This is a genomic window from Aurantimonas marina (assembly GCF_017183135.1).
Taxonomy (GTDB): domain Bacteria; phylum Pseudomonadota; class Alphaproteobacteria; order Rhizobiales; family Rhizobiaceae; genus Aurantimonas; species Aurantimonas marina.
In genome coordinates this window covers 113,598-228,369 of sequence record NZ_JADDXW010000004.1, presented here as the reverse complement: position 1 = coordinate 228,369, position 114,772 = coordinate 113,598, and the positions used below count along the sequence as shown (strand labels likewise).

Annotated in this window: 111 protein-coding genes and 5 tRNA genes (2 of these 116 only partly in view); 33 read left to right on the top strand and 83 right to left on the bottom strand. The window is 62.9% G+C overall.

Annotation, left to right across the window (positions count from 1 at the left end; all coding sequences use genetic code 11):
- From topA to rpmG, 6 genes are all read left to right on the top strand, one after another.
- Positions 1-1,372: the 3' end of a type I DNA topoisomerase gene (gene topA / locus ING15_RS06960; protein ID WP_206454059.1), read on the top strand. Its footprint begins 1,379 nt before the window's first position; only the last 1,372 of its 2,751 coding nucleotides appear in the window; its start codon lies beyond the left edge, outside the window; it ends in the stop codon at positions 1,370-1,372.
- Between the two features lie 4 nt (positions 1,373-1,376).
- Complete coding sequence (rnr, locus tag ING15_RS06955; RefSeq protein ID WP_206454058.1) at positions 1,377-3,644, top strand: ribonuclease R; 2,268 nt, start codon at positions 1,377-1,379, stop codon at positions 3,642-3,644.
- A complete protein-coding gene (locus tag ING15_RS06950) occupies positions 3,641-4,078 on the top strand; it encodes a DUF983 domain-containing protein (protein WP_206454057.1) in 438 nt (145 codons plus the stop codon). The genes rnr and ING15_RS06950 overlap by 4 nt, the downstream gene beginning before the upstream one ends.
- Complete coding sequence (locus ING15_RS06945; protein ID WP_206454056.1) at positions 4,075-4,833, top strand: NUDIX domain-containing protein; 759 nt, start codon at positions 4,075-4,077, stop codon at positions 4,831-4,833. The genes ING15_RS06950 and ING15_RS06945 overlap by 4 nt, the downstream gene beginning before the upstream one ends.
- Positions 4,834-4,854: 21 nt before the next feature.
- Positions 4,855-6,051, top strand: a complete 1,197-nt coding sequence (locus ING15_RS06940) for an MFS transporter (RefSeq protein WP_206454055.1) — start codon at positions 4,855-4,857, stop codon at positions 6,049-6,051.
- 196 nt (positions 6,052-6,247) lie between these two features.
- Positions 6,248-6,415, top strand: a complete 168-nt coding sequence (rpmG, locus tag ING15_RS06935) for a 50S ribosomal protein L33 (protein ID WP_206454054.1) — start codon at positions 6,248-6,250, stop codon at positions 6,413-6,415.
- A gap of 617 nt (positions 6,416-7,032) precedes the next feature.
- Here rpmG and ING15_RS06930 read toward each other — a convergent pair.
- Together ING15_RS06930 and ING15_RS06925 are read right to left on the bottom strand one after the other, a co-directional pair.
- Positions 7,033-8,394: a PleD family two-component system response regulator gene (locus ING15_RS06930; RefSeq protein ID WP_206454053.1), complete on the bottom strand. Its 1,362-nt coding sequence runs from the start codon at positions 8,392-8,394 to the stop codon at positions 7,033-7,035.
- A 10-nt stretch (positions 8,395-8,404) separates the two neighbouring features.
- Complete coding sequence (locus tag ING15_RS06925) at positions 8,405-8,776, bottom strand: response regulator (RefSeq protein ID WP_206454052.1); 372 nt, start codon at positions 8,774-8,776, stop codon at positions 8,405-8,407.
- A 144-nt stretch (positions 8,777-8,920) separates the two neighbouring features.
- Between ING15_RS06925 and ING15_RS06920 the strand changes: the two genes are divergently transcribed.
- The 3 genes from ING15_RS06920 (at position 8,921) to ING15_RS06910 (ending at position 11,343) form a co-directional block, all read left to right on the top strand.
- Complete coding sequence (locus ING15_RS06920) at positions 8,921-9,199, top strand: DUF3572 domain-containing protein (protein ID WP_206454132.1); 279 nt, start codon at positions 8,921-8,923, stop codon at positions 9,197-9,199.
- Positions 9,196-9,879: a globin family protein gene (locus ING15_RS06915; protein ID WP_206454051.1), complete on the top strand. Its 684-nt coding sequence runs from the start codon at positions 9,196-9,198 to the stop codon at positions 9,877-9,879. Before ING15_RS06920 ends, ING15_RS06915 begins: the two co-directional genes overlap by 4 nt.
- A gap of 63 nt (positions 9,880-9,942) precedes the next feature.
- On the top strand, positions 9,943-11,343 hold the full coding sequence (locus ING15_RS06910) for a DNA polymerase IV (RefSeq protein ID WP_206454050.1): 1,401 nt from the start codon (positions 9,943-9,945) through the stop codon (positions 11,341-11,343).
- On the opposite strand, the gene dnaE is transcribed toward ING15_RS06910, so the two are convergent.
- Entirely contained in the window at positions 11,338-14,808 is a 3,471-nt protein-coding gene (gene dnaE, locus ING15_RS06905; protein WP_206454049.1) for a DNA polymerase III subunit alpha, read from the bottom strand. The two genes, ING15_RS06910 and dnaE, sit on opposite strands and share 6 nt — an antisense overlap.
- 479 nt (positions 14,809-15,287) lie before the next feature.
- Here dnaE and ING15_RS06900 point away from each other — a divergent pair, with 479 nt between their 5' ends.
- A complete protein-coding gene (locus ING15_RS06900) occupies positions 15,288-15,896 on the top strand; it encodes a DUF922 domain-containing Zn-dependent protease (RefSeq protein WP_206454048.1) in 609 nt (202 codons plus the stop codon).
- Positions 15,897-16,006: 110 nt separating this feature from the next.
- Here ING15_RS06900 and ING15_RS06895 read toward each other — a convergent pair whose 3' ends face one another.
- From ING15_RS06895 to ING15_RS06885, 3 genes are all read right to left on the bottom strand, one after another.
- The gene (locus ING15_RS06895; RefSeq protein WP_206454047.1) at positions 16,007-17,038 is read right to left on the bottom strand and encodes an NAD(P)/FAD-dependent oxidoreductase; all 1,032 of its coding nucleotides are present in this window, start codon (positions 17,036-17,038) and stop codon (positions 16,007-16,009) included.
- A 49-nt stretch (positions 17,039-17,087) separates the two neighbouring features.
- Complete coding sequence (locus ING15_RS06890; protein ID WP_206454046.1) at positions 17,088-17,408, bottom strand: 2Fe-2S iron-sulfur cluster-binding protein; 321 nt, start codon at positions 17,406-17,408, stop codon at positions 17,088-17,090.
- Positions 17,409-17,625: 217 nt separating this feature from the next.
- Positions 17,626-18,009 (bottom strand): Hpt domain-containing protein, encoded by a 384-nt coding sequence (locus ING15_RS06885; RefSeq protein WP_206454045.1) that lies wholly within the window; start codon positions 18,007-18,009, stop codon positions 17,626-17,628.
- 428 nt (positions 18,010-18,437) lie between these two features.
- On the opposite strand from ING15_RS06885, the gene ING15_RS06880 reads away from it, so the two are divergent.
- Together ING15_RS06880 and ING15_RS06875 are read left to right on the top strand one after the other, a co-directional pair.
- Positions 18,438-25,475 (top strand): apolipoprotein A-IV repeat region-like domain-containing protein, encoded by a 7,038-nt coding sequence (locus ING15_RS06880; RefSeq protein ID WP_206454044.1) that lies wholly within the window; start codon positions 18,438-18,440, stop codon positions 25,473-25,475.
- Positions 25,476-25,678: 203 nt separating this feature from the next.
- Positions 25,679-27,007, top strand: coding sequence for an amidase family protein (locus ING15_RS06875; protein ID WP_206454043.1), 1,329 nt, complete (start codon positions 25,679-25,681; stop codon positions 27,005-27,007).
- Here the strand turns inward: ING15_RS06875 and ING15_RS06870 are convergent.
- The 3 genes from ING15_RS06870 to ING15_RS06860 all read right to left on the bottom strand — a co-directional run bounded on the left by ING15_RS06870 (position 27,000) and on the right by ING15_RS06860 (position 29,890).
- Positions 27,000-28,304, bottom strand: a complete 1,305-nt coding sequence (locus ING15_RS06870) for a TRAP transporter large permease (RefSeq protein WP_206454042.1) — start codon at positions 28,302-28,304, stop codon at positions 27,000-27,002. The two genes, ING15_RS06875 and ING15_RS06870, sit on opposite strands and share 8 nt — an antisense overlap.
- Positions 28,301-28,783, bottom strand: coding sequence for a TRAP transporter small permease (locus ING15_RS06865; protein WP_206454041.1), 483 nt, complete (start codon positions 28,781-28,783; stop codon positions 28,301-28,303). The genes ING15_RS06870 and ING15_RS06865 overlap by 4 nt, the downstream gene beginning before the upstream one ends.
- A gap of 96 nt (positions 28,784-28,879) precedes the next feature.
- Positions 28,880-29,890 (bottom strand): TRAP transporter substrate-binding protein, encoded by a 1,011-nt coding sequence (locus ING15_RS06860; RefSeq protein ID WP_206454040.1) that lies wholly within the window; start codon positions 29,888-29,890, stop codon positions 28,880-28,882.
- A 376-nt stretch (positions 29,891-30,266) separates the two neighbouring features.
- Between ING15_RS06860 and ING15_RS06855 the strand changes: the two genes are divergently transcribed.
- The gene (locus ING15_RS06855) at positions 30,267-31,079 is read left to right on the top strand and encodes a beta-phosphoglucomutase family hydrolase (protein WP_206454039.1); all 813 of its coding nucleotides are present in this window, start codon (positions 30,267-30,269) and stop codon (positions 31,077-31,079) included.
- A complete protein-coding gene (locus tag ING15_RS06850) occupies positions 31,069-33,576 on the top strand; it encodes a glycoside hydrolase family 65 protein (protein WP_206454038.1) in 2,508 nt (835 codons plus the stop codon). Before ING15_RS06855 ends, ING15_RS06850 begins: the two co-directional genes overlap by 11 nt.
- Positions 33,577-33,812: 236 nt before the next feature.
- Here the strand turns inward: ING15_RS06850 and ING15_RS06845 are convergent.
- A tRNA-Leu gene (locus ING15_RS06845) sits at positions 33,813-33,897 on the bottom strand.
- Positions 33,898-34,055: 158 nt separating this feature from the next.
- On the opposite strand from ING15_RS06845, the gene lipB reads away from it, so the two are divergent.
- Positions 34,056-34,808 (top strand): lipoyl(octanoyl) transferase LipB, encoded by a 753-nt coding sequence (lipB, locus tag ING15_RS06840; protein ID WP_206454037.1) that lies wholly within the window; start codon positions 34,056-34,058, stop codon positions 34,806-34,808.
- Here lipB and ING15_RS06835 read toward each other — a convergent pair.
- Positions 34,805-35,083 (bottom strand): acylphosphatase, encoded by a 279-nt coding sequence (locus ING15_RS06835; RefSeq protein ID WP_206454036.1) that lies wholly within the window; start codon positions 35,081-35,083, stop codon positions 34,805-34,807. The genes lipB and ING15_RS06835 overlap by 4 nt on opposite strands.
- Positions 35,080-37,095, bottom strand: coding sequence for an acetyl-CoA carboxylase biotin carboxylase subunit (locus ING15_RS06830; RefSeq protein ID WP_206454035.1), 2,016 nt, complete (start codon positions 37,093-37,095; stop codon positions 35,080-35,082). Before ING15_RS06830 ends, ING15_RS06835 begins: the two co-directional genes overlap by 4 nt.
- Positions 37,096-37,284: 189 nt before the next feature.
- Between ING15_RS06830 and ING15_RS06825 the strand changes: the two genes are divergently transcribed.
- On the top strand, positions 37,285-37,641 hold the full coding sequence (locus tag ING15_RS06825; protein WP_232845611.1) for a helix-turn-helix domain-containing protein: 357 nt from the start codon (positions 37,285-37,287) through the stop codon (positions 37,639-37,641).
- A 19-nt stretch (positions 37,642-37,660) separates the two neighbouring features.
- Here the strand turns inward: ING15_RS06825 and ING15_RS06820 are convergent, their stop codons facing one another.
- A complete protein-coding gene (locus tag ING15_RS06820) occupies positions 37,661-38,614 on the bottom strand; it encodes a DMT family transporter (protein ID WP_206454034.1) in 954 nt (317 codons plus the stop codon).
- A 79-nt stretch (positions 38,615-38,693) separates the two neighbouring features.
- Here ING15_RS06820 and ING15_RS06815 point away from each other — a divergent pair, with 79 nt between their 5' ends.
- Positions 38,694-39,146 (top strand): YaiI/YqxD family protein, encoded by a 453-nt coding sequence (locus ING15_RS06815; protein ID WP_206454033.1) that lies wholly within the window; start codon positions 38,694-38,696, stop codon positions 39,144-39,146.
- 6 nt (positions 39,147-39,152) lie between these two features.
- On the opposite strand, the gene ING15_RS06810 is transcribed toward ING15_RS06815, so the two are convergent.
- Entirely contained in the window at positions 39,153-39,698 is a 546-nt protein-coding gene (locus tag ING15_RS06810) for an isoprenylcysteine carboxyl methyltransferase family protein (protein WP_206454032.1), read from the bottom strand.
- On the bottom strand, positions 39,691-40,749 hold the full coding sequence (locus ING15_RS06805; protein WP_232845610.1) for a type III polyketide synthase: 1,059 nt from the start codon (positions 40,747-40,749) through the stop codon (positions 39,691-39,693). The genes ING15_RS06810 and ING15_RS06805 overlap by 8 nt, the downstream gene beginning before the upstream one ends.
- 240 nt (positions 40,750-40,989) lie before the next feature.
- Between ING15_RS06805 and ING15_RS06800 the strand changes: the two genes are divergently transcribed.
- The 3 genes from ING15_RS06800 to ING15_RS06790 all read left to right on the top strand — a co-directional run bounded on the left by ING15_RS06800 (position 40,990) and on the right by ING15_RS06790 (position 45,705).
- Positions 40,990-41,775 (top strand): cytochrome b/b6 domain-containing protein, encoded by a 786-nt coding sequence (locus ING15_RS06800; protein WP_232845609.1) that lies wholly within the window; start codon positions 40,990-40,992, stop codon positions 41,773-41,775.
- Positions 41,775-42,557, top strand: coding sequence for a molybdopterin-binding protein (locus tag ING15_RS06795; RefSeq protein ID WP_206454031.1), 783 nt, complete (start codon positions 41,775-41,777; stop codon positions 42,555-42,557). The genes ING15_RS06800 and ING15_RS06795 overlap by 1 nt, the downstream gene beginning before the upstream one ends.
- A gap of 79 nt (positions 42,558-42,636) precedes the next feature.
- A complete protein-coding gene (locus tag ING15_RS06790) occupies positions 42,637-45,705 on the top strand; it encodes an N-6 DNA methylase (RefSeq protein ID WP_206454030.1) in 3,069 nt (1,022 codons plus the stop codon).
- Positions 45,706-45,712: 7 nt separating this feature from the next.
- Here ING15_RS06790 and ING15_RS06785 read toward each other — a convergent pair whose 3' ends face one another.
- The 10 genes from ING15_RS06785 to ING15_RS06745 all read right to left on the bottom strand — a co-directional run bounded on the left by ING15_RS06785 (position 45,713) and on the right by ING15_RS06745 (position 56,651).
- Positions 45,713-47,245, bottom strand: coding sequence for an acyl-CoA carboxylase subunit beta (locus tag ING15_RS06785; RefSeq protein ID WP_206454029.1), 1,533 nt, complete (start codon positions 47,243-47,245; stop codon positions 45,713-45,715).
- 153 nt (positions 47,246-47,398) lie between these two features.
- Positions 47,399-48,121: an ATP12 family chaperone protein gene (locus tag ING15_RS06780; protein WP_206454028.1), complete on the bottom strand. Its 723-nt coding sequence runs from the start codon at positions 48,119-48,121 to the stop codon at positions 47,399-47,401.
- A 40-nt stretch (positions 48,122-48,161) separates the two neighbouring features.
- Positions 48,162-48,869: an HAD-IA family hydrolase gene (locus ING15_RS06775; protein WP_206454027.1), complete on the bottom strand. Its 708-nt coding sequence runs from the start codon at positions 48,867-48,869 to the stop codon at positions 48,162-48,164.
- A complete protein-coding gene (locus ING15_RS06770; RefSeq protein WP_206454026.1) occupies positions 48,869-49,855 on the bottom strand; it encodes an RluA family pseudouridine synthase in 987 nt (328 codons plus the stop codon). The genes ING15_RS06775 and ING15_RS06770 overlap by 1 nt, the downstream gene beginning before the upstream one ends.
- 35 nt (positions 49,856-49,890) lie before the next feature.
- Positions 49,891-50,268, bottom strand: coding sequence for a fluoride efflux transporter CrcB (gene crcB / locus ING15_RS06765; protein ID WP_206454025.1), 378 nt, complete (start codon positions 50,266-50,268; stop codon positions 49,891-49,893).
- A 104-nt stretch (positions 50,269-50,372) separates the two neighbouring features.
- Positions 50,373-51,989: a BCCT family transporter gene (locus ING15_RS06760; protein ID WP_206454024.1), complete on the bottom strand. Its 1,617-nt coding sequence runs from the start codon at positions 51,987-51,989 to the stop codon at positions 50,373-50,375.
- 155 nt (positions 51,990-52,144) lie between these two features.
- Positions 52,145-53,434: a replication-associated recombination protein A gene (locus ING15_RS06755; RefSeq protein WP_206454023.1), complete on the bottom strand. Its 1,290-nt coding sequence runs from the start codon at positions 53,432-53,434 to the stop codon at positions 52,145-52,147.
- Between the two features lie 64 nt (positions 53,435-53,498).
- A complete protein-coding gene (locus ING15_RS06750; protein WP_332873788.1) occupies positions 53,499-54,854 on the bottom strand; it encodes a DegQ family serine endoprotease in 1,356 nt (451 codons plus the stop codon).
- 353 nt (positions 54,855-55,207) lie between these two features.
- Positions 55,208-55,339: a hypothetical protein gene (locus ING15_RS19705; protein WP_269812735.1), complete on the bottom strand. Its 132-nt coding sequence runs from the start codon at positions 55,337-55,339 to the stop codon at positions 55,208-55,210.
- 292 nt (positions 55,340-55,631) lie between these two features.
- Entirely contained in the window at positions 55,632-56,651 is a 1,020-nt protein-coding gene (locus ING15_RS06745) for an SDR family oxidoreductase (RefSeq protein WP_206454021.1), read from the bottom strand.
- 236 nt (positions 56,652-56,887) lie between these two features.
- On the opposite strand from ING15_RS06745, the gene ING15_RS06740 reads away from it, so the two are divergent.
- Positions 56,888-58,642, top strand: coding sequence for a putative bifunctional diguanylate cyclase/phosphodiesterase (locus tag ING15_RS06740; protein WP_206454020.1), 1,755 nt, complete (start codon positions 56,888-56,890; stop codon positions 58,640-58,642).
- Between the two features lie 203 nt (positions 58,643-58,845).
- Here the strand turns inward: ING15_RS06740 and rplQ are convergent, their stop codons facing one another.
- From rplQ to ING15_RS06540, 40 genes are all read right to left on the bottom strand, one after another.
- Entirely contained in the window at positions 58,846-59,271 is a 426-nt protein-coding gene (gene rplQ / locus ING15_RS06735; RefSeq protein WP_206454019.1) for a 50S ribosomal protein L17, read from the bottom strand.
- Between the two features lie 143 nt (positions 59,272-59,414).
- Entirely contained in the window at positions 59,415-60,446 is a 1,032-nt protein-coding gene (locus tag ING15_RS06730) for a DNA-directed RNA polymerase subunit alpha (protein ID WP_206454018.1), read from the bottom strand.
- 118 nt (positions 60,447-60,564) lie between these two features.
- Entirely contained in the window at positions 60,565-60,954 is a 390-nt protein-coding gene (gene rpsK / locus ING15_RS06725; RefSeq protein WP_206454017.1) for a 30S ribosomal protein S11, read from the bottom strand.
- 82 nt (positions 60,955-61,036) lie between these two features.
- Entirely contained in the window at positions 61,037-61,405 is a 369-nt protein-coding gene (gene rpsM / locus ING15_RS06720) for a 30S ribosomal protein S13 (RefSeq protein WP_206454016.1), read from the bottom strand.
- A gap of 159 nt (positions 61,406-61,564) precedes the next feature.
- Positions 61,565-62,254, bottom strand: a complete 690-nt coding sequence (locus ING15_RS06715; RefSeq protein WP_206454015.1) for an adenylate kinase — start codon at positions 62,252-62,254, stop codon at positions 61,565-61,567.
- Complete coding sequence (gene secY, locus ING15_RS06710) at positions 62,251-63,594, bottom strand: preprotein translocase subunit SecY (protein WP_206454014.1); 1,344 nt, start codon at positions 63,592-63,594, stop codon at positions 62,251-62,253. Before secY ends, ING15_RS06715 begins: the two co-directional genes overlap by 4 nt.
- Positions 63,595-63,737: 143 nt before the next feature.
- Positions 63,738-64,205 carry a 50S ribosomal protein L15 gene (gene rplO, locus ING15_RS06705; RefSeq protein WP_206454013.1) on the bottom strand — a complete coding sequence of 156 codons (468 nt, stop codon included), beginning with the start codon at positions 64,203-64,205 and terminating at the stop codon, positions 63,738-63,740.
- A 115-nt stretch (positions 64,206-64,320) separates the two neighbouring features.
- Positions 64,321-64,524: a 50S ribosomal protein L30 gene (gene rpmD, locus ING15_RS06700; protein ID WP_206454012.1), complete on the bottom strand. Its 204-nt coding sequence runs from the start codon at positions 64,522-64,524 to the stop codon at positions 64,321-64,323.
- Positions 64,525-64,580: 56 nt separating this feature from the next.
- On the bottom strand, positions 64,581-65,135 hold the full coding sequence (gene rpsE, locus ING15_RS06695) for a 30S ribosomal protein S5 (RefSeq protein WP_206454011.1): 555 nt from the start codon (positions 65,133-65,135) through the stop codon (positions 64,581-64,583).
- Positions 65,136-65,251: 116 nt separating this feature from the next.
- A complete protein-coding gene (gene rplR, locus ING15_RS06690; protein ID WP_206454010.1) occupies positions 65,252-65,614 on the bottom strand; it encodes a 50S ribosomal protein L18 in 363 nt (120 codons plus the stop codon).
- Between the two features lie 8 nt (positions 65,615-65,622).
- A complete protein-coding gene (rplF, locus tag ING15_RS06685) occupies positions 65,623-66,156 on the bottom strand; it encodes a 50S ribosomal protein L6 (RefSeq protein WP_206454009.1) in 534 nt (177 codons plus the stop codon).
- A gap of 41 nt (positions 66,157-66,197) precedes the next feature.
- The gene (rpsH, locus tag ING15_RS06680; protein ID WP_206454008.1) at positions 66,198-66,596 is read right to left on the bottom strand and encodes a 30S ribosomal protein S8; all 399 of its coding nucleotides are present in this window, start codon (positions 66,594-66,596) and stop codon (positions 66,198-66,200) included.
- A gap of 12 nt (positions 66,597-66,608) precedes the next feature.
- Positions 66,609-66,914: a 30S ribosomal protein S14 gene (gene rpsN, locus ING15_RS06675; RefSeq protein WP_206454007.1), complete on the bottom strand. Its 306-nt coding sequence runs from the start codon at positions 66,912-66,914 to the stop codon at positions 66,609-66,611.
- Positions 66,915-66,939: 25 nt separating this feature from the next.
- Positions 66,940-67,503: a 50S ribosomal protein L5 gene (gene rplE, locus ING15_RS06670; protein WP_206454006.1), complete on the bottom strand. Its 564-nt coding sequence runs from the start codon at positions 67,501-67,503 to the stop codon at positions 66,940-66,942.
- Complete coding sequence (gene rplX, locus ING15_RS06665) at positions 67,496-67,810, bottom strand: 50S ribosomal protein L24 (protein ID WP_206454005.1); 315 nt, start codon at positions 67,808-67,810, stop codon at positions 67,496-67,498. Before rplX ends, rplE begins: the two co-directional genes overlap by 8 nt.
- A gap of 14 nt (positions 67,811-67,824) precedes the next feature.
- Positions 67,825-68,193 carry a 50S ribosomal protein L14 gene (rplN, locus tag ING15_RS06660; protein WP_206454004.1) on the bottom strand — a complete coding sequence of 123 codons (369 nt, stop codon included), beginning with the start codon at positions 68,191-68,193 and terminating at the stop codon, positions 67,825-67,827.
- A 62-nt stretch (positions 68,194-68,255) separates the two neighbouring features.
- The gene (gene rpsQ / locus ING15_RS06655) at positions 68,256-68,504 is read right to left on the bottom strand and encodes a 30S ribosomal protein S17 (RefSeq protein WP_206454003.1); all 249 of its coding nucleotides are present in this window, start codon (positions 68,502-68,504) and stop codon (positions 68,256-68,258) included.
- Between the two features lie 10 nt (positions 68,505-68,514).
- Positions 68,515-68,715 carry a 50S ribosomal protein L29 gene (gene rpmC / locus ING15_RS06650; RefSeq protein WP_206454002.1) on the bottom strand — a complete coding sequence of 67 codons (201 nt, stop codon included), beginning with the start codon at positions 68,713-68,715 and terminating at the stop codon, positions 68,515-68,517.
- A gap of 12 nt (positions 68,716-68,727) precedes the next feature.
- Complete coding sequence (gene rplP / locus ING15_RS06645) at positions 68,728-69,141, bottom strand: 50S ribosomal protein L16 (protein ID WP_206454001.1); 414 nt, start codon at positions 69,139-69,141, stop codon at positions 68,728-68,730.
- Between the two features lie 26 nt (positions 69,142-69,167).
- A complete protein-coding gene (rpsC, locus tag ING15_RS06640; RefSeq protein ID WP_206454000.1) occupies positions 69,168-69,872 on the bottom strand; it encodes a 30S ribosomal protein S3 in 705 nt (234 codons plus the stop codon).
- Positions 69,872-70,261, bottom strand: a complete 390-nt coding sequence (rplV, locus tag ING15_RS06635) for a 50S ribosomal protein L22 (protein ID WP_206453999.1) — start codon at positions 70,259-70,261, stop codon at positions 69,872-69,874. Before rplV ends, rpsC begins: the two co-directional genes overlap by 1 nt.
- A 2-nt stretch (positions 70,262-70,263) precedes the next feature.
- Positions 70,264-70,542, bottom strand: a complete 279-nt coding sequence (gene rpsS / locus ING15_RS06630) for a 30S ribosomal protein S19 (RefSeq protein ID WP_206453998.1) — start codon at positions 70,540-70,542, stop codon at positions 70,264-70,266.
- A 12-nt stretch (positions 70,543-70,554) separates the two neighbouring features.
- A complete protein-coding gene (gene rplB, locus ING15_RS06625) occupies positions 70,555-71,391 on the bottom strand; it encodes a 50S ribosomal protein L2 (RefSeq protein WP_206453997.1) in 837 nt (278 codons plus the stop codon).
- A gap of 23 nt (positions 71,392-71,414) precedes the next feature.
- Positions 71,415-71,708 carry a 50S ribosomal protein L23 gene (locus ING15_RS06620; RefSeq protein WP_206453996.1) on the bottom strand — a complete coding sequence of 98 codons (294 nt, stop codon included), beginning with the start codon at positions 71,706-71,708 and terminating at the stop codon, positions 71,415-71,417.
- Positions 71,705-72,325 (bottom strand): 50S ribosomal protein L4, encoded by a 621-nt coding sequence (rplD, locus tag ING15_RS06615; RefSeq protein WP_206453995.1) that lies wholly within the window; start codon positions 72,323-72,325, stop codon positions 71,705-71,707. The genes ING15_RS06620 and rplD overlap by 4 nt, the downstream gene beginning before the upstream one ends.
- Positions 72,325-73,053, bottom strand: a complete 729-nt coding sequence (gene rplC, locus ING15_RS06610) for a 50S ribosomal protein L3 (RefSeq protein WP_206453994.1) — start codon at positions 73,051-73,053, stop codon at positions 72,325-72,327. The genes rplD and rplC overlap by 1 nt, the downstream gene beginning before the upstream one ends.
- A 25-nt stretch (positions 73,054-73,078) precedes the next feature.
- Entirely contained in the window at positions 73,079-73,387 is a 309-nt protein-coding gene (gene rpsJ / locus ING15_RS06605; protein WP_007066362.1) for a 30S ribosomal protein S10, read from the bottom strand.
- A 163-nt stretch (positions 73,388-73,550) separates the two neighbouring features.
- Complete coding sequence (gene tuf, locus ING15_RS06600) at positions 73,551-74,726, bottom strand: elongation factor Tu (protein ID WP_206453993.1); 1,176 nt, start codon at positions 74,724-74,726, stop codon at positions 73,551-73,553.
- A gap of 63 nt (positions 74,727-74,789) precedes the next feature.
- On the bottom strand, positions 74,790-76,880 hold the full coding sequence (gene fusA, locus ING15_RS06595; protein WP_206453992.1) for an elongation factor G: 2,091 nt from the start codon (positions 76,878-76,880) through the stop codon (positions 74,790-74,792).
- A 30-nt stretch (positions 76,881-76,910) separates the two neighbouring features.
- Complete coding sequence (rpsG, locus tag ING15_RS06590; RefSeq protein ID WP_206453991.1) at positions 76,911-77,381, bottom strand: 30S ribosomal protein S7; 471 nt, start codon at positions 77,379-77,381, stop codon at positions 76,911-76,913.
- 33 nt (positions 77,382-77,414) lie between these two features.
- On the bottom strand, positions 77,415-77,786 hold the full coding sequence (rpsL, locus tag ING15_RS06585) for a 30S ribosomal protein S12 (RefSeq protein WP_206453990.1): 372 nt from the start codon (positions 77,784-77,786) through the stop codon (positions 77,415-77,417).
- 462 nt (positions 77,787-78,248) lie between these two features.
- Entirely contained in the window at positions 78,249-82,445 is a 4,197-nt protein-coding gene (gene rpoC, locus ING15_RS06580; RefSeq protein ID WP_206453989.1) for a DNA-directed RNA polymerase subunit beta', read from the bottom strand.
- 137 nt (positions 82,446-82,582) lie between these two features.
- Complete coding sequence (gene rpoB / locus ING15_RS06575) at positions 82,583-86,755, bottom strand: DNA-directed RNA polymerase subunit beta (RefSeq protein WP_206453988.1); 4,173 nt, start codon at positions 86,753-86,755, stop codon at positions 82,583-82,585.
- Between the two features lie 302 nt (positions 86,756-87,057).
- Positions 87,058-87,432 carry a 50S ribosomal protein L7/L12 gene (gene rplL, locus ING15_RS06570; protein ID WP_206453987.1) on the bottom strand — a complete coding sequence of 125 codons (375 nt, stop codon included), beginning with the start codon at positions 87,430-87,432 and terminating at the stop codon, positions 87,058-87,060.
- Between the two features lie 51 nt (positions 87,433-87,483).
- A complete protein-coding gene (gene rplJ, locus ING15_RS06565; RefSeq protein WP_206454128.1) occupies positions 87,484-88,002 on the bottom strand; it encodes a 50S ribosomal protein L10 in 519 nt (172 codons plus the stop codon).
- Positions 88,003-88,380: 378 nt separating this feature from the next.
- Complete coding sequence (gene rplA / locus ING15_RS06560) at positions 88,381-89,079, bottom strand: 50S ribosomal protein L1 (RefSeq protein ID WP_206453986.1); 699 nt, start codon at positions 89,077-89,079, stop codon at positions 88,381-88,383.
- 4 nt (positions 89,080-89,083) lie between these two features.
- On the bottom strand, positions 89,084-89,512 hold the full coding sequence (gene rplK / locus ING15_RS06555; protein ID WP_206453985.1) for a 50S ribosomal protein L11: 429 nt from the start codon (positions 89,510-89,512) through the stop codon (positions 89,084-89,086).
- Positions 89,513-89,658: 146 nt separating this feature from the next.
- Complete coding sequence (gene nusG / locus ING15_RS06550) at positions 89,659-90,189, bottom strand: transcription termination/antitermination protein NusG (RefSeq protein WP_206453984.1); 531 nt, start codon at positions 90,187-90,189, stop codon at positions 89,659-89,661.
- Positions 90,190-90,220: 31 nt separating this feature from the next.
- Positions 90,221-90,418, bottom strand: a complete 198-nt coding sequence (gene secE, locus ING15_RS06545) for a preprotein translocase subunit SecE (RefSeq protein ID WP_206453983.1) — start codon at positions 90,416-90,418, stop codon at positions 90,221-90,223.
- A gap of 130 nt (positions 90,419-90,548) precedes the next feature.
- Positions 90,549-90,624, bottom strand: a tRNA-Trp gene (locus tag ING15_RS06540).
- 278 nt (positions 90,625-90,902) lie between these two features.
- Here ING15_RS06540 and ING15_RS06535 point away from each other — a divergent pair.
- The 3 genes from ING15_RS06535 (at position 90,903) to ING15_RS06525 (ending at position 93,065) form a co-directional block, all read left to right on the top strand.
- Positions 90,903-91,535, top strand: a complete 633-nt coding sequence (locus ING15_RS06535) for an HAD family hydrolase (protein ID WP_206453982.1) — start codon at positions 90,903-90,905, stop codon at positions 91,533-91,535.
- Between the two features lie 11 nt (positions 91,536-91,546).
- The gene (kdsB, locus tag ING15_RS06530) at positions 91,547-92,287 is read left to right on the top strand and encodes a 3-deoxy-manno-octulosonate cytidylyltransferase (RefSeq protein ID WP_206453981.1); all 741 of its coding nucleotides are present in this window, start codon (positions 91,547-91,549) and stop codon (positions 92,285-92,287) included.
- 64 nt (positions 92,288-92,351) lie between these two features.
- Complete coding sequence (locus ING15_RS06525) at positions 92,352-93,065, top strand: hypothetical protein (RefSeq protein ID WP_206453980.1); 714 nt, start codon at positions 92,352-92,354, stop codon at positions 93,063-93,065.
- A gap of 22 nt (positions 93,066-93,087) precedes the next feature.
- Here ING15_RS06525 and ING15_RS06520 read toward each other — a convergent pair whose 3' ends face one another.
- The 7 genes from ING15_RS06520 to ING15_RS06490 all read right to left on the bottom strand — a co-directional run bounded on the left by ING15_RS06520 (position 93,088) and on the right by ING15_RS06490 (position 98,202).
- Complete coding sequence (locus tag ING15_RS06520) at positions 93,088-93,951, bottom strand: 3-deoxy-manno-octulosonate cytidylyltransferase (RefSeq protein ID WP_232845607.1); 864 nt, start codon at positions 93,949-93,951, stop codon at positions 93,088-93,090.
- A gap of 27 nt (positions 93,952-93,978) precedes the next feature.
- The gene (locus ING15_RS06515; RefSeq protein ID WP_206453979.1) at positions 93,979-94,671 is read right to left on the bottom strand and encodes a glycosyltransferase; all 693 of its coding nucleotides are present in this window, start codon (positions 94,669-94,671) and stop codon (positions 93,979-93,981) included.
- 138 nt (positions 94,672-94,809) lie between these two features.
- On the bottom strand, positions 94,810-95,475 hold the full coding sequence (locus tag ING15_RS06510) for a hypothetical protein (RefSeq protein WP_206453978.1): 666 nt from the start codon (positions 95,473-95,475) through the stop codon (positions 94,810-94,812).
- A 17-nt stretch (positions 95,476-95,492) separates the two neighbouring features.
- Positions 95,493-96,437, bottom strand: a complete 945-nt coding sequence (locus tag ING15_RS06505; protein ID WP_332873790.1) for an ELM1/GtrOC1 family putative glycosyltransferase — start codon at positions 96,435-96,437, stop codon at positions 95,493-95,495.
- Positions 96,438-96,671: 234 nt separating this feature from the next.
- Complete coding sequence (gene tuf / locus ING15_RS06500; RefSeq protein ID WP_206453976.1) at positions 96,672-97,847, bottom strand: elongation factor Tu; 1,176 nt, start codon at positions 97,845-97,847, stop codon at positions 96,672-96,674.
- A 174-nt stretch (positions 97,848-98,021) separates the two neighbouring features.
- Positions 98,022-98,095, bottom strand: a tRNA-Gly gene (locus tag ING15_RS06495).
- A 22-nt stretch (positions 98,096-98,117) separates the two neighbouring features.
- Positions 98,118-98,202 (bottom strand) — tRNA-Tyr (locus tag ING15_RS06490).
- 237 nt (positions 98,203-98,439) lie between these two features.
- On the opposite strand from ING15_RS06490, the gene rlmB reads away from it, so the two are divergent.
- The gene (rlmB, locus tag ING15_RS06485; RefSeq protein ID WP_206453975.1) at positions 98,440-99,291 is read left to right on the top strand and encodes a 23S rRNA (guanosine(2251)-2'-O)-methyltransferase RlmB; all 852 of its coding nucleotides are present in this window, start codon (positions 98,440-98,442) and stop codon (positions 99,289-99,291) included.
- A gap of 67 nt (positions 99,292-99,358) precedes the next feature.
- Here the strand turns inward: rlmB and ING15_RS06480 are convergent, their stop codons facing one another.
- Positions 99,359-100,219, bottom strand: coding sequence for a formate/nitrite transporter family protein (locus ING15_RS06480; RefSeq protein ID WP_206453974.1), 861 nt, complete (start codon positions 100,217-100,219; stop codon positions 99,359-99,361).
- 98 nt (positions 100,220-100,317) lie between these two features.
- A tRNA-Thr gene (locus tag ING15_RS06475) sits at positions 100,318-100,392 on the bottom strand.
- A 172-nt stretch (positions 100,393-100,564) separates the two neighbouring features.
- Here ING15_RS06475 and ING15_RS06470 point away from each other — a divergent pair.
- Positions 100,565-101,338, top strand: a complete 774-nt coding sequence (locus tag ING15_RS06470; protein ID WP_206453973.1) for an NAD kinase — start codon at positions 100,565-100,567, stop codon at positions 101,336-101,338.
- A gap of 436 nt (positions 101,339-101,774) precedes the next feature.
- Here ING15_RS06470 and ING15_RS06465 read toward each other — a convergent pair whose 3' ends face one another.
- The 8 genes from ING15_RS06465 to ING15_RS06430 all read right to left on the bottom strand — a co-directional run bounded on the left by ING15_RS06465 (position 101,775) and on the right by ING15_RS06430 (position 108,093).
- The gene (locus ING15_RS06465) at positions 101,775-102,947 is read right to left on the bottom strand and encodes a DUF2336 domain-containing protein (protein WP_206453972.1); all 1,173 of its coding nucleotides are present in this window, start codon (positions 102,945-102,947) and stop codon (positions 101,775-101,777) included.
- A gap of 77 nt (positions 102,948-103,024) precedes the next feature.
- On the bottom strand, positions 103,025-103,645 hold the full coding sequence (locus tag ING15_RS06460) for a flavin reductase family protein (protein WP_206454126.1): 621 nt from the start codon (positions 103,643-103,645) through the stop codon (positions 103,025-103,027).
- 2 nt (positions 103,646-103,647) lie between these two features.
- Positions 103,648-104,232: a nitroreductase family protein gene (locus tag ING15_RS06455; RefSeq protein WP_206453971.1), complete on the bottom strand. Its 585-nt coding sequence runs from the start codon at positions 104,230-104,232 to the stop codon at positions 103,648-103,650.
- 84 nt (positions 104,233-104,316) lie between these two features.
- Positions 104,317-105,459, bottom strand: a complete 1,143-nt coding sequence (locus tag ING15_RS06450; RefSeq protein WP_232845606.1) for a hypothetical protein — start codon at positions 105,457-105,459, stop codon at positions 104,317-104,319.
- A gap of 266 nt (positions 105,460-105,725) precedes the next feature.
- A complete protein-coding gene (msrB, locus tag ING15_RS06445) occupies positions 105,726-106,133 on the bottom strand; it encodes a peptide-methionine (R)-S-oxide reductase MsrB (protein ID WP_206453970.1) in 408 nt (135 codons plus the stop codon).
- An 89-nt stretch (positions 106,134-106,222) separates the two neighbouring features.
- Positions 106,223-106,921, bottom strand: coding sequence for a ribonuclease activity regulator RraA (locus ING15_RS06440; protein ID WP_206453969.1), 699 nt, complete (start codon positions 106,919-106,921; stop codon positions 106,223-106,225).
- A 67-nt stretch (positions 106,922-106,988) separates the two neighbouring features.
- The gene (pncA, locus tag ING15_RS06435; protein ID WP_206453968.1) at positions 106,989-107,642 is read right to left on the bottom strand and encodes a bifunctional nicotinamidase/pyrazinamidase; all 654 of its coding nucleotides are present in this window, start codon (positions 107,640-107,642) and stop codon (positions 106,989-106,991) included.
- A gap of 103 nt (positions 107,643-107,745) precedes the next feature.
- The gene (locus tag ING15_RS06430) at positions 107,746-108,093 is read right to left on the bottom strand and encodes a hypothetical protein (protein WP_206453967.1); all 348 of its coding nucleotides are present in this window, start codon (positions 108,091-108,093) and stop codon (positions 107,746-107,748) included.
- Between the two features lie 331 nt (positions 108,094-108,424).
- Between ING15_RS06430 and ING15_RS06425 the strand changes: the two genes are divergently transcribed.
- From ING15_RS06425 to ING15_RS06415, 3 genes are all read left to right on the top strand, one after another.
- The gene (locus ING15_RS06425; protein ID WP_232845605.1) at positions 108,425-109,006 is read left to right on the top strand and encodes a hypothetical protein; all 582 of its coding nucleotides are present in this window, start codon (positions 108,425-108,427) and stop codon (positions 109,004-109,006) included.
- Between the two features lie 378 nt (positions 109,007-109,384).
- Positions 109,385-109,534: an ABC transporter gene (locus tag ING15_RS06420; RefSeq protein ID WP_206453966.1), complete on the top strand. Its 150-nt coding sequence runs from the start codon at positions 109,385-109,387 to the stop codon at positions 109,532-109,534.
- Positions 109,535-109,605: 71 nt separating this feature from the next.
- A complete protein-coding gene (locus ING15_RS06415; protein ID WP_332873787.1) occupies positions 109,606-110,319 on the top strand; it encodes a hypothetical protein in 714 nt (237 codons plus the stop codon).
- A 153-nt stretch (positions 110,320-110,472) separates the two neighbouring features.
- Here ING15_RS06415 and ING15_RS06410 read toward each other — a convergent pair whose 3' ends face one another.
- Positions 110,473-111,183, bottom strand: a complete 711-nt coding sequence (locus tag ING15_RS06410) for a GntR family transcriptional regulator (protein WP_206453965.1) — start codon at positions 111,181-111,183, stop codon at positions 110,473-110,475.
- Positions 111,184-111,276: 93 nt separating this feature from the next.
- On the opposite strand from ING15_RS06410, the gene ING15_RS06405 reads away from it, so the two are divergent.
- The 4 genes from ING15_RS06405 to ING15_RS06390 form a co-directional block, all read left to right on the top strand.
- Entirely contained in the window at positions 111,277-112,266 is a 990-nt protein-coding gene (locus ING15_RS06405; protein ID WP_206453964.1) for a TRAP transporter substrate-binding protein, read from the top strand.
- Between the two features lie 77 nt (positions 112,267-112,343).
- Positions 112,344-112,889: a TRAP transporter small permease subunit gene (locus ING15_RS06400; RefSeq protein WP_206453963.1), complete on the top strand. Its 546-nt coding sequence runs from the start codon at positions 112,344-112,346 to the stop codon at positions 112,887-112,889.
- Complete coding sequence (locus ING15_RS06395; RefSeq protein WP_206453962.1) at positions 112,886-114,214, top strand: TRAP transporter large permease; 1,329 nt, start codon at positions 112,886-112,888, stop codon at positions 114,212-114,214. Before ING15_RS06400 ends, ING15_RS06395 begins: the two co-directional genes overlap by 4 nt.
- Positions 114,211-114,772: the 5' portion of a malonyl-CoA decarboxylase gene (locus ING15_RS06390; RefSeq protein ID WP_206453961.1), read on the top strand. The gene runs 797 nt beyond the window's last position; only the first 562 of its 1,359 coding nucleotides appear in the window; the start codon lies at positions 114,211-114,213; its stop codon lies beyond the right edge, outside the window. The genes ING15_RS06395 and ING15_RS06390 overlap by 4 nt, the downstream gene beginning before the upstream one ends.

Here is a 114,772-nt window from a genome sequence, read left to right as displayed (position 1 = left end):
CAAGCGCGCCATCGACACCTCGCAGCACTTCACCGAGCCACCGCCACGTTACTCGGAGGCATCGCTGATCAAGCGGATGGAAGAACTCGGCATCGGCCGCCCGTCGACCTATGCCTCGACGCTGCAGACGCTGCAGGACCGTGAATACGTTGTCCATGAAAAGCGCAAGCTTCTGCCCGAGGCCAAGGGCCGGTTGGTCACCGCCTTCCTGCACAATTTCTTCGAGCGTTATGTCGAGTATGATTTCACCGCCGAACTGGAGGAGAAGCTCGATCTCATCTCCGCCGGAAAATTGGCCTGGAAGGACGTCCTGCGCGAGTTCTGGCAGAACTTCTCGACCCATGTGGACGGAACCAAGGAGTTGCGGGTCTCCGATGTCCTCGACGCCCTGAACGAGGAACTAGGGCCGCTGGTGTTCCCGCCCAAGGAGGATGGCACCGAGCCTCGCGCCTGCCCGCGTTGCGGCGATGGTAAGCTGTCGCTGAAGCTCGGCAAGTTCGGCGCCTTCGTCGGCTGTTCGAACTATCCCGAATGCGGCTTTACCCGGCAGCTCGGCACCAGCCTTTCGGGGAACGGGAACGGCGATGAAGCAGAGGGTCCCAAGGATCTGGGCGTCGATCCGGAAACCAGTGACCCGGTGACGCTGCGCAGCGGCCGCTTCGGGCCCTACGTCCAGCGCGGCGAAGGCAAGGAAGCCAAGCGTTCGTCCCTGCCGAAGGGTTGGCAGCCGGCCGAGATCGATCTGGAAAAGGCCTTGCGGCTCTTGTCGCTGCCGCGCGAGGTCGGACTTCATCCCGAGAGCGGCAAGCCGATCCTCGCTGGCCTCGGCCGCTACGGTCCGTTTCTGCAGCATGACGGCATGTACGCGAACCTGGAAACCATCGAGGATGTGTTCGAGGTCGGGCTCAACCGGGCCGTTACGGTGATCGCCGAAAAGAAGGAGAACGGTGGTCGCGGTCGCGGCAAGCCGGCGGCTCTGGCGACGCTCGGCGAACACCCGCAGCTTGGCGGCGAGATCACCGTGCGCGACGGTCGTTTCGGCCCCTATGTCAACACCGGTAAGATCAACGCCACGCTGCCGAAGGGCAAGGATCCGGCGAGCGTGACGCTGGAGGAAGCGATCCAGCTGCTCAACGATCGGGCGGAAAAGACCGGCAAGAAGGGTCCGGCGAAGAAGGCTGCCAGCAAGAGCAAGCCCAAGACGGCCGCCAAGCCAAAAGCGAAGACCGCCGCCGCCAAGACTGCTGTAGACGGCAAGGCGCCAACCAAGAAGGCGGCAGCGAAGTCACCCGCCAAGAGCAGGGCGGCCAAGAAGCCACCCACCGAATCCTCAGTGGTCGGTGATGATTCACTGCCCTGGGACGCGGACTGATCCGATGGCGCGGGGTCGGCCTCGGAGCGAAACGCGACCGGAATTGAGCCGGGAGGCGGTGCTCCGCTTCATCGCGGACAACCCCGGCCGGTCGTCCAAGCGCGACATCGCCAAGGCCTTTCAGGTCAAGGGCGATGAGCGCATCGCCCTGAAGGATCTCCTCGCCGACCTGCAGGCCGAGGGCGTGCTCGCAGGCGGCCGGAAACGGTTTTCGACGCCGGGAGCATTGCCGGACGTGGCGGTTCTCGAAATCCGCAGCCGTGACGATGATGGCGGGCTGATCGCCGAACCCGCGGACTGGGACGAGGAAAGAGATGGCGAGCGCCCTCGCCTGCCCGTTCGCCAGGATCGTGACAAGGGCGCGGCCGCCGGCCTTGGCGAGCGTATCCTGGCGCGGATCGACGAGGATGAGAGCGGCGCGAAAATCGCCCGCGTGATCCGCGTACTGGAACGGCAGAAGACTCTGGCGCTCGGGGTGTTCCGCGCGCAACCGGGCGGTGGCGGCCGCGTCGAACCGGTCGAACGCAAGCAACTCGAATATACCGTGCGGGCGGGCGACACGAACCGCGCCAAGGACGGCGATCTGGTGGAGATCGCACCGGGGCCGCGCCATCGCACAGGGCTTCCGGTCGCCACGATCGTCGAGGTCGTCGGCTCGATGAACTCCGAGCGCGCGATTTCGACCATCGCGCTGCATGCCCACTCCATCCCGCATGTCTTTCCGAAAGCGGTGATCACCGAAGCCGAAGCCGCCGGCCCGGCAACCATGAAGGACCGCGAGGACTGGCGGCGTCTGCCTCTCGTCACCATCGATCCGGCCGACGCCAAGGACCATGACGACGCCGTGCATGCGGCGGAGGATGACGATCCCGCCAATCCCGGCGGCATGGTCGTTACGGTCGCTATCGCGGATGTCGCGCTGTATGTCCGCCCAGGCTCGAAGCTCGACGGCGAGGCCCGGCTTCGCGGCAATTCGGTCTATTTCCCGGATCGCGTCGTGCCGATGCTCCCGGAGCGCATTTCGAACGAACTCTGCTCGCTGCGCGAGGGAGTGGACCGGCCCGCCCTCGCCGTCCGGATGACACTCGGGGCTCATGGCGAAAAACGGCGTCACAGCTTCCACCGCATCATGATGAAAAGCCACGCCAAACTGTCCTACGAGGCGGCCCAGGCGGCGATCGACGGTGCGCCGGGTGACGTGCATCCGACGGTCGTCGACGACATGCTGAAGCCGCTCTGGAAAGCTTATGGCCTCGCCAAGGCGGAGCGCGCGCGCCGGCAACCTCTGGATCTCGACCTGCCGGAGAAGAAGATCGTCCTGGGGCCGGACGGGCATGTCGACAAGGTCGTCGTGCCGCCGCGCCTCGACGCCCACCGGCTGATCGAGGAGTTCATGATCCTGGCCAATGTGGCCGCGGCCGAAACGCTCGAAGCGAAGCGCCAGGCATTGATCTACCGGGCCCACGACGCGCCCTCGCTCGCCAAGCTTGAATCATTGCGCGACTTCCTGCGGACGCTGGAGATATCGTTGGCCAAAAGCGGCTCGCTGCGGCCATCGCATTTCAACGGCATCCTCACCCAGGTCAAGGCGAGCGAGCACGAGAGTCTCGTCAACGAGGTGGTACTGCGATCGCAATCGCAGGCGGTCTACTCACCCGAGAACATCGGTCATTTCGGACTCAACCTCGTTCGCTACGCCCACTTCACCTCGCCGATTCGTCGCTATGCCGATCTCATCGTTCACCGGGCGCTGATCACCGCGCTCGGCCTTGGCGAGGGTGGACTGAGCCGCGAGGACGAAGAGACCCTGGAACAGACCGCCGAGGCCATCTCGCGCGCCGAACGTCGTGCCATGGCGGCGGAACGCGACACCGTGGACAGGCTGATCGCCCACCACCTCGCCGATCGCGCCGGCCAAGATTTCGACGGGCGGATTACCGGCGTGACCAAGGCTGGGCTGTTCGTCGTCCTACCGGCCTTCGGGGCGGATGGTTTCGTGCCCATCTCGACGCTCGGAAACGAGTTCTTCCATTATGACGAGGTGGGCCGCTCGCTGGTCGGCGACCGGAGCGGCCATGGCTATCGCCTAGGCGATTCGGTAAAGGTGCGCCTCAAGGAGGCGCTGCCGCTTGCCGGATCGATGCAGTTCGAGATGTTGAGCGAGCCGCGCGGACTGCCGCGTACCACCGGTTCCTTCCACAAGGCAGCCGGACGGCGACGCTCCACGGGACGCGACAAGAACGTCGCGGGGAAGGCCAGGAGACGGCGATGAGCCAGCAGATGATCAATAGCGATTTCGCGGTCCGGGCAAACAGTCCCGACAGCGAACGGCCGGTGGGGCCGGCGCTGCTCAAGGGCCTTCGTTGCCGGTGCCCCAATTGCGGCGTGGGCAAGCTCTTCAGCGGCTACCTCAAGAGCGTCGACACCTGCGCGGTCTGCCACCAGGAAATTCACCATCACCGCGCCGACGACCTGCCGCCCTATCTGACGGTGTTCATCGTCGGCCATATCGTGGTCGGCCTGTTCATGTTCGTGGAGCGTGCCGTAACGCTTTCCATGTGGACACATCTGGCGATTTGGGTCCCGATCACACTCCTCCTGTCGCTGGCGCTGCTTCAGCCGTTGAAGGGCGCGACCATCGCATTGCAATGGGCGTTGCGTCTCGGCGGATTCGGCGGCGACGCCGACGCGGGTTCATACGGTTGAGCGAGACCGGAGCCATGGCGGCGCCGGACGCCGGACGAGTGCGGCTCGACGGCCAGCGGCCTGCCGGACTCAAGCAGCGCCCGCGCGACGCGGGAACATTGATCATTGTCGATGAGACTGGCCCGGCACCGCGCCTCTTGATGGGGCGACGAGCAGCCACGCATGTGTTCATGCCGGGCCGCTATGTCTTTCCCGGCGGCCGGGTGGATGCTGCGGACCTCGCCCTGGCTTCGGCCTTTACCCTCCCCGAACCCGCCCTTGCGCGGCTCTGCGCAGGGCCGCCGGCGAGGTTCGATTCCCGCCGTGCGACCGCAACCGCCCTCGCTGCGATTCGCGAGACGTTCGAGGAAGCCGGCGCCATGGTGGGGGCGCCTGGCGCATTCGAAAGCCGGGCGACGGGCTTTTGGGGCATGTTCGCCGAACGCGGAATCCGCCCGGACCCCGGACGGCTCGTGCCGCTGGCGCGCGCGATCACACCGCCGGGACGGCCTCGGCGCTACGACACCCGCTTTTTCTGTGTGTCCGCTACCGAGATGTCGCACGGGCCGTCGCTCGATGAGCTCCCCACCGACGAACTGGAAGCGGTCGAGTGGTTCACCTTCGATCAGGTCAAGGAACTGTCCCTCGCCGCCATCACCTTGCGGGTCCTTGCGGATCTGGGCGCGCGGATGACCGACGGATCGTGGCGCGACTCGACGTGTCCGATGCCGTTTTACCGTGCCGTACACGGCCGATTCGTCCGCGACTTTCTCTGAGGGGCATGACGGACCCGCCGGATGGACAAATGGACACCCGATGACATCGTCGCACAAGCCGAACACGAGGTCGAACAAGTCGACTGGGTCTCGGCCGGCGCCGCGATCGCTTCGATCAGCGCGGTCGGGATCGCCCTTGGCCTCGGCCTGCCTCTGCTTAGCGTCGTTCTCGAACGACGGGGAATCTCGGCGAGCCTGATCGGCGCCAACACCGCCGTCGCAGGCATCGCCTCGCTCCTGGCGGCGCCCTTGATCACACCGATCGCGCGCCGCCTCGGCGTTCGCCTGTCGATGCTGATTGCCATCGCGCTCTCGGGCATCTCGGCTCTCGGCTTCTATGTCCTGACACCTTTCTGGACCTGGTTCCCGCTACGGCTGATTTTCCACTTCGCGATCACCGCGCTGTTCGTCCTCTCGGAATTCTGGATCACCGCGGCGGCGCCGCCTGGCAAGCGCGGTTTCGTGCTAGGCATCTACGCCACCGTCCTGTCGCTTGGCTTCGCCGCCGGACCGTTCATCTTCTCGCAAGTCGGCTCGACGGGAATCCTGCCCTTCGCGATCGGCGCTGGCGTCATTTTTGCCTCGGCCATTCCCTTGTTCTTCGCCTGGAATCGACAACCCGCACTGGGAGAGCGTCAACGCGGCTCCTTCTGGCGGTACATATTCGCCGTCCCGACGGCCACGGGCGCCGTGCTGATCTTCGGAGCCGTGGAGGCAGGTGGCTTCGCGCTGTTTCCAATCTATGGCGAACGGCTTGGCTTTTCGGAATCGTCCGCCGCCTTGCTCCTGACCGCGATCGGCCTCGGCAATGTCCTGATGCAGATTCCGATCGGCCTTGTGTCCGACCGTGTCCGGGATCGCCGCAGCCTGTTGTCGCTCTTCGCCCTGATCGGACTAGTCGGCACCCTGTCTCTGCCCTTGGTCGCCCAGGACTGGCTGCTGATGGCCACGCTCCTGTTTCTGTGGGGCGGCGTCGTAGCCGGCCTTTACACGGTGGGGCTGGCGCATCTGGGATCGAAGCTCGCCGGATCCGAACTCGCCTCTGCGAATGCCGCCTTCATCTTCTGTTATTCGGCTGGGATGCTCATCGGACCGCAGACCATCGGTTCCTCCATGGATCTGTTCGGAGCCAACGGATTCGCCTGGGCGCTTGCCCTCTTTTTCGGCCTCTACCTCGTCCTTACGCTGGGGCGAATTGCGTGGGCGAGACGGGCTTGACTTGCCGGCAAGCTTGGCTATGGTCCGCGTCGAATTCGCCGTCGCATCGCGACGGCGCGTGGGTGCGTGGTGTGTCGGCTGCTATGCCGTTAGCTCCACAAGCCGAAACAGTTTCAGCCGCAGTCGTAGTGTATCGAAGTGGCCCGCGCCCGGTTCGATTGAAAATGACGACGCGCATCAGCGAACGGATAAGGCCATGGCGAAGGCAACCACCATCAAGATCAAGCTCCTCTCGACGGCCGACACCGGCTTCTTCTATGTCACGAGCAAGAACAGCCGCACAATGACCGAGAAGATGGTGAAGACCAAGTACGATCCGGTCGCGCGCAAGCACGTCGAGTTTCGTGAGGCGAAGATTAAGTAATTTTCGGCACGATTGACCGATGATGGCGCCGCTCCGGCAACGGAGCGGCGCTTTTGGTTTTGGAGTGTGGTTCATCCCGCCATGCGCCGCCGGGCCACAGGCCACGGCGAGACAGGCGATGGCACGCACGGCTTCGCCGAACGGCATCGGGCGAACGACGCGCGATATCAGCAGCAACGAGGATAGAGAATCGTCGGCGGGGGGGACGCCACAAAAAAGTGGCCGGCCGGCAACATGCAACGGTACGAGGAAACCGCATGCGCACGCTACCGACCGACCTCCCCACGGGACCCAGGAGATGCGGCGGACCTGAGCATTCCATGGGGGTAGCTTCGAAGGTCTTCATTTAGCTCTTGACCTTCGATTTCTGTCTGGAGATTCGCCCAGAACCGATTCAATTGCAACGACATTGCGCGCCATTGGCCCTAGACTTTTAAGAAATGGTTAAGGCCGTTTTGTACCGCCTACGTTCGAAGCGGCCTCAGGATGCTGCGGTTTACGCTCATCCGCACGCGCCCCCAGGGCACGAGGCCGATACTTTTGAAGTTGAGGGGCTTAGACACCATGTGTTCCGGCGGGACCGAGTCGGCTCACGCCGGTGCAATGTGGGCCGCTTTTCAAGCTGCCGCCGCGGTGCCGACCCGGTTACGGCCACCGCGCTTGGCTGCATAAAGTGCCTGGTCGGCCCGTCTGACCAAACTCGCCGCGTCGTCGCGCGCGGCGTCGAAGACGGCAAAGCCTTCGCTGACGGTCACGTCGAGCAACTCGCCGCCAATGTCGAAGGGTGTTTCGCATACGCTACGACGGACGCGATCGGCGATCGACAAGGCGGTGTCGAAGTCGGCATCCATCATCAGGATCGCGAACTCCTCCCCGCCGAACCGACAGGCCAGATCGCTGGAACGCAGGCAATCGCTCAGCCGTGCGGAAAACTGCTTGAGCACGCGATCGCCCGCCTCGTGCCCCCAGCCGTCGTTGACGCGCTTGAAGTGATCGATGTCGGCGATCAGCACCGAGAAGCTCGCTCCGGTGGTGCGGGCGCGATGCACGGCCGTGGCGAGATGGGTCTCGAAGAAGCGGCGGTTATGCAGCCCCGTCAGGGAGTCGGACAGGGCCAGCTCGATCGTCTGTTCGACCGATTGCCGAAGGCGCTCGTCGTTGCGCTTGCGTCGCATTTGGGTCCGGATGCGGGCGACGAGTTCGTGGCGGTCGAGCGGACGCTGGATGTAGTCGTTGGCACCCAGTTCCAGGGCACGGGCAGCTGTTTCGTCGTCTTCTGCCGCCGCAATCGCCAGCACCGGCAGGAGCCGCGACGCCTCCTTCGACCGCAACTGCGATACCAGCCGCAATGGATTGACCGCTTTCGCCGCCATGTCGATCAACACCGCGTCGGCGGCGCCATTGACGGCGGCGGCGATCAAGCTCGCCGCGTCCGCGACGGCCTCGACCCGCACGGCACCCTTCAGATATTTCTGGATCCGCCGCGTCTCGTCGGCATCCTCCCCGTAGAATGCAAGCCTGGCGAGCGCCTCGCGCCCGTCGCCGGCATGATCCTCCGCGACGAGGTTGATCGCCGTTTCGGCGCGGCGCCGCAATTCGTCAGTCACCAGCTTGAGGCGCGTTAGACTGCGGACCCGCGAGAACAGCGGCAGATCGCGAACGGGCTTGGTCAGAAAATCGTCGGCGCCCGCTTCGAGCCCGGCAAGCCGGTCGGAGGGCTGATCGAGGGCCGTAATCAAGACGATGGGAAGATACGTTGTGCGCGGATCGGCCTTCAGCTGTCGGCAGACCTCGAAGCCGTCCATCTCCGGCATCATCACATCGAGGAGTACAAGATCGATGGGCTGGCTTCGGCAGATCTCCAGCGCCTCGGCGCCGCTCATCGCGGTGATTACATCGTAGTATTCGGCCGACAACCTCGCCTCGAGAACGCGAAGGTTCATCTCGATATCGTCGACAAGCAGGATTCGAGCGGTCATCGCGCGCGCCTCAGGCTTCGCCCAGGAAGGAACGGATGGTGTCGATGAACTTGGTGACCGAGATCGGCTTCGAAATATAGGCTTCGCATCCGCCCTGACGGATTCGCTCCTCGTCGCCCTTCATCGCAAAGGCCGTGACCGCAATCACAGGTATCCTGCTCAGATCGGGATCGGCCTTCAGGTCCCGCGTCACGTCGAGGCCGGAGATTTCCGGAAGCTGGATATCCATCAGGATCAGGTCAGGACGATGTTCGCGGGCGAGGTCCATCGCGGTCAGCCCGCTGCGAGTCTGCACGGTCGCGTAACCATGCGCCTCGATCAGGTCGCGAAAGAGCTTCATGTTGAGTTCGTTGTCTTCGACGATCATCACGGTCTTCGCCATGGTGATACTCCTTGCCTCGACCGACTTGCGATCTTGCGCTATCGAGGTCCCTTCTACGCTGATTTGATTTAAGAAGTGGGAATGGACGGGTTGCCATCTCTTAACGATAACAAATGGTTGCGAGGTGGCGTTCGCGCCCCGGAAATGCGCAGCCAGGATGCGGAGGCGATCGCGGTCACCGCGCTGTCCTACATTGCCGGCGACCGTACCCTGTTTGACCGCTTCCTGGCGCTGACGGGGCTCGAGGTCCCGGCGTTGCGTCAAGCCGCCGCCACACCGGGATTTCTGCCGGGTGTCCTCGATTTCATTCTCGCGCACGAGCCGACACTGACGGCGTTCGCGGCGGATGCCGGGATCGGGCCCGCGCGCGTCGCCGAGGCCCGGCGGGCATTGGACGATGGCCCTTTGCGGGAATCTCCATGACCCGAACCAGCGTCACCGCCGGTCCGTCCATCGAATCCCTCGCCAAGAATCATGATGCCCTGCTGGTGCTCGATGTGGACGAGGTCGTGCTCGAATTCATCGAACCGTTTGGTCAATTGCTGGAGGAACATGGCGCGCGCCTCCACCCGGAAAGCTTCAAGCTCACCGGCAATGTCCGCTCAATCTCCACCGGGGCCGCGCTGTCGGGTTCGCAGCTCGATCGGGTCACCGAGATTCTTTACGAGACCCAGGCGGCGCGCCAGACGCTGGTCGCCGGCGTCGAGGCGTCGCTGGACCGGCTGTCCAGCAGGGCGGACATTCTGTTCCTGACGGCGATGACGCCCTCCTACTATCCTCACCGACGGGCTCTGCTCGACAGCAAGGGCCTGCATTATCCGATGATCGCGACCGAGCGCTCGAAGGGCGCGATCGTCGCCGAACTCTCCGAACGCTGGCCCGGTCCACTCGTTTTTGCCGACGACCTGCCACTCAATCTTGCCGGTGTCCGCAAGAGCGCACCAGCCGTCCATCTGCTGCATCTGATGGCGAACACCGTGTTTCGTCCGCATCTTCCGCCCCTTCCCGCCGGGGCACATGCCGCCGCCGAATGGGGCGAGGCGGAGCGGATCATCGAGGGCATTTTGGCATCGGCTGCGTTGGATAGCGCGCTAAGTGTTTAGTCCCAGAAATTCCCTTTGTTGGTGGACGGGGCTAATCTTGCCTCCGAATCGCCTGAGGTCGTGATGTCCGCGCCGCTCCATCTGCGCTTTTGTCGGGACTGCCTGGTCCGGGACGATACCGCCGGGCGACGTTGCCGCGCCTGTGGCAGCCCGCGACTCGTCGGCCATAGCGAACTGGCCGAGCTTACCATTGCCCACATCGACTGCGACGCCTTCTACGCGGCGATCGAAAAGCGTGATCGACCGGAACTGCGTCAGCAGCCCCTGATCATCGGTGGCGGGACCCGAGGCGTCGTCGCGACTGCCTGTTATATCGCCCGCATCCGCGGTGTCCGCTCGGCCATGCCGATGTTCAAGGCGCTGAAACTGTGTCCGGACGCCATTGTGCTGCGACCGAACATGGCGAAATACGCCGAGGTGGGACGCGCGGTTCGAGCCATGATGCTGGCCAGCACCCCGCTGGTCGAGCCACTGTCGATCGACGAGGCTTTCCTGGATCTGAGCGGCACGGAACGACTCCACGGCCAACCGCCGGCCATGACCCTCGCGCGTCTCGCGCGGGACGTGGAACACGAGCTCGGCATCAGCGTCTCGGTCGGCCTGTCGCACAACAAGTTTCTCGCTAAGATTGCCAGTGATCTGGAGAAGCCGCGTGGGTTTTCGGTGATCGGCCGCGCCGAAACCACAACGTTCCTGCGCCACAAGCCGATCTCGATGATCTGGGGTGTCGGCGAGGCCATGAACCGGGCATTGCAGCGGGACGGCCTCGGCACCATCGGCCAGCTTCAGACGATGAACCAGGCCGACCTCATCAACAGATATGGGCGGATGGGACAGCGCCTGTTCAGTCTCTCACACGGCATCGACATCCGTCCGGTCGATCCGCGCGCCGAGATGAAGAGCATTTCTGCGGAAACGACCTTTAATCACGACCTATCGACGCGTGACCAGCTTGTGCCGGTCCTGCGGGCCTTGAGCGAAAAGGTCGCGCGGCGGTTGAAGGCGACCGAGTTGTCCGCTTCGACGATCGTCCTCAAGATGAAATCCGCGGATTTCAGGACACGCACCCGTAACCGCAAGCTCCACGATCCGACGCGTTTAGCCGATCGGATATTCGAAACCGGTCTCATCCTGATCGAAAAGGAGATCGACGGAACGCGGTTCCGGCTCATCGGCATCGGCTGCGCGGATTTTCGTCCAGCCGCCCAGGCCGACCCCCACGATCTTGTCGACCCGGGAGCCGCCAAGCGGGCCAAGGCGGAAGCGGCGCTTGATCGCTTGCGCGACCGTTTCGGCCAAGCCTCGATCGAGACCGGCTATACGTTTCGACAGGCCTTAGCCTCCGAAGTGCCCCGCCCACCGAGGCGAAGCGAAAAAGCCCCGCTTTTCCGGGAGCCCGAGAACGGCCCACGAAAAGACATCGGCTCTTCCGCGGAGGGCGGCCGCCCCCTCAAACGCCTATAGAAGCTCGACGTCGAGAACGCCCGGCGCGGCCTTGACGGCGCTGGCCATCTGCGGCGAGACGCGGTAGCGGCCCGGAAGCATGATCTCGATCTCCCGTTCGCCCCCATCTCGGACCAGAACGAGCGAAACCTCGCTGTCGCCATCACCCTGGAGCTGCCCGCGAAAACTTTGTAGCGGAACGGCGTCGCGCATGAAGACGCGCAGCGATTTCTGCATGCGAACCGCCTCGTCTTCCAGCGACTGAACCGCCTGGACGCGGAACGAGATTCCCTCCGGCCGCTCCTCCGCCGACACCGTCACGATGACCGAAGTGCCGGGCTGGAGCATGTCGCGAAAAGCGTAGAGGGCTTCCGAGAACAACACCACCTCATACTGGCCGCTGGGATCCGACAATTGGACGATTCCGAGCTTGCCGCCGCTCCGCGTCTTGCGCTCCTGCCGCGAGGTGACCGTACCAGCGAGTTTGCCGGCGCTCGCGCCACGTTTCACACCAGCGACGACTTCCGCGTGTGTTTGCACGCGCAACCGCTTCAACGTCGCACTATATTCGTCCAGCGGGTGGGCCGACAGATAGAAGCCGATCGCCTGGAATTCCCGCAACAACTTCTCCGATGCCGTCCACAGCGGCCCGGGGTTGAGCCGCAGCGGCTCCGGCGCGCCACCGGCCGAGCCGAACATGTCGTGCTGGCCCGATGTCCGGCCCTCATGAACACGCAGCGCATAGGAGGCCATCAGGTCGATATTGCCGCTCAACAGCGATCGGTCGTGGCCGAAACAGTCGAGTGCGCCCGCCGCGATGAGGAATTCGAGCGTGCGCTTGTTAACGATCTTCGGGTCGATCCGCGCGCAGAAATCCTCCAGCGAGGCGAAATCGACGTCGCCGCGTCGCTCGACGATGTGCTCGACCGCATGTTCTCCGACCCCCTTGATCGCGGCAAGCGCATAGAAGATGCGGTTTTCACCCACCTCGAAGGATTTGTAGGATGTCTGGACGGATGGCGGCACGACCGCGATCCCAAGCCTCATGGCATCCATGCGGAAATCATTGAGCTTTTCGGTGTTGCCCGCATCGAGGGTCATCGAGGCGGCCAGGAATTCGACCGGATGGTTCGCCTTTAGATAGGCCGTCTGATACGCCACCAAGGCGTAAGCGGCCGCATGGCTCTTGTTGAAGCCGTAATCGGCGAACTTGGCCAGCAGGTCGAAGATCATGTTCGCCTGGGCTTTCTCCAGGGCGTTCTTGACTGCGCCCTCGACGAACCGGACACGTTGCTTGTCCATTTCGGCGCGAATTTTCTTGCCCATGGCGCGACGCAGGAGGTCGGCTTCGCCAAGCGAGTATCCCGCCAGCACCTGCGCGATCTGCATCACCTGTTCCTGATAGATGATGACGCCCTGCGTCTCCTTCAGAATCGGCGCAATCATCGGGTGAATGAAGTCCGGCTCCTCCTCCCCATGTTTGCGGGCGTTGTAGGTCGGGATATTCTCCATCGGGCCCGGCCGATAGAGCGCGACAAGGGCGATGATGTCCTCGAACCGGTCCGGCCGCATACCGATCAGCGCCTTGCGCATCCCGACCGATTCCACCTGGAACACACCCACGGTCTCGCCGCGGGTCATCATTTCGTAGCTCTTGGCATCATCGAGCGGGATGGCCGAAAGATCGATCTTGATGCCCTTCCGGGCGATGAGTTCCACTGCCGTCTGCAGTACCGTCAGGGTCTTCAGGCCCAGAAAGTCGAACTTGACCAAGCCCGCCGGCTCGACCCATTTCATATTGTACTGGGTGACCGGCATGTCGGAGCGCGGATCGCGGTACATCGGCACGAGCTGCGACAGCGGACGATCGCCGATGACGATCCCGGCGGCGTGGGTCGAGGCATGCCGGTAGAGCCCTTCCAGCTTCAGCGCGATCGAGATCAGTCGGTCGACGATCTCTTCCTTCTCCCGCGCTTCCTGCAGACGCGGCTCTTCAACCAGTGCCTGGGCGAGCGTCACCGGATTGGCGGGGTTCTGGGGTACCAGCTTGCAGAGCTTGTCCACCTGGCCATACGACATTTCCAGCACGCGGCCGACGTCGCGCAGCACCGCCCGCGCCTGGAGCGTTCCGAAGGTGATGATCTGACCGACCTGCTCGCGCCCATACTTGTCTTGCACGTAGCGGATTACTTCCTCGCGCCGCTCCTGGCAGAAATCGATATCGAAATCCGGCATCGAGACGCGCTCGGGGTTGAGGAAGCGCTCGAAGAGTAGCGAGAAGCGCAGCGGGTCGAGATCGGTGATGGTCAGGGAGTAGGCGACGAGCGAGCCGGCGCCCGAACCGCGACCGGGGCCCACGGGAATCCCCTGCCCCTTGGCCCATTTGATGAAGTCCGAGACAATCAGGAAGTAGCCCGGGAATTTCATGCGCTCGATGATCGACAACTCGAAATCCAGACGCTCGCGGTAGCTGGCCTCCGTCTCGCTGGGTGCCAGGCCATGCGCTGCCAGCCGCTTCTCCAAGCCTTCGACGGCCTGCCGGCGAAGTTCGGTGGTTTCCGCGGCCTCCGCCTCGAGCGGGTCAGCGTCCGCGCCGGCGAAACGCGGCAGGATTGGCGGCCGCGTCGTTGGCCGGTAGGAACAACGCCGGGCGATCTCAACCGTATTTTGTAGCGCTTCCGGCAAATCGGCGAATAGCATCGCCATTTCGCCCTGCGATTTGAGGCTGTGGTCCCGCGAAAGTCGGCGCCGATCCTCGTGACTGACCAGTCGGTTGCTCGCCACCGCGATTAGCGCGTCATGAGCCTCGAAATCGTCGAGGCCGAAAAAAAACGGCTCATTGGTCGCCACCAACGGCAGCGCGAAATCATAGGCAAGCTGGACCGTCCCGGCCTCCACCTTGCGGCTTCGCCCTTCCTGGCGCTGCAATTCGACATAGAGCCGGTCGCCGAAGATTGCCGCGAGACGTTCCAGCCGGGTCCGGGCGAGCGCCTCCCTGTCTGCAGCAAGCGCCATGCCGATCGGCCCCAGCGGCCCGCCGGTCAAGGCGATCACCCCCTCGGCCCGCTCCGCCAGCCAATCGATCAAGATGTGCGGTTTGGGGTTGTCCGGATGCCCGAGATAAGCCAGCGAAACGATTTCGACGAGATTGGCAAATCCGGCCTCGCTCGCCGCGATCAACACCAGCGGCGCGATCGCCACCAAATTCCGGTCCTTGCGGCCGCCATGCTCCTCGGCCTCGGTATCGCCGAAGTCGACGTCGAGCTGACATCCGATGATCGGCTGTATGCCCGCCTTTGCTGCCTTTTCAGAAAACTCCAGCGCCCCGAACAAATTGTTCGTGTCACTGATCCCGATCGCCGGTACTCCGTCCTTCTTGGCGAACTGGATGATCTGATCCAGCCGTAACGCGCCTTCCAGCAGCGAAAAGGCGCTGTGGACCCGAAGGTGAACGAATTTCGGATCACATTCCATCGGTTCCGTCATGGCCGATCACCCCATCTTTCCTGGCTCCGGCACCGCGGCTCGACACAGATTTGGAGGAACAGTCCGGTTTCTTCGCTAACTGCGCCCGCTCCAAGCCTTCAACGCGCCTCGCACAAGAGGTAACCCACGCCGTTCGGCGGGGTAAGGCCAGACCTGTCAGATCCCCAGAAAACGATGCATCAAACCGCGTGGATCAGAAGACTGAGGCTGAGGACGAAACCCGACACCGCGACAAGAGAGAGCAAATCCTTAGCGAAGGCGATCATAGCGTGTTCCTTATTTGTTCTATATTCTTTTTATGTTCCTTTTTCGAAGGCGTTGTCAAGACTGATTTCGGACGGACGGTTGGCCGGGCGCAGCCGTTCGCACTGGCCTCTCGCAACACGATGAATCATGGCGGCCGATCGGCAGCGCTTGTGTTGTGCCCACGATCGGATAGCGTAGCCGTTACGAACTTCTTGTCGCAAAGGATCTGTGCAATGCGCGCGGGGATGGGATCGATCGTGCTGGGTCTAGCCTGGCTATGGACCGGCGTCGCCATTGCCGGATCGGTTAGTCAGGAAACCAGCTATTTCGCCGTCCGCGGCTCAACGCTCGCCGAATTGGACGAGGACCTCAATCGACAGGGTCCCTATGTCGCTGAAACCGGTCTTCGTCACCCCGGTGCGACCGAGGTGAAATTCGATGGCAAGGTGACATACAAGAAGATTGCCAAAGGTTGTGCCGTCGCCCGCGCCAATTTGGGGCTCACGCTGCACATCACATTACCGAAATGGACACCACCCAAGCGGGTTTCCCCGCAAACGGTGTTAGTCTGGCGGACTCTCGAGGCGGACATCAAACGTCATGAGAACCAGCACGCCGCCATTGCCAAGACATGGCTTAAACGGATGGAAATGGCGGTCCGAAATCTGCGGACAGAACGAACCTGCGCCGAGATGGAAATGCACGTAAACACGGTCACGCAACGTTATCTTGCCGGCCACGAGCGAGCTCAGATCGAGTTCGACACGATCGAAGGTCGCGAAGTCAATTTCCGGCTCCGACGCGCCCTCGATCGTAACCTGCGGGGCGAAGCCGACGGGTAGGATCAAGATCTGCGGTTGCTCGGGGGCCAAGGGCGAGGCAATCCGCGGCCTCGCGACGGTTATCGCTTGTGGGGTCGCGCGAGATCGATAATGGGTTGCCCCGCCCGCACCTATCTCACTCCGCCCACGCCCAGCTTCTTCTGCAGGTCGGTCGATGACGTCGTGTACTGAAACACCACCCGGTCGTCGGGGTGAACGATGCGTTTTGCCGCCTGCGTCATCAGTGCGGCCTCGTGAAAACCGGATAGGATCAGCTTTAGCTTGCCAGCGTACCAGTTGATGTCGCCGATAGCGAAAATGCCGGGCTCGGACGTCTCAAATCTGGCTGTGTCAACGGGAATGAGATTTTCGTGAAGGTTCAGCCCCCAGTTGGCGATCGGTCCGAGCTTCATGGTCAGACCGAAGAACGGCAGCATCCGGTCGGCGATCACCTCGACATTCCCGTCAGGGCCTTTGACAATGGCGCCTTGCATGACGCCGTTGTCGCCGAGAATGCTCGTCACCTGCCCCATCTGGAATGTCACCTTGCCCGCTTCGCGCAACGCCATCATTTTCGCGACGCTGTCGGGCGCCGCGCGAAACTGGTCGCGTCGATGGACGAGGGTGAGGCTTTTCACGATCGGCTGCAGGTTCAACGTCCAATCCAGCGCGGAGTCGCCGCCGCCAACGATGAGGACATCGTGGCCCCGGAACTCTTCCATGCGACGCACCGAGTAGAAGACGCTGGTCCCTTCATAGGCCTCGATGCCTGGCACCGGCGGCCGTTTGGGCAGGAACGAGCCGCCGCCGGCCGCGATGACCACGACCTTGCACTCGAATTCCTCGCCTTCGTCAGTGGTCACCAGGTAACCGCCCCCCTCCAGCCGCTCCAGATTGGTCACCATGCGATTGAAGTGGAAGGTCGGATGAAACGGTTCGATCTGCTGCAGCAGTTTCTCGGTGAGGTCGTGGCCGGAAATTACAGGCCAGGCGGGAATGTCATAGATCGGCTTTTCGGGATATAACTCCGCGCATTGGCCGCCGGGTCGGTCGAGAATGTCGATCAGATGGCACTTAAGATCGTAGAGCCCGAGCTCGAATACGGCAAACAGCGCGACGGGACCCGCCCCGACGATCACGACATCGGTCTTAACGCGTTGCATCGAAACATGTCTCCGTTGGCTTGTCCGCTCGAAGGGACGCGTCCGCTGTTCAGGCCTGGCGCTCCGGCACGGTCAGAACGAGGCCGTCCAGTTCGTCGCCGATCTTGATCTGGCAGGACAGCCGCGAGTTCGGCCGCACATCGTAGGCGAAGTCGAGCATGTCCTCTTCCATCGCCTCGGGTTCGCCGGTCTTTTCCGTCCAGGCTTCGTCCACATAGACGTGGCAGGTCGCGCAGGCGCAGGCGCCGCCGCATTCCGCTTCGATCCCCGGGACACCGTTCTTGATCGCGTTCTCCATTGCCGTCGAGCCGTTTGGCGCATCGACATCGTAACGGGTTCCATCAGGGGCCACGAAGGTGATCTTTGTCATGCCTGCAACGCTCTGCTCTCGGTTTCGGGAGGATAGGATCGAACCCGCAAACTCACGGGGGGTCGAGAAACGCCCGCCAAAGGGCGGCTAACGTCCGGAAGATCGCATCAGCCTTCGAACTGAACGGGCTCCGCCACGATCATGCGTTTGGTTAAAGTTCGGCGCTGGCGAAAGTCAACAGGAGTGCAACAAGACGGCGGTGCGAGGGCGTGTTTCGTCAGCCGAGCAGCGAGCGGACGAACCGGGCCGTCTCCTTCAATTCCGACCGCAGGACGGCCACGGCATCGCCGTCGAGAACCGAGCGCTCGAAGCGTTGGGCCGCGTCGGCAAGCGGAAAGGCCCCGATATTACGGGCCGCCCCCTTGAGCGCATGCGCAATGTATCGCGATTCGTCTTCGGTAGCGAATTCCAAGCGCTCATCGAACAATTTAAGATGCCGCATCAAAAGTCCAAGCACTTCGGCCTCAAGCTTCCGATCGCCCGACGTCTGGCGGGCGAGATGCACCAGATCGATTGGCCGCTGCCCCGAGGGACATCGAGCCGCATCTCCTGCCAATTCGATGGCCGAACCCTCTTCCATCTGCAGTGTGACTGCTGCCATACTCATTCTCCGGAAACGAGAGACCGCGACTCGACCGCCTACGCTGGTCTAACTTTTTTATCGCGGCCTCCAACATCGGAAAATAAGGTGGATACAACCTTAAAACCTTTGAAAGATTCGATGCCTGCAGCGGTCGCGATGATCCGGTTCGGCTGCGGCGCAAGCCCTACGCCCTCGGCCTCCGGCAAAAATCCTGTGCATTTCTCGCCAGATCGTTAACCTTATGTTTAAACTTGTACGTATCGGGCGGTTTTACAGTTTCTTTCAGCGGCTTCGCTAACTAGCATGAAGCATGCGAAACTACCTGTCGGCCCCCTTCGGTCGACCGGCTATACGAGCATGCCGCATCGGTCGGGCGCTCCTGTCTTGCGCCAACGCGGCAACCGTCGTGACGGATCCGAAGTAACGAGTATTGAGGCGCGACAGCGATGTCCAAGACCAAATCTTTCGACCAGCTCACCGACGACGCGGTCAATGAAATCGAAGAGGCGCTTCGTCTCGATTTCGAGGAACAGGACATTTCGGACGATCTGAAGGAGGCCTCAGGTCATCTTGAGGAAAATTCATTCGCCGACGCGACAAAGGTCGAATTTTCGCTCGATGATTTCGAGCGGCAGATCAATGAAACGGCGGGCCGCCTGCGAACGGAAGAGAACGCCGACAACTCCGGTGGAGCAAGGCGTGCATCGGTTTCCGACCTGGTCGGCGGTGCCCGGGCGAAAGCTGCGGTGAGCGCGACTCCCGCCAAGGCTGCTGCAACACCGTCGAAGACCGCCTCCGATTCGAGCGCGAAATCTTCCCGCGAGAGTGGCGCTCACGCGGACCGTCCACAGGCCGGCGAGCCTGCAAGTGCCGGACCGTCCGCGCTTCGGAGCGCGGAAACACCGCGGGCTTATGCCCAGTCCGCCGCCAACGACGAGCAGCGGCGCACGACCGTCATGGCTCAGGCGCTGCTCGACCGACGCGCCTCAAGGGCTCCGATTTGGGTCGCTCTTGCCGTTTCGATCGCATGGATTGGCTTCATCGGCTTCATGGCTTCGGGCCTCTATGGCATCGATCTCGTCGCGCTTTCCGGTGGCCTTGGGAGCCCGGCGCGGCAGCGTGACCTGCTCCTGCTGACGGCCGTCGCCGTTGTTCCGGTTATGTTGATATTCGCCTTCGCCGTGATGATCCGCCGGGCTGCCGACTTGCGCCTTACGAGCCGTTCGCTGGCCGAAGTGGCGCTGCGCCTCGCCGAGCCAGAAACTGTTGCGTCAGAAAGGGTAATGAGCGTCGGTCAGGCGGTTCGTCGCGAGGTTGCCGCTCTCGGCGAGGGCGTCGAGCGTGCCCTCTCGCGCACGTCCGATCTGGAAAATATCATCAGCACTGAGGTCGGCGCTCTTGAGCGGGCCTATGCCGACAACGAAGGTAAGATTCGCACGCTCGTCCAGGATCTTGGAACCGAGCGTGAAGCGATGCTGTCGCACGCCGAACATCTCCGCTCCTCGGTCGTGGGCTCGCATCAGCGGCTCGTCGAGGACGTCGATCAGACGTCGGAGCACATCCTGCAGCGAATCGAAGAGGCATCCCAGCGTTTCACAAGGCTGCTTGACGAGCGGGGCGAGACATTTGCCCGTGAATATGTCGAGCGCAGCGAGAATTTCATCGCCATGTTCGATGAGCGCAGCCGTCTGGCCAGCGAGGGTATCGCCGCTAATAGCGAGGGCTTGATCGCCCGACTGACACAGGCCGGTGACGAGGCGAGCGAACGGCTGAGTGCGACCGGCGAAGAGGTCGGACGCCTGCTGGAAGGCCGGACGGCTGAAATCAAGGACCGGTCATCGGAACTGCTGGAACAGCTTGCTTCTGTCGGCAACGACATCGAGAGCCGCCTCGTCGCGTCGGGCGACGCGGCCACTGGCCTGTTGAAATCACGTGGCGAAACACTCGCCGCCGACAGTGAGAAATTCCTAGCCGACCTCACCAGCCTTCTGGACGACCGGGCGATCGGCATGGCGATGGACGGAGAAACCTTCCTGGCAAGCCTCGATGGCGCGTTCGAGGAGCGGATGCGCGAGATCGGCGAAAAGAACGGACTGTTCCTTACAAATCTCACCGAAAGCGTCGAATCGCGCAGCCGGAAATTGGACGAAGAATCCGGGCGCTTCCTGGAGGTCCTCGATACCAGTCTCGGCGAGCGGACCGAGCGGGCTAGCCAAATTCTCGCCGACGCCAACAGCCGGACCATCGGCGATCTCGACGATCGGATCGCGTCGATCGATCGCACCTTGGCCGATCGAGGGGGGTCGCTGGTCAACGACATCGAACAGCGGGCCAATGCGATCGAGCGTTCAACCGATCGCATCACCGCGGCTTTGGAGACGCGCACCAAAGACTTCGCGGGCGCGCTTTCCGAACGGACGCGCGAGATTGTCGAGGCCTTCCAGTCCGGCCATTCGGATCTTTCGATGAAAGCCAGCGATGCGGTTGCGCTGACACAGATGGCGCTCGAGGCACGGACGAGCGAATTGCGCGCTCTCTTCGATGATCGCCTCGCCGGCTTCGACGGGCTGATGGATGAGCGAACGGGCAAGCTCGCCGGCACGCTCGACGATCGCTTGTTGGCGTTCGATCTGGCCAGTGACAGCCGCGTCGACAATATCGCGCAACGGGCAGATGAGATGGACGCAGCCCTAGAGCGGACGGCCGCTCGCCTCGAGACCTTGCTCGAACAACGCCGGGACGAAATCGAGGCCTCGATCGAACGCGGGGCGGAAGGCGTCCGCGCGGCGCTCGACGGCCGGGCCGGCGCGCTCGAAGAGACGATCGCCTCTCATGGCGAGAATCTCGATGCGTCCTTCGCTTTCGCGCAGCAGAGTCTGCTCGGCAACCTCGAAGAGCGGGGTTCCAGCCTGACCACCGCCATTGAGGAAACCGTTGCTCGCATGGAAGACCTCATCGGCGCGAGTGAGGGAACCCTGGCCAAGGGTCTCGACGAACGCATCAAGGTCATCGCCGGCCTCCTATCCGATCGGGTCGGCCACATCCACGACTCGCTCGCGTCGGAATCGGCCCGTTTCATCGGTGGTCTTGAACAACAGGCCGGACGCCTCATCGCCGATATCGATGAGCGCTCCAGCGCGCTCAACACCGGTCTCCAAGACCGCATGGTGGCTGGTCAGACGCATTTCGACACGTCGAAAGAAGAACTTTTGACCGCGCTCGATACCCGCCATCAAGTTATTCGAACGACGCTTGATGAACGAACAAGCGTGCTGCGATCGGCTTCGCAAGAGAGCCACAGCGCGCTTCTGGCCGCCCTCGACGAACGAATTGCCGGAATTTCCGGCGGCTTCGACGACGCCGTGCGCCGTGTTGCCGACGAGCTTTCCGAACGCGTCCTGTCGCTCAGGACCGTCATCGAGGATTCGCGCCTTGCGATCGTCGGGGACGTCGACAGAAGCACGGAGCGTCTGCGCGGCGAAATGGATCAGCGAACCGAGGACTTCGGAGACCGCATCGCCGTCAGTGCAGGGTCTCAACTCGCCGCGATCGAGAGCGCTCTTGCGACTGTGATCGGGGGTCTCGATGAAAGGACCGCGCAGCTGCAAAATGCCGCCGACGGCGTCGCGACCTCGCTGCGCGACGAACTCGACGGCCGCTTCGAGACCATTCGCTCGGTTATGGCGGAAGGTCGTGAGACGTTGATCGGTGATCTGGACGGACGGACCCGGATCATCACCGACGAAATCGGCGATCGGGTGATGCGCGTCGGCGAAGGGCTGGATGCCCGGACGGCCGCGCTGCGCGGCATCGTCGAGGAGGCGCGCACTATTCTGGTCGATGGTCTCGACGAGCGCATGGCGGCGATTCACGCCATTGTCGACGGCTCGCAGGGATCGCTCCTGTCCGGTCTCGACGAACGCACCGCTCGGATCGGCGAGGAGTTCGATTCCGGCCGCGCCTCGATCGCCGCAGCGATCGAGGATCGCGTCAAAGGGATCAGCGATGCGCTGTTCGATGCCGATCTGCGTCTCGCTTCTGTCCTTGAAGAGCGCCGCGATAGCCTCGCCACGGTCGTTGAGGAAGCCGCCCGATCCGCCGCAGCGACACTCGGAGACCGCGCCGACGACGTCCGCCGTGCCATCGAGCAAAGTGTCGGTGACGTATCCTCGTCCCTGGAGCTTCGGCGTAACGATCTCGTATCGGCTTTGGAAACCGGTTCGACCACTCTCACCGGCGCGCTGGACGAACGGACCGACGCGATCTCCGCCGCGCTCGAGCGGGGTCTCGGCAATGTCGAGCGTACGCTGAACAACCGCGCGTCGATGATCGCGGAATCGTTGCGTCAGACCGTGACGGCGGCGACCACCGCGTTGAATGAGGAAGCCGGTCGTGCCCGTGACAGCCTCGAAGCCGAAGGCAGCAAGATTTCCGCAAGCGTCGCCGGCATCGATCGCTTGTTCCTTGCGTCCGGAGAAGAGGCCCGCATCAAGATCGCCGGCGAAGCCGACCGTCTTGCCGAGCGTCTCGGCGCCCTGGCCGACGATCTGGCGAGCCGCTCGGCCGCGGCCAGCGCCATCCTCGTCGGCGAAGGCGGTCGGATTGCCGAAAATATCGGCGGCGCGGCGGAAGTGATCCGTTCACTGTCGGAGCAATCGCGCACGCGGTTCGCCAGCGAAGCGGACGAACTCGCCAGGACGATCGCCGACCTGTCGGGCCGTCTGCGCGAAGAGGGACAGAGCGTGCGCGAAGACCTTGCGGAACAGCGTCTGGCCCTCGTCGACAGCTTGGCTGGGATCACCACGTCGGTCGAGGGTCAGTTGACCCGCAACGCCGAGAGCTTCGCGGCGCAGATCGGGGAGGCGAGCGAGCGGATTCGCTCGGCGGGCGGCGAAAGCCGCGACCGGTTTGTCACTGACGCCGGTGAAATCGCGAGCCAGGTCGAAAACGCCTCGGCAACGATGCGTGAAATGACCGACGCCGCGACAGTCGCGCTGCGAGAAGACACGGAAGGCTTTGCGCGCCGCCTGTCCGGCGCCTCGTACCAGCTACGCACGGAGACAGACCGTGTTGCGGAAACGCTCGAGGAGCGTTCGCAGCGCTTTGCCGAGGAGCTTGCCGTTGTCTCGGAGCGCCTGTCCGAGATGTTGAGCTCGAACACGCTCAGCAGCGAACTCTCCGGCGCAACCGAGCTGATCCGCAGCGAACTCGCCAATGCATCGCAGTCGATGCGTGACGGCGTCATGAACGTTGCCTCGCAATTGCGCGGCGAGGTCACGGACGCATCGCAAAGCCTGCTTCGCGATGCCGACGGCGCGCGAGAGGAGATGATGGTCAGGGCCAGAGAACTGGCTGACCATCTCGCCTCGATCTCCAGCGCGATCCGGGTCGAGACCGAGCGCGCCCGCGAGCAACTTCTGGAAAGTGCCGGGGCGGTTGGCGAGGATCTGTCGAACAGGATGTCTCAATCAGAGCAGGCCATCGCAATCCGGGCCCAGATGATGGGCGAAGAACTTGATGCCAAAACCCGCGATCTGACGACTCTGTTGAGCGCGCGCACCGCCGATATCTCGCGCATTCTCGACGAAGAGGCCCGGCCGATGTTCGATCGCCTTGGCGAGAACGGATCCGAATTCGCCCAATTGCTCGAACACAGCACCCGCGATGCCTCCGAGCGCCTGCGGGCCGAGAATGCCGCCCTCGTCGCCGCGCTCGGCCGGCGGGCCAGCGAGACGATCGACAGTCTCAATCAATCCTCCAACGAGATCCTCGGCGCTCTCGACGAGAAGACGGCAACTGCGGTCGGCGTCGTCGCCGATATGCGCGATCAACTCCAGCGCGAGGTCGGCTCCCTGATCAGCCGCCTGTCGCAGACAAGCGGTTCGCTACGCGGGCTCGTCGAGGAAACGGCGAACAATCTCGGCGCTATCGACGCAACCTTGCAGGAAACCGGAACGCGCTTCACCCAGGGCGCCGAGCAGGCCTCCAATTCGATCTCGCTGTCCTCACGCCTTCTCGAAAGCAATGTCGAGCGTCTCGACAAGCTGTCAATGACGGCGTTCTCCAAAGTCGCCAGCATCGCCGACCGGTTCCAGGAGCACGGAGCGGTACTTGCCGAGGCCGTGCAACTCATCGACACGAGCGAAGCCACTCTGCGCTCCACCCTGGAAGGTGGCCATGGCGGCATCGAGGAACTCTCAGCGGGGCTGGTAAAGCGCTCCGAGGAAATCGGTGCGCTGATGCGTTCCTTCGAAGAGGTGATGGACGGCCTGTTCGATCGGACCGAACAGCGCTCCCGTCTGATCTCGACGCGACTTTCTTCCGAGGTGGGCGAGACGCTCGGCGAGGCGGATCGCAAGATGCAGGGAGCGGAAGAGAGATCGCGCGCTACGGCCCAGGCCATGCGCGACGCGGTCCAGTCGGTGATCGAGGACGCGAGCCAGCGTTTCGAAGGCGCGACCGATGAAATGCGCCGCACCGCCGCCGAGATACGCCAAGAGCTCGAAGCGGCCCGCAGCGAGATCAAACGCGGTGTCGTCGAATTGCCGGAAGAAACACGCACAAGTACTGAGGCGATGCGGCGGGCGGTCTCCGATCAGATCCGGGCGCTGCGCGATCTTTCCGAAGTCGTCTCGCAATCCGGCCGCGCCTTCGACGTATCGACCCGCGGCACAGCACCCACGCGTCCCGCAGCGGCGGCTCCGCAACGGACCAGCGCTAAGCGCAAGGTGGAACCGCAGGCGACGCAGCCGTCCGCAGATGCCGAGCTGACGGAAGAGCAGGAACGGGAGGTCGAGGAACAGATCGCGGCATCTTTCATGACCGATGGTAATCTGGCGCGGGATCTGCGCGGCTCGAACTTCGATGTGCCAGACCGCACGGGGACCACACCGGCGAAGTCCGTCGAGATGCGTTCCGCCGAATCTCGCCCGAGCGACGCTGTGTCACCAGTGCGTCCGACAGCACAGGCAGACGAGGCAGCAGCTACTCCGGCGGCTGGTGGCCGTTCGGGCGGTTGGGTCTCTGACCTTCTGCGCCGCGCTTCGCGCGAGGAGGAACAGGACGATAAATCCGCGTTGAGCGCGGAGGAACAGCAACCGGCAGCGCGCTCGACGCAGGCGGCCCGCTCGCCGGACTCGGTCATGGACTCCTTGAATTCGTTGTCCGTAGACATCGCACGAGCCATCGACCACAAGGCTTCGGTCGAGCTGTGGGACCGTTATCGCAGCGGCGAACGCAACGTCTTCACACGCCGCCTTTATACGATGAAGGGTCAGCAGACCTTCGACGAGATTCGTCGCAAATATCAGCGCGACACCGAGTTCAAAAAGGCCGTAAACCGCTACCTTTCAGACTTCGAGACCTTGCTCGGCGATATCGCGAAGAAGGATCCGGAGAACAACCTCACAAGGACCTATCTCACGTCGGACACCGGCAAGGTCTACACCATGCTTGCCCACGCTTCGGGCCGGTTCGACAGCTGATCCGAGCCCGTGGGACCTGCGGGAGCGGCCGACTGGACCATGCCGATTGAGCAAATCGGCATGATCCGCTTGTTAAATAGGGTCGCCGGCGATCGACAATCTGTGAAAGCGATCGAGATCGCCTTGGCGTGACGAGGACGAATGCGGGATCGCCGACCTGCGTCTGTCCCTGGTCTGCCGCCGCCAAGAAAAAGGACTCTCCCGTGACAGATATCTCGCCGCTCAAGCGTCTCTCCGGCCGCCTCGTCTTCCGTGCGACCGAGCGAACCGGTGCGGCGATCGATCGGGTCGAAGCCTTGCACGACGAGACGGCCGGACGAATTTTCACCCGCTTCGATGCGGCAAGGGTGATGCGCGCCGCGGAGGCGCTCGATTGCGACCCCGCCGGGCTGCAAGGCCCCCTCGCCGGTCTGACCATCTCGATCAAGGACCTCTTCGATGAGGCTGGCGAGATTACCACGGCGGCGTCAGTCTATCTGGCCGACAGGGCGCCGGCCGAGGCGGATGCAGCCGTCGTGACGCGCCTGAAATCGGCGGGCGCCATCCCCTTCGGCCGAACCACCATGTCGGAATTCGCCTATTCCGGCGTTGGCCTCAATCCACATTTCGGCACCCCCGGCAATAGCCACGACCCGTCGCGGATACCCGGCGGATCGACGTCGGGCGGCGCGCTCAGCGTGGCGCTCGGCCTCGCCGATGTCGCGCTCGGATCGGACACTGGCGGCTCCGTTCGCATTCCCGCCGCGTTCAACGGGCTGACAGGATTCAAACCGACCCAGGCGAAGGTGCCGCTCGACGGCGCCTTCCCTCTGGCGCATTCCTACGACAGCGTTGGCCCCCTCGCGAGAGACATTCGAACCTGTGCTGGTGTCCATGCCGTCCTCAGCGGCGAGACGCCACCGGAATTCGCCAGGCGCAAAACCACGGGCTTGCGAATCGGTGTCATCCGTACCGTGCTCACCGAGGGTCTCGACGCGCAGGTGGCCGCCGACTTCGCCTTCGCTGTCCAGGCTCTGAGTGAAAACGGCGTCGAGCTGGTCGACGTCGACCTGCCCGCGCTCGCAGGGGTCGGAGCGATCAATCGGGTGATCGTCGGCTCGGAAGCGCACCGCGTCCACGTCGATCATCTCGATGCACTGAAGAAGGTCGGCGATCCGCGGGTGCTCAGGCGGATCATGACCGCGATCGATTTCTCACCCGGCGAGGAAGAGCAGGCGCGGGTTGAGCGCTCCGCCGCACAAGCCACCTTCGCCGTTCTCGCCGCGGATTTCGACGCCTTCATCGCCCCGACGGTTCCGATCGTTCCGCCACTGATCGCAGAGGTGGAGGCCGACTACGATCGGCTCAACGCCCTGGTTCTGCGCAATCCGTCGACAGTCAATTTTCTTGACGGTTGCGCCGCAACGATCCCGATGTATGCCGCCGGATCGCTGCCGACGGGTCTGATGGTCTTCGGCCCGGCTGGAGCGGATTGGGATATCCTCGCGATCGCCCAATGTTTCGAGCCTTTCACCCGACGAAAGGTTAGTTGACGAACTGCGGCAACAACAGGCGTGGCAGCCACAGGCTGATGGACGGGAAGACCACGATCAGCACCAGAATGGCCAGCATTGGCAGCAGGATGAATGCGACGTCCCGCATCGCCGCCTTCACCGGAATTTCGCCGATCGAACAGGAAATCAGCAGGCAAAGCCCATAGGGTGGCGTCACGAGGCCAAAAGCCAGACTGATGATGCCGATCATGGCGAAGTGGATCGGGTGCATGCCGACCTCCAGGGTCACCGGGTACAGTACCGTGCCGAGGATAATGATCGCCGGAATGGCATCGATGAAGCAGCCGATGACCAGGAACGCGATCGCGACTGCGAAACCCATCTCCACGATTCCCAGATTCATGACCTGCACATAGCTGACCAGGGCAGCCGGAATCTTGAAATAGGCTAGGGTCCAGCCGAAGGCACTCGCGGTGCCGATGCAGAACAAGGCGATCGCCGCGAACCGGCCGGTGTCGTAAAAGACATAAGCGACCTCGCGCGGACCTAGCGCGCGGTACACGACCAGGCCTAGAACGAGTGCGTAGAGCGCGGCGACGACCGACGCTTCGGTCGGCGTGAACAGCCCACCGACGATGCCACCGACGATAATGACCGGCGTGAGCAGCGCCAGAAGCGCCCCCGCCAGGGCGCTGGCGAACTCTTTGAGCGTCGTGCGGCCGTGCGGTTGCATGCCGTGCCGGCGGGCATAGACATAGACCGCGACCATCATCGCCAGCCCGATCAGGATGCCGGGCAGGATGCCGGCCACGAAGAGACCGCCAATCGACACCGACATCAGACCGCCCCAGATGACCATCAGGATCGACGGCGGGATGATGACGCCCATCACCGAGGAACAGGCGGTGACCGCCACGGAGAAGGACGGGGAGAACCCTTCCTTTTTCATCTGCGGAATCAATAGCGATCCGATTCCCGCCGCGTCGGCGGTCGAACTGCCGGAAATGCCGGCAAAAAACATCGACACGACCACGTTGACGTGACCGAGACCGCCCGGCAAATGGCCGACCATGGCGCGGGACAGCCGGATCAGCCTGTCGGTAATCCCGGCAGCGTTCATCAGATTTGCGGCGAGCAGAAAGAACGGCACGGCCAGAAGGACGAAGGAATTGTAGGAGCGGAACATCTCCTGCAGCACCAGGACTGGTGTCAGGCGAGGCTCGATGAAGAACACCGGGATGCAGGCGAGCGCCAGGGCGAACGCAACGGGCACACGCAGGATGATGAGAAGAAACAGAAGCCCGAACAAAATGCTCGCGACACTGCCCGGCGTCATACTCCGGCACCTTTGACGAGGGCGATTTCCTTGGCGATCTTCTCAGCCACGAAAAGCGTCGTCACCACGCCGGTCAAGGGCCAGGCGACGAAGATCCAATTCATCGGCAAGGCAGCGATTTCCGATTTCTGGTACCAGCCGAACAGCATGAAGTCCCAGCCGTACCAGATGAAGATCAGGGCGACAGCGAGGATCATGAGCTGAACGAAGATGCGCTTGGCCGCCTCGATTCTGGCGTTGGCGGAAACGGGCAGCACTTCGAGGTCGAAATGGGTGCCGTCCCGCACCGCGCACATGGCGCCGACCATGATCATCCAGACGAAGCAGAACCGCGCGATTTCCTCGGTCCAAATGTAGCGGGGCACGATGCCGGTGAAGCGGGAGAGGATTTGCGCCGTCACCGGTATCAGCAGACCGGCGATGAGCAGTCCCAGAGCCAGCCTGAGCACGAGGTGGATGGCGTCGAGGACGCGGGTCATGACTGTCCTGTGGGCTGAACGCCAGCGGGGCGTTGAAGCGATAACATGCCGATGCCGGCGCCGCGTCTGGCGCCGGCAGGTTGAATCAGGTCGCGGTCACTGTACGTCCTGAATGGCCTTCAGGACGTCGCCCGCCCCGAGTTCCTCGGCATACGCCTCCAGCACGGGCTTGGCCGCCTCGAGCATCTTGTCGCGCTCGGTGAATTCATGGGTCTTGATCCAGCCCTTGTCGACCATCGCCTGCAGCTTCTTGGAATCCTCGCCGCTCTCGATGTCGCGCCCGAATTTACCCGCCTCCGCGCCGGACTCGTCAATGCAGCCCTGAAGTTTCTCCGGTAGCCGCTGATAGGTCTTGTTGGAGATGAACAGCGGGCGGATGGTGATCGCATGTTTGGTCAATGCGAGGTCCGGTCCGACCTCGTAGAACTTCATCTGCTCGACGCCAGCCGCTTCGTTTTCGGCCGCGTCGATCACGCCGGTCTGGATGGCGTTGTAGACCTCGTTATAGGCAATGACCGTGGGCGCAGCGCCCAGGGCGTCGAACACGCTGGTCCAGATCGGGGCACCCTGCATGCGGATCGGCAGGTCCTTGAGCTCCGCCATGTTGGTGACCGGCTTGTTGGCGAAAACGTTGCGGGTACCACCGCCGGCATAGCCCAGGAGACGAATGTCGGCCTTTTCAAGGATGTCGTCGGCGATCGGCCTCAGCAAATCCTGCTCGAGCACCTTGTTCCAGTGTTCCTCATCCCGAAACAGGAAGGGCATGTCCATCAACGGCGCCATGTTCGAAAATGTCGAGATATGGGCGGGAGACGCCACGGCGTAGTCGACCGACAAGCCCTGGTTCATATAGGCGACGTAATCCTTCTCCAGGCCCAGTTCGGAATTGAGATGCATCTCGAACTCGACCGGCTCGTCGGTATAGCAGGCCTTCACCAGTTCCTCGAACTTGCGCATGGACTTGGTAAAGGCGTGGTTCTCGTCGAATTGGCTGGCACCGACCAGCTTGATCTGGGCGACGGCCGGGGCCGTGGCACCAAGTGTCGCAAGGCCGATGGCGACGACAAGCGCGGCGGCTGTTCCCTTCAATAGTTTGAAGCTGTTCATTCCTGTCCCTCCCGTTTGACGACACAGGACCAGAAGTCCATTCACCGCCGTTGCTACTGCGGTGCAATATTATTTTACACCGTCCTTTTTTCGATCACTATATGCGAGGGTTTCATAGGGTCAACGCGGATTGTCTCAGCTTTGCGTCCCTCGGCCGCCCCGTCGAACGACCGCCGCCCGGGCTTATCGTATCGACCCGCTCGACCTCCGTCCGGCGGTGTTTGACACAAATCAAGGCACACGCAGGTCGATCGGGCGATATCGCGCCCGATTGGAACGAATGGAGGCTGGCGAAATCGAAATCGCGCGTATCCGCCATCCGGCCGGACGAATTTGGCGACGCGATCAGGCCGGATAGGTCGATGAGGCTGACACGATGAGCAATGCGGGATATGACGATGCGAGCCTGCGGGTCGAGGACTTCGACGCGGCGATCTTCGATCTCGACGGCGTCGTGACGCGGACGGCTCGCGTCCACGCGGCGGCTTGGAAACGCCTGTTCGACGAATATCTGAAGCAGCGGGCCGAGCGAGCGGGAGAACCGTTCCGCCCATTTCTCGATGACGATTACCGGCGTTATGTCGACGGCAAGCCGCGCTATGATGGAGTGAGGAGCTTTCTGCAGTCGCGCGGTATCACGCTTGCCCTCGGCACGCCCACAGATCCACCCGATCGGGAAACCATCTCCGGACTGGGCAACCGAAAGAACCAATTTCTGCAGGAGAGCCTCGAAAAGGACGGTGTCGAGGTGTTCGACAGCACTGTGGCGCTGATCCGGACATTGCGTGGTTACGGCGTCAGAACAGCACTCGTCTCGTCGAGCCGCAATGCCCGCGCCATCCTGGATTCCGCCGATCTCACCACACTTTTCGACGTCTGCGTCGACGGCAGCGACTCGGCGCGCCTCGAATTGAAAGGCAAGCCGCAGCCCGACATCTTCCTCGCCGCGACCGAAGCGCTGGGCGCTCGACGCGAACGGGCTGCGGTGTTTGAGGATGCGATCAGCGGCGTCCAGGCCGGACGCGCCGGCGGCTTCGGCCTGGTTGTCGGGGTCGATCGGGCGGACCAGGCGGCGGCCTTGCGTGAGGCCGGTGCCGACCTGGTCGTAGCCGACCTCGCCGCCTTGCATCTGCTGACCCCCACGCCAGCGGCGGGGCCCGCAACTATGGAGCGACGGGATGGCCGATAGCCGCTGGACGCACGCCTACGAAGGCTTCGAGCCGGCGCAGGAAGGCCTCCGTGAGGCGCTCTGTACGCTTGGCAACGGCTATTTTGCGACCCGCGGTGCGGCGGAAGAGAGCGCAGCCGACGACGTCCACTATCCCGGCACCTATCTTGCCGGCGGCTACAACCGCCTCACAACCGACATCGCCGGCCGCACGGTCGAGAACGAAGATCTCGTCAATCTGCCGAACTGGCTGCCCCTGCGTTTTCGCCCCGAGGACGGCGACTGGATCAATTTGCGGCGCGTCGAGATCCTCGCCTATCGGCAAGAGCTCGATCTGGGCGGCGGCGTACTTGAACGGCAGTTGCGAATCCGCGACGACCATGGCCGCGAGACGTCCCTCCGCAGCCGCAGGCTGGTCCACATGGGACGACCGCATCTGGCCGCGATCGCGGTCACGTTGCGCCCGGAGAACTGGTCGGGCCAGCTTGTCGTGCGAACCGCCCTGGATGGGCGTGTCATCAACGGCGGCGTCGAGCGCTACGGCCAGCTCGCCAGCAAGCACCTCGTGCCGCTTGAGACACAAGTCCTGAACGATGACGGCATCCTGCTCACCGCCGAGACGAGCCAGTCACGCCTGCGGATCGCGGAAGCGGCGCGCACACAGATTTTCGAGGGCGACGTTCCGCTGACCGTCGCGTGCGAGAACCACGAGGAAGAGGGCTATGTCGGACAGGAACTGCGATTCGCGGTCGCGGAAGGAAGATCCGTCACGATCGAGAAGACAGTAGCAGTCTTCACCTCGCGGGATCGGGCGATTTCCGAGCCGCGTCAGGCTGCGATCGAGGCGCTTGAACAAGCAGAGCGCTTCGACCTGCTTCTGGACTCTCACAGGCACGCATGGCGTGCGCTGTGGAACCGCTGCGACATCGCCATCGAGCAGGGCTCGCGCACGCAGATGATCCTGCGGCTGCACATCTTTCATCTTCTGCAGACGGTCTCACCCAAGACGATCGATCTCGATGCCGGCGTGCCGGCGCGCGGCTTGCACGGCGAAGCCTATCGGGGACATATTTTCTGGGACGAACTGTTCATCCTGCCGTATCTGAATTTTCACCTGCCGGAAATTAGTCGGGCGCTCTTGCTCTATCGCTATCGGCGACTGCCCGAAGCTCGCCGGCTTGCGCGGGAGGCGGGTTACAACGGCGCCATGTATCCCTGGCAGAGCGGATCGAGCGGACGCGAGGAAAGCCAGACCCTCCATCTCAACCCGCGTTCCGGGCGCTGGACGCCCGACAATACCTATCTGCAGCGACACGTGAGCGCAGCGGTCGCCTGCAACGTCTGGCGCTACTGGCAGACGACAGGGGATCTTGCGTTCCTGTCCTGGCACGGCGCCGAGATGCTGATCGAAATCGCCCGCTTCTGGGCAAGCACCACGACCTACGACGAAGCCTCCGGCCGCTACCAGATCGGCGGCGTGATGGGGCCGGACGAGTTCCACGACCGCTATCCGTGGCGAGACACGCCCGGACTCGACAACAATGCCTACACCAATGTGATGGCGGTCTGGGTTCTGCGCCGCGCCGCGGAGGTCCTGGATCACGTCGGGATCGAACGCCGTCGCGAACTCGAAAACCTGCTCGGGCTCACGACCGATGAAACCAACCGCTGGGACGACATTGCCCGCAAGATGCGGCTGGTGTTCCTGGAAGACGGGATTATCGCTCAGTTCGAAGGTTACGAGCGACTGGAGGAACTCGACTGGGAGGCCTATCGCGAGAAATATTCCGACATCCACCGGCTCGATCGAATCCTGGAAGCGGAGGGAGATACGGTCAACCGCTACAAGGCCTCGAAGCAGCCGGACGTCCTGATGCTTTTCTACGTATTCTCCTATGATGAACTTCGCGCGTTGATGGTCCCGCTCGGCTATGCGTTCGGGCCGGACGCGATCCAGAAGAACATCGACTACTACCTCCGGCGCACATCGGACGGCTCGACGCTGAGCCGGGTCGTTCAATCCTGGGTTCTTGCCCGTGGCGACCGGAGCCGATCGTGGAATCTCTTCGTGACGGCCCTCGAAAGCGATATTTCCGACATCCAGGGCGGCACGACTGCCGAGGGTATCCATCTCGGTGCGATGGCCGGCACCGTCGACCTCGTCGAGCGCGGCCAGACGGCGCTGGAGTTTCGCGACGACACGCTGTGGATCAGCCCGTGCCTGCCAACGGAGCTGCAACGCTTGCGCCTGAAGCTGCTCTATCACGGCGACTGGCTCTATCTCGATGTAGGCTGCGAAAGATTGAGCGTGTCTGCGCCGCACGGATGGAAAGGCCCGGGAAAAATCGGCGTCCGCAACCAAGTGTATCCCTTCGCAGCAGGTACCGTCCTCGAATTCAACTGCGAGGTCGCGCATGGCGGCTGGCGGCCGGTCTCGCAATCGCCGGATGGGAGCCCGGCAGACGATCGACCCGCGAACGGCGCGGCCGCGCCGGAGAAGGCTGGAAAAGTGGCTTGATGGGAAAGCTCGCTGTCTCGCCGCCGGCGGATTGGGTTCCGGCTCCTGCGTATGGGAGGGTACCGGCGTCCTATGGAACTGGCGCCAAGATTGAGAACCCCCTTCCCGATTCGCTTCGCGATGGAAAGGAACACGGGTCTCAAAATCTCTGCGGATGACCGAGCGCTGGTAACGCCCAGGTCATCGTCGGCTCACGCCAACGAAAGATCCCGATATGGCCATTCAATGAGGAAGGCTGGTGCGGTCGAGAAGACTCGAACTTCCACGGGTTGCCCCACAGCGACCTCAACGCTGCGCGTCTACCAATTCCGCCACGACCGCACGCCGTGTATACCAAGGGCGCGAGGCCGTCGGTGGCGGGCATGTAACAAGACTTACCCTGTCGCACAAGGGCTATTCGGACGATCCCGGTCGGCATTCTCCTCAAGCGCGCGCGGTCATCGCTTTTCGACGGCGTTCGGACCGGCTAGATACCCGCCATGACAGCGACGATCGAGACAGCGACGAGCGGCTCCCGGCTTTCGACTGTGGCCGAGCGCTTCCTGGCGCGCCCCGGTTCGGCGCCGGTGGCGTGGCACATCATCGACGGCCCGACCCCCTACCCCGAGGCGCTGGCGATGATGGAAGCCCGGGTTGCGGAGATCGCGTCTGGCACGGCTCCTGAAACGGTGATCCTCCTGGAGCATCCACCGCTCTATACGGCCGGCACCGGCGCCCGAGCCGAAGACCTCGTCGATTCGACGCGATTCCCCGTGTTCGCTGCGGGCCGCGGCGGCGAATACACCTATCACGGCCCTGGCCAGCGGGTGGCCTATGTGCTGCTGGACCTAAAACGTCGGCGCGAGGATGTGCGCGCCTTCGTGGCAGCGCTGGAGGCCTGGATCATCGCGACGCTCGGCGAATTCCAGATCAAGGGCGAAAGGCGTGAAGATCGCGTCGGGGTCTGGGTGCGACGGCCGGAGCGCCAGATCATGACCGACGGCAGCATCGCCGAAGACAAGATCGCGGCGATCGGCATCCGCGTCCGCCGCTGGGTGACCTTCCACGGCATCTCGCTCAACGTCGACCCGGATCTGGAGCATTTCTCCGGCATTGTGCCCTGCGGCGTTCGCGGCTACGGCGTGACGAGCCTTGCCGATCTCGGCACCCTGGTGCCCATGCAAGAGGTCGACAGCCTGCTACGCCGACAGTTCGAGACCGTGTTCGGCCCGACAGCGGATGCGATCCGTTAAACCGTCGGCTTGACGTCGAAATCGCCACGCGGGTGTTCCTCGGTCGGCGTTCCGTCGATCGCCGACACCGAAGCGCCGGCCGGCCCGGTCCACAGCGCCGCCAGCATGTCGTCGACCACGTCGGACGGTCCCGCCAGGACCGCCTCAACTTCGCCGGACCGGCGGTTGCGCACCCAGCCGGACAGCCCCCGCGTCACGGCTTCACCCTGGCACCATGCGCGGTAGCCGACGCCCTGCACCTGCCCCCGCACCAGACAATGGATCGCGGTAATCATTGGAACTCCATGATCACCGCGTCGACCGCCAGACTATCGCCTGCCGCCGCCTTGAGGCTCGCCACGGTCAGATCGCGCTCGGCTCGCAGGATGTTTTCCATCTTCATCGCCTCGACGATCGCCAGGGTCTCGCCGGCCTTCACCTCCTGCCCCTCCTCCACCGCGATCGACACGACGAGGCCCGGCATCGGACACAGCAGCATCTTCGAGGTGTCCGGCGGCAGCTTCACCGGCATCAGCTTCTCGAGTTCGGCGATCGTCGGCGACATCACCTTGGCCTCGAGCCACAGTCCGTCGAGAAACAGGGTTATCCCGTTCGGCCGCGAACGAATTTGCGCGGTCCGCTTTTCCCCATCGATCGAACCCGACCAGGGGGAGATGCCGGGACGATGATCTGTCGAGACAGTAAAGGTTTGGCCATCGGCGGTCATTCGATAGAGGACGTCGCCGCCCTCCCCGGCCATCGTCCGCACCACGTCGACCGCCAGATAATCCCCATCGACCTTCACCACCCAGGCGGGCGGCAGTGCGCCTGAATGCTCGCGCAGTCGGTCGATATGATGATCGAGCCGCAACTTGCGGGCCATCTCGACCGTCGCGGCGATCAGCGCCGCCATGCGCCTTGTTTCGTCCGACGCCGCCGGCCGCTCGAAGCCGTCCGGGTATTCCTGGTCGATAAAGGCGGTCGAGATTCGCCCCTCGCGCCAGCGCGGGTGGGCCATCAGGGCGGCGAGGAACGGGATGTTGTGCTCGATTCCCTCGATCTCGAACCGGCCGAGCGCGTCGGACATCGCGTCGATCGCGGCCTCGCGCGTGTCAGCGTGGGTGCAGAGCTTGGCGATCATCGGGTCGTAGAACATCGAAATCTCGGAGCCTTCCGTTACGCCGGTGTCGTTGCGCACGGCGGCCTCGCCGAACGGGCCTTCGGCGGGCGGGCGATAGCGCGTGAGCCGGCCGATCGACGGCAGGAAGCCCCGAAACGGGTCCTCGGCGTAGATGCGGCACTCGACCGCCCAGCCCTCGAGCTTGATGGCGTCCTGCCGAAGCCTGAGTGGCTCCCCCGCCGCCACCCGGATCATTTCCTCGACGAGGTCGACGCCGGTGACGAGTTCGGTCACCGGATGCTCGACCTGCAGCCGCGTATTCATCTCCAGGAAGTAGAAGTTCCGATCCTTGTCGACGATGAATTCGACGGTGCCGGCGCTCTGGTAGTCGACGGCCTGGGCCAGCGCCACGGCCTGCTCGCCCATCGCCGCGCGGGTTTTCGCATCGAGGAATGACGACGGCGCCTCCTCGACGACCTTCTGGTTACGCCGCTGGATGGAGCATTCCCGCTCGCCGAGATGAACTGCGTTGCCGTGGGCGTCGGCCAGCACCTGGATCTCGATATGCCGGGGTTCGACGACGAATTTTTCGATGAACACCCGATCGTCGCCGAAGGAGGAGCGCGCCTCTGAGCGGGCGCGATCGAAGCCATCGCGGCATTCCTTCTCGTCGAAGGCGATGCGCATGCCCTTGCCGCCGCCGCCGGCCGAGGCCTTGATCATCACCGGATAGCCGATCTCGGCGGCGATCCTTGTCGCTTCGTCGGCGTCCTCGATGATGCCCAGATGGCCTGGGACGATGTTGACGCCCGCCTTCTGGGCGAACAGCTTCGATTCGATCTTGTCGCCCATGGCGCGGATCGCCTTCGGCTTCGGGCCGATGAAGACGATGCCGTTGTCTTCCAGCAATTCGCAGAAGGCGGCGCGTTCGGACAAGAAGCCATAGCCCGGATGCACCGCCTCGGCGCCCGTCGCCTGACAGGCCTTTAGAATTTTATCGCCGAGGAGATAGCTTTCCGCCGCGGGCGGCGGCCCCAGATGCACCGCCTCATCGGCCATCGCCACATGCACCGCGTCGCGGTCGGCGTCCGAATAGACCGCGACCGTCTTGATGCCCATGGCCTTCGCCGACTTGATGACCCGGCAGGCGATTTCCCCGCGATTGGCGATCAGGATCTTCTTGAACATGGCGGCAGGTACTCCGAAACAGGGCGGCGGTGTCTTCTCGACCGGTCCGTTTTGACCTTTGGGCGGAAATCCTGCAAGCCGACACTCGTCTAAGAAACGAATGTCGCGATCCGATCGCACTTGCCGCGGTCCGTCACGGCCGCGCTAGGCGAGAATCCGGATTTCGGCCGGCGTTAAGAGGAGACAAATTTGACCAAACCGATGACACAGCAGGACGATGACACGATCGGCGGACGGATTGGCCGCAGCCGCGAGGCGCTCGGGATCGACATTGCAGAATTAGCGACCAAGCTCGGTGTCAAGCCGGAGACGATGCGCGGCTGGGAGCGCGACCGCGCCGAACCGCGGGCGAACAAGCTGATCATGCTCGCCGGCATTCTCGGCGTCAGCCCAGCCTGGCTGATCGGCGGCTATGGCGAGGGTGCGGAGGACGTGGATCTCGACGACACCGGCCGCGCCGCCAAGCTCGACCTCTTGCGCTCGCGCCGCGATGTGCTCGACGGTGAAATCACCAGGCTCGAAGCGCTGGCCGCGAAATCCAGCTGATCCATTCGCCGGATTCGCGTCAGCGCACGATCGGCGGCTTCTGCGGATGACGCGCGATGCGCTGCTCGCGAAAATAGATAAACAGCCCGGACCCGACGATGATCGCCATGCCGAGCCATTTCGGGCCGTCGGGCATGTCCGCGAAAATCAGATATCCGAGAAACACGGCCGAGACGATCTCCACGTAGCCGAAGGGTGCGAGCACCGAGGCCGGCGCAAGCTTGTACGCCTGGATGAACATGAGATGGCCGGCCGTGCCGATCAGACCGGCGCCGATCAGGAGCATCCAGGTTGACCCGCGATCCGGCCAGCGGAACGTCAGATCGGCGATTCCCAGCGGATGGCCTATGATCATGGCGATCAACAAAACCAGCACCCCTCCGGCACCGGCGTAAAACAGCATCGCCAGCGGGGTCGATCCCCGCGACGCGCGGCGGGTCAAAATGAGGTAGAGGGCGACGAAGAACGCCGCCGCGACCGGGAGCAGCGAGACGATACCGAACACCGAATAGCTCGGCCGGATGATGATCAGCGCACCGAAGAAGCCGACGACGACGGCAACGATTCGCCGCCAACCGATAGTCTCCTTCAGAAGGAACGCAGCCAGCAGCGTGAGGATCATCGGCTCGATCAGAAACACGGCCGTGGCATCGGCCAACGGCATGAAACGCAGCGCCGCGAAGAAGGCGAGCCCCGCCACGCCCAGACACGCCCCGCGCAGAAGATTGAGCCCGAGACGACGCGTCCTAAGGGCACCCGGGCCGTCGACATACAGCAGAAACGGCAGGATCATCGCAGCTTGCGAGAAGAGCCGGCCCAAAGCCACCTCGCCCGCTGAAATGTCATGCGTGGTGACCAGAATTTTCCCGAAGGCGTCGAGCAACGGAATGATCGCCGAGCCGACGACGAGAATGATGATGCCGCGAACGATCTCGGCGGGCGTATTCTCGAAGGTCTCAGCGAGTGAGGTCATGTCCGTCCATGGCACAATCGCGTTATGGCTGCCACGAGAAATGGAATCGTCTTATGCCTTGGCCTAGAAGGATATCTGAATGACCACAGTCCTGATCGATGCCGATGCCTGCCCGGTCAAGGACGAGGCGATCGAGATCGCCGTCCGGCACGGCGCGGACGCGGTGCTGGTCTCCAATGGTGGTATGCGCCCATCGCGCTATCCCGAGGCCCGGATCATTGTCGTGTCCGAAGGCGCGGACGCAGCCGACGACTGGATTGCCGAAGCCGCCAATCCGGGAGACGTCGTTATCACCGCCGACATTCCGCTGGCCGCGCGGGCTCTTGAAAAAGGCGCCGCCGCTCTCGGCCCGACCGGGCGCGAGTTCACCAGTGAGTCGATCGGCACGGCCTTGTCGATGCGGGCTTTCAAGCAGCATCTGCGCGAAACCGGCGAGAGCAAGGGCTACAACGCCGCCTTCACGACCACCGACCGCTCAAGGTTTCGCCAAACGCTCGATCTGGTGTTGAGGCGCACGGCGGCAAACAACTGAAACGGCTCATAATTTCAGGTTTTTCCGCCCACGCGTGTGCTTCTTGAGCGCGCGCTGTTCCGCCTGGATGCGGATCGCCAGCGCGCCGGCGTTGAGCAACGAGAACAGGATCGCGATTGCATAGAGTTCGAAAATGGCCGGCAGCAGGAAGATTTCCAGCACCACGACGGCATAGTTCGGATGCGCCATGAAGCGATATGGCCCCTTCGTGACGAGCGTCTCGCCGGGCTTGACGATGATGCGCGTGGTCCAACGCCTGCCGATCGAGGCGAGCGTCCAGAACCGCAAGAGCTGCACCAGAGCGAACAGCCCCAGAAGCACGAGGTTGATCGGCTCGCCGAAGGCGGTCAGCCAGATCAGCCCCAGCCAAGCCGCGTGCAATGCGACCAGCAGCGAATATTGCGGCGCCGCCACCTCGAAGGCGCCTTCGCGCAGCAGCCGTTTGGTGTTGCGGCGAGCGATGCTGAGCTCGATGACCCGTTGCAGAGTCACATAGGCGAGAATCGCCGCCGTCGCCCAAACATTCGGGTAGATCTCGACCGACTCAAGCATCGAGCCGCGCGAAACTGCCGGTGAAGCCGGGGCCGAGCGCCGAGATAAGATGCCGTCCGGCAAGCCCGGCTTCCAGCTTGCGCTTCAGGACAAACAGGGCGGTTGGCGCCGACATATTGCCGAAGTCGCGCAATGTCTCGCGCTCGATGTTGAGCGCGCCCTGCGGCAGATCAAACGAGGTTTCGAGCGCCTGGATCACCTTGGTCCCTCCAGGATGAAAGACGAATCCATCGAGATCATCGATCACTTCACTCTGCCGCGCCAGAAAATTCTCGACCGCTGGCCGCATCTTCTTGGTAACGAGGTCCGGGATCGAAGCGGAGAAGATCGCCCCGAAGCCGATCGGGTCGACCTGCCAGCCCATGATGTCGAGCGTGTCCGGCCACAAATGCTCGCCGGTGGCGACGATCCGTGGCCCCTCCGTCTCGTCACAGGTCAGCACTACGCCGGCCGCGCCGTCACCGAACAGGGCGGTGGCGACGATGTTGCTTTTCGTCAGTTCGTCCGAGCGAAAGGCCAGCGTGCAGATCTCCACCGCGACGACGAGCACCTTGGAGCCTGGATCGGCGCGGGCGAGCCGCACGCCGAGCGACAGGCCGGAGACACCGCCGGCGCAGCCGAGCCCGAACACCGGCACGCGGCGGATGTCAGGCCGGAAGCCGAGTGCGCCATGAGCGCGGGCTTCTAGCGACGGCGTGGCGATACCGGTCGACGACACAGTGACGACGGTGTCGATGTTGCGCGTGAGGATGCCGGCGGCGGCGATCGCCTTTTCGGCGACCTCCATGAACAACGCCGTGGCGCCCTCCAGATACGCCTCGGTCCGTTGCCGCCAATCCTGACGCGCGTGGAACCAGTCGAACGGACGCACAGAGTAGCGCATGGCGATGCCGGTGCTCTCGAACACCGGGCGCAGCCGCTCGAAATCGCGAAACCGGCTGCCGAAGGTCTCGGCGGCGTGGGCGACGACCTCGCTCTGCGGCAGCGGATAGGACGGTACAGCGGTGGCGAGACCAGCAATGCGCGGCGAATGTTCAGACAGATGGGTCAAGAGCAATCCGATCCGGATCGAGTGTATTCCCCGCAAACGGCGCGCGGCAGTGTTCGTTGCGCTGGCCGCTGACACGAAAACGTCACCGCACGCGACTGGTCGTGATCCCAAACGTCTTGACCCACGCAGCCTTCGACCCTCAAGACTGGTGTCCGAGGCGGAGACCTGGAGCGAGGCCAATCGCCGCGGATACCCGACGGAGGTTTCAAGCTGGCCATATCATCGCGCTTCGAGCGACCATTGGTCTACCGACAGCGACTGTGGACCCGGATCACCCACTGGGCCTGGACACTCTGCCTGTTCTTCCTGCTCCTCTCGGGCCTGCAGATCTTCATGGCCCGGCCCGACCTCTATATCGGGCAGGAATCCGGTTTCGCCTACGACAACACCATCCTGTCGATCGGCGCCACTATGGACGGCGCCGCGATGAAGGGCCGGACGATCCTGTTCGGCCAGGCCTTCGACACCACCGGGTGGCTCGGCGCCGTCTGGGAGGGCGACCGTCTGCAGCCAAAGAGTTTTCCGTCCTGGCTGACCATCCCCGGCTACAGGGACCTGGCGACCGGCCGGGTCGTGCATCTGTTCTTCGCCTGGGGCCTGGCGATCACGCTTCTCGTCTGGCTCCTCGCCAGTCTGATCAACCGCCATATCAAGGAGCTTTTTCCGACCGGTGACGACCTCCGCCATTTGCCGCGCGAAGCCGCCGACCACGCGCGGCTGCGCTTTTCCCGCGAAGCCCGCTATAACGCCTTGCAGAAGCTGTCCTACGCGAGCGTGCTGTTCATCGCTTTGCCGCTGATCATCGCCACCGGCCTGACGATGTCGCCGGGTGTGAATGCATGGGCACCGTGGATGCTCGATGTCTTCGGCGGCCGCCAGACCGCGCGCACGATCCACTTCGTCCTGATGCTGTATCTGGTCCTCTTCGCCGTCGTCCACATCGTCATGGTGGTCCTTGCCGGCCCCATCAACGAGCTGCGCTCGATGATCACCGGCTGGTACCGAACCGATCCGGAGTCCGAATGATGACCCGCTCTGAGCTCACCCGCCGGCGCTTTCTGACAGGGGCGACAATTGCCTCGACCGCGCCGCTCGCCGGCTGCTTCGACTTTCTTGGGGTCCGCGACAACGAGATTCGCGACGTGCTGGAAACCGCGAACTCCCTCACCTACCGGGTGCAGCGCTTCCTGCTCGGCTCCGACACCCTCGCCCGCGAGTTTTCCGAAACCGAAATCCGCCAGCCGATGCGGCCGAACGGCTCGACCAACCCGCGTAACCCGGCCTACCGCGCCCTCGCGGAAGCGGAGTTTGCCAGCTATCGCCTGCCCGTCGACGGCCTCGTCGAGAAACCACTGAGCTTGTCGCTCGATGAGCTTCGCGCCATGCCGGCCCGCACCCAGATCACCCGGCACGACTGCGTCGAGGGCTGGAGCTGCATCGCCAAATGGACCGGCACGCCGCTCGCCGCCGTGCTCGATCAGGCCGGCGTCAAGCCGCAGGCGCGCTTCGTGGTGTTCGAATGCTTCGACGCGATGGGCAGCGGGTTCCTGCGCCCGATCGAATATTACGAATCGATCGACCTCATGGACGCCCGGCATCCGCAAACGATCCTCGCCTATGGCATGAACGACAAGACCCTGCCGATCGCCAACGGCGCGCCGTTGCGCGTCCGGATCGAGCGGCAGCTCGGTTACAAGATGGCGAAATACATCCGCGCCGTCCGCGTCACCGACACGCTCGACGGCTTCGGCCGGGGCGGCGGCGGCTATTGGGAGGACAATGGCTACGAGTGGTTCGCCGGAATTTGAGGCGGCGGGAAACCAGTTTGGAAGCCATGCTCTTTTGAGCTAAGCAGGCGATCGGATCGATGACCCTTGAGAGTCGCATTTGCCCCTTCCACAACGCACGTCCGATCTCCTAGTCCATCTGTCCGGGCGGCCGGGGCATGACGAGGTTAAGGCCGACTTCCGCAGCCTTCTGACGGAGGAGTTCGGAGCCGACATCCACTCAGTGGATTTCGAGCGCCGCGTCCCCGAGGTGCGGGGGCGAATCGACGCGCTGATCGGGCGGACCGTATTCGAGGCCAAATCCAACCTCGACCGGGAACTGGGCGATGTGGAACGGCGCATGCCTGACTACCTCGCCGACCGTCAAAGAGAGACGGGCGAATCCTACATCGGCATCGCCAGCGACGGACTGAAATGGATCGTCTACGAACTCGCCTCCGGCGCGCTGGTGAAGATCAAGGAAACCACTCTCGATCCCGACAAGGGCGAGCAGTTTCTTGCGTGGCTGGATGGGGCCGTCGCGCTCAAATCATCGCTGCCGCCGGAAGCGTTGACCATCCGCATGGAGCTAGGCGAGGAGTCGATAGCCTTTAGGCGAGCCTCCGAAGAGCTGTCGGTTCTCTGGGATCAGTTGAAGCTTCGACCCGACGTCGCGCTTAAGAAACAGCTGTGGTCGTCGCTGCTGCGATTGGTCTACGGCCGCGACATCGACAACGAGGCGCTGTGGATACAGCACACATTCCTGGTCGTCGTAGCCAAATGCCTCGCATTGGCCGTCCTCGACCTCAAGGATGACGATCCGGCGAGCGTCCTTTCCGGCCGCGCCTTTCAGCAAGCCGGAATTTCCGGCGCCGTCGAAAGCGATTTTTTCGACTGGGTGATCGCGGCACCGGAGGGCGAGCGCCTCGTTCGGCGGATCATGGCTCATGTCCGGCGCTTTCGGCTGCGCGAGGTTCAGAGCGACGTTCTGAAGATCATCTACGAGTCGCTGATCGACCGGGACGAACGGCATGGCCTCGGCGAATACTACACACCCGACTGGCTGGCGGCGAAGGTCGTCAGGAACGCTGTGGAGCGGCCGGCGGAACAACGGGTTCTCGATCCGGCCTGCGGCTCGGGCACGTTCCTCTTCCACGCGCTGAGAACCTTCCTCGCCGAGGCCGAGGAGATCGAGCTGCCGATGGAGCGGCGCGCGGTCGAGGCGACCCGGCTCGTCGCCGGCATGGACATCCACCCGGTCGCCGTCATCATTGCCCGCGTCACCTATCTGCTGGCGCTGGCTCCGGTCCTCGGCCTCAGAAAGGGCGGGCTGACGATCCCCGTCTATCTCGGTGACGCCATGCAGCTCTCGATCAGCCAGGTACTGACCGGCAAGGAGCTGAAGATTCGCGTCCCGCCCCCGCCGGCCGGCGACGGGCAGAGCGGCGCGCCCGTCGGCAACGGCGCCGAATTCCTCGACTTCCCGGAAGCCTTCTGTCGCGACCCGGACCTCTTCGACAAGGCGATCGAGCGCATGCGCACCGGCTCCGAGGAGGGCTTGTCGCGCCAGCAGATCGAGGCGGCGTTGCGGCGCATCACCGTCGAGCACTACAACGCGATCCCGACGCTCGAGAAGCGTGAAGACCCGTTGAGCCCCGAACGGCTCGCCGCCATCGGCGACCTCGGCAGGACCTACGTCCTGTTCGACCGGCTGCGCAAGGAAGGCCGCGACACGGTCTGGGCTTATGTCGCGCGCAACCTCTCGCGGCCGCTGTTCCTGTCGTCGGAAGGTGGCTGGGCCAACGTCATCGTCGGCAATCCGCCATGGGTCGCGTTTCGTCACATGAGCGCCGATTTGCAGCCCCGGTTCAAGGAATTGGCGAAGGACGAACGGGTCTATGTCGGCGGCAAACTGACCACCCAGAACGACCTCGCCGCGTTGTTCACCGTGCGCGCGGCGGCGCTGTATCTGCGCTCGGGCGGACGGCTCGCCTTTGTCCTGCCGCTGGCGGCGCTGACCCGCGGCCAGTTCGAGCGGCTGCGTAGCGGCGTTTTCGCCAGCGTGCGCTTCCGCATCGACGAGACCTGGACGATGGACGACGGGGTGCAGCCGCTGTTTCCAGTGCCGAGCTGCGCGATGTTCGTCACCAAGCGCCGCATCGGCCAGCAGAACGAGGCCGCGATCAAGCGGCGCGCCTATCGCGGCTTCCTGCCCTATCGCGACGCGCCGGAGGACATCGCGGACACGAAATTGCATGTGGACGACGCGCCGGGCGATCCTGCCGAGGCAAGTTTCGAGGGCGGCTCGCCCTATCGGAAGCAGTTCCGCCAGGGTGCGACGCTTGTGCCCCGCTTCCTCTGCTTTGTCGAGCATAAGCGTCTCGGCGCGCTCGGCTCCGATCCCAGCGCCCCCTTCGTCGCAAGCCGGCGGACGACACAGGAAAAGCAGCCTTGGAAGACCCTCCCGTCGCTGGAAGGGCGGGTCGAGGCCGAGTTCCTGCGCCCCGTTCTTCTCGGCGAAAGCATCCTGCCCTATCGCGTCTGGCGGCCCTTCGAGGGTGTCGTGCCGGTGACGGAGCGCGGCGAGGTGCTGTCCTCGACCGCCGCCTCGAACCGGGGCTACCAGCACATCGCCAATTGGATGCGCGAGGCGGAGCGGATGTGGACGGAGAACGCGACCGAGGCCAACAAGCTGACTCTAAATGGCCGCTGGAACTATCATGGCGAGCTGTCGGCACAGTTTCCCATTGCCCCGCTCCGCGTGGTCTACGCCAAGGCCGGCAACCACCCGGCGAGCTGTATTGTTCGCGACGACCAAGCGGTCATCGACCACAAACTTTACTGGTCAGCGATCCGAACAGAGGCGGAAGCGGCTTATCTCACGGCGATCTTCAACGCCGAAGCCGCGCGCTCCCTGATTGAGCATCTTCAGGCACGCGGACTGTTCGGTGCCCGCGATTTCGACAAGGTGATGTTCCACCTGCCCATCCCCCGCTACGACGCGGCCAGCGCGCTGCACGCGGATCTCGCGGCGGCGGCGCAAGAGGCCGAGACGCTCGCCTCCACGACCGACATTCCGGAGGGCATGGGCTTCCAGCGCGCCCGCCGCGTCGTGCGCGACGCGCTCGCGGACGCCGGTATCGCCCAGCGCATCGACGCGCTGGTCAAGCGCCTGATCGAAGGGAGCTGAGCCCTCCTCACAACGGAATGTTGTCGTGCTTCTTCCAGGGGTTGTCGAGGTCCTTGTTGCGCAGCATGGCCAGCGCACGGGAGACCCGGCGGCGGGTCGAGTGCGGCATGATCACCTCGTCGACATAGCCGCGCTCGGCCGCGACGAAGGGCGACAGGAACCGCTTCTCATAGGCGGCGGCATGGGCGGCGATCTTGTCCGGATCGGCCGCATCCTTGCGATGGATGATCTCGGCCGCGCCCTTGGCCCCCATCACCGCGATCTGCGCCGTCGGCCAGGCATAGTTGATGTCGCCGCGAAGGTGCTTCGACGCCATCACGTCATAGGCGCCGCCGAACGCCTTGCGGGTGATGACCGTGACCTTCGGCACCGTCGCCTCGGCATAGGCGAACAGAAGCTTGGCGCCGTGCTTGATCAGGCCACCATATTCCTGCGCGGTGCCCGGCAGGAAGCCCGGCACGTCGACGAAAGTGACGACCGGGATCGAAAAGCAGTCGCAAAAGCGCACGAAGCGCGCGGCCTTGCGGCTGGCGTCCGCGTCGAGAACGCCGGCCAGCACCATCGGCTGGTTGGCGACGATGCCGACCGTGCGGCCCTCGATCCGCCCGAAGCCGGTGACGATGTTGCGTGCAAAGGCCTCCTGGATCTCGAAGAAATCGCCCTCGTCGACCGTCTTCCTGATCAGCTCCTTCATCTCGTAGGGCTTGTTGGCGTTGTCCGGGATCAACGTGTCGAGCGAGCTATCCTCCTCCAACACCGACTGCGTATAATCGAGTTCGGGCACCGGCGAGGTGTTCGACGCCGGCAGGAAGTCGATCAGCCGGCGCATCTGCAACAGGGCGTCGACATCGTTGTCATAGGCGCCGTCGGCGATCGAGGATTTGACGGTGTGGACCGAGGCGCCGCCGAGTTCCTCGGCGGTCACGGTTTCGTTGGTCACGGTTTTCACCACGTCCGGCCCGGTGACGAACATGTAGGACGTGTCGCGCACCATGAAGATGAAGTCGGTCATCGCCGGCGAATAGACGTCGCCGCCGGCGCAGGGCCCCATGATGACGGAAATCTGCGGGATGACGCCCGAGGCCATGACGTTGCGCTGGAATATCTCGGCATAGCCACCGAGCGCGGCGACGCCTTCCTGGATGCGCGCGCCGCCGGCATCGTAGAAGCCGATGATCGGCGCGCGGTTGCGCAGCGCCAGATCCTGGACCTTCTGGACCTTTTCCGCGTGCGCCTCCGACAGTGAGCCGCCGAAGACGGTAAAATCCTTGGCGAAGACGAAGACGGTGCGGCCGTTGACGGTGCCCCAGCCGGTGACGACGCCGTCGCCGGGGATCGTCTGCTCGGCCATGCCGAAATCCGTCGCCCGGTGCTGGACGAACATGTCGAATTCCTCGAACGAACCCTCGTCGAGAAACACCGTGAGACGCTCGCGGGCGGTCAGCTTGCCCTTTTCGTGCTGGGCATCGATGCGCCGTTGGCCGCCGCCTTGCCTCGCCCGTTCGCGCCGGACTTCCAGTTCGGCCAGCATCTCGTGCATCGTTTCGTCCCCCCCCTGCGCGCTCGGCCTGCGTATCGGCCGACGCGCCTGCTTCATGGCATCGTCATACCGGGATAAATGCATCGAACGGCATCGGCAATCGGCGGTAGGTCGAATAGGCCAGGCTTTGCGCGAGCGACACGCCCTTTTGCGCTATGGGCGCCCCAGGAAAACCGCCGCCACGCGCATCTCCTCCCAGCGCTGGCCGCGCCGGGCCGCGGCCTCTTCGTCGGCGCCCCATTGTTCGATGTTCCAGTCCTCGTCGAGATGCCCCAGCGACCAGGCTTCCTCGGCCGAAAGCCGCCCTTCGGCGACGGCGAGCGCAAGCAGCGCCGAGCCGGTGAGCGTCGTCGCCTGATGCATCGCGGCGATGCGGAATGGATCGTTGATCTTGGCCAACCGCGAACGAAACCCCTCCAGCGAGGCCGGCGGCTGGGCGACATGCATGACGCCCTCGGCGAGCACGAAGCGTCCGCCGAAGCTGTCCTTCGCCCAATCGAGAATCGGGTCCCAGCGCTCGCGCTGGCGCTGTGCGAGCCGTTCCGGCGAGCCGGCCCGGTAGAACAGGAGATCGGTCTCCACATAGCGGCCGATATCGTCGCGCACCGGAACCGGATCGTCGGCGATCGCCTCGATGACCGTGTTGACCAGCCGCGTCATCGGCATCCTCGCCGGATCGATCCGCTCGCGCTGGGCCTCCCATTCGGCAGCGAGTGTCTCGGCGGCGTCGCGCAGCGGCACGGCCAGCGGACGCCGTCCCGGCGTCTTCACCGGCCGGCCGTCCAAAAGAATGGAGAATCCACCGGCGGCCTCGGCCAGCGTGACGGTCTGGTAGAATCGTTTGGGCAGTTCGGATCGATTCGTTCCGGCGGTCATCGGGTGTCTCCTGTCGTCATGGCGAGAGCCGAACGCGGCATCAGTCAGCCGCCACCCATTGGCCGCGTTGCGATGGGACCGGGTCGCCAGGCAGCCAGGCGTCGATGAGTGCCTCGAGTTCTTCGACCGTCTCGGCCACTGCGTAAGCGCCGGAGGCGAGCAGCGGGGCAGCTTCGTGGGTGCCCCAGGCAACGCCCAGCGCCGACGCCCCGGCCGTCTTCGCCATCTCGATGTCGTAGACGGAATCGCCGACGACGAGCGCATGGCAAGGATCCAGCCCGAATTCGGCGCAGCACTCCTCGACCATCGCCGGATGTGGCTTGGAGGGACAATCGTCGGCGGTCCGCACGGCGTGGAACGTCGTCTCCATGCCATGCGCCTCGCAGATCGCCGCCACACCGCGGCGCGATTTGCCGGTGACCATGGCGAGCAGAACGTCTTCGCGCACCGCGAGCCGATCGATCAGCTCCTTCATGCCCGGAAACAGTGTCTCGCGAAACCGCTCGTCCGCCCGCGACTCGCGAAAAGTACGGCGGTAGCCCTCGACCATCGCGGCGAGCAATGGCGGCTCGGCGGCAGGATGCAGGCGGCCGATCGCGACGTCCAGGGACAGGCCGATGATGCCACGCGTTTCCACGTCCGCCGGCTCCGGCAAGCCGTGCTCGGCAAAGACCCGCCGCATGATGTCGCAGATCAGGCCGCAGCTATCGGCGATGGTGCCGTCACAGTCGAACAGAACCGCCCGCATCAGTCGCCCAACGCGCCTTCGTCGAAACCGAACAGGTTGAAGGTCTGCACCATATGCGGCGGCAGCGGCGCAATCTGATCGACGACACCGCCGTCCGGATGCGGAATGACGATGCGGCGCGCATGCAGATGCAGCCGCTTCTGCACGCCGCCGGGAAACTCCCAATTGGTGTCGTGCTCGAAATATTTCGGATCGCCGAGGATCGGATGCCCGATATGAAGAGCGTGGACACGCAGCTGATGTGTCCGCCCCGTATAGGGCTCGAACTCGATCCAAGCGAAGTTCTGAGCGAGATTCTCGATTACCCGGTAATGGGTCAGCGCGTGATCGGCACCCTCCTCGCCGTGTTTGGCGACGCGCATCCGGTCGCCGTCCTCCGTCTGCTCCTTGACGAGGAAGGTCGAGATGCGCCCGTCCCGTGGTGTGGGGACGCCTTTGACCACCGCCCAATAGACCTTTTTGGTATCGCGCTCGCGAAACGCCTTGGTCAGCGCCGTCGCGGCGCCGCGCGTGCGGGCGACGACGAGAACGCCGGACGTGTCGCGGTCGAGCCGGTGGACGAGCCGCGGCTTCTCGCCCTTGCGGCTGCGCCAGGCCTCCAGCATCTTGTCGACATGCCGGGAAACGCCCGAGCCGCCCTGGACAGCGAGGCCGGCCGGCTTGTTGAAGACATAGACCTTTGCGTCCTCGTAGATCAGCATCTGCGCCAAAACGTCGCCATCATGCTGGTCGCGGATCGTGTTGCGGGTCAGCGGGCCGACCTTACCGCGTGCCAAGTCGGTTCCCATCGGCGGCACGCGGACCATCTGCCCGGCGAGAACCCGCGTGTCCGACTTGGCGCGGCCACCATCGATCCGCACCTGGCCCGAGCGCAGCAGCTTCTGCAGATGACCGAAGCCGAGACCCGGATAGTGCAGCTTGAACCAGCGGTCGAGGCGCAAGCCGGCCTCGTCCTCCTCGATCCGTCGCTGTTCGACAGACGTCATCGTCATTTCCTTTGCTTGGCTCGCCTCAGCCGCCATCAGACGAGCCCCCGTGCCGCAGCGAACCCGGCAAACAGCGCCGCAATGCCCGCGACGACGGAACCGATGACGTAAAACGCCGCCAAACCGAACGCTCCGCGCTCATACAGCGCCACGGCATCAAGCGAGAAGGACGAGAAGGTGGTGAACCCGCCCAGCAGCCCGACGGCGAGGAACAGCCGCAATTCATTCGATGCACCGAAGCGGCGCGCGACGATCTCCATCACGATACCCATCAGGAACGATCCGGAGACGTTCACGAAGGCCGTACCGAACGGAAAGTTCGGACCGAGAAGACGAAGCGCGGCAAGATTCGATAAATGTCGAAGACTCGCACCGGTCGCGCCGCCCGCCGCGACGAGGATGAGGTGATACATGCGGTCTCTATAACCGCCGCGTTGCAGCGAGGCTAGCCACACGATCGGCGCGCGGCGACGCCGAGCTCAGATTGCCGGCGCCGCCCCAAACCGTGGCGGAACCGCTATTCCGCGGCCTCTGCCTCGGCCTTCGCCTGTTCGAGGAACGGCTGGCGCCGTTCGGCATGGAGCCCGCGCATGGTCGACCAGCACAATGCCAGGAGCAGGAACGCAAATGGAAAGCCCGTCGCGATCGCCGCGCCCTGGAGCGCGGCAAGCCCGCCGCCGACCAGAAGCGCGATTGCGACGAGGCCCTCGAAGGTTGCCCAGAAGATTCGCTGCGGGACCGGCGCGTCAATCTTGCCGCCGGCGGTGATCGTATCGATGACCAGCGAACCGGAGTCGGACGAGGTGACGAAGAACACGATGACCAGAACGATACCGATGAAGGAGGTGATCGCCGTTAGCGGCAATTGGCCAAGCATGACGAAGAGCTTCACTTCGAGCGCCGCGTCGACGATGCCGGCGAAGCCGTCGATCGTTTCGGTGAGGGCCGTTCCGCCGAACACCGTCATCCAGATGATCGACACGATCGTTGGGATGATCAGGACGCAAGTGAGAAACTCGCGGACAGTCCGGCCGCGCGACACCCGCGCGATGAACATGCCGACGAAGGGTGACCAGCTCATCCACCAGGCCCAATAGAAGCTGGTCCAGCCCTCTCTGAAGTTGTCGTCGCCGCGGCCGAACGGATTGGAAAGCGGGACGACCTCGCGCAGATAGGCAAGCGAATTGCCGAAGAAGCCGCGGACGACATCCATGGTCGGTCCGACCAGAAAGATGAACCCCAGCAAGAGCAGCGCGAGACCCATATTGATCTCAGACAGTCGTTTCACACCCGCATCGAGCCCGGCGACCACGGACGCTAGCGCGACGCCTGTGATGACGATGATCAGGACGATCTTGCTGAACGTCGTGGCCGGCACGCCAAAGAGATAGTTCAGGCCGGCAACCGCCTGCTCCGCGCCGAAGCCGAGCGACGTGGCGAGGCCGAACAGGGTGGCGAAGACGGCCAGCGTATCGATGACATGGCCCGGCCAGCCCCAGACGCGATCGCCAAGAACGGGGTAGAAGGCCGAGCGCATGGTGAGCGGCAGGCCCCAATTATAGCTGAAGAAAGCCAGCGCCAGAGCAACCACGGCATAAATCGCCCAAGGGTGAAGCCCCCAGTGATAGATCGTCGCGGCCATGCCGAGCCGGCGGGACGCCTCGGTATCGCCGACAGCGCCACCAAGGGGCGCCCAGGAATCGCCTGCGAGCGACGTGGAAAAGTGCGAGATCGGTTCCGAAACGCCGTAGAACATCAGGCCAATGCCCATGCCGGCCGCGAACAGCATCGCGAACCAGCCGAAATAGCCATATTCCGGTTTGGCATCCTTGCCGCCCAGCCGAATCGAGCCGTAGGGCGACACGATGAGGAACAGGCAGAAAAGGACGAAAATGTTGCCCGCGATGAGGAAGACCCAGTCGAAGTTCGCAGTCAGCGCTGGGCGCAGCCAGCCGAAGAAATCGTCGGCGACGGTCGGGAACAGCAGCGTGAAAGCGACGAAGGCGATGATCAGGCCGGCGGAAATCGGAAACACCGGATTGTGGATATCGAGGCCGTATTTTCGCAAATTGTCCTGCCCGACCTCGTAGTCGGTGACGGAATGTTCGGCCAACTGGCCAGGTTCGAGCGACATCGAAACCTCACTTTCAAAACGGTACTGGAATGGATCGCAAAGAAGTACAGTGGTTCTTACGAATGTGGACTCACTGTTACCTTGGCACAAATCCAGCCATTCCGCACCCATTGCGACGGCAGTGCGGGCAGAATTGTCGAGATGTTTCTAACGTATCAGCTTTCCAGACCGCGTCTCTCACGAAGATTGGCCCAATGTTGCAAACGTTCGCCGATCGAAACCTCAGCCCCCCGCTCCGTCGGTCGGTAGAAAACCGGCCGTTCCATGTCGTCGGGAAAATAGCTTTGGCCGGAAAACGCGTCCGGCGCGTCGTGATCGTAGGCATAGCCGGCGCCGTAACCCTCCGAGCGCATCAGCGTCGTCGGGGCGTTGAGGATATGCTTGGGCGGCAGCAGCGAACCATGCTCCTTGGCCGCCCGCATGGCCGCCTTGTAGGCCAGGTACACCGCGTTGGATTTCGGTGCCGACGCCAGGTACACCGTCGCTTCGGCGAGCGCGAGTTCACCTTCCGGCGAGCCGAGATAGTCGTAGGCGTCCTTGGCTGCGAGCGCGATGCCAAGCGCCCGCGGATCGGCCAACCCGATATCTTCGGCCGCCATCCGCACCAGCCGCCGCCCAAGATAGAGCGGGTCCTCGCCGGCATCGAGCATTCGACAAAGCCAGTAGAGCGCCGCGTCCGGGTCCGATCCACGCACCGATTTATGCAGAGCGGAGATCAGGTTGTAATGGCCGTCCTGACCCTTGTCGTAGACCGGCGCCCGACGTTGGACGATGTCCTGCAAGCTGGCCGCGTCGAAGATCTCGCCCGCCCGGCCGGCACGCCAGGTCTCCTCTGCCAATGTCAGGATTGCGCGACCGTCGCCATCGGCCATCCGCAAGAGCACCGCCCGCGCCTCCTCGTCGAGCGGCAAGGGCCGCCCTTCCGCTGCCTCGGCCCGCGCGAGCAGCTTGACGAGGCTGTCCGACCCATGCGGGCGAAAGGTCAGGACCCGGGCCCGCGACAAAAGCGCCGCGTTGAGCTCGAAGGACGGGTTTTCGGTCGTGGCGCCGACGAGGACGACCGTGCCGTCCTCCATCACCGGCAGGAACGAATCCTGCTGCGCCCGATTGAAGCGATGTATCTCGTCGACGAAAAGCAGCGTCCGTCTGCCGTTGGAGCGGCGCAGGCGCGCCGCCTCGAATACCTTCTTGAGGTCCGCGACGCCGGAAAAGATCGCCGAAATCTGCTCGAAAGCATAATCGACCTCATTGGCGAGAAGTCGCGCGACTGTGGTTTTCCCGGTGCCGGGTGGCCCCCAGAAGATCATAGAGCCAAGGCTGCCGGTTGCGAGCATGCGCGACAGCACACCGCCCTCCCCGGTCAGATGCTCCTGGCCGACGACCTCGGCGAGCGTGCGCGGTCGCAGTCGATCGGCGAGCGGCCGGGACGGATCATCGGCCGGCATCTGCCCGCTCTTCCCTGTGCGGATCGACGTCCCCGAATCGCCCCCGCCGAAGAGATCCGCCAAGTCAGCGCACCAATTGAGTCATGCGACGACCGTCCCGCTCGACCTCGAATTGCCAGCCGCGATAACGCCGTTTCAGCATTCCCTCCAACGACCGCGTCGAGGCGATGACATCGCCGTTGACGGTCAAAAGAATATCGTTCGGCCGCAAGCCGAAGCGCTGCGCCAGTGATCCGCGTTTGACGGCCGCCACGACGACCCCGGTCTTGTCCGCCGGCAGACCCCGCTCCTCGGCGACGCGTGGCGACAGGTTGAGCACCGTGGCGCCGGAGAACGGGTTGTTGCCGGACAGGCTGCGCTCGTCGCGCGGCGGGATCTCGGGCGCCGCCTCCAGCGGCAGTTCAATGGTTTCCCGCTCGTCGCCTCGCAAAACGCGCATCTTCGCCGTGCGCCCGACGCCGGCTGTCGCCAGCCGGTAACCGAGCGCGTCGGGATTGTCGATCGCAAAGCCATCGACCGACAGGATGACGTCACCGACCGTGATGCCGGCCTGCGCGGCTGGGCTATCGTTCATCACCGCCTGCACCAGCGCGCCGGTCGGCCGGGGAAGACCGAGCGCATCGGCGATATCGGGCGTGACCGACGCGAAGGTTGCACCGACATAGGGACGCTCGAAGCGGCCGCCCGCCTTGGCGGCGCGCTGGAAGCTCGCCACCATGTTGGACGGGATTGCGAAACCGATACCGTTGGAGCCGCCGGACCGCGAGAAGATCGCCGTGTTCACGCCGACGAGCCGGCCCTTCATGTCGATCAGCGCGCCGCCGGAATTGCCGGGGTTGATCGCCGCGTCGGTCTGAATGAAGAAGCCGAAGTCGTTGACGCCGATATGATTTCGCGCCAGCGCCGAGACGATACCGGTCGTGACGGTCTGGCCGATGCCGAACGGGTTGCCGATCGCCAGGACGAGATCGCCAATCTCCAACTCGTCGGAGTCGGCGATCGGCAGCGACGGGAACGGCCCTTCGCCCTCGATCGCAAGCACCGCCAGGTCCACTTTCGCGTCCTTGAGCAGCACTTTCGTCTCGAACTCCCGGCCGTCGCTGAAGGCGATCTTCACCTCGTCGGCGTTCTCAACCACGTGATTGTTGGTGACAACCAGGCCGGAGGGATCAATGATCACACCGGAACCGAGCGCCGACTCCATACGCGGCCGGTTGTCGAATCGTTGACCAAAAAACTGGCCGAAGAAGGGATCGTTCGCGAAGGGTGATTGCCGCGTCGGGACGATGCGCGCCGCATAGACATTCACGACGGCTGGTGCCGTTTCCTCGACGAGCGGAGCGAAAGAGAGATCGATTTCCGCCCGGCCCGACGGCACGGTCTTCGTTTCGGCAGCGACAGCGTCCGGCAACGGAACCACGCTGCCCTCACCGGACTCAGAAGCCTGTCGATCTCGAGCCGGTCGATCTCGCCCATCCGACGATGGCTGCACCCCGCCACCGTCACCGCCGCCATCCGTCGTCTGCCCACCGAGCAATCTACTGATCCAGCCGCCAACGCTCCAGCCGTGATCAGCCCCAAGCGTTGGAGACACTGTTAGGAAAGTCGCGATCAAAGCGACCCATAAAACCCGTTGTGACCGCATCACCCGCCTGTCGTTCACCCACCGACTCGCCCTTGGAAGCCGGCCCCGCTTTAAACCAGATGGAAGCCATGAAAAAGGGGCCTGGATAAGGCCCCTTTCATCATTTCAGTAGCTCGGGAGTATCGATCTTACCGGAGGTTCACCGTGCCGATAGCCGCCGCCGCCGCAGCTTGATCGGGGAGCTCGGCGGTCGCGTAGCTGGCGGTCAGAATTCCGAACGCAGCGGTCGCGCCCAAGAGCGTCAGCAGGGTTCTGCGCATGGAAGGCCGTCCCGAGGTGGTGTTCATGGTGTTCATATTATTCATCGAACTAGTTTCATCCGCGTAAATGTTGCCGCATTGGCCTGATGTTCTCACAGTCTTGGAAACAAAAGTCCCCAAGCCGCGATTGGTTGCCTCGGTTTCGACGAATTTTTTACAGTGTCGCGATCGGTGCCCCTATTGCACGGGTTTGCAGGGCTTTCGATGGCATTTGCGCCACAGTTCCGAAATTCAGCGGCCGAATGGTTAACGTTAATAGCCTGAACATGCCTGCCTTCGAAACCGACCTTACTTAATTCGCGAGGCCAAGCTCCTTCAAGCTCCGAACCGTCGCGGCAACGGCCACTTGCGGCGGACGAAAGTCGATTCCGAGAGTCCGTTCGGCGGCCTCGGTCCCCAGAATTTTCCGGCGACCGAGCTCAGGCACGGCCGCCCGAGCCTTCCCGGTGAAGATGGCCGCCGCGCGCACCAGAAAATCCGGCAACACCAGTTTCGGCACCCGGCTGGCGGCGGACGGCTCGGCGAGCGCGATTGACTGACCAATTTCCATCATTGACAGTGATCCCCCACACAGGATGAACCGTCGCCCCGCTGCATCGGGTACGGTCATGGCCTGAAGATGCGCGCGGGCGACGTCGCGAACATCGACGATGCCGAAGGTGATGTCCGGCACGGCCGGGAGCCGCCCCATGAGCATCGTCCGGATCAGCTCCGCCGAGGTGCCCGTCTCCCGATCGAGCATCGGACCGAGGACGAAGGCGGGGTTGACGACGGCGAGTTCCGGGCCGCCCGCCTCGACGGCTTTCCAGGCCGCCCTTTCGGCTTCCGTCTTTGAGACCGCATAGTCGGAAATGTGCGAACTTTCGACATTGGACCAGTTCGACTCCGAATAGTGCGGCCCCTGCTTCGCGTCGTGGCCGTAATAGATCGCTGCCACCGAGGAGGTCAGAACAATTCGCTCGACACCCGCCCTGGAAGCGGCCTCGACGACACGGAGCGTCCCGCCCCTCGCGATTGGCACCAACGCATATCTATCCTTGGATTGCCTCGCGGGAAACGGCGAGGCCGTATGCACGACGAAGCGGCATCCGGCCACAGCGGCATCCCAGCCGTTATCCTGGGTCAGATCCGCCTCGACGAATTCCAGCCGATCGACAGCCCCTCCGGCATTTTTCAACGTTTCTTGGACCAACGCGGCCTTGGCGGCCGAGCGCACGGTTCCTCTTACCCGATAGCCAGCCGCTAGCAGTTCCAGGGCGACGTGTTTGGCAATGAACCCGGAAATACCTGTGAGGAGAATGAGATCGGACATGCGGTTACCGTCATGAAATGGTGAAAAAACTTGCGAAAAAATACCGTTTCATTTTGAAATTATATCAGTACCATAGGGATTTCCGAGCGATCGAGAAAATTGTCCCCGCGCAGTAGAAGGATACGAAACACCGCTCGACATGATATCAGGCCTCATTGATTTGGGAGCGTCCCTTTCTTATGCACACCGATCCGAGCCAGGCCTCGCACAGGCTACAGGTCGAAATTCTGGACGCTATGGCTGTGGGCGAGACGTTCGAAGCAATTCTTGCTCTCCTATGCCGTCGGGTTCAGGCGCTCATCCCCGAGATCGCATGCTCCATCGTAACCGTGGGCGAGGAAGGACACCTGTGTGCGAATGCCGGTCCCTCGCTTCCAATACCCGATCGGAATCTCCTCGCCCATCTGTCGGGCGACTGGTTAGACCGAACCCAGCCCGCCGGCGGCGGCAATCCGGCACGCGATGACGGCGAAACGACGAAAGTCCCGCTGCGGCCTTCGTCCGAGCTGGTGTTGCCCAGCGGTTGGGCGGCATCATGGTCAAGCACTGTCAAAGCGCCCACGGGCCAGACTGTCGCTCTTTTCACAATGTATTTTCGCAACAAGCGCGGTCCATCGGAGCAGGAGCGGATAGTCGCTGAAACCTGCGTTCGTCTGTTGAGCATCGGGATCGACCGCTGGCACCTGCAGCAAAGAAATCGGCAGCTGGCGCATTACGATCAACTGACGAACCTGCAGAACCGCCGCCGCTTCAATACCGTGATCGAAAGCAAGCTGGGTCAGGCGTCCCGATCCTTCGGCCTACTCCTCATCGAAGTCGAACACCTCAAGACGATCAATGACACCATGGGTCCCGTCGTCGGCGACCAGGTCCTGCGGGAGGTTGCGTCCCGACTGGAGCAAGTGGCTCCGGCGCCGGCCTCGGCCTTTCGGATTGGCGGCGACGAGTTTGCAGTCCTGGCCGACGACAGCGCCGATCACGCCCGATTGCGCGAGCTCGTCTCGCGCATATTCGACGCCATGCGTCCTCCGTTCCGATGTCGCGACAACACGATTTCGCTCCAGGTGACCATTGGTGGCGTCGTCCGCGGAACGGATGGGGACAGCGCCGACCATCTTCATCAGAACGCCGATTTCGCTCTCCAGCATGCCAAGGCCTCGCACCGAGGCGGTTACGTAGCGTTTGAGCCGGGGCTCCGAACCTCGGCCATGCGACGAATTGAAACCATTCGCGAGGTCGCCCTTGCCCTTGCCGAGCACCGGATCGTCACTTACTATCAGCCCATCGTGCGGCTGGACACCGAGCAAATCGTCGGCCTCGAGGCCTTGGCGCGGCTACAGACCAAGGATGGTCGCATTGCGTCTGCCGGCGAATTCGCGGACGCCTTTACCGATCCCCATGTCGCCGATCGATTGACCAGACAAATGTTGTCCGAGGTCGCCGCCGACATCCGCACGTGGCTCGACGACGGCATTCCTTTCCAGCATGTCGGCGTGAACCTCGCTATGTCCGATTTTCGGCACAGGAACCTCGATCAAATCATCTGTGCCACTTTCGATGCAGAACAGGTTTCGTTGCAGCATCTGGTCCTGGAGGTGACTGAAACCGTTTTCATGGACGGACCGAACCACGATGTCGCGAGAGCGGTGACACGCCTGAGAGACAAGGGGATGCTTGTCGCCCTCGACGACTTCGGCACAGGATTCGCCTCGCTGACCCACCTTCTCAGCTTCCCGGTGGACCTCATCAAGATCGACAAGAGTTTCATTGACCGCCTCCTGACCGACGCCCCCAGCCGTGTCATCGTCGAAGCTCTGATCGATATCTCCGAGAAGCTTGGCATGAGGACAGTCGCCGAGGGAATCGAGTGTGTCGCCCAGGCCGAACGGCTGTCGGAACTGGGATGCCGCCTCGGCCAGGGGTTCCACTTCGCTCGGCCCGCTGACGCCGCGCACACGACGGCTCTCTTGAAGCAGAGCGCGCAACGGTGAGCCAGCGGGTCAAATCGCTGGCGTGATTTGACAATCGCCAATCGGCGCTCCGAGGTCGTCTTATGCCGGACACGCTCCACAGAACCGTACACCACCCTGCTTGGAGAATTTGATTGGCAACGGCCGAAATGCGGCCGACACGCCACACGAAAAAGGGGCCACAGGGGCCCCTTCGTCATTCTGTCATGGCGTCGATCCGATGATCAGGCGGCGTCTTCCTGCTCGCCCTCGGCCTCGAGCCGCTCACGATCGATTGCACCGCGGGCCTCGGGATCGCGGTCGACAAACTCGATAACCGCCAGCGGAGCATTGTCGCCGCGGCGGAAACCGGCCTTGAGAACACGGGTATAGCCGCCGTTGCGATCGGCATAGCGAGTTGCCAGCGTATCGAACAGCTTGGCAACGACAGAGCCGTCCCGGACCTTCGACAGCGCCTGCCGACGGGCATGAAGATCGCCGCGCTTGCCCAGCGTAATCATCTTCTCAATGATCGGGCGAAGCTCCTTCGCCTTCGGCAGGGTCGTGACGATCTGCTCGTGCATGATCAATGACGCCGACATATTGGCGAACATCGCTTTACGGTGACTGGCGGTACGGTTGAGTTTCCGGCCGCGTTTGGCGTGACGCATGGGGTTTTCCTCAGAGAAATATGCCGACGCCTTGGCGCCGGAGGTCGGGATCTTTGCGTCCCTGCCGTCGATGCGACAGGTCGCCGTTCCTTTGAATCATTGAAGTGGCTCCCGACCGTATCAGCGGCCGGGAGCGCATCGTCTTAGTACTGGTCTTCGTAGCGCTTGGCCAGATCGTCGATGTTCTCCGGCGGCCAGTCGGTGACTTCCATACCGAGATGCAGCCCCATCGAGGCAAGCACTTCCTTGATCTCGTTCAGCGACTTGCGGCCGAAATTCGGCGTCCGCAACATCTCCGCCTCGGTCTTCTGGATCAGATCACCGATATAGACGATGTTGTCGTTCTTCAGGCAATTGGCCGAGCGGACCGAAAGCTCGAGTTCATCGACCTTCTTGAGCAGCGCCGGGTTGAACGCCAACTCGGCCATCTGCTCGTCGGCCGCACCAGCCGCGCCGCGCTGGTCGCGCTGCGGCTCTTCGAAGTTCACGAAGACGGACAGCTGATCCTGGAGGATGCGCGCAGCATAGGCCACCGCATCCTCGCCAGTGATCGAGCCATCCGTCTCGATCTGCATGGTCAACTTGTCCTTGTTGAGATCCTGCCCCTCACGGGTGGCCTCGACCTTGTAGGACACCTTCTTGACCGGCGAAAACAGCGAGTCCACCGGGATCAGACCGATTGGAGCATCTTCCGCGCGATTCTGGTCGGCCGGGACATAACCCTTGCCGGTATTGACCGTGAACTCCATGCGGATTTCCGCACCCTCATCGAGGGTGCAGATCTCATGCTCGGGGTTGAGAACCTCGATATCGCCGACGGTCTGGATGTCGCCGGCGCGCACGACGCATGGGCCCTGCTTGCGCACGACCATGCGCTTCGGCCCCTCGCCCTGCATGCCAATGCAGATTTCCTTGATGTTGAGGACGATGTCCGTGACATCCTCGCGCACGCCCGGGATCGAAGAGAACTCATGTAGTACGCCGTCGATCTGAACCGCGGTGATCGCCGCTCCCTGGAGCGACGACAGGAGAACACGGCGCAGGGCGTTGCCGAGGGTAAGCCCGAAGCCACGCTCGAGTGGCTCGGCCGTCAGCGATGCCTTGACGCGGCTGCCACCGCTCTTGAACACCACCTGGTTGGGCTTGGTAAGGTCTTGCCAGTTGCTAGCAATCATGACGGATGCCTTTCAGTTTCCTCGCCACCATCCAATCGTGGCGATAGGTCTGATAACGGAGGGTGAAACCCCTCCTGTCGGCCGCACGCCGCACCCTAAAAGGCTGCGACGGAAAGCATCAAACGCGGCGCTTCTTGCGCGGACGCACGCCGTTATGCGGGATCGGCGTCACGTCGCGGATCGACGTGATCGTGAATCCGGCTGCCTGCAGCGCCCGCAATGCCGATTCACGCCCGGAACCCGGACCGCACACCTCGACCTCGAGCGTGCGCATGCCGTGCTCCTGCGCCTTCTTGGCGGCGTCTTCGGCGGCAACCTGCGCAGCGAACGGCGTCGACTTGCGCGAGCCCTTGAAGCCCTGTGCGCCCGCCGAGGACCAGGCAATCGCATTGCCTTGCGCGTCCGTGATCGTGATCAGCGTGTTGTTGAAGGTCGAACTCACATGGGCGACGCCCGACGTAATGTTCTTGCGCTCGCGGCGACGAACGCGTTGTGCTTCCTTGGCCATTTAATAAGTCCTGTTTGATATCCGCACCGCCGTAATGCCGGCGGCTACACCAACAGCGCGCCCGAAGGGCGCGCTGCGTAAATCACTTCTTCTTGCCTGCGATCGCCTTCGCCGGACCCTTGCGGGTGCGGGCGTTGGTGTGGGTCCGCTGACCGCGAACCGGCAGGCTGCGACGATGGCGCAGGCCACGATAGCAGCCCAGATCCATCAGGCGCTTGATGTTCATCGCCGTCTCGCGACGAAGATCGCCCTCGACCTGATAGTCGCGGTCGATGATCTCGCGAATCTGCAGAACTTCACCGTCCGTCAGATCATTCACTCGGCGCTCATCGCCGAGATTGACCTTCTGCACGATCTCCTTGGCAAAGGTCGAACCGATGCCATGGATGTACTGCAGCGCGATGACGACGCGCTTATTGCTCGGGATGTTGACGCCAGCGATACGGGCCACGTCGATACTCCTAGATTTAGATGGGCAGCGAGCCCGTCTCATGCAAGATGAGAGCCCTACGGCCGAAAACGACCGAAACAGGCCCTCGAACGAAGACCTGCGCCGATCGCAAAGGATTCGCGAATAGGCGCAGGCTATAGAGCAACGGGGCTTGACAAGTCAACCGCCCGCTTGTCCAGCGCGATATCCGCCTGACGCGGGTTCGGCGCTGAGAATGGTTTCGATACTGTCGGTCACGACATCGATCGGCTGCATGCCGTCGACCCCGCGCAGCGTGCCCTTGCAGTGATAGTAGCCGACGAGCGGCGAGGTATCCTTGTAATACGCACGCAGGCGGGTCCGCATGGTCTCCGCATTGTCGTCAGGGCGGCGCTTGAACTCGGTCGACCCGCAAACATCGCAGACCCCCGCGACCTTCGGCTGCTTGTCTTCGTCATGATAGACCGTGCCGCAGCTGGCGCAGGAAAACCGCCCCGCAACCCGCCTCACGAGAATGTCGTCATCGACCTTGATTTCGATGACGTGGTCGAGCCCGAGGTCCTTTTCCTCGAGCATCGCCTCGACCGCATCCGCCTGGTTCAGCGTGCGCGGATATCCATCGAGAATGAACCCGTTGGCGCAGTCGGCCTGATCGATCCGTTCGGAGACGATCGCATTGACGATATCGTCCGACACCAGATTTCCGGCATCCATGACCGCCTTTGCCTTGCGACCGATATCGCTCTGGGCGGCGACGGCCGTCCGCAACATGTCCCCGGTCGAAAGCTGCGGAATCCCATACCGCTCGATCAACCTCTGTGCCTGGGTGCCCTTCCCGGCTCCCGGTGGTCCGAGCAGAATGACTCTCATCTGGCTCCCCGTCTCCCCCCTCTGAGCTTCGACTTCTTGACGAGGCCCTCGTACTGGTGCGCCAGAAGATGCCCCTGGACCTGCGCGACCGTATCCATCGTGACGCTGACAACGATCAGAAGCGACGTACCACCGAGATAGAATGGGACACCCACGGTCGAAATCAGGAACTCAGGCAGGAGACAGATAAGAACGAGATAGATCGCTCCCACGACCGTGATGCGCGTCAGCACGTAATCGATATATTCCGCTGTCCGCTCACCCGGCCGAATGCCTGGGACGAAACCGCCGTGTTTTTTCAGATTGTCAGCCGTATCCTTCGGATTGAAGACGACCGCCGTATAGAAGAATGCGAAGAACGCAATCAGACTGCCATACAGAAACATGTGAAGCGGCTGGCCGTTGCCGAGGGAAGCGATGACGGCCGTGGCCCATCCCGGCAGCGCCGACGTGTCGGAAAAATTCGCCATCGTCACCGGCAGCAGAAGCAGCGACGACGCGAAGATCGGCGGAATAACGCCTGCGGTGTTCAGCTTGAGGGGCAAATGCGAGGTATCACCCTGGAACATGCGGTTGCCAACCTGGCGCTTCGGATACTGGATCAGCAACCGGCGCTGCGCCCGCTCGAAAAACACGATCACTGCGATCGACACCATCGCGACAAATATCACGAGGAGAATGATCGCCGTCGACAGCGCGCCGGTCCGCCCGAGTTCCAGGAGGTTGGCCACCGCGGACGGAAGATTGGCAACGATCCCGGCAAAGATGATCAGCGAAATACCGTTGCCGATACCGCGGGCCGTGATCTGTTCGCCCAGCCACATCAGGAACATGGTGCCGCCGACCAGCGTAATGACCGCTGAAATCTGGAAGAACGCGCCAGGGTCGACCACAATGCCCTGTTGGCTCTGCAATCCGACGGCGATACCATAGGCCTGCACTGTCGCCAGCAGCACGGTGCCATAGCGCGTGTACTGGTTGATGACCTTGCGACCCTGTTCGCCTTCCTTCTTCAACTGCTCCAACGACGGGATGACCGACGTCATCAACTGAATGATAATAGAGGCGGAGATATACGGCATGATGCCGAGGGCAAAGATTGCCATGCGCCCGACAGCTCCGCCGGAGAACATGTTGAACATGCCCAAAATGCCGGTGGATTGCTGCTGAAAGGCCTGAGCCAACGCGGCCGGATTGATGCCCGGCATCGGAATATAGGTTCCGAGGCGATAGACGAGAAGTGCGCCAAGGGTAAACCAGATGCGCTTCTTGAGATCCTCGGCCTTGGCGAAGGCCGAGAAGTTCAAGTTAGCGGCGAGTTGTTCCGCAGCCGATGCCATGTCGAACTTGTCTCCGGGTTGTCCCGCGGGTCAGCAGAAAGACGGTTGCGCGCGGCCCGTCTCACTCGAGCGGGGAGAATAAATCTCTCCCCCGAGGAAGCACGAGAGATAAACGGCGAAGAGGGCGTGTGCAAGCCGGGCGATTAAGCCCCCGCACCCGCCGTCGTCACCGAACCGCCCGCTTTCTCGACCTTTTCAACCGCCGACTTGGACGCGCCGGCAACCGTGATCGAGACCTTCGCCGACAGTTCGCCGTCGCCCAGCAGACGGACACCGTCCTTGGCCCGACGAACAATGCCTGCCGCCTTCAAAGCCGCGACGTCAATCGTATCTTTGCCGTCCAGCTTGCCGGCGTCGATCGCCTGCTGGATGCGGCCGACCGAGACCACGGTGAAGCTCTTGGCGAAAATATTCGTGAAACCACGCTTCGGCAGACGCCGGAAGAGCGGCATCTGACCGCCCTCGAACCCGTTGATGGCAACGCCCGACCGGGACTTCTGACCCTTGACGCCGCGACCACCGGTCTTGCCGCGTCCCGAGCCGATTCCACGACCGACGCGCTGGCGCGAGTGGGTGGCGCCTTCCTTGTCGGAAATCTCGTTGAGTTTCATGTTGTTTCTCCTGGAACATCGACCCCGGCAACGCGATGCGATGCGTACGGTCGAGGTTCTGGCAAAAGGGGTTTGGCTCCTCGATCGCGCGAAGCTCTTTGCTCCGCAGCGCTCATCAGGCCTCTTCGACCACGCGCACGAGGTGAGCGACCTTGGCGATCATGCCGCGCACCGCCGGAGTATCCTCCAGCGTGCGGCGGCGGTGCATCTTGTTCAAGCCCAGACCGACCAGTGTCTGGCGCTGCGCACCAGGGCGGCGGACCGGACTGCCGGTCTGCTCGACGGTGACCGTGTTGGCTGCGAGTTTGCTTTCGGCCATCGATTGGCTCCTTCAGTCAAAAGCGCGAGAACCTCCACAGAGGCTCCCGCTTCCAATCAATCTTCGGCGGCCTGAGCGCCGATGACTTCCCGGCGGCGGGCCTGAAGGGTCGAATATTTGATACCCCGACGCGACGCGACATCCTTGGGATGGGTGGCGTTCTTCAGCCCGTCGAAGGTGGCGCGAACCATGTTGTAGGGGTTCGACGATCCCAGCGACTTGGCGACCACGTCATGCATGCCGACCGCTTCGAACACGGCGCGCATCGGACCACCGGCGATGATACCGGTACCGGCCTCGGCGGCGCGCAGAATGACCTTGCCGGCACCGTGGCGGCCGGTCACGTCATGATGCAGCGTACGAGCGTCGCGCAGCGGTACGAAGATCAGATCGCGCTTGGCGGCTTCCGTCGCCTTGCGGATCGCTTCCGGCACTTCACGCGCCTTGCCGTGACCAAAGCCGACCCGGCCCTTCAGATCGCCGACGACCACGAGCGCGGCAAAACCGAATCTGCGGCCGCCCTTCACCACCTTGGCGACGCGGTTGATGTGGACGAGCTTGTCGACGAAACCGTCATCGCGGTCGTCACGTCTGTCGTTACGAGGCGCCATATCCTGTTCCTTATTCTTTTCCGGAGGCGTCTTTTGAAAAGACGGCCGCATCGAGCGGCCGTCGAACGGTCATACGATCCACCCCAACGAAAACGTCCGGGCGGACCGAGCAGGCTTCAGAAGTTGAGGCCGCCCTCGCGCGCCGAATCGGCCAGCGCCTTCACGCGACCGTGGTAGATGAACGAGCCGCGATCGAACACGACGTCGGTCACGCCCGCTTCCTTTGCACGATCGGCGACGAGCTTGCCGACCGCCGCAGCCGCGGCGGTATCGGCACCGGTCTTCAGTTCCGAACGCAGCGACGGCTCGAGCGTCGAGGCCGAAGCGAGCGTACGGCCCGCCGCGTCGTCGATGATCTGCGCGTAGATATTCTTCGAAGAGCGGTGGACGGACAGCCGCGGACGACCGTTCGCCACCTTCTTCAGCGAGCGGCGGATGCGCGAAGCCCGGCGTCGCAGGTTTGCCTTCAAGGTAGCCATAACGAGCCCTACTTCTTCTTGCCTTCTTTGCGAACGATCGTCTCGTTCGCGTATTTCACGCCCTTGCCCTTGTAGGGCTCTGGGCCGCGATAGCCACGGATTTCAGCCGCGACCTGGCCGACCTGCTGCCGATCGATACCCGAAATGACGATTTCCGTCGGCTTGGGTACGACAATCTGAATGCCTTCAGGCACCGGATAGAGCACGTCGTGCGAAAAGCCCAGAGCCAACTGGAGATTCTTGCCTTGCAGCGACGCGCGATAGCCGACGCCGTTGATTTCGAGCTTCTTTTCAAAGCCCGTCTTCACGCCGTTGAGGATGTTCGCGATCATTGTCCGCGACATGCCCCACTTGGAGCGCGCATCCTTGGAATTGTCGCGCGGATCGACGGCCACAGCGCCGTCCTCCATCTTGACCAGCACTTCTTCATTGACGACGAAGGACAATTCGCCCTTCGGTCCCTTAGCCTTGACCATCTGCCCATCAACGGAGGCGGTGACGCCCTCGGGCACGGCGACCGGCTTCTTACCAATACGAGACATTTCGATACCCTGTCCGTTCGTTGCGGGTTGAGGCTGCCGCGTCAGAAGACGCGGCAGAGCACCTCGCCGCCGACATTTTGTTCGCGGGCGCTGTGATCGGCCATAACGCCCTTCGGAGTCGAAAGGACTGAGATGCCGAGACCATTGGCGACCTGCGGGATGGTCTTCGCCGAAACGTAGACCCGACGACCGGGCTTGGATACGCGAGCGATCTCGCGAATGACCGGGCCATTGTCGTAATATTTCAACTCGATTTCGAAGTCGGACTTGCCGTTCTCGAATTCGGTCTGGGTGTAGCCGCGAATGTAGCCCTCGTCCTTCAGGACATCGAGGACTCGACCGCGCAGTTTCGACGCCGGCGTGGAAACCGTCGTCTTGTTGCGCATGATCGCGTTACGGATGCGGGTCAGCATATCGCCGAGCGGATCAGACAGTGACATGTCGCTACCTCCTTACCAGCTCGACTTCACGATACCGGGGATCTGGCCATTGTTGCCAAGTTCCCGGAGCGCGATGCGGCTCATCTTCAGCTTGCGATAATAGGCGCGCGGACGGCCCGTCACCTCGCAGCGATTGCGGATACGTACCTTCGAGCCGTTGCGCGGAAGTTCCGCGAGTTGGAGCTGCGCCTGAAAACGCTCCTCCATGGGAGCGTCGGCATTCTTGGTGATCGCCTTCAGAGCGGCGCGCTTGGCGGCGTATTTCGCCACCAGTTTCATGCGCCGGTTGTTCTGCTCGATCATGCCCTTTTTGGCCATTGTCTCGTCCTTTGCTCGTCTGCCGTTACTGGCGGAAGGGGAAGTTGAACGCCTTCAAAAGCGCTCGCGCTTCCTCGTCGGTCTTCGCCGTCGTACAGACGATGATGTCCATGCCCCACATCTGATCGACCTTGTCGTAGTTGATCTCGGGGAACACGATGTGCTCCTTGACGCCCATCGCGAAATTGCCGCGACCGTCAAAGCTCTTCGGGTTCAGGCCGCGGAAGTCGCGAACGCGCGGCAGCGCGATCTGGACCAGCCGATCCATGAACTCGTACATTTTATCCTTGCGAAGCGTGACCTTCGCGCCGATCGGCATGCCCTCGCGGACCTTGAATCCGGCGATCGAGTTGCGGGCGTGCGTGATGACCGGCTTCTGACCGGCGATCCTTGCCAGATCCTCGGCCGCCACCGTCGGCTTCTTGGAATCGGCGGTGGCTTCACCGACACCCATGTTGATCACGATCTTGTCGACGCGGGGAACCTGCATCTCGTTCTTGTACGAGAACTGTTCCTGCATCGCCTTGCGGACCTCTTCGCGATAGACGCGCTTGAGACGCGGCACGTAAGCGGTTTCCGTATCAGCCATTGATCTGCTCTCCCGAGCGCTTCGCGACACGCACCTTCGTGCCGTCGTCGAGGGTCTTGAAGCCCACGCGCGTCGCCTTGCCGTCCTTCGGGTCGGCGACCGCGATGTTCGACAATTGGATCGGGGCTTCCTTTGTGATGATACCGGCTTCCTGGGAAGCGGACTGGCGTTGATGGCGCTTGATCATATTGACCCCGCGTACCAGTGCCCGCCCCTCTTTCGGCATCATCTGAATCACTTCACCCGACCGGCCCTTGTCCTTGCCGGCGAGCACGACGACATTGTCGCCCTTGCGGATCTTCTGCATCGTCCGCTCTCCTCTTAAAGAACTTCGGGGGCCAGGGAGACGATCTTCATGTGGCTCTTGGCGCGAAGCTCGCGCGGAACCGGTCCGAAGATACGCGTGCCAAGCGGCTCTTTCTTGTTGTCGATGATGACGGCGGCGTTCCGGTCGAACCGGATGACCGAGCCGTCAGCGCGGCGGATGTCCTTGGCGGTACGCACCACCACGGCCTTCATCACATCGCCCTTTTTCACGCGGCCGCGCGGAATGGCCTCCTTGACGGAAACGACAATGATGTCGCCCACCGAAGCATATTTCCGCTTCGAGCCGCCCAGCACCTTGATGCACATGACACGACGGGCGCCGGAATTATCCGCGACGTCGAGGTTTGTTTGCATCTGAATCATGTCAGGCCGCCTTCAAAACTTGCTGCCGGGACGTGCCGAACCGCACCGTCCCGGCCAATCCATCAACTGGCTGCTGCCACGCCGTTAGAAACGACGATCCAGCTCTTGTCCTTCGAGATCGGCCGGGTCTCCTCGATAGAGACCATGTCGCCGACCTTGCACTGATTGTTCTCATCGTGCGCCTTGTACTTCTTCGACCGGCGCACGGTCTTCTTGAACAGCGGATGGGTGAAGCGACGCTCCACCAGCACGACCACTGTCTTTTCGTTCTTGTCGGAGACCACAGTCCCCTGCAGGATGCGTTTCGGCATAGTTCCGTCCTCAGGCCTTGGCCTCGCCCGCCTTATGGCGAGAAATCGTCTTGATGCGCGCGATATCGCGGCGCACCTGGCGCACGCGGGCGGTATTCTCGAGCTGACCCGTGGCACGCTGGAAGCGCAGGTTGAACTGCTCCTTCTTCAGCTTGCCGAGCTCATCGGTGAGTTCGTCCTGGGTCATCGCTTTGACGTCGGAAGCTTTCACTTCAAACTCTCCTTACTCGGCAATGCGCTGGATAAAGCGCGTGCGGATCGGCAGCTTTGCCGCACCGAGGCGTAGCGCCTCGCGGGCAGTCACTTCATCGACCCCGTCGATCTCGAAGACCACGCGGCCAGGATGAACGCGCGCCGCCCAATAGTCGACGGAGCCCTTACCCTTACCCATGCGAACTTCAGTCGGCTTCGAGGTCACCGGCAGATCCGGGAAAATCCGGATCCACACGCGCCCCTGGCGCTTCATCTGTCGGGTGATCGCGCGGCGCGCCGCCTCGATCTGGCGAGCGGTCACCCGCTCCGGTTCCATCGCCTTCAGGCCGAAGGCACCGAAGTTCAGGCCGGTTCCGCCCTTTGCGGTACCATGAATGCGTCCCTTGAACGCCTTCCGGTACTTAGTGCGCTTTGGCTGCAGCATCTTAGTTCACTCCGAATTCTGAACGCTCAGGCATGTTCGCGGCGACGACCGCCACCTTGACTGTCGCCCTCGATCTGCCGGCGTTCGGAGGCCATCGGATCGTGCTCGAGAATCTCGCCCTTAAAGATCCAGACCTTGACGCCGCAAATGCCATAGGCGGTCTTCGCCTCGGCGGTGCCATAGTCGATGTCGGCGCGCAGCGTGTGCAGCGGCACACGGCCCTCGCGATACCACTCCGTCCGCGCGATCTCCGCGCCGCCGAGACGGCCGCCGCAATTGATGCGGATGCCCTCGGCGCCGAGGCGCATCGCCGACTGCACGGCGCGCTTCATGGCGCGGCGGAACGCCACCCGGCGCTCCAGCTGCTGGGCAATCGACTGCGCAACCAGGGTCGCATCCGTCTCGGGCTTGCGCACCTCGACGATGTTGATGTGCGTCTCGGCGTTGGTCATCGAGGCGAGCTTTTTGCGAAGCTTCTCGATATCCGCGCCCTTCTTGCCGATGACGATTCCCGGACGCGCCGAGTGGATCGTAATCCGGCACTTCTTGTGCGGACGCTCGATGACGATCTTGGAGACCGCGGCCTGCTTCAGCTCTTCGAGCAGATAGCGGCGAATCTTCAGATCCTCGTGCAGCAACTGGCCATATTCGCCGGTGTTGGCAAACCAGCGCGAATCCCAGGTGCGGTTGATGCCGAGCCGAAAGCCGGTCGGATTGATTTTCTGACCCATTACGCGGCCTCCTCGAGTTCGGCGATCTCGCGCACGACGATCGTCAGATGCGAGAACGGCTTCTCGACCCGGCTCGCCCGACCGCGACCGCGGGCATGGAAACGCTTCATCGTGATCGACTTGCCTACATAGGCTTCTGCGACGACCAGCGAATCGACGTCGAGATCATGATTGTTCTCGGCATTGGCGATGGCGCTTTCCAGCGTCTTCTTCACCGTCTCGGCAATCCGCTTGCGCGAGAAGGTCAGGTCCGCCAGCGCGGCGCCGACCTTCTTGCCGCGGATCAGCTGCGCGACGAGATTAAGCTTCTGTGGGCTGACACGGATCGTCCGGGCAACAGCCTTCGCCTCGTTATCCTTCAGCCGACGTTCGGCTTTGGCCTTGCCCATCGTTATTTCCTCTTCGCCTTCTTGTCGGCGCCGTGGCCATAATAGGTCCGGGTCGGAGCAAACTCGCCGAACTTGTGCCCGACCATGTCCTCGTTCACCGACACCGGAATGTGCTTGGACCCATTGTAGACCCCGAAGGTCTGGCCGACGAACTGCGGCAGGATCGTCGAACGACGGCTCCAGATCTTGATCACATCGTTGCGGCCGCTCGCGCGCCCCTTCTCGGCTTTCTTGAGAAGGTAGCCATCGACGAACGGACCCTTCCAGACGGAACGTGTCATGAAAAAATCCTCTTACTTCTTACGCTGATGACGCGAGCGCATGATGAACTTGTCGGTCGCTTTGTTCTGGCGGGTCCGCTTGCCCTTCGTCGGCTTGCCCCAGGGCGACACCGGATGGCGACCACCGGACGTGCGGCCTTCACCACCACCATGGGGGTGGTCGACGGGGTTCATGGCGACACCGCGGACATGCGGACGGCGACCCAGCCAGCGCGAACGACCAGCCTTACCGAGGTTGATGTTCGAATGATCCGGGTTGGACACAGCGCCCACCGTGGCAAAGCACGACGACGGCACCAGCCGCTGCTCGCCCGAATTCAGGCGAAGGATTGCCAGACCGGCATCGCGGCCGACCAGCTGAGCGTAGGACCCCGCCGAGCGAGCGATCTGACCGCCCTTTTCCGGCTTCATCTCGACATTGTGGACGATGGTCCCAACCGGCATCGCCGAGAGCGGCATCGCATTACCCGGCTTGACGTCGATGCCCGAGAGCCCGGCGATCACCTTATCGCCCGCGGCAAGTCGCTGCGGCGCCAGGATGTAGGCGACCTGCCCGTCCTCATACTTGATCAGCGCGATGAACGCGGTACGGTTCGGATCATACTCGATCCGCTCGACCGTCGCCCACATGTCGAGCTTGCGGCGCTTGAAGTCGATCATGCGGTAGGTGCGCTTGTGACCACCACCTTGATAGCGCGCGGTAACGCGACCGGTGTTGTTGCGTCCACCCTTCTGAGTCAGCCCTTCCGTGAGCTGCTTGACAGGCTTGCCCTTCCACAGACCCGAGCGGTCGACGATGACCAGCTGGCGCTGGCTCGGCGTGTTCGGTTTGAAATTCTTTAGTGCCATTGCCTAAGCTCCTCCGGTCCCGATCAAAGACCGGTCGAGACGTCGATGGACTGGCCTTCGGCCAGCGTCACGACGGCTTTTTTCTGATCGCTCTGACGGCCGGTACGACCGCGGAAGCGCTTGACCTTGCCCTTGCGGACCAGCGTGTTAACGGCGGTGACCTTCACCCCGAACAGCGCCTCGACAGCCGCCTTGATGTCCGGCTTGGTCGCCGTCTTCGGTACGTTGAAGACCACCTGGTTGGACTCCGACAGAAGCGTCGACTTCTCGGTGATCACCGGGCTCGTGATGACGTCGTAATGGCGAAGGTCGCTCACTTGAACCGCTCCTCTAGAGCCTCGACCGCAGCCTTCGACAGAACCAGCGTCTGGCGGCGGAGAATGTCGTAGACGTTGATGCCCTGGACCGGCAGCACGTCGATATGCGGAATGTTCCGGGCCGAGCGCGAGAAATTCGTGTCCAGCTCTGCGCCATCGATGATCAGCGCGTTGGCCAGTCCGAGACCGGCGAAGCTCTTGATCATCGCCTTGGTCTTGGCTTCCGACGACTTCAGCTCGTCGACGACGATCAGACCGCCGGATTTCGCCTTGGCCGAAAGCGCGTGCTTGAGAGCCAGCGCCCGAACCTTCTTGGGAAGGTCATGAGCATGACTGCGGGAGGTCGGACCGTGGGCCTTGCCGCCGCCGCGGAACTGCGGCGCGCGCGCCGAACCGTGACGGGCTCGACCTGTTCCCTTCTGACGATACAGCTTGGCACCAGTGCGCGCGATCTCGGCGCGGCCAAGCGTCTGATGCGTGCCCTGCTGGCGCTTGGCCAACTGCCAGCGCACCATCCGCTGCAGGATGTCCTCGCGAGGCTCGAGGCCGAAGATCTCGTCCGCCAGCGTAACCGTCCCGGCGTCTTTGCCGTCGAGGCTCTTGATCGTAATGTCCATTATTCCGCTCCCTCGGAAGCGTCCGCGGTTTCCGCGGCGGCGCCATTGTCGGCGGCCGAACGCAGCGCGGCCGGCTTCGGTGCGTTGTCGGGCAGCGAAGCCTTGACGGCATCGCGAATTTCGATCCAGCCGCCTTTCGAACCCGGAACCGCGCCGCGGATCAGGATCAGACCCTTGTCGAGATCGGTGCGGACCACTTCGAGGTTTTGCGTTGTGACACGAACCTGTCCCATGTGCCCGGCCATCTTCTTGTTCTTGAAGACCTTGCCCGGATCCTGACGCTGACCGGTCGAACCGTGCGAGCGGTGCGAGACCGAGACGCCGTGGGTGGCGCGAAGTCCCCCGAAATTGTGGCGCTTCATCGCGCCGGCGAAACCCTTACCGATCGATGTCCCGGTCACGTCGACCATCTGCCCGGGCACGAAGTGCTCGGCCGTGATCTCGGCGCCGACATCGATCATGTTGTCGTCCGAGACGCGAAACTCGGCGAGTTTGCGCTTCGGTTCGACGGAAGCCTGGGCGAACACGCCGCGCATCGGCTTCGACGTGTTCTTGACCTTGGCGAGGCCAGCGCCGACCTGAACGGCGGTATAGCCGTTCTTTTCCTTGGTCCGCTGAGCGACGACCTGGAGATTTTCGACCTTCAGAACGGTAACCGGAACATGTTCGCCGACGTCATTGTAGACGCGGGTCATGCCGACCTTCTGGGCTATCACACCTGAACGCATGGGCGTTATCCTTCCCGTGCTCGGATCAGAGCTTGATCTCGACATCGACGCCAGCGGCGAGGTCGAGTTTCATGAGCGCGTCGACCGTCTGCGGCGTCGGATCGACAATGTCGAGCAGCCGCTTGTGGGTGCGCATTTCGAACTGCTCGCGCGACTTTTTGTCGATGTGCGGCGAGCGGTTGACGGTGAACTTTTCGATCCGCGTCGGCAGCGGGATCGGCCCCCGCACGTTCGCGCCGGTACGCTTGGCGGTCGACACGATCTCCCGGGTCGACGCATCGAGAACCCGGTGATCGAACGCCTTGAGGCGGATACGGATATTCTGGCCGTTCATTTCATTCGTCCTCTCGTCGGAGACCACCGGCGCGGCGGCGCTTTCCGAGCGCTTGTCTTCTCAAAGCAGCCAATGTGGCGCGAGGCATGCCCCGCTCGCCCCTGCGGGCAAAGCAGCGGGCGCGTCACTCAATCCTGCCGCGACGCCCCCGCCTAGTCATATCTTACTCGACGATCGAGGCGACGATGCCGGCGCCGACGGTACGGCCGCCTTCACGGATGGCGAAGCGCAGCTTCTCTTCCATCGCGATCGGCACGATCAGCGTCACGTCCATCGTCACGTTGTCGCCCGGCATCACCATCTCGGTGCCCTCGGGAAGCGTGCACACACCGGTCACATCCGTCGTGCGGAAATAAAACTGCGGCCGGTAGTTGGTGAAGAACGGCGTGTGGCGACCGCCCTCCTCCTTGGTCAGGATGTACGCCTCGGCCATGAACCGCGTGTGCGGCTTCACCGAACCCGGCTTGCACAGAACCTGGCCGCGCTCGACGCCCTCGCGGTCGACGCCGCGGATCAGCGCACCGATGTTGTCGCCCGCCTGGCCCTGGTCCAGAAGCTTGCGGAACATCTCCACGCCCGTCACCGTCGTCTTCTTGGTGTCGCGGATGCCGACGATCTCGACTTCCTCGCCGACCTTCACCACGCCGCGCTCCACACGCCCCGTCACCACCGTGCCGCGACCCGAAATCGAAAACACGTCCTCGATCGGCATCAAAAACGGCTGGTCGATCGGACGCGCCGGCGTCGGGATGTAGGTGTCGACCTGCTTCATCAGCTCGCGAACCGCGTCCTCGCCGATCGTCTTGTCAGAATCCTCCAACGCAGCCAGCGCCGAGCCCTTGATGATCGGGATGTCGTCGCCCGGGAAGTCGTAGGACGACAGAAGCTCGCGAACCTCAAGCTCGACCAGTTCCAGAAGCTCCTCGTCGTCAACCTGGTCGACCTTGTTCAAGAACACCACGATCGCTGGAACACCAACCTGGCGCGCCAGAAGAATGTGCTCGCGGGTCTGCGGCATCGGGCCGTCCGCCGCCGAAACCACCAGGATCGCGCCGTCCATCTGCGCCGCACCGGTGATCATGTTCTTCACGTAGTCGGCATGGCCCGGGCAGTCGACATGCGCGTAATGCCGCGCTTCCGTCTCGTACTCCACATGCGCCGTCGAGATCGTGATCCCGCGCGCCTTCTCCTCCGGTGCCGCGTCGATCTGGTCATACGCGCGGAACTCGCCGAAATACTTCGTGATCGCCGCCGTCAACGACGTCTTGCCGTGATCAACGTGACCAATCGTCCCGATGTTCACATGCGGCTTGTTGCGCTCAAATTTGCTCTTGGCCATCTTGCCACTCCGTTGTCTAGTCTTGGCTCAGCGAGCCGAATATCGTTTCGAATGGAAACGCGGTCAGGCGTACTTCTTCTGAATCTCGTCCGCGACCTGGTTCGGCACCTGCTCGTAGTGATCGAATTGCATCGTGTACTGGGCACGGCCCTGGGACATCGAGCGCAGCTGGTTCACATATCCGAACATGTTGGCGAGCGGCACCATGGCGTTCACGACTTGCGCGATACCGCGCGGCTCGGTTCCCTGGATCTGCCCGCGACGCGAATTCAAATCGCCGATGACATCACCGACATAATCTTCCGGCGTCACAACTTCGACCTTCATCACCGGCTCGAGAAGCCGTGGCCCAGCCTTCTGGATCGCCTCGCGGAAACCGGCTCTCGCCGCGATCTCGAAAGCCAGCACCGACGAGTCAACATCGTGGAAAGCGCCATCGAGAAGCAGCGCCTTGATGTCTACCATCGGGAAGCCCGCGAGCGGGCCCGATGTCAGCACCGAAACGATGCCCTTCTGCACGCCGGGGATGTATTCTTTCGGAACAGCACCACCGACGATTTTCGACTCGAAGCTGAAGCCCTCGCCGATCTCGGCCGGTTCGAACGTCATCTTGACGCGTGCGAACTGGCCGGTACCACCGGTCTGCTTCTTGTGCGTGTAGTCCACCTCGGCCTTGCGCGTGATCGTCTCGCGATAAGCCACCTGCGGCGCACCGATATTGGCCTCGACCTTGAACTCCCGCTTCATGCGATCGACGAGAATGTCGAGATGAAGCTCGCCCATGCCGGCGATAATCGTCTGGCCGGATTCTTCGTCGGTCTTGACCCGGAAGGACGGATCCTCGGCAGCCAGTCGGTTGAGCGCAAGGCCCATCTTTTCCTGGTCGGCCTTGGTCTTCGGCTCGATCGCGATCTCGATGACCGGATCGGGAAATTCCATCCGCTCCAGGATGACCGGCTTCAGCGGATCGCAGAGCGTGTCACCCGTCGTCGTGTCCTTGAGGCCGGCCAGTGCGACGATGTCGCCGGCATAGGCCTCCTCGATGTCTTCGCGGGAGTTGGAGTGCATCTGCAGCATGCGGCCGATGCGCTCCTTCTTCTCCTTCACGGTGTTCTGGAGCGAGGTGCCCTTGGTCAGAACGCCCGAGTAGATGCGAGCGAAGGTGAGCGACCCGACGAACGGATCGTTCATAATCTTGAAGGCCAGCATCGACAGCGGCTCGTCGTCGGACGACTTGCGAACCACCTCGGCATCGGTCTTCGGGTCGATGCCCTTGATCGGTTTCACTTCGATCGGCGACGGCAGGAAATCGACCACCGCGTCGAGCAGCGGCTGAACGCCCTTGTTCTTGAACGCCGAACCGCAGAGAACTGGCGTAAACCAGACGTCGCAGGTACCCTTGCGGATCAGTTTGCGGATTTCCTCGCTGCTGGGTATCTCGCCTTCGAGGTAACGCTCCATGGCGCTTTCGTCGAGTTCGACTGCCGCTTCGATCATCGCTTCGCGATATTCTTCAGCCTGGGCAAGCATATCGGCCGGGATCTCAACGACGTCCCACTGCGCGCCGAGATTTTCGTCGCGCCAGACAAGCGCCTTCATCTCGATGAGATCGATGACACCCTTGAGCTCCGTCTCCGCACCGATCGGCAGTTGCACGACGATCGGACGCGCGCCGAGACGCGACTTGATCATCTCCACACAACGAAAGAAATCGGCGCCGGTCTTGTCCATCTTGTTGACGAAGATCATGCGCGGAACCTGATACTTGTCCGCCTGGCGCCAGACCGTCTCGGTCTGCGGCTCGACACCGGCGTTGGCGTCGAGAAGCGCGATCGCGCCATCAAGAACGCGCAAGCTGCGCTCGACTTCAATGGTGAAATCAACGTGGCCCGGCGTGTCGATGATGTTGAAGCGGCGCTTCTTGCCGTCGCGCCCTTCCCAGAATGTGGTGGTCGCGGCGGACGTAATGGTGATGCCGCGCTCCTGCTCCTGTTCCATCCAGTCCATCGTCGCGGCACCATCGTGCACTTCGCCGATCTTGTGGGACTTGCCGGTATAGAACAGAATCCGCTCGGTCGTCGTCGTCTTGCCGGCATCGATGTGAGCCATGATGCCGAAATTGCGATAGTCTTCGATTTTATAGTCGCGTGCCATCGGGCGTCGCCTTTCGGGCAGAAACTTGAATTACCAGCGGTAGTGCGAGAAGGCGCGGTTCGCTTCCGCCATGCGGTGCGTGTCTTCGCGCTTCTTCACGGCCGTACCGCGGTTATTGGCCGCGTCCATGAGCTCACCCGAGAGACGATCGACCATCGTCGTCTCGTTGCGGCCACGCGCGGCGGTGATCAGCCAGCGGATCGCCAGCGCCTGACGACGCTCAGGACGAACGTCGACCGGAACCTGATAGGTCGCACCGCCGACCCGACGGGAGCGAACCTCCACATGCGGCGAGATGTTCTCAAGCGCCTGATGGAAGATTGCGACCGCGTCCTGGCGGGTCTTCTCGTGGACCGTGTCGAACGCGCCGTAGACGATGCGTTCGGCGACCGACTTCTTGCCATCATACATGACAGCGTTCATGAACTTCGACACGATGAGATCACCGAACTTGGGGTCCGGATTGATTTCACGCTTTTCGGCTCTATGGCGGCGGGACATACTATCGTCTCTTCAACTGATCGGCGTTGGGGCTTACTTCGGACGCTTCGCGCCGTACTTCGAACGACGCTGCTTCCGGTTCTTGACGCCCTGCGTGTCGAGCACGCCGCGGATGATGTGGTAGCGAACACCCGGAAGATCCTTCACGCGCCCGCCGCGGATCATCACCACGGAGTGCTCCTGAAGGTTATGGCCTTCGCCCGGAATGTAGCCGATGACTTCGTAACCGTTGACGAGGCGAACCTTGGCAACCTTACGAAGCGCCGAGTTCGGCTTCTTCGGCGTGGTCGTGTAAACACGGGTACACACACCGCGCTTTTGCGGGTTGGCCTCGAGCGCCGGAACCGTATTGCGCTCGACAGGGCGAACGCGCGGCTTCCGGACCAATTGGTTGATGGTCGGCATTCCAACCTTCCCTCTTCTTCCAAAACTCAGGTTCGACACAAAACGTCGCGCCACGCAAAGCGAAGAGCAACTCTCCATGCGCGAAGCCGGGCGATCGATCCACTTGAGAGTGGACTGCCCGGAACGAAGCAGAGGACCGCTTTAGCGGTCTTGCATCCAGCGATGTGACGTCTCGTTGAACGAAGCCTTGTTTGAAGCGCTTGATCCCGGACGCGGCGTCCTTGGGAAGATTCGGCCTCACATCGGCTCTGTTGGGGGGTACTTAACGATTCTCCCCGGACCCGTCAACCCCGGAACCGAAGGAGTTCGCGAGCCACACCCGGCGGCGATCCCCATGGCTCGTCGTCGCCGTGCCGCGACCGGCCTGCAAGGCGCGTGCGACCTCCGAAACAGCGGTTCTGAACGGCGAAAGGCCGCCCGGAGGCGGCCTTTCGATTTTGTGCTTCCTCAAACGACCGAGGCCTATTCGGCCGCGTCCGTAATCGAGGTCAGCATGCGATCGGTCTCGGCCTTGTTGGCGGCCTTGCGGCGATCCTCGAGGATGAGGTCGTCGCGCGAGGTGGCGATGCGGCGTACCTGGGTCATCATGCCACCGGTGCCCGCCGGGATCAGACGGCCGACGATGACGTTCTCCTTCAGACCTTGCAGCGTATCGGTTTTGCCGGCGACCGCCGCTTCGGTCAGCACTCGCGTCGTCTCCTGGAAGGAGGCGGCGGAGATGAAGGACGGCGTCTGCAGCGAGGCCTTGGTGATGCCGAGGAGGACAGGATTGCCCGATGCTGGCTTCTTGCCTTCTTCTTCCAGACGCTCGTTGAGTTCCGCCAGCTCGATCCGGTCGACATTGTCACCCGGAATGTAGCCCGAATCGCCGGACTCGACGATTTCCACCTTCTGCAGCATCTGCCGGACGATGACCTCGATGTGCTTGTCGTTGATCAACACGCCCTGCAGCCGGTAGACCTCCTGGATCTCGTTGACAAGGTAGGACGCCAGCGCCTCCACGCCGCGGATTGCCAGGATGTCGTGCGGTGCCGGGTTACCGTCGAGGATGTAGTCGCCCTTCTCGATGACGTCGCCTTCCTGAAGATGGAACGGCTTGCCCTTCGGGATCAGGTACTCCATCGGCTCGCCGTCCTCCTCGTGCGGCTCGATGATGATCCGGCGTTTGTTCTTGTAGTCGCGCCCGAACTTCACCGTGCCGTCGATTTCGGCGATCACCGCGTTGTCCTTCGGCTTGCGGGCCTCGAACAGTTCGGCCACCCGCGGCAGACCACCGGTGATGTCCTTGGTCTTCGCGCTTTCCATCGGAATACGCGACAGGACGTCGCCGGCCTTCACGGTGGCGCCCGGCTCGACCGACAGGATCGCATCGACCGACTGGAAGTAGCGGGCATCGGAACCGCGTGCCAGCTTGAGGATCTCGCCATCCTTGCCACGCACCACGATCGCCGGCTTCAGGTCCTGACCGCGCGGGCTTGCCCGCCAGTCGATGACCGCTCGCTTGGTGATGCCGGTCGACTCGTCGGCCTGCTCGGACACCGAGATGCCTTCCACCATATCCTCGAAGTCGACCGTGCCCTCGAGTTCGGTCAGCACCGGACGGGTGTACGGGTCCCATTCGGCGATGCGCTGGCCGCGGCGGACCGTATCGCCGTCGTCGACGAAGATGCGGCTGCCGTAGGTGACGCGGTGCGACGCACGCTCCTTGCCCGCTTGGTCGAGGATGAGGATCGCCATATTACGACCCATCGCCACCAGACGACCATCGGAATTCCGCACCACGTTGCGGTTGCGGATCGCCACCGTGCCCTCGTAGGACGCTTCCAGGAACGAGGAATCGACCACCTGCGCAGTCCCGCCCATGTGGAAGGTCCGCATGGTGAGCTGGGTGCCCGGCTCGCCGATCGACTGCGCGGCAATGACGCCGACGGCCTCGCCCATGTTGACGGGCGTGCCGCGGGCAAGATCGCGCCCGTAGCAGGTGGCGCAAATGCCGGTGCGGATCTCGCAGGTCAGTGCCGAGCGAATGTTGATCGACTGGATGCTGGCCTTCTCGATGATCTCGACGTCGGCCTCCTCAATCGTCGCGCCACCCTTGACGATGACCTCCCCGGTCAGCGGATGCAGGATATCCTCGAGCGCAGTCCGGCCGAGGACACGCTGGCCGATCGATGCAACGACCTGACCGGCGTCGACGATCGGCTGCATTGTCAGACCATTCTTCGTGCCGCAATCGACCTGCGTGATGATGCAGTCTTGCGCCACGTCGACGAGACGACGGGTGAGATAACCCGAATTGGCGGTCTTCAGCGCCGTGTCGGCCAGCCCCTTACGGGCACCGTGGGTCGAGTTGAAGTACTCGAGCACGGTCAGACCTTCCTTGAAGTTCGAGATGATCGGCGTCTCGATGATCTCGCCGGACGGTTTGGTCATCAGGCCGCGCATCGCCGCCAGCTGACGCATCTGGGTCGGAGACCCGCGGGCGCCGGAGTGCGACATCATGTAGATCGAGTTCATCGGCTTCTGCCGGCCATTATCGTCGAACTCGATCGCCTTGATGCGGGCCATCATCTCGTCGGCGATCTTGTCGGTGCACTTCGCCCAGGCGTCGACGACCTTGTTGTACTTCTCGCCCTGGGTGATCAGCCCGTCATTGTACTGCTGCTCGTATTCCTTGGCGAGCGCCTGCGTCTCGCCGATCATCTTCGGTTTGGTGTCTGGGATCAGCATGTCGTCCTTGCCGAACGAAATGCCCGCCGTACAAGCATGGCGGAACCCGAGCTGCATGATCTGGTCGCAGAAGATCACCGTCTCCTTCTGACCGCAGTGGCGGTAAACCTGGTCGATCATCTTGGAGATGGTCTTCTTGGTCATCAATTCGTTGCAGATGTCGAACGGGATCGCGGCGTTCTTCGGCAGCAACTCGCCGATGAGCATGCGGCCCGGCGTAGTCTCGTAGATCTTCGAGATCGGATTGCCGTCCGCGTCCACTGTCTTGAAGCGGCCCTTGACCTTGCTGTGCAAAGTGACCGACTTAGCGGCGATCGCATGCTCGAGTTCGCCGATGTCGGAGAAGGCCATCCCCTGCCCCGGCTCGTTCTCGTTCATGATCGAAAGGTAGTAGAGTCCGAGCACCATGTCCTGCGACGGCACGATGATCGGCGCTCCGTTCGCCGGATGCAGGATGTTGTTGGTCGACATCATGAGGACGCGCGCTTCCAGCTGCGCCTCGATCGACAACGGAACATGCACGGCCATCTGGTCGCCGTCGAAATCGGCGTTGAAGGCCGTACAGACGAGCGGATGCAACTGGATCGCCTTGCCCTCGATCAGCACCGGCTCGAAGGCCTGGATGCCGAGACGGTGCAGGGTCGGAGCGCGATTCAGGAGCACCGGATGCTCGCGGATGACCTCATCGAGGATATCCCAGACTTCCGGACGCTCCTTCTCGACCAGCTTCTTGGCCTGCTTGACGGTCGAGGAGAAACCCTTGGCGTCGAGACGCGCATAGATGAACGGCTTGAACAGCTCCAGTGCCATCTTCTTCGGCAGGCCGCACTGATGCAGCTTCAGCTCCGGACCGGTAACGATGACCGAGCGGCCGGAATAGTCGACGCGCTTGCCGAGCAGGTTCTGCCGGAACCGGCCCTGCTTGCCCTTGAGCATGTCGGACAGCGACTTCAACGGACGCTTGTTGGCGCCGGTGATGACGCGACCGCGGCGGCCGTTGTCGAACAACGCGTCGACGGCTTCCTGCAACATCCGCTTCTCATTGCGGATGATGATGCCGGGCGCACGCAGTTCGATCAGCCGCTTGAGGCGGTTGTTCCGGTTGATGACGCGGCGATACAGGTCGTTGAGGTCGGACGTCGCGAAACGACCGCCGTCCAGCGGGACGAGCGGGCGCAAATCCGGCGGGATCACCGGTACGACGCTCATGATCATCCATTCCGGCTTGTTGCCGGAATCGAGGAAGTTCTCGACGATCTTCAGCCGTTTCATCAGCTTCTTGGTCTTGAGCTCGGAAGTGGTCGTCGCCAGCTCCTCGCGCAGATTGCCGGCAATCGTTTCAAGATCCATGCCCGCGAGCAGATCCTGGATCGCCTCGGCGCCAATCATCGCAGTGAAGGAATCCTCGCCGAACTCGTCGACGGCGATCATATATTCCTCCTCCGACAGGAGCTGATGCTCCTTCAAAGAGGTCAGGCCCGGCTCGGTGACGATGTAGTTCTCGAAATAGAGAACCCGCTCGATGTCCTTGAGCGTCATGTCGAGCAGCGTGCCGATGCGCGACGGCAGCGACTTCAGGAACCAGATGTGGGCAACCGGCGCGGCGAGCTCGATATGGCCCATGCGCTCGCGGCGAACGCGCGACAGGGTCACCTCGACGCCGCACTTCTCGCAGATGATGCCCTTGTACTTCATCCGCTTGTACTTGCCGCACAAGCACTCGTAATCCTTGATCGGCCCGAAGATGCGCGCGCAGAACAGACCGTCCCGTTCAGGCTTGAACGTACGGTAATTGATCGTTTCCGGCTTCTTGATCTCGCCGAAGGACCAGGAGAGGATTTTCTCAGGCGACGCGAGCGAGATGCGGATGGAATCGAACGTCTGCGCAGCCACCTGCGGATTGAAGATGTTCATGACCTCTTGGTTCATGCGCTTTCTCCTTCTTGGGGCAGAACCCCGCGTCGCGGCGGTATGACCGGCCGCTGAAATCTTTCAATCGTCGAAGATCGGCGCCTGTCTGGCGCCGATCCGGGCCGCAACGTGTGCGGCCTGTTTTCGCGTTGCGTCTACTCGGCCGCGTCGGGCAGTCCTTCGGCCGGTGCCGGCAACTCGGCGGCCGAGTTGGCCAGATCGACGTCGAGGCCGAGCGAGCGCATTTCCTTGACGAGCACGTTGAAGCTCTCGGGAATGCCGGACTCGAAGGCGTCATCACCGCGCACGATCGACTCGTAGACCTTGGTACGGCCCGCGACATCGTCCGACTTGACCGTCAGCATCTCCTGCAGCGTATAGGCGGCGCCATACGCCTCGAGGGCCCAGACCTCCATCTCGCCGAAGCGCTGACCACCGAACTGGGCCTTTCCGCCCAGCGGCTGCTGGGTCACAAGCGAGTACGGACCGATCGAGCGGGCGTGGATCTTGTCGTCCACCAGGTGGTGCAGCTTCAGCATGTAGATGTAGCCGACCGTCACTTGCCGATCGAAGGCCTCGCCGGTGCGTCCGTCATAGAGCGTCACCTGGCCCGAGCCGTTGAGCCCCGCTTTTTCCAGCATTTCGACGATGTCATGCTCGACCGCGCCATCGAAGACCGGCGTCGCGATCGACACGCCGCGGGTCATCTGTTTGGCCAGGGTGATGACGCCTGCGTCATCGTAGTCCTTGACCTTCTCGTTGCGGTCGTTGTCGCCCAGCAGACCTGCAATCTCGTCGCGCAGCGGCGAGACGTCATGGGACTGGTTGTAGGCTTCGAGCATATCGCCGATCTTCTTGCCCATGCCCGAACAGGCCCAGCCAAGATGCGTCTCCAGGATTTGCCCGACATTCATGCGTGACGGTACACCCAACGGGTTGAGCACGATGTCGACATGCGTGCCATCCTCGTTGAACGGCATGTCCTCGACCGGCAGGATGCGCGACACCACGCCCTTGTTGCCGTGCCGTCCGGCCATCTTGTCGCCCGGCTGGATCTTGCGCTTGACGGCAACGAAGACCTTTACCTGCTTCATGACGCCGGGGGGCAACTCGTCGCCGCGCTGCACCTTCTCGACCTTATCCATGAAGCGCTGCTCGAGGGTGGTCTTCGCCTCGTCATAAACGTTGCGCAGATCCTCCAGTTCCGCCTGCAGCTTCTCTTCCTCCACCGCAAACATCCACCACTGCGAACGGGGATATTCGTTCATGACCTCGGCAGAGACGGTCGCGCCCTTCTTGAAGCCTTTCGGACCAGCAATAACGGACTTTCCATCCAGCATCTCGATCAGGCGGCCATAGACGTTGCGGTCGAGAATCGCCTGTTCGTCGTCGCGATCCTTGGCAAGCCGCTCGATCTCCTCGCGCTCGATCGCCATGGCGCGCTCGTCCTTCTCGACGCCGTGACGATTGAACACCCGGACCTCGACTACGGTGCCATAGGCGCCCGGAGGCATCCGGTTGGAGGTGTCGCGGACGTCAGACGCCTTCTCGCCGAAAATAGCGCGCAGGAGCTTTTCCTCCGGCGTCATCGGGCTTTCGCCCTTCGGCGTGATCTTGCCGACTAGAATGTCGCCCGGCTGAACCTCCGCCCCGATATAGACGATGCCGGCCTCGTCGAGATTCTTAAGCGCTTCTTCCGACACGTTCGGAATGTCGCGGGTAATCTCTTCCGGTCCCAGCTTGGTGTCGCGCGCCATGACCTCGAACTCCTCGATATGAATCGAGGTGAAGACGTCGTCGGCGACGATGCGCTCCGACAGGAGGATCGAATCCTCATAGTTGTAGCCGTTCCACGGCATGAACGCGACGAGCACGTTCCGCCCCAGCGCCAGATCGCCGAGATCGGTCGACGGACCGTCGGCAATGATATCGCCCTTTTCGACCCGGTCACCGACCGCCACCAACGGACGCTGGTTTATGCAGGTGTTCTGGTTCGAACGCTGGAACTTCATCAGACGGTAGATGTCGACACCGGACTTGCCGGCCTGAAGATCCTCCGTCGCGCGTATAACGATACGCGTGGCGTCGACCTGATCGACGACGCCAGTGCGGCGCGCGCCGATGGCCGCGCCCGAATCGCGGGCGACAATCGATTCCATACCGGTGCCGACGAACGGCGCTTCGGCGCGGACCAGCGGCACCGCCTGGCGCTGCATGTTCGAACCCATCAGAGCGCGGTTGGCGTCATCGTTCTCGAGGAACGGAATCAGCGCCGCTGCGACCGAAACCAGCTGCTTCGGCGAAACGTCCATTAGATCGACATTGTCACGTGGCGTCATGAAGACGTCGCCCGAATGGCGGCAGACGACGAACTCGTTCTGGAACCGGCTGTCGTCGGTCAGGACGGCGTTTGCCTGGGCAACGTGATGCTTGGATTCCTCCATCGCCGACAGATACACGACATCATGGGTGACGATGCCGTCAATGACCTTGCGATACGGGCTCTCGATGAAGCCGTATTTGTTCACCCGCGCGAACGTGGCGAGCGAGTTGATCAGGCCGATATTCGGGCCTTCCGGCGTCTCAATCGGGCAGATCCGGCCGTAATGGGTCGGATGCACGTCACGCACCTCGAAGCCGGCGCGCTCGCGCGTCAGACCGCCCGGTCCAAGCGCCGAGAGGCGCCGCTTGTGGGTGATCTCCGACAGCGGGTTTGTCTGATCCATGAACTGCGACAGCTGCGAGGAACCGAAGAACTCGCGCACGGCCGCGGCGGCCGGCTTGGCGTTGATCAGATCCTGCGGCATCACCGTGTCGATCTCGACCGAGCTCATACGCTCCTTGATCGCGCGTTCCATGCGCAGCAAGCCGACGCGATACTGGTTCTCCATGAGCTCGCCGACCGAACGCACCCGACGGTTGCCCAGATTGTCGATATCGTCGATCTCACCCTTGCCGTCCCGAAGATCGACGAGGGTCTTGACCACGGCGAGTATGTCCTCCTTGCGCAGCACGCGCACGGTATCTTCGGCGTCGACGTCGAGACGCATGTTCATCTTGACGCGGCCGACGGCCGACAGATCGTAGCGCTCGCCGTCGAAGAACAGCGAGTTGAACATCGCTTCTGCGGTCTCGATCGTCGGCGGCTCGCCGGGACGCATCACCCGGTAGATGTCGAACAGCGCGTCCTGACGGCCTTCGTTCTTGTCGACCGCCAGCGTATTGCGGATGTAACCGCCGACATTGACGTGATCGATGTCGAGAACGGTGATCTCGTCGTAACCGGCGGCGATCAGGTCGATCAGATTGCCCTTGCGCTCGCCGGTCTTGGCGTCGACGGTGATCTCCAGCTCGTCACCCGCCTCGAGATACACCTCGCCTGTCTCGGGATTGACGATATCCTCGGCGATGTAGGACCCTGCAAGATCCTCCTCGCTCGCGCGCAGAGCCTTGACGCCCTTTTCCTGCATCTGGCGGGCCTGGCGGGCCGTCACCTTCTTGCCGGCCTCGACCAGAACCTCGCCACTGTCTGCATCGATGAGGTCGACGACCGCACCCTGGCCGCGAACGCGCTCCACCGAGAACGGTACGCGCCAGCCATTCTTGTCCTTTTCGAACTTCACCGTGTTGTAGAAGGTCGACAGAATCTCCTCGCCATCCATGCCGAGCGCCATGAGTAGGCTCGTCACCGGAATCTTGCGGCGACGGTCGATGCGCGCATGGACGACATCCTTGGCATCGAACTCGATGTCGAGCCAGGAGCCGCGGTAGGGGATGACGCGGGCAGCGAACAGCAGCTTACCGGAGGAGTGGCTCTTGCCCTTGTCGTGATCGAAGAACACACCCGGCGAACGGTGCATCTGCGAGACGATCACCCGCTCGGTGCCGTTCACGACGAAGGTGCCGTTGGACGTCATGAGCGGCATGTCGCCCATGTAGACGTCCTGCTCCTTGATGTCCTTGACCGATTTGGAGCCGGTGTCCTCGTCGATATCGAACACGATGAGGCGCAGCGTCACCTTGAGCGGCGCGGCGTAGGTCAGATCGCGCTGACGGCACTCCTCGACATCGAATTTCGGTGCCTCGAATTCGTACTTGACGAACTCCAGCATCGCCTGGCCCGAGAAGTCTGAAATCGGGAAAACCGACTTGAAGACGGCCTGCAATCCCTCGTCGAGACGGCCGCCTTGCGGCTCGTCGACCATCAGAAACTGATCATAGGAGGCCTTCTGGACCTCGATCAGGTTTGGCATCTCGGCGACTTCGGGGATCGACCCGAAGAATTTGCGTACCCGCCTGCGACCGCTAAACGTCGTCGTTTGAGACATCGTCGCTCCTTCTCGTGACAACGCCCTTGACCAAAGGGCTTGAATTCTCTTCCCTCTCCGTCGAGAGGTACCGCGGGCCAAAGGGCCGGTGCGGCTGACAGATCTGCCGGGCGAAAGGCCCGCGTCTCCAAACGGTTCTATGAGCCGTCTGAACACGCGCGCGTCACGTCACTCCAGTTCCGGCCTCGTTCGGTTCGGACCGCCGTCCGCCCGGCTCGCCATGGCGCGAGCACGGAAGGCGGAACGGCAAAATGCCGTCCCGCCCGCCGGATATTGGTACGCAAGCGCGGAATGACCCGCGATTACTTGACTTCGACCGTGGCGCCAGCCTTTTCGAGCTGCTCCTTGAGCTTCTCGGACTCGGCCTTGTCGACCGCTTCCTTGACCGGCTTCGGCGCGTTGTCGACAAGGTCCTTAGCTTCCTTCAGGCCAAGGCCCGTGATCGCGCGGACTTCCTTGATGACGTTGATCTTCTGCGCGCCAGCGGCGACGAGGATCACGTTGAACTCGGTCTGCTCTTCAGCGGCTTCAGCCGGAGCACCGCCGCCAGCAGCGGCAACCGCGACAGGAGCCGCTGCGGAAACGCCCCACTTTTCTTCCAGCATCTTCGAGAGTTCCGCCGCCTCGAGGACGGTCAGGCTCGACAGGTCTTCAACGATCTTGGCGAGATCAGCCATGTTTGTATTCCTTCAGATTCGAACTTTGGTTTGAGCAGCGAGGAACCGTCCTCACGCCGCCTCGTCCTTCTTGGCATAGGCCCCGAAAACACGCGCGAGTTGTCCCGCAGGTGCCTGGAGAACCCCAGCAATCCGAGTAGCCGGCGTATTGATCATGCCGACCAGCTTGGCCCGGAGTTCATCCAACGACGGCATGGAGGCCAAGGCCTTCACACCATTCGCATCGAGTGTGGTCTTGCCCATCGTCCCGCCCAGGATAACGAGCTTGTCGTTCCCTTTGGCGAAATCGTTGGTGACCTTTGCCGCCGCGACCGGGTCGCCTGAATAGGCGATCAGGGTCTGGCCCTCGAACAGCGTCGAGATGCCTTCGGCGTCCGTGCCTTGAAGAGCGATCTTGGCGAGGCGGTTCTTCGCGACTTTGACGGTGCCTCCCGCATCGCGCATTTTCGAACGATAGTCGTTCATCTGCGCGACCGTAAGACCGGCATAGTGGGCCACGACGACCGTTCCCGAGTCCTTGAAGGTCTCGTTGAGCGTCGTGACAAATTCGCGTTTTTCCGCTCTGTCCACTGCCTCTCTCCATTTAGCCCCAGCTTCCGAAGAAGCCGCGGCCGGTTGCCTTTTGCCGCCCGGATCATCCGGACGACGCTCGGAGATCCTGTCCCCTCGGCCGGACCCTTCGCGGATTCCGCGGAACCCATGGGCGACACAAGGCATTCAGAGGTTCGAACCAAGAACCCGGGCTGATCCCGGAGAATCTGGAACTTCCCCGTCTCATGCGGGCTTTCTAATGATTATGACCGGATGCCGAAGCAACCGGTCGCCCACAATCTCGGACAGGCATTCAGGGAGCCCCGAAAGGCTCCCGCGCACCGGGGCAAGCCCGGAACCTTGGTGAAGGTGATCGGCGCATATAGGTGCGCCGCCCACCGGTGTTAAGGGTCGGACCTAAGCCGCATTCAAGGTCGATGGATCAATCTTGACGCCAGGGCCCATCGTCGACGTGATCGCGACGCGCTGGACATAATTGCCCTTGGCGCCCGAGGGCTTGGCCTTTTGCACTGCATCGGCGAACGCCCGGATATTCTCCGCGATCGCCTTGCCTTCGAAGCTCACCTTGCCGACACCGGCATGAACGATGCCGGCCTTTTCGACGCGGAATTCGACGGCACCTCCCTTGGATGCCTTAACGGCTGCGGCGACGTCCGGCGTCACTGTTCCGACCCGCGGGTTTGGCATCAGACCGCGTGGCCCCAACACCTTGCCGAGCCGACCGACGAGAGCCATCATGTCCGGCGTTGCAATGGCGCGATCGAAATCGATCGTGCCGCCCTGGACCTGCTCGACAAGGTCTTCCGCCCCGACGATGTCGGCGCCGGCGGCCTTGGCCTCCTCGGCCTTGTCGCCGCGCGCGAACACGGCGACGCGGACGGTGCGGCCGGTGCCGTTCGGCAGATTGACGACACCGCGAACCATCTGATCCGCATGGCGCGGATCGACCCCCAGATTCATCGCGACTTCGATCGTCTCGTCGAACTTGGCACTCGCACGCCCCTTCAACAACTCGACCGCCTCGTCGAGACCGTAGAGCTTAGTGCGTTCGATGCCGTCGCGGGCGTTACGGATGCGCTTTCCAGCTTTTGCCATCGTCTCAACCCACCACTTCGAGGCCCATGGAACGGGCGGAGCCCTCGACCATAGCCATGGCCGCTTCCACGTCGTTCGCGTTCAAATCCTTGAACTTCTTCTCGGCGATATCGCGCACCTGCTCGCGCGTTACCGACCCGGCGACGCTCTTGCCCGGCTCCTTCGAGCCGCTCTTAAGGTTGGCAGCCTTCTTGAGAAAGTAGCTGACCGGCGACGTTTTCATCGCGAAGGTGAAGGATTTGTCCTGATAATAGGTGATCACCACCGGGATCGGCGAACCCTTCTCCTGATCCTGGGTCTGTGCGTTGAACGCCTTGCAGAACTCCATGATATTGATGCCGCGCTGACCGAGCGCCGGACCGATCGGGGGCGACGGGGTCGCCGATCCGGCCGGGACCTGCAACTTCAGCTGGCCCTGTACTTTCTTAGCCATTTGCTCCTGCCTTCATTGTTCAAGCCGAACGGCCAGTCTTCAGCGACCGAGCCGTCGGCTACCTGCAGTCCGCGCGGTGCGGCATCTCCGGCCGGCTAGAGCCGAACGCCTTCCGCACGAGGATTCGGGCGACAAGCCCCTTTAGGTCAAACCTTTTCGACCTGACCGAATTCGAGATCGACCGGCGTCGCGCGGCCGAAGATCGAGACCTCGACCTTGAGCCTCGCGCGTTCCTGATCAACGTCCTGGACGACGCCGTTGAACGAGGCGAAGGGACCGTCGGAGACCCGGACCTGCTCGCCGATATCGAACGAGATCGTCGGCTTCGGCCGATCCACACCATCCTGGACCTGCATCAGGATCTGCTCAGCTTCCTTATCGGAAATCGGAACCGGCCGGTTGTCCGGACCAAGAAAACCCGTGACCTTCGGCGTATTTTTGATCATCGAGAAGACCTGATCGGTTAGCTCAGCCTTGACCAGGACATAACCGGGAAAAAACTTCCGCTCAGCATCGACCTTGCGACCACGACGCACCTCGACCACCTTCTCGGTCGGCACGAGGATCTTTTCGAACTTGTCGGAGAGCCCTTTCTGGCGGGCCTGCTCCTCAATCGATTCGGCCACCTTCTTCTCGAAATTGGAATAGGCGTGGACGATGTACCAGCGGGCGGTCATGAAATTTACGATGTCTCCTGCGACGTCGGCGTCAGACGCCGGCATTCATGATCAGGCCGACCACATAGCCGAGCACCTGATCCGCGACGAAAAAAAACGCCGCGGCGAAAGCGACCATCACGAACACCATGATCGTCGATATGATCGTTTCACGGCGAGTCGGCCATGTGACCTTCGCGGTCTCCGACCGAACCTGCTGGAGAAATGTGAAAGGATTGGTCTTGGCCATACACCGCTCACAGCTAATGCGCGTGGAGGCTGACCACCAGCCTCACGCGCCATATGTCGATCACCGCTCCTGTACCCGCCCTCGCCGCGATTCACAAGGGCCGGCTATACAGAATCTCGTTTGCGGCGAATGGCAGGGGCAGTAGGGCTCGAACCTACGACCTGCGGTTTTGGAGACCGCCGCTCTACCAACTGAGCTATACCCCTATGGTGGGGTCGAGATATCGGCTCGCGACGTGAACTGCAACACCATTTTTCTCCACGACCATTCGAAGCCTGGGCAGCGCAGGCCTTTGACTGCGACATGCGCCCAGGAGACCGATCAGTTGGCGGCAGCACCTCGACCACCCCGATCCCGAGATCGGCGCCCTCAGTTTCCATTGGACACCCACATGACCTGTCGGTACATCCGCCGCCGAACGACCGAGGCGGTCGCCGAGGCGTAATCGGCCGAGGAACAACAAGATCAGAACCGGCTAGGACCCATGACATCGGCAATACGGCAAAAGGCTCTGATCCTGTTCGATCTCGACGGAGTGATTCTCGATTCGCGCCGTAACATGGAGAGCGCCTGGAGCTGCGTGCGCGACGAACTCGGCGTCTCCGTGCCCTTCGACGCCTATTTCGCCGAGATCGGCCGCCCCTTCCCCGACATCATGGCCCGGCTCGGTCTCGCCCATGCGGCCAGCACCGTCGAACGGGTGTTCCGCCGTGCCTCCAGCCAATCGCTTCACGTGACGCCCTTTTTCCATGGGGTGGACGCGATGCTGTCGACGCTCGTCGGAAGCGGTCGCCGGCTCGGCATCGTCACATCGAAGGATTCGGCGCGCACCGAACTGGTCCTCGATCGCCTGCCGGTCCACTTCTCGGTCGTCATAACTCCCCGTGACGGTCTACGCGGCAAGCCGGCGCCCGACCATCTCCTTTTCGCCATGGCCCGCTGCAATGTCGATCCGTCGGACACGGTCTTCGTCGGCGACATGGATTCTGATGCCGAAGCCGCGCGCCGGGCGCATATCGATTACGTGCATGTCGACTGGGGCTATGGCGCCCGGCCCCCCGACTGCATTTTCGCGGCCACCGCACCGGCCGACCTCCAGACATTCCTACTCAGCTGAGGAGCCTTCCCATGGCACCGCGTATCGTCGCCGTTATTCCCTGCCGCTTTGGCGCGTCCCGCTTCCCGGGCAAGCCGATCGCGGACATCAACGGCAAGCCGATGCTCTGGCACGTCTATCAGCGCACGATCGAGGCGGAAGGCATCGACGCCGCCACCATCGCGACCGACGACGACCGCATCCGCAAGGTCTGCGAGGTGCTCGACCTGCCGGTGATGATGACGCGCGAGAACCATGCCTCGGGGACCGATCGCGTGGCCGAATGCGCCGGGCGCCTCGACGCCGACATCATCGTCAACGTCCAGGGGGACGAACCGATGATCGACCCCGAGGCCATCGCGCAGGTCGCCCGCGGCATCGCCACCTGCGACGATCCCAACGTCCAGGCCTCGAACGGATACAACGAAATTTCCTCGCCCTCCGACGCAATCGATACCAACGTGGTCAAGGTCGTCACCACCACCGCCGGTCTCGCGATGGCCTACTCGCGTCTGCCGATCCCCTACCCCAAGGGTGGCGCGGTTCGCCATCTGCGCCAACTCGGCCTCTACGCCTTCCGGCGCGAGGGGCTGGAGCGCTTCGCCTCCTTGCGGCCCGGCCCCCTGGAACGGGCCGAGGGGGTCGAAATGCTGCGATTTATCGAACAGGGCTACAGCGTGATGATGGTTCAGGTACCAAATGACGAAGGCATTCCCGTGGATACACCCGCCGATCTCGACCGTGTTCGCGCGATGATGGCGGGGAGCCAGTGACGGTCGTCCGCAGCGGCATCGGTGCCACGTTCGCGATATGGCGATGAGTCAGCGAGGAACAGCCATGACAGAGACGACGCGGCGGCCCCTCAGTCCGAGCGAGGAACAGGCGATCGCCGCCGACTTTCCGGTCCTGGCGGCACGCCATGCGGCATGGCTGAGAGCGCGCGGTCTGCTCGACCGCCCCTGGTTCGTTCTCGGCTCCGCGCCGGATCCGCATGTCCCGCAACCCTTCCCGCCAGGGACAGCCCATGTTCACGTCAAATATGCCGGTCACGCCGCCCGCCAGTACGGCCTGCCGGCGGGAGACCTGACCTTTCTCCTGGCCAAGACGACGAAGCAGCAGATCGACGGCCTCGACCTCGACGCCGTCTTGCGGCTTCGCAAGCGCCACAGCCTGCTGACCCGAATTCGCCGCGATCTGCCGGTTCTGGGCGCGAATGAATGCGCGCTTACCCATCGCGAACGGGACGCCTTCATCATCGGAACCCTCGGCAGCCTTTTCGGCGTCACCGGCTCGGAAATCCGTCCCTCCAACGGGATCGCACTCATCGCCTATGCCATTGCCGTGGGAATTCCGCAGATCATCGTCGCCGGCATCTCGCTTCAGAGCGACGGCTACGCCTATGATCCGTCGGCGCGGATCCGGCGCCATCTGGAGGAAGACCGGGCCGCACTCGCCGTCGTCGCGGCGCGCTGTTCCGAGGTCGTGACAACCGAGCCGGGGCTCAGCCAGGTGACTGGCATTCCGCTGCTTGAGGGCGTCCCGGCGGGCTGAGCAACATACGGGGCATTGTGGCTCAAGTTCGGCTCTGCGCCTCGCTCGAAGTCTTCTCGGCGAGCTTCTGCTTGCGGGTCTTCGGCTTCAGCCCCCGCAGCAAGCCGTCAATTCTGCTTTGAAGCCTGGTCAAGGACATGAGCCGATCGATCGCCATGTTGGTGCCTTCCAGCCGCTCCGACAACACCTCGGCCGAGACGACCGCGATGTCGGACGGAGTGACACCGGGCAGGCGCGCCGCGATTCGTTCCCATTGGCCGCCACGGCCGCCACCGTCCATCTCCAGCCGTCCGCTGCGTACAAGCAGCCGGTTCACGATCTGCTCGAACGTCCATTCGTGATCGTGGAACAGCTTCCAGCGCGCCGAGCGGCGGGCGGTGAAGCCGGCCAATACGATCGTCAATGTCGGGCAGGCTTCCGCTAGCCAGAAAGCGAGCGCGAAACCGCTCGTCGGCAGATGAGTATCCGGATAGAAATCGACGAAGACCGGCGCGAGATCGAGAAATCCGACCCGCGCGCCGCCGAACGCCTCGGCCGGGCTAAAGGTTTCCGCGCCGCCGGCCTTCAGATTCGCGATGCCTTCGAAGTGGTCGCCGCTAAGAAGGCGTAGCACGTCATCGACTTCTCGCCGATAGACGATGTTGGCGCCCGCCTGACTGCTGCGAGCGATAAGCAGCGAAGGCCGGGCGAAGGGCGCGTCGAGAACCTTGAAGACCTTGTTGAAGAAAACGAAGAGTGTACCATCGCTATGGCGCGACGACAGCGACGCGATGTCGACGGCGTCGCTGTTGGCGACGAGCACCACCCGCTCGAAGCCGCCGAAGAAGGCAGCCCAGCCGTCAAGCGTCTCCGGCAGACTCGCCGGCTGATCCGCTATCGCGCTCAATCTCCGCCGCTCCCTCGCCAGAGCCGGTCAGTCGCCGCGCTGCTGAACATGCAGGGTACGCTCGCGCATGGCGAACCATTCCTCGGCGTAATCGTCGCGCCTATATTCATCAAAGTACGGTCCGCCGTCGGTGAAGTGGACATTCTTGGCGTCGGGCCGATAATCGTATTCGTTGACCAGCCAATTCCACGCCGCAGGCAGTTCGCCGATATTCTCGTCGCCGTCGAGCCATTTGAATTGATGAAGCTGCAAGCCCGTCGCGGTGTTGACGAAATCCGGGGTCAAGGCACGGCACTTGGCGTTGTTGAACAGCATGACGCTCGACCAGTTCTTTTTTTCGTATTTGGTCTGTGTCTGGCCGAGGAATTTCGTCTCGACCTTGGGCTGGTAGTCATGTTTCACGCACATGACGGCATAGCGGTCGTCACGAAGCTCCCAGAGTTCCGCGATATCGGCGCGCATGAGCATGTCGCAGTCCATGAACAGGCTCCAGCCTTCGAAGCCCGACAGACACGGCACCAGGAAGCGAGAGAACGAGAACTCGGTGGACTGCAGGGCATTACGTTCGCGTGTGAATATCCCTTCCAGATTCGGCAGGTAGAGCGGCGAGAAGACCACCGGCATCGAGGAGCGCTCAAGGATGCTCTGGCAAAGAACGTGATAGGCGATCACCTCCTTCGAATCGAAACCGACGAAAACTTGGACTTTCGATTGCGTCACGAGACCACCTTGCTGAATTGCGAAACCGGGGGGTCATACACCGGCGATCGGCAAAGGCCAACGTCGCATGTCATCGAAGTGGCAAGTGCGGGCGGGAAAGCGTGAGCCGTCCCGGTTCGAGGACGATCGACAACGGCGTCAGGGAGCCCAGAGGCGAAGCCGGGTATCCGCGGCAAGTTCCGGTTCGCTCGTCGCCACGCGCAGGTCGTCTTTCAACTGTCCGAGCGCATGGCGGTCCTCGGCGATTTGCCAGCGGGGTCGCGCCCGTGTGTCATAGGAATGGCCCGTGCGAGCAAAGGAAAAGCCTGAGAGGACGATCTCCGGTACGCCTAGGAACAGCCCGTAGCACAAAGCCGCGATTCCGGTGGACGGCTTGCCCAACTCGCCGATGCTGATCATCTCCGGCCCGATGAGCGCCTGGTTGATCGCCTCCCGATCGTCAGGATGAAGCGACACCAGCGCGCCGATCTTCGCTTCACGCTGGCGCATCAGCTTCCAGTGCTGCCGCCATTTTGGTCGGGGGCTGAACCACAGCATGGCTCCCGTTTCGAGGTCGGGAAAGACCTCCCACGACTCCACCGGCCTGCGCACGGTGAGAGCCGCCGGCCCCCACCCGAGACGCTTCGCCGCCAGGCCGGAATTGTTGATGTCGACCCGGGCATGGCTCGCCTTGAGCGCCTTCGGCATCGTCGGCTCTGGGGCTCCGCCGAGCAGCACCCAAGGGCGATGAAGCAGCCCAAGACGGTCCATCTGCGCGCGGTGCGACTCCCGGATCGCATCAAGCCGGCACGTTTGTGCGACCATGGTCACCTGCTTAGCGGTCATCGACGCGTCGTCTCGTGATGCGCTTGGATTGTCTGGGCAATCTCTTCCGCCTGGTCACTGAACGCATAGTCGTAGGGAGCGAGATCGCCCGCGAAAGGTCGGGTCAGCCGAAGCGTCTCCTGCAGGTCCGCGTGAAACCATTCAAATTTCTCTAGCCGCTCGCCCTCGATCGGCGCCAGGTCGAGGCTGTAGACCGGACGCCCGGACGTCAACGCCTCGCAATGCATCGTCACTGTGTCTTTGCCGATCAGGAACGCGTCGGCCGCCGCGAGATAGTCGTGATAGGGATTCCCACCCGTCCGATCCCATACATCGACGCGCTCGTCATCGATCCGAAGCAGCGCGTTCAGCAGTTCGGGGCGGCTGCGGCGGGACGTGGAGACGAGGACCCGGCGGTCATCCGCCGCCAGTTGCCGGGCGGTCCCGACCAGACGTTCGATCGTGGGCGCGTCATAATCATAGGCGCCGTTCGGCCCACCGAGAAGCATCACGACGATCTGCCTGTCATCCCAGGCCGACAGCCAGCGCCCGCGTGCCGCCCGCCGTCGCTCCTCCAGCCGAGGCCGTTCGACGCGATGGGGTACGCCGATCATGCTACGGTACTCGGTGCCCTCAAGCCGATCGCTCTTCCAGTCATGGCGGGAGACGAAGGCGAGATCGTAGACTCCCCGTGACGGTGGCGCCGGGGGCTGCAGATGCACGGCGAGCGGCCGACCGCCAAAGCGCTCCTTGATCCGCGCCACGTGACGCTCGGCGAACCAGCCACAGGAAATGACGATGTCGGGCTCGGTCTCGCGGACGCTGCGATAGGGAGAAAACAGGCCGCGTCGCCATTTGGGTAGCCGCCCGACCGCATGGATTTTCGGATCGGACGTTAGATGGCCGGCAACGCCAAGGCACTGAGTCAGCGTGCCGGCCTTCTCTTCGCTGACGGTCCACACTCGCAACTAGCGATCCCCTCGCAACGTTCCGGCTGGTTTCTAGCGCAGATGGCGCCGCGCGCGCCAGACGCTTCCGCCCGGTCGAGGGGCAGTGATCGCGGAGTTGGGTCGAAGGACAATCCGCACGGGCGATCCGCCGCGTCGCGAGGCGCCGCCCTCGAACGTGAACGGGCCCTCGCGGGCCCGTCTACTACTTCACGATGGGGAGCGGTTACGCCCCCGCCTAGTCGTATCTTACTCGACGATCGAGGCGACGATGCCGGCGCCGACGGTACGGCCGCCTTCACGGATGGCGAAGCGCAGCTTCTCTTCCATCGCGATCGGCACGATCAGCGTCACGTCCATCGTCACGTTGTCGCCCGGCATCACCATCTCGGTGCCCTCGGGAAGCGTGCACACACCGGTCACATCCGTCGTGCGGAAATAAAACTGCGGCCGGTAGTTGGTGAAGAACGGCGTGTGGCGACCGCCCTCCTCCTTGGTCAGGATGTACGCCTCGGCCATGAACCGCGTGTGCGGCTTCACCGAACCCGGCTTGCACAGAACCTGGCCGCGCTCGACGCCCTCGCGGTCGACGCCGCGGATCAGCGCACCGATGTTGTCGCCCGCCTGGCCCTGGTCCAGAAGCTTGCGGAACATCTCCACGCCCGTCACCGTCGTCTTCTTGGTGTCGCGGATGCCGACGATCTCGACTTCCTCGCCGACCTTCACCACGCCGCGCTCCACACGCCCCGTCACCACCGTGCCGCGACCCGAAATCGAAAACACGTCCTCGATCGGCATCAAAAACGGCTGGTCGATCGGACGCGCCGGCGTCGGGATGTAGGTGTCGACCTGCTTCATCAGCTCGCGAACCGCGTCCTCGCCGATCGTCTTGTCAGAATCCTCCAACGCAGCCAGCGCCGAGCCCTTGATGATCGGGATGTCGTCGCCCGGGAAGTCGTAGGACGACAGAAGCTCGCGAACCTCAAGCTCGACCAGTTCCAGAAGCTCCTCGTCGTCAACCTGGTCGACCTTGTTCAAGAACACCACGATCGCTGGAACACCAACCTGGCGCGCCAGAAGAATGTGCTCGCGGGTCTGCGGCATCGGGCCGTCCGCCGCCGAAACCACCAGGATCGCGCCGTCCATCTGCGCCGCACCGGTGATCATGTTCTTCACGTAGTCGGCATGGCCCGGGCAGTCGACATGCGCGTAGTGCCGCGCTTCCGTCTCGTACTCCACATGCGCCGTCGAGATCGTGATCCCGCGCGCCTTCTCCTCCGGCGCCGCGTCGATCTGGTCATATGCACGGTACTCGCCGAAATACTTCGTGATCGCCGCCGTCAACGACGTCTTGCCGTGATCAACGTGACCAATCGTCCCGATGTTCACATGCGGCTTGTTGCGCTCAAATTTGCTCTTGGCCATCGCCGACTCCCAACTTCGCAGGCGGTTATTTTCCGGCGCCACATAGCGAGTGCGGCCGGCAATGACAAGCGTCCGAGCCGCGGCGCGACAAAACCGTGCAACGCGACGCCCGGTGACACGATCGATTTCAGGGAGATGCGGCGACCATCGGACCCGCGGACCCGGCTATGGCTTTGGAGCGGGTAGCGGGAATCGAACCCGCATATTCAGCTTGGAAGGCTGCTGCTCTACCATTGAGCTATACCCGCACTTCTAGCAAACGATCGGCAGTGGTGGAGGGGGCTGGATTCGAACCAGCGTACGCATAGCGAACGGATTTACAGTCCGTCTCCTTTAACCACTCGGACACCCCTCCGAACTGCCGCCGACACGCGCAAGCGCTTGGCCTTACATGGATCGCGGCGGTGTGTTCGCCAACCCCCGCAGTTCCGAGCGGCCTTATGAAAGGCTCGGAGCGATCTGTCAACGGCACTCCGCCTCGCGTTTTTGCGATCGGCAACGAACCGAAACGAAGGATCGCGCCCGCCTCGCCTGGCACGCACACCGAAGCCCGCGCATTGAGCCCCGGCACCAGCTACGATAAGCAGCAGCGATGAGCGACGACACCACGACACACACACCCAAGGATTCCCATTATGCCAAGCTGCGGCGCGCCCATCGCGACCGCAAGCGAGGCGAGGACGGCACGTCGCAGCTCCGCCAAGGCAAGCCGGCCCAGCCCGGTCGCCCGGAACCGGCGGGGCGCGTCCGGCTCTACGGACTGCACACGGTCGCCGCGGCGCTTCGCAACCCGCGTCGCAAGCTCCACCGCTTGCTCGCGACGCGCAATGCCTTGGCTCGGCTCGACATGGCCGAGGATCAGCTCCGCTGCCCGGTCGAGCTCGTCGAGCCAAGACAGCTCGATTCCGAACTCGGAAGCGACGCCGTCCACCAGGGCGTCATGCTGGAGACCGATCCGTTGCCGGCCCGTCGGCTGGCCAACCTTGGAGAGGCCCGCCTCGTCCTCGTGCTGGACCAGGTGACCGACCCGCACAATGTCGGCGCAATTTTGCGTTCGGCGACGGCCTTCAACGTCGATGCCTTGGTTACAACCGCCCGCCATTCGCCCCACGAAGGCGGTGTTCTCGCCAAGGCTGCCTCGGGGGCGTTGGAGCACGTTCCTCAGATCGAAGTCGTCAATCTCGCCGAAGCGCTGACGGAATTGTCGAAACGCGGCTTTCGCACCGTCGGCCTCGATTCGGAGGGGCCCGAGAGCATCGAGGCGGCGCTGTCGGGCGACAGGATCGCCATCGTCCTCGGCGCCGAGGGCAAAGGACTTCGCCAGAAGACCAGGGCGACGGTCGATGTGTTGGCACGGCTGGAGATGAGCGGCGCGATCCACTCGCTCAATGTTTCCAATGCCGCCGCCATCGCGCTATACGCGACGCGGCGTCACCTCGGCTGACGGGTCTGCCCGGCGGGCGAATGCCCGCATCCGCCGGACGAGCGAAACGGCCCGCCATAGTTGTAAGTCAAGATTTACTCTGAACTTGTGCGTGGTTGAGGACGGCGACAAAGGTCACGCCGCCTGCAACATTTCCAAGCAGCGTCGGGAGCATGTAACCCAGCCAGTAGTCGGTCCAGCTAGCCGTTCCCGAAAAGGCAGCAAATGCGACTTCGGCCGATCCGGCGATCACATGCGCGAAATCACCCAGGCTGATGACATAGGTGAGGATCAAGATCACAAAAATCTTAGCCGCACCTGCTTCCGGAAGAAGCCAGACCATCAGCGCGATCAGCCAACCGGCAACGACCGCCCGAAGCATGGTCAACCAGAAACCCGCCTCTGCGGCCTTCTGACCGATTTCACTAAAAGCCTCCCGCGCATCCGGGCTGAAAATGTCGGTATGGGCAGCCACCGCCGCGAACAGCAGTGTTCCGACGACGTTCGTCACGAGTATCACTGCCCAGAGGCGGAGCATGAGGCCGAGTGCCGACAGGGTTCTCTGTTCAAGGACAGGCAGCACGACGGTAAGGGTATTTTCGGTGAACAGCTGCTGACGTCCCAGTACAACAACCACGAAGCCGATCGTATAGCCGAAGCTTGAAATCAGGGGTTCCCAGTCTGTTTTCGGAAGACCTGCGCTCAAGAGCCCCTCTGCGGCCAGGGATAAACCCATCGCCAAGCCGGCTGCTATGCCGGACCAAAAGAGGGCCATCACCGGACGAGAGAGTTCCTCTTCGCCATCAGCCAGAATGGCGTCGTGGATCGCCTGGGCACTGGCCCGTCGAAGCCGGTTGCTACTTCCCGGTTCCTTTTGTGGGTTGCCCGCGCGTTCACCGTCGAGATCCTGATGCGACGACTGCGAATCGGCCGATATATCAGCGGGCATGGGCATCCTTCTCCGGCGGCATTATGCGGCAGACACCACGCCAGATAGTCGGCCATCGCAAGAAGCACAGGGAATCATCGGAATTTAGGATGTTTGTCTGGTGCCGGATGAGGGGATTGAACCCCCGACCTTCGGTTTACAAAACCGCTGCTCTACCGCTGAGCTAATCCGGCCCGGCGCGGCCCATAGCATATTTGTCGGGCCCTGTGCAGCGGGTTTTTGCCAGCGGACAGCCACGGCCGCGCTTGGCCTCGGCCACCCACCGCGCTAGGTCTCACCCTCCGACACCGCAGCCCCGATCCGCATCCTTGAAAAGCCGAGAAAAGCCGAGCCCCGCGCCGACCGATGTCACGCCCAATCCAATCCATCACCTTCGTTGCCAGTGAGAGCCCGGCCGCCCAGGAGGCCGCCCACCGGCTGTCCGCGCTCTACGGCAATGATCGCGAGGACAATGCCGACGTGGTGGTCGCGCTCGGGGGCGACGGCTTCATGCTCCAGACGCTGCATCGATTCATGGGCAGCGGCACACCGATCTACGGCATGAACAAGGGCACGATCGGCTTCCTGATGAACGACTATCGGGAGGACGGCCTCAAGGAACGCCTAGCGGCGGCGATCGAAAACGCCATCCACCCGCTCGCCATGACCGCCGTCGACGCCGCCGGCACCGTCCACAAGGCGTTGGCGATCAACGAGGTGGCGATTTTCCGCCAGTCCTACCAGGCGGCCCGGCTACAGATTTCGATCGACGGCAAGGTTCGGCTGGACGAACTCGTCTGCGACGGCGTAATGGTGGCGACCCCGATCGGCTCGACTGCTTACAATCTGTCGGCGCAAGGCCCGATCATCCCGGTGGACGCGCCGTTGCTGGCGTTGACGCCGGTCAGCCCGTTCCGTCCACGTCGGTGGCGCGGGGCGCTGCTGCCAAATCATCAGACGGTCGAAATCGTCGTCCTTGAACCGGAAAAGCGTCCCGTGAATGCCGTCGCCGATGCCACCGAAGTGAAATCCGTCCACCGAATCACGATTTCCGAATCGCTCAACGACACCGGGCTCATTCTGTTCGATCACGATCATTCTTGGGACGAACGGATTCTCGCCGAACAATTTCGCTATTAGCGAACGCCGTCCAGACAGCCCGCCAGTTGCCGGCAGATGAGAGTGCGACCGGATTACTTGTCGGCGAACGGGTTGCTCAGGACGGGCTCCAGAATCGCGAAAGCATTGCCTTCGGCGCCTTTGAACGAGACCAGACGACGGCCCGTTCCGGGTTGTCCGCTGCGATGTCGATGTGGATAAATCGGGGCATCCGACGTCCTCCGAGGGTCGCAGATGGAATCCGCCGATCATGACGACCTCGATTTTCAACAAAGAAGCACTGATAGGCGCCACGCATTGACGCGGATCAACAGATCGTCAACTCGCGCCGACGCGTCCGATCGAGACGAGCGTTCGCGGATATCGTACCAAGGGAGCAGGAGCTCCCAGATGTCCTTTCAGACCCGCTAGCGGCGAGCGTTCCTTGCCCGATATCCTTCGGGCAAGGCGGACGGGCTCAGGCGGCCAGGCTGCGGGCCTGCTCCCGTGCCGCGTCCCGTTCGGTCTCGCCGGCCAGCCGGTACAGAAACCGCATCATGGCCTCGAAGCCCGCGGTCCGCGATCGATCCGTCGAAGCTGCAACGAGTCGCTGCATGATCAGCTGCGGCACGCCCTCTACGGCGACGACGCGTTTTCCCGATGCGATCTCGCGCCAGACCCCCACGGCAATCAGGAAAAGCGGCGTGGCGACGGATGGAAGCCCGCATCTGGTTATCATGGTACGGAAGGCACCATCGCGACCCTCGGCAAGGATCGACCGGACACGTCGTTCCGACATCGAGGACAATCGCACCAGCGCAGCGGCGAACAGGTCGATGTTCCCGGCGCAGACCGTGCGTAGAAGAAAGGCGACGTTGAGCTGGCCGCTGGCCCGCAAATGTTCGACCAGTGCGGGAATTTCGACCTCCGGAACGGTTTCCGCAAGCAGCGCCGTCGCCCGTTCGCAGGCGTCGAAAGCCGTCCGCTCGGCCCGGTCCGCGCCGACGAGGTTGCGCAGTATCGGCAGCGCTGCGAGCGCCTGGCCAGTGCAAAGGATCATTGTCTGGCGCACAGTCGCCGGCAAATCGGAACGATCGAGCAGCGCACCGCGTACCGACGCATTGGCGCCATGCCGTTCGGCAATTCGCCGGAAGCTTACGCCGGCGATCGCGGCAGCTTGGTTCTCGAGCAGCGTTATACAACTGCCCGGTTCCGCCACCTCGGCGATCGCCGCCGCAACGCGCGTCGACACCCTGCGCCGGGCGGCGATCGCAGTGCGCAACTCGGCGGGACCGCTTGCCGCCAGGTCGATCAGCTCGTCGTCACGCAGCGCCGGAGAACGGCTGGCGACGACGCCGGCGATCGCCGGACTGTCCTCGCAGAGGCTGAGGAGCACCGGGCGGGGAACCCGACTGTCATCGGCAAGACCCTCAGCGAGCGCCAGACGGACCTTCGGCGATGGATCGTCGAGCATAAGGGTCAAGGCCGCCTCGGCCCCGGACTGCTCCTCGGGCGTGATGCGACCCTCGACGAAGGCGCGCGCAAGAATTGTCGCGCCCTCCGCGCGCTGGGCGCTGTTGGCCGTCTCGCACCATTTGACGAACCGCTGGACGATCATGGGAAACGCGACCTCTTCCGCTACCGACTTCACGGTCGATACTGGCCAGCAAAGGTTTAGGTTTCGTTCACCATAGCGACTCGTCCCGGCTCAAGCTGTCGCGGGGGCATCTAAACCTCGCCGCCGTCGGGGCTTCGGGGCCGCGCCATCTGGAAAACCTGATCGGCCACCGCATAGTCGAGATAGCCGAGTCGGGAGAGCGGCGCCGCGAGGGCCATGTCGATCACGCCGTCCTTGAGAATCGCCTCGTCGATGTGAATCCCGACTACCTGGCCGATCACAACGACGTTCTCCGACGGTTCCCCGTTCAGTCCGGTCGGCCGGAACGAATGGGTCACGCGGCACTCCAGCGCCGCCGGGCTTTCGGCGACACGGGGGGCGGCAACCAGCCTCGACGGCGCTTCGGTCAAGCCCGAAAAACCGAACTCGCTGGTTCCGCGCTCGGCCACCGCGGACGTCTGGTTCATCTGCGTGGCCAGTTGACGCGTCGCGAGATTGGCGACGAACTCGCCGGTTTCGATTGCGAAACTGGCGGAATCCTTCATGCCAACCGAGGAAAACATGACGAGCTTCGGCCGATCGCTGATCGCGTTGAAGAAACTGTAGGGCGCGAGATTGACCGAACCGTCCTTGGCCCGCGTCGAGATCCAGCCGATCGGCCGCGGCGCGACGATCGCCTTGAACGGGTCATGAGACAGGCCGTGATCGTTCCGATCGGTCGTGTAGAACAGCATCACCCGTCACCCGGGGCGCGCGCTTCGCTGACGACGTCGGCCAATGCAGGGCGCGGACGCTCCGACGGCGGTTCCTGCGGCGTGCCAACATGGATGAAGCCGACGACCTTCTCGTCCCGCCGAATGCCGAGGATAGCCTTCGCCTGCTCGTCATAGGCGACCCATTCCGTCACCCAATTGGCGGCGTAACCCTTGGCGTGAACAGCGTTGGCAAGATTCATCGCCGCCGCGCCGCCGGACAGCACCTGCTCCCATATCGGGATCTTCACATGCTCTTTCGCGGTCGAAACGACGGCGATCACCAATGGACTGCGGCTGAAGCGGGTGGCTTCGACCCGCCGCCGCGTCTCGGACAACGGCCCCCCCTCGCGTCGCTCGACCAGCGCGGCGAGCGCGGCGCCGATCCGCTCGGCCGCTTCGCCACGATAGAGGATGAAGCGCCAGGGCGCGAGCTTGCCATGGTCGGGCACGCGCACGGCGGCGGATAGAATCGCGTCCAGGTCCGCCCCCTCCGGCGCGGGCGCAGCCAGCATCGGAATGGGAATGGAACGGCGCGTGGACAGGAGCGTAAACGAGTCGGTCAAGTGGCCATCTTTCGGTAGCGATCAGGTGGAACGGTCACGGGATATCGGGACGCTTCGTTGCCCGCCAATTATAATAGTCGGAGTTCAGTCGCCCGAACCCACGGACGGATCGACGACCGCCGCCACTTCCGAGGCCAGAACCTCCACGTCGGTATTCTCGCCGGCACGGACCTCGAATTGTCGCTGATAGACCTTGTCGCGATTCTTGGCCACGATCACATAGTCGCCCGCTGCAAGCACCATCGACGGGAAGGCGCCGACGCTCTCGCGCACGACGTCGCCGGAGGCGGTGGTGATCGACCAGGCGGTATCGGCAATCGCCTCACCGCCTTGTTCGCGCACCAGCTTCATCGTCAGCAGCGCCGCCCGATGCTGCAGTCTTGCCTCAGTGATTTTTCCCGGTTCCACCCTGATGTCGGCACGAACGGAAGCATTGACCGATCCGTAGCTGGATACGACATGGTAGGTATCGGCGTTCAGCCGCAGCACCTTGTCGGGCGGAACGTCGCTGGCGACGAGGTCGCGATCGGAATCGTCCTCCGCATCGGTATACACGTCGAATTTCAGCTTTTTCGGATCGATCGCCGATCCATCGGCGGCAATCGCCTCGAGCTTGAGCCCGCCCGCCCCGAGCACGACGGTTTCACGCGTCCTGACGCCGGAAAACTCGATCCGCTTGATGATGCCGGCCCGGCCGAATCCGACATGCAAGATATATGAGCCGGCCGGGACTTCGAAATTAGCGATACTGCTTTGCGACGACGCGATGAGCGTCGGTCTGCCGTCGAGCGCCGGGATCGCCGAGAACAGCCGCCAGATCAGTCCGTTCGGGATCGTCTCGCTGTCCTTAGTCAGCCGCGCCTCGAGAATCAGGGGCGCGCGAGGCGTGATCACGTCCTTGCTCGGCATATTCTGCGGAGCATAGGCCGGCAGTCCAGGAAGGCTGATGGCGGGCGCGCTTGGCCGCCCCAGGGATGATGGCAGGGCGATCGGTTCGAAGCGGCGTAGCGACCCTTGCGGCGCGGCGCCGACATCGCGGGAATCGGGGATCAGTTCCGTCGCCGAAGGGGAGACGTACCCGCCGGGCTCGCGTGGTTCGCCTCCGTTGAAGAGCCCGCCCACGCTTCGGTCGAGCAACGAAGGTATCGGGATGTCCTGCGCCGCCCCCGGAACGCTCGCCAGCAGCAGGGCGCCGATGATCGCCGAAAGACGTGCGTCAACGAACAATGCTGCGACCCCTCACGATTGCGCTCCTTCCCATGGCTCTTGACCGCAGATCATGGACGAATTCAAGGCGTCCGGCCTTCGATCCGGCGCGAACCGAACAATTGCATGGAAATGTTCCCTCTGGCGGAGGAAAGACCGCGACCGCCTCGCGCTTTCGCCGCCTCACCGAAAAAACCGTGCGAATCTGCCGGATGACTTCGTGAATCGCAGTGGATCGCGCCGGAAATCGACATCGATTCCCCTTTAGCGATTTTTCCCGAGCGCGCCTACTCGCCCGCCGGCTCGAAATCCATGGCGACGCCATTGATGCAGTAGCGTAACCCGGTCGGCGGCGGACCATCTGGAAACACGTGGCCAAGATGACTGCCGCAGCGGCTGCAATGACATTCGGTGCGAACCATGCCGTGGCTGTGGTCATCCGTGGTTTCCACGGCGCCGTCCACCGGCGTATCGAAACTCGGCCAGCCGGTACCACTCTCGAATTTCCGACCGGCCACGAACAGCGGCTGGCCGCATCCGGCGCAGGTGAACGTCCCTGCCCGCTTCTCGTCGAGCAGCGCACAACTTCCTGGCCTCTCGGTGCCGTGGCCTCGCATCACCGCATATTGTTCCGGCGTCAGCATGTCACGCCACTCGGCGTCGGTTCGTGTCACGGGATAGGGCTTGGCATCCATGTTCAGCTCCTTTCGGCAACGGGCCGTCGATCTGGTTCCTTGATGAGCAGACCGCCGGGCGCGGCGATTCGGCCCAACCGGGACGAGGTTCAACTGCCCCGGCTTTTCTCGTAGCGCGCGCGCGTCTCGGCGTTGGGCGGATACAGACCCGGCAGCGGAACGCCCTTGTCCACCTCGGACATGAGCCAGGCTTCCAGGCGCTCCTGTTCGAGACAGGCATCCTTCACCTCCTCGACGATCGCGGCGGGAATGACGACTGCCCCATCGTCGTCGACGACGATCAGATCGTCCGGAAAGATCGCGACACCCCCGCAGCCGACCGGTTCCTGCCAGCCGACGAAGGTGAGTCCTGCCACAGAGGGCGGGGCCGCCACGCCGGCACACCAGACCGGCAATCGCGTTCCCATCACACCGGCCACGTCACGCACCACCCCGTCGGTGACGAGGGCTGTAACGCCACGCTTGCCCATGCGAGCGCACAAAATGTCGCCGAAGATCCCTGCATCGGTCACGCCCATCGCGTCGACGACCGCGATACAGCCCTCGGGCATGGCTTCGATGGCGGCACGGGTCGAGGTCGGGGAAGACCAGGATTCGGGTGTCGCGAGATCTTCTCTCGCTGGCACAAAGCGCAGGGTGAAGGCACGACCGACGAGCCTTTCCTGCCCGGGCGCGAGGGGCACGAGTCCGCGCATCCAGACATTTCGCAGTCCTCGTTTGAGGAGAATAGTCGTGATGGTCGCGGTCGTAACCGACCGAAATGCCGCGATGGCCGATGAGTCGCTCAAGTCTCTGCCTCTCCGTGAATCGATTGCAAATGTGGGATAGCACCGGCCGAAGCGGCGTCAATGCGGCTCAGTCCTGGAGGGCGCCGGAAAATGCAAGCTCTTGCGAGCCGCACCGGCGCACCCCGGCGGCTGCCATGTCACGCCAGGCGCGCTCGAGCGAGCCGTCGAGATCGATCCCCCGGCAGGCGTCCTCAATGACGGTAACATCGAACCCGGCTGCGCGCCCGTCGAGAGCGGTCCAACCGACACAGAAGTCGGTGGCGAGCCCGACGACGAAGATGCGCTCGACGGCGCGTTCGGCGAGATAGCCCGCTAGGCCGGTCTTGGTGGCGTGATCAGCTTCGACAAAGGCGGAATAGCTATCGACGGCCGGGTGAAAGCCCTTCCGTACGATCATCTGTGCGCCGGACCCATCGAGGAGCGGATGGAACGCCGCGCCCCTTGTCCCCATGACGCAGTGGTCAGGCCACAGAACCTGCGGACCATAGGCCAGCCCGATCGTCTGGAACGGGTCGCGGCTATGGGTGGACGCGAAAGACGCATGGTCGGGCGTGTGCCAGTCCTGGGTCAGGACCACGACACCGAATTGCCGGGCCAGACGATTGACCAACGGCACCACGGCGTCCCCATCCGGCACCGCGAGCGCGCCGCCGGCACAGAAATCATTCTGAACGTCGACGACGATCAGTGCGTCGGCGGGAGCAATATCGACCGTTGTCATCCGCAAAAGATGACATCATTTCGCGACGCCGCAAAGCGCCTGCCGGCGAACAGCGCCAAGGCCCGCAATTCGGCGGGCCTTGGCGCCTGGTCGTATGCGGGGATCAGCGAAGCGCGAGCGAGGCGCGCAGATCCGCCGCTGGCGACACACGCACCGCGTCGCCCGCCCGCTCGATGACCAGCTCGGTACTGGGGTTTCCAAGGTTTGAGGGCACCTGAATGGTCAGAGCCTCACCGTCGGAGAGCATCGAGACGAAACGCAAGGCGCTTCCGGCCTCGCCCGCCTGGAGTGTCGTAACGACTCGGAATTCGTCGCCTTCGACCGTATAGTAAGCGGCGCCGGTGACCTGACCGAGCTCGATGCTCTGGGCGGCCAGCGGCTTCAACTCAGCACCGTGCGCAGCGCCAAGGGCTGCCACGGTGAGCGCTGCGGCAACAAAAATGGTCTTCATAATCCTGGTCCTTCGAAATCTTCAGCCCTCCCGGATTGGAAGCTATGTGTGATTGCTGCGGCGCACAATGGCATGGCAGCCATGACAATCTGCGGGGGCGGAGGATGTCCGGCGCTTCGGGCGTATCCTGGCTCTGACGCTCGTGTCATTCGACGTTCCGCCTTGCCCCGCGGAGAGCGAGAGAGAAGGTCGACGCAGCACAAAAACGCCATCTCGCCACACCTTAGCCGGAATTCTTCTCCTCACAGGGTAATTCGGGGGGTTCGTGGCCCGAAAAGCTCAGGCGGCGGCCGTTTCGATACGGGCCAATGGCTGTGCTATGCCTGCCCCGATGCAGCAAAAGTCGACAATGAGTTCCGCAATGCGGTCCGCTGAGCGAAAGACACCAATCATGCGCCTTCCCGCGACCATCGCGATATTGTTCACGCTCTCAGCCTGCGTCAGCGGGGGCGATGAACTCGATGTGCTGCGATTGACCGCGCCCGAGGACGACGCCCACTGCCGCAGCCTTCTTATTCAGCCGGGTGAACTGGTCTATGCGCAATGCCGGTTGGCTCTTCGCAAGACCTATTTGACGGACTATGCGATACGAAAAGCAGCGATTGAACAGCAGTTTGGGCCGCCGTCGGAGACCCTTGATCAGGCGCTGCGCGCCGACGCGTTCTGCAACTACGACGAAAGCGTCAAGGCGTCCGTCGATTTGCAGGACGAAACCGCCGCCGCCTACCTCGCCTACGCCAATTGCGAGACAACGCGGCAACGCCTGCAGGACGAGATCAACGTCTTGACGGGTGCCGACGGCGCCGCTTTCGCGCGCGAGGAGCAAGCACGAATAATTCAGCAGAACATTCGCGCGGTTCGGGACGCAAAGGCCGTAATCAACGGTCCGGTGACCGCCGACGCCGCACTCTAAGGCATCGCGATGAGCTCCCAGATGCCGCTCTGGGGGAGTTTTCGCGTCTCGTCGAGCTCGGATAGTCGCCTTTCTCGCGTTCCGTTGCACGATTTAACGAAGGTTGAGGCTCTATAGCCATAGTATCTGGCAGCTACGCTGGGGAGCGTGAAGTCCGCTGGAACGCCGAGAATATCAGGGAAACCATCAGCGTTGACGTCAAACGTGCAAGTCACTGTTAACTTTAGGGTCACGCCAGATCAAAGGTTCAGGAGCAGCTGTGTCTTTTCCGCACTTGCTCCTATCGTCTAAAAACAACAGGTTGCCGACGCACCGGCCGCATAAGCGTCGGGAACTTAAACTGCGGCATAAACCGTCAGAGACTGATAGGTAGTTATCATGAAGAAAATCGTCATCGCATCGGTCGCGGTCTTCGCTCTCGCAACCTTCGCCGGTTGCATGGGCAAAGGCATCGGCAAGGGCAAGGGCAAGGCCCCGATCGCGGCTCCGGTCGTCGTCGAAGAGCAGACCTACGTCACCAAGGGTTGATCCTTGTATCTTGGGGGAAGCGTCGGATAACGCTTCCCCCAAGCGCCTTTCTGGCTGACACAACGTCGCGTGTGGGGACAGCGGCGATTTATCGTCGGCCTATACGTCCCGAAGGCGGGTTTTCCAATTTCGAAAGGCCGACCATGGCTTCATCACTTCTGAAATTTGCCTTTGTCGCCTTGCTCGGCATAACTGCCGCAGGCTGCTCGGCAACCGGCTCCAACACGATGACGTCCGGCGCGCCGGTGACGTCCGCATCCTCGCTCGTGACACCGGCAGCTTATGCGCCCTCAGATGACGGCGTGGTCGCTCATAGGGCGAAACCTTATTTCGTTGAATTCCGCGCCCGTTCGGCGCTCAGCTATGGCCATACCTTCGCGGTATTTGGCAAGCTTGACCAGAATGGCCGCGTGCCGGTCGATGCCAACGGCGTGCTGATTCCAAGCATGACCGAGATCACCGGCTTGGCGCCAGCCTCGACAAGCAATATTCCCTATACCATCGGCCATGTTCTGCCTGTCCCCTCCGAGACCGGAGCCAGCGATGGCGACAGCGAAAACGCCTACATGACCGCGAACTACCGGATTGACCTGACTGAGGCGGAGTATCGCGGTCTTGCGGCCAAGATCCGTTACCTGAAGGCGAACCGTCCAGTTTGGCACGCCGTGCTCTATAATTGCAGCGCCTACACCAATGAAATTGCCGAATATCTGGGCTTGGAGACCGTCAATCCGCTGCTCTTCCCGAAGAACTATATCAACGCTCTTAAGAAGGCGAATACCTGATTGAGACATCGACCGCAGAGCATCCAAGCAGTGAATTGACGAAAAACCCGGCTCTCGCGCCGGGTTTTTTTCGGACGTGCGCCTTTCGAGATACCGGCGTGGCGATAGCCGAGAGTGACCGAGGGGGTGTCGACCGACCTTGATTCGCGGACGCTATCGTGCCGGACGATTCAGACTCGCCACCAAGTCCGCAAAGCGCTCCCCCTGCACAGTGACGTGGGCTCGCAACTCCTGTTCAGCTGTCTCGCCGTCACCTGCATCGATGGCCGCGACGATCCGCTCATGCTCAGCGAGTGACTGCGGTGTCCTATGGGCCACACGTAGCTGCAGGCGACGATAGGCCTTCAGGCGCTGGTGGAGACGCTTCGCTTCGGCGACGAGAAACGCATTGCCGCAGGTTTCGTAGATCAGGTGGTGAAATCGCTCGTTCTCGTAATAGTAAGCGTCCGGGTCGCGAGAGCGCGCCGCCGCGGCGCAGGCCGCGTGCGCTAGGTTCAGGCTCCGTAACGCTTTTGCGTCCGCCCGGCGCGCTGCCAGACGTCCAGCCATTCCCTCGAGTTCGGCCATCACCTCGAACATCTCGACGAGCTCGGCGAGACCGACCTGACGCACGAAGGCCCCCCGATTCGGGATCTGTTCGATCAGCGCGGCCGACGCGAGTTGGTTGATCGCCTCGCGCACAGGCGTCCGGGAGACGCCGAACCGTGCGGCCAACGCCGATTCGTCCAGACGATCGCCGGCGCTCAGCGTCCCGGTGACAACCTCCTGTTCGAGGACGTCGCGGATTTCGCCAGCCTTCGGCCGCACTGACGGCGAAACCGCAGAGTCGGCGATCGACGTGGTGGAATGGTCCGACGAGTCCATCTAAATCGTATACAATACGGTTGACATGGCATGCAATAGAAGGTGTTTTAAAGGAATGCGCTGGGAGGCGTGATCACTCAACGGGAGGTTTCCATGAAATCGATATTGCTGTCGGCCGTCTGCGGCCTCGCCCTGACGGGCACCGCCCTAGCCCAGGACGTAACTCTTCGCGCATCGCACCAGTGGCCGGGCGGCAAGGGCGACGTGCGCGACGAAATGGTTCAAATGATCGGCAAGGAGATCACGGCAGCCAATGTCGGCCTGGCCATGCAGGTCTTTCCTGGCGAGTCGCTGTTCAAGGCGAAAGACCAGTGGGGCGCCGTCACCAAGGGCCAAGTCGATATTACCGCCTTCCCGCTCGACTACGCATCGGGACGCCATCCGGAATTTTCCGCCACCCTGATGCCTGGCCTCGTCGGCAGCCACGAACGGGCGACGCGGCTCAACGATTCGCCCTTCATGGACGAGATCAAGAAGTCGATCGACGGAGCAGGTGCGATGGTCCTGTCCGACGCCTGGTTGGCGGGCGGCTTCGTCTCTTCTAAAAACTGCATCACCACGCCGGAAAGCGCCAAGGGTCAGACCTTGCGCGCGGCAGGGCCGGCCTTCGAGGAAATGCTGGTCGGCGCCGGCGCATCGATCGCCTCGATGCCATCGTCGGAAATCTACACCGGCATTCAGCAGAACGTCCTCGACGGCGCCAACACGTCGTCTGGCTCGCTGGTCTCCTATCGCATCTATGAAGTCGCCAAGTGCCTGACGGCGCCGGGTGAAAACGCGCTTTGGTTCATGTACGAGCCGATTTTGATGTCGAAGCGCTCCTTCGAGCGTCTCAATGAGGACCAGCAGAAGGCGTTGCTCGCCGCGGGCGAAAAGGCGGAGGAGTACTTTGCCGGCGAAGCCAAGAAACTCGATGGCGAGCTGATCGAGGTCTACAAGAAGGCCGGCGTCGAGGTGACCGAAATGTCCAAGGAAAACTACGATGCCTGGCTCGCGATCGCCAAGGAGACGTCCTACAAGAACTTCGCCGAGAAGGTTCCGAACGGCCAGAAGCTGATCGACGACGCGCTCGCGGTCCAGTAAGGCCGACGTCATTCTGGGCGGGCCGGAGAACCCGAGCCCGCCCGCTTACCTTAAATAACTCCAGCGAGGGAGCGCGCATGCGACTCATCATCGCGATCGTTTCCGCGATCTCGCGCGTTCTCGGCGTCATCGCTGCCGTGTGCCTGCTATCGGCGGTTCTCTCCGTCAGCGAAATGGTCTTCGTGCGATATGTGCTCGGCCATTCGACCGTCTGGCAGACCGAATACACGACCTATGCGATCGTCGCCGCGACCTTCCTCGGAGCGCCCTGGGTCTTGATCGAGCGGGGACACGTCAATGTCGACATCCTGCAGCTCGCGGCCGGTCCGCGGTTGCGGATCGCGATGCAGGTGCTCGCGGCGCTCTTTTCGCTCCTGTTCGTGGTGCTGCTCGCCTACGCCGGCTGGGTCCATTATCACGAAGCCTGGGTAAACAACTGGACCAGCGAGACGGTCTGGGCCGTTCCGCTCTGGATGCCGCTGCTGCCGATGCCAGTCGGCACGATCATGCTTGCCCTACAGTATGTGGCTGAAGTCATGCGGTTATTCGTAGAGCCCGACGCCGGCCGTGGCATACCTGACAACACGCTGTTTTCCGACACCGCGAAGGGAGCCCGGTCATGAGCCCGATGATGGCCGGCCTGTCGATGCTCGTCGCGCTGCTCGGGTTGCTCGCGATCGGCACGCCCATCGCCTTTGCGCTCGGGCTCGTATCGATGGGGGCGCTGTTCGCCGTCTACGGGGCCTTCTTCCTCGAAACCCTCGGCGAACAATTCTTCGGCGCGCTGTCGTCGTTCAGTCTCGTGTCGATTCCGATGTTCATCCTCATGGGCGCGGCCGTCGCCTCCTCGCCTGCCGGCAAGGATCTCTACGAGGCGCTCGATCGCTGGCTGAACCGCGTGCCGGGCGGTCTGGTCCTGTCGAACCTCGGCGCTTGCTCCATCTTCGCCGCCCTGTCCGGCTCGTCGCCCGCAACCTGCGCCGCCATTGGCAAGATGGGCATTCCGGAGATGCGCCAGCGGGGTTATCCGGCCGAGATCGCGGCTGGGTCGATCGCGGCCGGCGGCACCCTCGGCATTCTGATTCCCCCATCCGTAACAATGATCGTCTACGGCATCGCGACCGAGACATCGATCGGACGGTTGTTTCTCGCCGGGCTGTTACCGGGCTTCATGCTGACCGTCTATTTCATGATCTGGACGATCATCGCCTGCAAGCGCCAAGGGCTTGGGCTGTCCGAACTCACCCAGAGCTTTTCGATGCGCGAGCGCTTCGAGGCGCTACCGCGGGTGCTGCCGTTTCTGGCGATCATCGTCGCCGTGCTGTTTGTCCTCTATGGCGGTGTCGCCACGCCGTCCGAGGCCGCTGGCGTTGGTGCGCTGTTCTGCCTCATCCTTGTCGCTGTGATTTACGGCATCTTCTCGAAAACCTGGAAGTTCTCGCAGATGCGCATGATCTTCCGCGACACGCTTAAGGAAAGCGTGATGATCATGCTGATCATCGGCGCGTCCGAACTCTTCGCCTTTGCGCTCTCCTCGCTGTTCATCACCCAGTCCATCGCCCAATATATCGCCGAACTCGAGATCAACCGCTGGGCGCTGATGGGCGTGATCAACGTCTTCTTGCTTGTCGCCGGCTTCTTTCTACCGCCGGTCGGCGTCATTCTGATGACCGCTCCGATCCTCCTGCCGATCATCATCGGCGCGGGATTCGACCCCTACTGGTTCGCCGTCATCCTGACCATCAACATGGAGATCGGGCTGATCACCCCACCGGTCGGGCTGAATCTCTACGTCATCAACGGCATAGCGCCGGACATCACGCTCGGCCAGATCCTGCGAGGCTCCCTTCCCTATGTCATCTGCATGATCCTCGGCATCATCACCCTGTCGTTCTTCCCGCAGATCGCGCTGTTCCTGCCTGACCTGATCATGGGAGCGGAGATGTGACCCGGGTATCCCTCCTTTCCGATCTGCTTGGCTCGATCGGCGCGGGCTCCTGGTTCCATGGCGAGGGCCCCGCGAAACCCGTCAGCCTGCCGGAACTTGCCGCGCTCTGCCACAAGCTCGTTTCCTCGCGCGGCGAAGCGACCGGCGTACGGCTGGCCGCTGAAATCCTCCATGGATTCCGGGGGCTCGACGATAAGACCGCCAAACGCTTCTTCCACATGCTTGCGGAGGAGTTCACGCCGGACACCAAGGCGTTGCGTGGCGCGGCAAGTGCCTATGCACGCGATCCGGGTCCTGAAACGCTCGTCGACCTTCAGCGTCTCGCCGAACCGCCGCGCCAGGAATTGTTCCGCCGACTGAATCTTGCGCCGGGAGGAACGGCCGAGTTGGTCAAGCTCCGTGAGCGGCTGTTGCCCTTCCTGAGGAGCGACAGGGAGCGGCTCGGTGCCGTCGACGCCGATCTCCGCCATCTCTTCCAGTCATGGTTCAACCGCGGTTTCCTGATGCTGAAGCCAATCGACTGGGATACTCCGGCCAGCGTTCTGGAAAAGATCATCC

Bases quoted from the DNA above. Each gene is read 5' to 3' on its own strand.
- rnr (WP_206454058.1), top strand. From the start codon at position 1,377: ATGGCGCGGGGTCGGCCTCGGAGCGAAACGCGACCGGAATTGAGCCGG.
- ING15_RS06950 (WP_206454057.1), top strand. From the start codon at position 3,641: ATGAGCCAGCAGATGATCAATAGCGATTTCGCGGTCCGGGCAAACAGT.
- ING15_RS06940 (WP_206454055.1), top strand. From the start codon at position 4,855: ATGGACAAATGGACACCCGATGACATCGTCGCACAAGCCGAACACGAG.
- rpmG (WP_206454054.1), top strand. From the start codon at position 6,248: ATGGCGAAGGCAACCACCATCAAGATCAAGCTCCTCTCGACGGCCGAC.
- ING15_RS06930 (WP_206454053.1), bottom strand. From the start codon at position 8,394: ATGACCGCTCGAATCCTGCTTGTCGACGATATCGAGATGAACCTTCGC.
- ING15_RS06925 (WP_206454052.1), bottom strand. From the start codon at position 8,776: ATGGCGAAGACCGTGATGATCGTCGAAGACAACGAACTCAACATGAAG.
- ING15_RS06920 (WP_206454132.1), top strand. From the start codon at position 8,921: ATGCGCAGCCAGGATGCGGAGGCGATCGCGGTCACCGCGCTGTCCTAC.
- ING15_RS06915 (WP_206454051.1), top strand. From the start codon at position 9,196: ATGACCCGAACCAGCGTCACCGCCGGTCCGTCCATCGAATCCCTCGCC.
- ING15_RS06910 (WP_206454050.1), top strand. From the start codon at position 9,943: ATGTCCGCGCCGCTCCATCTGCGCTTTTGTCGGGACTGCCTGGTCCGG.
- dnaE (WP_206454049.1), bottom strand. From the start codon at position 14,808: ATGACGGAACCGATGGAATGTGATCCGAAATTCGTTCACCTTCGGGTC.
- ING15_RS06900 (WP_206454048.1), top strand. From the start codon at position 15,288: ATGCGCGCGGGGATGGGATCGATCGTGCTGGGTCTAGCCTGGCTATGG.
- ING15_RS06895 (WP_206454047.1), bottom strand. From the start codon at position 17,038: ATGCAACGCGTTAAGACCGATGTCGTGATCGTCGGGGCGGGTCCCGTC.
- ING15_RS06890 (WP_206454046.1), bottom strand. From the start codon at position 17,408: ATGACAAAGATCACCTTCGTGGCCCCTGATGGAACCCGTTACGATGTC.
- ING15_RS06885 (WP_206454045.1), bottom strand. From the start codon at position 18,009: ATGGCAGCAGTCACACTGCAGATGGAAGAGGGTTCGGCCATCGAATTG.
- ING15_RS06880 (WP_206454044.1), top strand. From the start codon at position 18,438: ATGTCCAAGACCAAATCTTTCGACCAGCTCACCGACGACGCGGTCAAT.
- ING15_RS06870 (WP_206454042.1), bottom strand. From the start codon at position 28,304: ATGACGCCGGGCAGTGTCGCGAGCATTTTGTTCGGGCTTCTGTTTCTT.
- ING15_RS06865 (WP_206454041.1), bottom strand. From the start codon at position 28,783: ATGACCCGCGTCCTCGACGCCATCCACCTCGTGCTCAGGCTGGCTCTG.
- ING15_RS06860 (WP_206454040.1), bottom strand. From the start codon at position 29,890: ATGAACAGCTTCAAACTATTGAAGGGAACAGCCGCCGCGCTTGTCGTC.
- ING15_RS06855 (WP_206454039.1), top strand. From the start codon at position 30,267: ATGAGCAATGCGGGATATGACGATGCGAGCCTGCGGGTCGAGGACTTC.
- ING15_RS06850 (WP_206454038.1), top strand. From the start codon at position 31,069: ATGGCCGATAGCCGCTGGACGCACGCCTACGAAGGCTTCGAGCCGGCG.
- lipB (WP_206454037.1), top strand. From the start codon at position 34,056: ATGACAGCGACGATCGAGACAGCGACGAGCGGCTCCCGGCTTTCGACT.
- ING15_RS06835 (WP_206454036.1), bottom strand. From the start codon at position 35,083: ATGATTACCGCGATCCATTGTCTGGTGCGGGGGCAGGTGCAGGGCGTC.
- ING15_RS06830 (WP_206454035.1), bottom strand. From the start codon at position 37,095: ATGTTCAAGAAGATCCTGATCGCCAATCGCGGGGAAATCGCCTGCCGG.
- ING15_RS06820 (WP_206454034.1), bottom strand. From the start codon at position 38,614: ATGACCTCACTCGCTGAGACCTTCGAGAATACGCCCGCCGAGATCGTT.
- ING15_RS06815 (WP_206454033.1), top strand. From the start codon at position 38,694: ATGACCACAGTCCTGATCGATGCCGATGCCTGCCCGGTCAAGGACGAG.
- ING15_RS06810 (WP_206454032.1), bottom strand. From the start codon at position 39,698: ATGCTTGAGTCGGTCGAGATCTACCCGAATGTTTGGGCGACGGCGGCG.
- ING15_RS06795 (WP_206454031.1), top strand. From the start codon at position 41,775: ATGACCCGCTCTGAGCTCACCCGCCGGCGCTTTCTGACAGGGGCGACA.
- ING15_RS06785 (WP_206454029.1), bottom strand. From the start codon at position 47,245: ATGCACGAGATGCTGGCCGAACTGGAAGTCCGGCGCGAACGGGCGAGG.
- ING15_RS06780 (WP_206454028.1), bottom strand. From the start codon at position 48,121: ATGACCGCCGGAACGAATCGATCCGAACTGCCCAAACGATTCTACCAG.
- ING15_RS06775 (WP_206454027.1), bottom strand. From the start codon at position 48,869: ATGCGGGCGGTTCTGTTCGACTGTGACGGCACCATCGCCGATAGCTGC.
- ING15_RS06770 (WP_206454026.1), bottom strand. From the start codon at position 49,855: ATGACGTCTGTCGAACAGCGACGGATCGAGGAGGACGAGGCCGGCTTG.
- crcB (WP_206454025.1), bottom strand. From the start codon at position 50,268: ATGTATCACCTCATCCTCGTCGCGGCGGGCGGCGCGACCGGTGCGAGT.
- ING15_RS06760 (WP_206454024.1), bottom strand. From the start codon at position 51,989: ATGTCGCTCGAACCTGGCCAGTTGGCCGAACATTCCGTCACCGACTAC.
- ING15_RS06755 (WP_206454023.1), bottom strand. From the start codon at position 53,434: ATGCCGGCCGATGATCCGTCCCGGCCGCTCGCCGATCGACTGCGACCG.
- ING15_RS19705 (WP_269812735.1), bottom strand. From the start codon at position 55,339: ATGCGCAGAACCCTGCTGACGCTCTTGGGCGCGACCGCTGCGTTCGGA.
- ING15_RS06745 (WP_206454021.1), bottom strand. From the start codon at position 56,651: ATGTCCGATCTCATTCTCCTCACAGGTATTTCCGGGTTCATTGCCAAA.
- ING15_RS06740 (WP_206454020.1), top strand. From the start codon at position 56,888: ATGGCTGTGGGCGAGACGTTCGAAGCAATTCTTGCTCTCCTATGCCGT.
- rplQ (WP_206454019.1), bottom strand. From the start codon at position 59,271: ATGCGTCACGCCAAACGCGGCCGGAAACTCAACCGTACCGCCAGTCAC.
- ING15_RS06730 (WP_206454018.1), bottom strand. From the start codon at position 60,446: ATGATTGCTAGCAACTGGCAAGACCTTACCAAGCCCAACCAGGTGGTG.
- rpsK (WP_206454017.1), bottom strand. From the start codon at position 60,954: ATGGCCAAGGAAGCACAACGCGTTCGTCGCCGCGAGCGCAAGAACATT.
- ING15_RS06715 (WP_206454015.1), bottom strand. From the start codon at position 62,254: ATGAGAGTCATTCTGCTCGGACCACCGGGAGCCGGGAAGGGCACCCAG.
- secY (WP_206454014.1), bottom strand. From the start codon at position 63,594: ATGGCATCGGCTGCGGAACAACTCGCCGCTAACTTGAACTTCTCGGCC.
- rplO (WP_206454013.1), bottom strand. From the start codon at position 64,205: ATGAAACTCAACGAGATTTCCGACAAGGAAGGCGCCACCCACTCGCGC.
- rpmD (WP_206454012.1), bottom strand. From the start codon at position 64,524: ATGGCCGAAAGCAAACTCGCAGCCAACACGGTCACCGTCGAGCAGACC.
- rpsE (WP_206454011.1), bottom strand. From the start codon at position 65,135: ATGGCGCCTCGTAACGACAGACGTGACGACCGCGATGACGGTTTCGTC.
- rplR (WP_206454010.1), bottom strand. From the start codon at position 65,614: ATGGCTACCTTGAAGGCAAACCTGCGACGCCGGGCTTCGCGCATCCGC.
- rplF (WP_206454009.1), bottom strand. From the start codon at position 66,156: ATGTCTCGTATTGGTAAGAAGCCGGTCGCCGTGCCCGAGGGCGTCACC.
- rpsH (WP_206454008.1), bottom strand. From the start codon at position 66,596: ATGTCACTGTCTGATCCGCTCGGCGATATGCTGACCCGCATCCGTAAC.
- rpsN (WP_206454007.1), bottom strand. From the start codon at position 66,914: ATGGCCAAAAAGGGCATGATCGAGCAGAACAACCGGCGCATGAAACTG.
- rplE (WP_206454006.1), bottom strand. From the start codon at position 67,503: ATGGCTGATACGGAAACCGCTTACGTGCCGCGTCTCAAGCGCGTCTAT.
- rplX (WP_206454005.1), bottom strand. From the start codon at position 67,810: ATGCAGAAGATCCGCAAGGGCGACAATGTCGTCGTGCTCGCCGGCAAG.
- rplN (WP_206454004.1), bottom strand. From the start codon at position 68,193: ATGATTCAGATGCAAACAAACCTCGACGTCGCGGATAATTCCGGCGCC.
- rpsQ (WP_206454003.1), bottom strand. From the start codon at position 68,504: ATGCCGAAACGCATCCTGCAGGGGACTGTGGTCTCCGACAAGAACGAA.
- rplP (WP_206454001.1), bottom strand. From the start codon at position 69,141: ATGCTGCAGCCAAAGCGCACTAAGTACCGGAAGGCGTTCAAGGGACGC.
- rpsC (WP_206454000.1), bottom strand. From the start codon at position 69,872: ATGGGTCAGAAAATCAATCCGACCGGCTTTCGGCTCGGCATCAACCGC.
- rplV (WP_206453999.1), bottom strand. From the start codon at position 70,261: ATGGGCAAGGCCAAAGCCGAACGTCGGCTGAAGGATAACGAGGCGAAG.
- rpsS (WP_206453998.1), bottom strand. From the start codon at position 70,542: ATGACACGTTCCGTCTGGAAGGGTCCGTTCGTCGATGGCTACCTTCTC.
- rplB (WP_206453997.1), bottom strand. From the start codon at position 71,391: ATGGCACTAAAGAATTTCAAACCGAACACGCCGAGCCAGCGCCAGCTG.
- rplD (WP_206453995.1), bottom strand. From the start codon at position 72,325: ATGGACATTACGATCAAGAGCCTCGACGGCAAAGACGCCGGGACGGTT.
- rplC (WP_206453994.1), bottom strand. From the start codon at position 73,053: ATGCGTTCAGGTGTGATAGCCCAGAAGGTCGGCATGACCCGCGTCTAC.
- rpsJ (WP_007066362.1), bottom strand. From the start codon at position 73,387: ATGAACGGCCAGAATATCCGTATCCGCCTCAAGGCGTTCGATCACCGG.
- tuf (WP_206453993.1), bottom strand. From the start codon at position 74,726: ATGGCCAAGAGCAAATTTGAGCGCAACAAGCCGCATGTGAACATCGGG.
- fusA (WP_206453992.1), bottom strand. From the start codon at position 76,880: ATGGCACGCGACTATAAAATCGAAGACTATCGCAATTTCGGCATCATG.
- rpsG (WP_206453991.1), bottom strand. From the start codon at position 77,381: ATGTCCCGCCGCCATAGAGCCGAAAAGCGTGAAATCAATCCGGACCCC.
- rpsL (WP_206453990.1), bottom strand. From the start codon at position 77,786: ATGCCGACCATCAACCAATTGGTCCGGAAGCCGCGCGTTCGCCCTGTC.
- rpoC (WP_206453989.1), bottom strand. From the start codon at position 82,445: ATGAACCAAGAGGTCATGAACATCTTCAATCCGCAGGTGGCTGCGCAG.
- rpoB (WP_206453988.1), bottom strand. From the start codon at position 86,755: ATGTCTCAAACGACGACGTTTAGCGGTCGCAGGCGGGTACGCAAATTC.
- rplL (WP_206453987.1), bottom strand. From the start codon at position 87,432: ATGGCTGATCTCGCCAAGATCGTTGAAGACCTGTCGAGCCTGACCGTC.
- rplA (WP_206453986.1), bottom strand. From the start codon at position 89,079: ATGGCAAAAGCTGGAAAGCGCATCCGTAACGCCCGCGACGGCATCGAA.
- rplK (WP_206453985.1), bottom strand. From the start codon at position 89,512: ATGGCTAAGAAAGTACAGGGCCAGCTGAAGTTGCAGGTCCCGGCCGGA.
- nusG (WP_206453984.1), bottom strand. From the start codon at position 90,189: ATGACCGCCCGCTGGTACATCGTCCACGCCTATTCCAATTTCGAGAAG.
- secE (WP_206453983.1), bottom strand. From the start codon at position 90,418: ATGGCCAAGACCAATCCTTTCACATTTCTCCAGCAGGTTCGGTCGGAG.
- ING15_RS06535 (WP_206453982.1), top strand. From the start codon at position 90,903: ATGACATCGGCAATACGGCAAAAGGCTCTGATCCTGTTCGATCTCGAC.
- kdsB (WP_206453981.1), top strand. From the start codon at position 91,547: ATGGCACCGCGTATCGTCGCCGTTATTCCCTGCCGCTTTGGCGCGTCC.
- ING15_RS06525 (WP_206453980.1), top strand. From the start codon at position 92,352: ATGACAGAGACGACGCGGCGGCCCCTCAGTCCGAGCGAGGAACAGGCG.
- ING15_RS06510 (WP_206453978.1), bottom strand. From the start codon at position 95,475: ATGGTCGCACAAACGTGCCGGCTTGATGCGATCCGGGAGTCGCACCGC.
- tuf (WP_206453976.1), bottom strand. From the start codon at position 97,847: ATGGCCAAGAGCAAATTTGAGCGCAACAAGCCGCATGTGAACATCGGG.
- rlmB (WP_206453975.1), top strand. From the start codon at position 98,440: ATGAGCGACGACACCACGACACACACACCCAAGGATTCCCATTATGCC.
- ING15_RS06480 (WP_206453974.1), bottom strand. From the start codon at position 100,219: ATGCCCGCTGATATATCGGCCGATTCGCAGTCGTCGCATCAGGATCTC.
- ING15_RS06470 (WP_206453973.1), top strand. From the start codon at position 100,565: ATGTCACGCCCAATCCAATCCATCACCTTCGTTGCCAGTGAGAGCCCG.
- msrB (WP_206453970.1), bottom strand. From the start codon at position 106,133: ATGGATGCCAAGCCCTATCCCGTGACACGAACCGACGCCGAGTGGCGT.
- pncA (WP_206453968.1), bottom strand. From the start codon at position 107,642: ATGACAACGGTCGATATTGCTCCCGCCGACGCACTGATCGTCGTCGAC.
- ING15_RS06430 (WP_206453967.1), bottom strand. From the start codon at position 108,093: ATGAAGACCATTTTTGTTGCCGCAGCGCTCACCGTGGCAGCCCTTGGC.
- ING15_RS06425 (WP_232845605.1), top strand. From the start codon at position 108,425: ATGCAGCAAAAGTCGACAATGAGTTCCGCAATGCGGTCCGCTGAGCGA.
- ING15_RS06420 (WP_206453966.1), top strand. From the start codon at position 109,385: ATGAAGAAAATCGTCATCGCATCGGTCGCGGTCTTCGCTCTCGCAACC.
- ING15_RS06410 (WP_206453965.1), bottom strand. From the start codon at position 111,183: ATGGACTCGTCGGACCATTCCACCACGTCGATCGCCGACTCTGCGGTT.
- ING15_RS06405 (WP_206453964.1), top strand. From the start codon at position 111,277: ATGAAATCGATATTGCTGTCGGCCGTCTGCGGCCTCGCCCTGACGGGC.
- ING15_RS06400 (WP_206453963.1), top strand. From the start codon at position 112,344: ATGCGACTCATCATCGCGATCGTTTCCGCGATCTCGCGCGTTCTCGGC.
- ING15_RS06395 (WP_206453962.1), top strand. From the start codon at position 112,886: ATGAGCCCGATGATGGCCGGCCTGTCGATGCTCGTCGCGCTGCTCGGG.